The organism is Stenotrophomonas maltophilia (assembly GCF_023518235.1).
Classification (GTDB): Bacteria; Pseudomonadota; Gammaproteobacteria; order Xanthomonadales; family Xanthomonadaceae; genus Stenotrophomonas.
The window spans coordinates 3365001-3480343 of the sequence record NZ_CP090423.1 but is presented as its reverse complement, the minus strand read 5'-3'; the positions used below and the strand labels follow the sequence as shown (position 1 = coordinate 3480343).

Below are 115343 nucleotides of genomic sequence, written 5' to 3'. Positions count from 1 at the left end.
CCTGCAGGCGCGCTTCCAGTAGCCGCTGCGCCTCGCGCGCGCCCTCCAGCAGGGCGTTGTTGACCAGCTGCTGGATCGGGCAACCGCGGCCGGCATCGCGCGTACCGACCTGCACCAGCGCGGGCGCCCCGACGGCCAGATAGATGTCGTGCAGGGTGATCGCTGCGGCTTCGCGTGCCAGCTGGCTACCGCCACCGTGGCCGCGCGTGCTGTTCACCAGCCCGGCCTTGTGCATCTGGGCCAACAGGCGGCGGATCACCACCGGGTGCGTCGGCAGGCACGCGGCCAGCTGTTCGGAGGTGCGCGGGCCCTGCTGGCCGACCAGGTGGGCCATCACGTGCAGGGCGTCGGAGAGCGGGTTCGCGGATTTCATGTAACTACCATAGTTACATTTAAATCCCCTGTCGAGAGTCTGCTTTAGTTCCATCTGGACACATTTGTCCTATGAAATGTTTCCTTCACCTCCTTGAACGAAACACGAATGTGATGAGCGTCGCACTTCAGAGGGGATCGAAACCGGTCGATACCGCATCGCCCCTTCCCGAGAGTGCTCCCACATGAATGCGTCCACCCGTGCGCCGCGGCTGCAGTCCAAGCTGCTCGGCGCGGTTTCCGTTGGCTTGGCTGTGGTTCTGCTGTGCGCCCTGGCCGGCCTGGCTTCTGCCTGGTTGAAACTGTCCACCGAAGTTCCGCCCGAGGTCGCGCACAGCCGCGACGCCGAACGCCTGCAGCGCGAGTTCCGCGGCCAGGTGCAGGAATGGAAGAACGTGCTGCTGCGTGGCCACGACGATGCGCTGCGCAAGCTGCACCTGGATGCCTTTGACAGCGAAGGCCGCCTGGTCGAACAGCTGGCCAAGGGTCTGGCCAGCAGCCCCGATGCACGCACGCGCGAACTGGCGCAGGCGTTCACCGGCCTGCACGCGCAGCTGCAGCGCGATTACCACGCCGCGCTGCAGGCCTTCGCCGAAGCCGGCTACGCGCCGGCCGCCGGCGACAATCTGGTGCGCGGCAAGGATCGCCCGGTGGCGAGCGCCCTGGACGCGCTGAGCACGCACGCCACGCAGGTGGCCGAAGCGGCGGTGGCGGCGCGCTCGCAGCAGGCGCGGCAGACCCTGCTGCTGTGCGCGGCGCTGACCGTGCTGGCCGCGGTGCTGCTGCTGATGGGACTGGCCTGGTGGTTGCGACGCGCCGTGGTGCAGCCGGTGCTGGCGGTGGAAGCGGCCGCCCGCGCGGTGGCCGCCGGCGACCTGCAGCACGTGGTGCAGGTGCGCAGCCGCGACGAGATCGGCCGCCTGGCACAGGCCATGCAGGCGGTGCAGTCCACACTGCGCGGCGTACTGGATGCGCAGACCGCGATGGCGCAGGCGCATGAGGCCGGCACCATCAGCCACCGCATGGACGCCAGCGCCTTCCCCGGTGCGTTCGGCACCATGGTGGCCGACAGCAACACGCTGGTCGATGCGCACATCCGGGTGAAAATGCGCGCGATCGCGATCATGGGCCGTTATGCCATCGGCGACCTCAGCCAGGACATGGAGCGCCTGCCCGGCGAGAAGGCGGTGATCACCGAGGCGCTGGATGCGGTCAAGCACAACCTCGGCGCGATCAATGGCGAGATCCGTCGCCTGGCCGAAGCCGCCGCCGCCGGCGACTTCAGCCAGCGTGGCGACAGCGCGCGCTTCGAGCATGACTTCCGCGCGATGGTCGACGGCCTGAACCGCCTGATGCAGACCACCGAGCTGAACCTGGGCGAGGTCTCCAGCATGCTGCGCGCGATTGCCGATGGTCGCCTCGGCGCGCGCATGCATGGCGATTTCCAGGGCGTGTTCGCACGCATTGCCGGCGACGCCAACACCACCGCCGCACAGCTGGCGACCATCGTCACCGACATCAAGCACGCCTCCGGCAACATCCACACCGCTGCTGCGGAAATCGCCGCCGGCAACAACGACCTGTCGCGCCGCACCGAACAACAGGCCGCCAATCTGGAAGAAACCGCCGCTTCGATGGAGGAACTGACCTCCACCGTGCGCCAGAACGCCGAGCACGCACGCCAGGCCAACCAGCTGGCAATCGGCGCGCACAGCGTCGCCTCGCAGGGCGGCAGCGTGGTCGGCCAGGTGGTGGCGACGATGGGCGCGATCGAGACTTCATCACGGCAGATCGCCGAGATCATCAGCGTGATCGATGGCATTGCGTTCCAGACCAACATCCTGGCCTTGAATGCCGCAGTGGAAGCGGCACGCGCGGGCGAGCAGGGCCGTGGCTTTGCCGTGGTGGCCAGCGAAGTGCGCACGCTGGCGCAGCGCTCGGCCGGTGCCGCGAAGGAGATCAAGGCGCTGATCGAAGCCTCGGTGGAACAGGTCGGCCACGGCGCGCAGCGCGTGCGCGAAGCGGGCGGCACCATGGCCGAGATCGTGGCGTCGGTGCAGCGCGTGACCGACATCATGGCCGAGATTTCCGCCGCCTCGCAGGAGCAGAGCGCGGGCATCGAGCAGGTCAGCCAGACGGTGATCCAGATGGATGGCACCACCCAGCAGAACGCCGCGCTGGTGGAAGAAGCCAGTGCCGCCGCGCGCAGCCTGGAACAACAGGCGAACCGCCTGATCGATGCGGTGGATGTGTTCGACCTGTCGAGCACCGCCGCAGCGAAGGACGCGCTGGCGCGCGCGGCCTGAGGGATCCGGTTGCCGGCCAGCGGCCGGCACTACCAGACGGGGTAGCGCCCGACCGTTGGTCGGGCGACGGCAGGATCAGTGCGGACCAACGGTCCGCACCCACCGAAACCTGCGGTAGTGCCGGCCGCTGGCCGGCAACCCAACGACCCGGCCGCAACCCTCAGCGCAGGTAATCGCTCCTGGCCATCGCCTCACCCAGGTAATCCAGGAACGAGCTGATCCGCGCCGACACCGCGGTGTTGCGGTAGTACACCGCGTGGATCGGCTGATACACAGCCAGCGTCTGCGCGGCCAGCACCGGCACCAGCGTGCCGGCGGCACGGTCGCGATCGGTGACGAAATCGGACAGGCAGCTGATGCCCACCCCTTCCACCGCCAGCCGGCGCAGGGTTTCGCCGCTGGATACCGCGATATCCGGGCGTACCAGCAACTGACCGTCGGCATCACCGGTCAACGGCCAACGGTTCAGCGACTCCGGTTCATTGAAGCCCAACAGGGTGTGCTGACCCAGCGCCGCCACACTGGCCGGCTCACCGTGCGTGGCCAGATAGGCCGGGCTGGCGACCAGCTGCAGCCGGCATCGCCCCAGCGAACGCGCATGCAGGGTGGAATCGGTCAGCGGGCCGATGCGGATGGCCAGGTCCGTGCGCCGTTCAAGCAGGTCGATATAGCGCTCGGAGCTGTTCAACTCCAGCTGCACCTCGGGGTAGCGCGCGCGGTAGCCGGACACCAGCGGCGCGATCACGTGCAGCACGAACGGCATCGCCGCATCCACGCGCAGGCGTCCGGCCGGACGCTCGCGGCGTGCGGCCATCTGTTCCTCGGCCGACTCCACCGCGTCGATGATGGCCCGCGCATGGCGCAGGTAGGCCTCACCCTCGGCGGTCAGGTGCAGGCGGCGCGTGGTGCGGGTCAGCAGGGTGGTGCCCAGCTTGTCCTCCAACCGTCCCAGCGCACGGCTCACGCCGGAAGGGGTCTGCCCCAGCTGCTCGGCAGCGGCACTGATCGAGCCACTGTCGATCACGGCGAGGAAGGCCTGCATTTCGTCGAGGGTGGTCTTCATGCCGCCATTATTGACCGACAGGCAAGAGTGATTGGCGTGAAGACCGGTTTTTCCGCAAAGGTGGGCCGCGCACACTGCGCGCCTTCCCTCTCTCTGGAGCCTGCCATGATCCGTGGCATTCCCCTCGCCCTGCTGGCCTTGACCCTCGGTGCCTTCGCCATCGGCACCACCGAGTTCGTCATCGTCGGCCTGATCCCGACCATCGCCGCCGACCTGCAGGTCAGCCTGCCTTCGGCCGGCCTGCTGGTCTCGCTGTACGCACTGGGCGTGGCCATCGGCGCACCGGTGCTGACTGCACTGACCGGCCGCGTGCCGCGCAAGCAGCTGCTGGTGGCGCTGATGGTGCTGTTCACCGTTGGCAACGTCATCGCCTTCCTGGCGCCGGGCTACACCTCGCTGATCGCTGCGCGCATCCTCACCGGCCTGGCCCATGGCGTGTTCTTCTCGATCGGCTCGATCATCGCCACTGCGGTGGTGCCGAAGGAAAAGGCGGCCAGTGCGATCGCCATCATGTTCACCGGCCTGACCGTGGCCCTGGTGACCGGCGTGCCGCTGGGCACCTTCATCGGCCAGCACCTGGGCTGGCGCGCCACCTTCCTGGCTGTGGCCGCGCTGGGCGTGATCGCCCTGCTGGGCGCGCTGCTGTTCGTGCCGCGCAACCTCCCGCAGAGCGTGCCGGCCAGTTTCCGCCAGCAGCTGGCGGTGCTGGCGCAGCCGCGCCTGTTGCTGGTCTATGCGATGACCGCGCTGGGTTACGGCGGTACCTTCCTGGCCTTCACCTACCTGGCGCCGATCCTGCAGGACGTCACCGGCTTCTCGGCCAATGCGGTCAGCCTGGTGCTGCTGGTGTACGGCGTGTCGGTGGCGATCGGCAACCTGTGGGGCGGCCGCCTGGCCGATCGCATGGGCCCGGTGCCGGCGCTGAAGCGCATCTTCGCGCTGCTGGCCATGGTGCTGTTCGTGCTCACCTTCACCGCCTACAACACCTGGCTGATGCTGCTGACGGTGCTGGCGCTGGGCGCGGTGGCATTCGGCAACGTGCCGGGCCTGCAGGTCTACGTGGTCAAGCAGGCGCAGCGCTACGCACCGCAGGCCAGCGACGTGGCCTCGGGCCTGAACATCGCCGCGTTCAACATCGGCATCGCGCTGGGCGCGTCGCTAGGGGGCCTGGTGGTGGAGCATATCGGCCTGATGCATACGCCGTGGCTGGGCGCGCTGGTGGTGGTGGGCGCGTATGCACTGACCGTGCTGAGCGGCCGCCTGGACCGTCGCGACGGTATCGATGACCGTGCCGAGGGCATTGCCGTGGCCGCACATTGATTCATGCAATGCAGCGTTGCCGGCATGCATACGGCACCTGTCCTACCCTCTTCCTTCTGCGACGCCCTCCCCCTTTGGAGCTTCACATGACTGTCCCCGCTTTTGGTCTCGGCACCTTCCGCCTGAAGGACCAGACCGTGATCGACTCGGTGCGCAATGCGCTGGACGTCGGCTACCGCGCCATTGATACCGCACAGATCTACGGCAACGAAGCCGAAGTCGGCCAGGCCATCGCCGAGTCCGGCGTGCCGCGTGATGATCTGTACCTGACCACCAAGGTGTGGATCACCGAGTTCAAGCGCGATGCGCTGCTGGCCAGCCTGCGTACCAGCCTGGAAAAGCTGCGCACCGACCGCGTCGATCTGGCGCTGATCCATTGGCCGTCGCCGAACGACAAGGTCGACGTGCCGATGGAGGAGTACCTGCCGGCGCTGGCCGAAGCCAAGGCGCAGGGCCTGACCCGCGCGATCGGCATTTCCAACTTCACCATCGCCCAGACCCGCAAGGCGATCGAGATCCTCGGTGCCGAGGCGATCACCACCAACCAGATCGAAATCCACCCGTACCTGCAGAACCGCCTGCTGGTGAAGTTCCTGCAGGACAACGGCATCCACATCACCGCCTACATGAGCCTGGCCTATGGCGAGGTGATCAAGGACCCGGTGATCCAGGCCATCGCCGGCCGCCACCAGGCCACGCCGGCACAGATCGCGCTGGCCTGGGCATTGCAGCAGGGTTACTCGGTCATTCCGTCTTCGACCAAGCGCGAGAACCTGGCCAGCAACCTGGAAGCGGCCGCGATCCGCCTGACCGACGAAGACATGGCGCAGATCGCCAAGCTTGATCGAGGGCACCGGCTGGCCAACCCGGAAGGCATTGCGCCGGCCTGGGACTGAAGAGCAGCCGCCGGGCATGGCCCGGCGGATCCATCAGGCCTGCAGCAACCATCCACGCATTGCCGCGCTGACTTCTTCAGGCTTCTCCATCGGCGCCAGGTGCCCGCAATCGGGCACCACCACCAGCTGCGAATGTGGCACCAGCGCGTGCATTTCCTCGCTCACCGCCAGCGGCGTGATGCGGTCGTTGGCACCGCACACGATCAGCAGCCGATCGCGGTAACCGGCCAGCACGTCATGGCCATCGCGCCGCTCCAACGCACTCTGGCGCAGGAACACCTCCGCGCCCAGGCGGGCAGTCATGTCGCGCACGCGCTGCACCAGCACGTAGTCGTCCAGCCGCGAGGCATCGATGTAGCTGCGCATCAGCGCATCGCCGAAGCCATGGAACCTGCCCGGCAGGCGCACGCTGGCGCGCTGGCTGCGGCGCTGTTCGGCACGCTCCGGTGAATCGGCATGGATCGAGGTATCGATCAACGCCAGCTGCATCACCCGTTCCGGTGCAATGCGCAGGATCTGCTGGGCGACGAAACCACCCAGCGAGAAGCCCGCCAGCGCGAAGCGTTGCGGCGCCTGTGCCAGCACATCCTCGGCCACCGCCTGCAGGGTCTCGCCACGGGTCTGGTCGCCCACCGTGCAGTCGGCGATATCGGCCAGGTCGGCCAGCTGCGCACGCCACAGCTCGGCATCGTTGAGCAGGCCGGGGAGCAGCAACAGAGGGATGCGGTCGGTCATGGCGCCATTGTCGCGCCAGCGGGGTGACGGAACCATGCCGCAACGGGTGATTGCACGGTAGAGTCGAGCTTGCTCGACGCTACGAAAAGCCCAGAGCGGTCGAGCACGGCTCGACTCTGCAGAAGGCACCCACACGGACGCGACCATGGCAGATCCCTACAACAGCAGCCCCACCTCCCCGCCCGCCCTGCGTTTCGACGACGCGCTGGTCACCACCGCCTTCGAGCTGCCCGGCCATCGGGTGGTGCGCAACCTGGGCGTGGTGCGCGGCATCACCGTGCGTTCGCGCTCGATCGTCGGCAATTTCCTTGGCGGCATCCAGACCCTGTTTGGCGGCAACATCACCATCTACACCGAGCTGTGCGAGCAGGCGCGCGAGGAAACCTACCGCGACATGGTCAAGCACGCGCGGCAGCTGGGCGCCAACGCGATCATCGGCATGCGCTACGACGCCACCGATGTGATGACCGGGCTGACCGAGGTGCTGTGCTACGGCACGGCGGTGGTGGTGGAGCCGCTGCGTTGAGGTGATCGCCGGGCATGGCCCGGCGCTACCGATGGGCGGCGATCACGCCACCGGGGGGACATCGGGCACTTCGACCTGCTGCACCGGCAGGGTCACCACCATCACCGTCGGGTCGTCCGGGTCGAGTCGGGTCTTGAAGCCCAGGCTCTGACACATCGCCAGCATGGTGCTGTTCTCGCGCAGCACCTGGCCTTCGACCACATCCAGGCCCAGCCACTTGGCGTACTCGATCATGATCGCCATCAGCCGCCAACCGATGCCGTGGCCCTTCAGGTCCGAGCGGATCAGGATGCCGTACTCCCCACGGTGGTAATCGGCATCGGCGTGCAGGCGCACCGCGCCGAGCATTTCGCCGCTGCGTGGTTCGATCGCCACCAGCGCGATCGAGCGCGCATAGTCGAGCTGGGTCAGGCGTGCGATGAACTCGTGACTGAAGTGCTTCACCGACTGGAAGAAGCGCAGGCGCAGATCCTCATCGCTGACCCGGGCGAAGAATGCGCGGAACAGTGCATCGTCTTCCGGCCGCACCGGGCGCACGAAGGCACGGCCGCCATCGGACAGTTCGATGGTGCGCTCCCACTCCTTCGGGTACGGGAACACCGAGAAGCGCGGATGGCCGCGGCCCTTGTGCAGGATGCGCGAGGGTGCCACCGCTACACGCGCGTCAAGGGCGAGGATGCCCTTGCTGTCGACCAGCAGTGGGTTGATGTCCAGCGTGCGCACTTCGGGAATATCGGCGGCCAGCTGTGCCAGCTTCACCAGCGCCAGGGCCAGCGCGCGCTCGTCGGCAGCCGGCACATCGCCATACGCCTTGAGGATGCGCGAGGCGCGGGTCTGACCGATCAGCTCATGGGCCAGGCGCAGATCCAGCGGCGGCAGCGCCAGTGCCTTGTCGTTGATCACTTCCACCGCCGTGCCGCCACGGCCGACCACGATCACCGGGCCGAACGTGGCGTCATCTGCGATGCCGACGATGATCTCGCGCGCCTTGGGTCGGACGATGGTTGGCTGCACCAGCAGGCCATCGATGCGCGCGTCCGGCCGCAGCTGTCGCGCGCGCGACAGGATCGCGTTGGCCGCGCTCTGCACCGCCGGCAGCGTGGCCAGGTTCAGGCGCACGCCATCGACCTGCGACTTGTGCGGAATGTCTGGTGACAGGATCTTCAGCGCCACGCTGGCACCACGCTCCAGCAGCGGTTGCGCCAGATCCATGGCCTCGTGCGCATCGCGCGCGTGCATCACCGGCGCCGACGGAATGCCGTAGGCCTTGAGCAGTTCGTGGGTGGCCAGCGGGTCCAGCCACTGCTGGCCGTTGGCCAGCGCCGCATCGACCAGCGCGCGTGCCGCCGCCGCGTCGACACTGAAGTCCTGCGGCAGGCTGGGCGGCGTTTCCATCAGCGCGTTCTGCGCCTCGCGGTAACGCACCAGATGCTGGAAGCCACGTACGGCCTCGGCCTCGGTGGGATAGGTCGGCACCCGCGCCGCGTTGAGCGTGGCGGTGGCCTGGTCATCGTTGCCCAGCCACACCGCGAACACCGGCTTGTCGCGGTGGTGACGCGGGCGCAGGCCGAGCGTGCGGGTCAGTGCCTGTGCGGCGTCGGCCGATGAGGTGAACGCGGTCGGCACGTTGACCACCATCACCGCATCGTTCTCGTTGTCGGCCAGCAGCGCCTCGATCGCCGCGGCGTAACGCTCACCGTCGGCATCGACCACGATGTCGACCGGATTGCTGCGCGACCAGCCCTGTGGCAGCACCTTGTCCAGGGTTTCCACGGTGCTGTCGGAAAGCTGTGCCAGGGTACCGCGCAGCGCCACCAGCTGGTCGACGGCGAGCCGGCCGACACCGCCGCCGTTGCTGAGAATGGCCAGGCGGCGGCCGGGGAACGTGCCCAGCCGGCCCAGCGATTCGGCGGCGGTGAACAGTTCGTCCAGCGCGCCCACGCGCAGCAGGCCGGCGCGGTTGAACGCGGCGCCGTACACATCATCGGCGCGCGCCAGTGCCTGCACATGGGTATCGCGGCTGCCCGGCTGCACGCGCTCGGCGCGACCGGATTTCACCACCACCACCGGCTTGGCGCGCGCGGCGGCACGTGCGGCCGACATGAACTTGCGTGCGTCCTTGATCTGCTCGACGTACAGCAGGATGGCGCGCGTGCGGTAGTCGGTGGCGAAGTAGTCGAGCAGGTCGCCGAAGTCGACGTCCAGCGTGTCACCCAGCGACACCACGGCAGAAAAACCGACCGAGCGCGCCACACCCCACTCCACCAGCGCAGCGGCAATGGCCGAGGATTCGGAGATCAACGCGAGGTCGCCGGCCTGCGGGAAATGCGCGGCGATGCTGGCGTTGAGGCGTGCGTGTGGCGCGATCACGCCCAGGCAGTGCGGGCCGAGGATGCGCAGGCCGTGCTTGCGCGCCACCGCCGCCACCTGCGCCGACAGCGAGTCCGGGCCTTCACCCAGGTGCGCGGTGAGGATGATCGCGGCCTGCACGCCACGCTCGGCGGCGGTACGCACCACCTGCGGCACGATCGCCGCCGGTGCGGTGATCACCACCAGGTCCGGCACCCAGTCCAGGTCCTTCAGCCGCTTGACCGTGCGGATGCCATCAATCTCGGCATGCCGCGGGTTGATCCACGCCACCTTGCCGGGGAAGCCGGTGCCGCGCAGGTTGCGCATCACCGCGCGGCCGGCCGAGCGCTCACGCGGGCTGCCGCCGATCACCGCGACCGACTGCGGACGGAACACGGACTGCAGGTGGTAGGTACTCATGCGCCTACGGTAACCAAATTCCATGGCGATGGGGTCAGATCCCTTGCCTCAGGAAAGGGCTCTGACCCCCGCGTGACCGTGGCGCGAGCCCACCAAGGTGGGCACCTACCAGAGCAGTTACAGCAGGGTGCCGTGCAGGATCAGCGCGGCGATGCTGAAATAGATCACCAGTCCGGTCACGTCCACCAGGGTGGCCACGAACGGGGCCGAGGCGCTGGCCGGGTCGAAGCCGAGGCGCTTGAGGATGAACGGCAGCATCGAGCCGGACAGCGAGCCGAAGGTAACGATGCCGACCAGTGCCGCACCGATGGTGATCGCCAGCAGGATCCAGTGTTCACCGTAGTCATGCAGGCCACCGAGCTGCCAGATCACGATGCGCACGATCGCCAGGCAGCCGAGAATCGCACCCAGCACCATGCCGGTCGGGATCTCGCGGATGGCGACCTTCCACCAGTCGCGCAGGCGCAGTTCGCGCAGCGCCAGGCTGCGGATCAGCAGCGAGGTGGCCTGCGAGCCGGAGTTGCCACCCGAACTCATGATCAACGGAATGAACAGGGTCAGCACCACCGCGCGGGCCAGTTCGTCTTCGTAGTGCTGCATCGCGCTGGCGGTCAGCATCTCGCCCAGGAACAGCACGCTCAGCCAGCCGGCACGCTTGCGCAGCATCTCGAAGAAGCCGATCTGCATGTAGGGCTTGTCCAGCGCTTCCATGCCGCCGAACTTGTGTGCGTCCTCGGTGGATTCCTCGATCAGCGCATCCAGTACGTCATCGACGGTGACGATGCCGAGCATCTGCTGCTGCGCATCGACCACCGGAATCGCCAGCAGGTCGTGGCGGCGGATCAGTCGCGCCACTTCTTCCTGGTCCATCAGCGCGTCCACCGTCACCGGCGGATTGACTTGGGCCACGTCCAGGATCGACTCCTCCGGCAGGCCGGTGATCAACCGGCGCATGGTCACCACCTGCTGCAGCTGCTGGGTAGCCGGGTCCAGCACGTAGATCGCGTACACCGTCTCACGGGTGCGCTCGACCTGGCGGATGTGCTGCAGGGTCTGCGCCACGGTCCAGCTGGCGGGCACCGCCACGTACTCGGTGGTCATCAGCGCACCGGCGGTGTTGGGCGGGTAGCTGAGCAGCTTCTGGATGGCCTGGCGGGCGTCGGTGCCGAGCAGCGGGATCAGCCGCGCGCGCTCGTCCTCGTCCAGCTCGTGGACGATGTCGGTGGCGCGGTCGTCAGCCATCAGCCCGAGCAGGGCAGCGGCGCGGGCCGGCGGCAGCACCGCCACCAGCTCGCCGCTGCGCTGCAGCTCGGGGGCTTCCAGCATCTTCACCGCACGCGGCAACGGCAGCGCCGCCAGCGTGTCGGCGGCGCGGGTCAGCTCCAGCGTATTGAGAAACTCCACCGCGTCGGCGGTGTTGCAGTTCGCCAGCGGTGCGGCCAGGGCAGCGGCATCGGCCACCGGGCGCAGCAATTGCTTCTGGTTCATCGGTTGTGCCTTGTGGGGGTGCGACCTCGCGCAACGCCAACGCAGGCAAACCGTCCCGATGTCAGGCGGTGGCCATCGCTGGCGTCGAACGAGGTCGACTTCTACTGTCGCTGGACATGGGTTGGGGACTCCGGGATGGGTGTACTGCCTGACACGCTCGACAACGGCGGGGCCGGCAGCGGCGGGCAGTCTGGACCTGCCGGCACGCCCGGTCAACCCTGGCCCGGGCGGCCGGCCAGGCGCCCCTGGGGTCAGGGCCGCTTGCTGCGCGAGGGGATGCGACCCCCGGCATGCGCGCATAATGAAGGGGCGGCCTGCACGGCCGCGCTCCCCCGGACGAACGCAGCACAGGCCCCCGCGATGACCAGGTATTCCCATGCATAGCGGTGGTCTGGAACTGGCTCTGGTGCTGCTGCTGGCGGCGGTGATCGCCGTGCCGGTGTTCAAGAAATTCGGCTTCGGCGCGGTGCTGGGCTATCTGGCCGCTGGCGTGGTGCTGGGGCCGGACGGGCTGGGCTTCGTGCAGGACGCCGACCGCATCCTTGGCGCGGCCGAAATCGGCGTGGTGATGCTGCTGTTCGTGATCGGCCTGGAACTATCGCCGGCACGCCTGAAGGTGATGCGGCGCTCGGTATTTGGTGCCGGTGCGGCGCAGGTGGCGCTGTCCGGGCTGGTGCTGGGCGGCCTGCTGCTGCTCGACCATTTCCAATGGAAGAGCGCGCTTGTGGTAGGCGTAGCGCTGGCCCTGTCGTCCACCGCGGTCGGCCTGCAGCTGCTGTCCGAACACAAGGCGATCAACAGCGACCATGGCCGCCTCGGCTTCGCCATCCTGCTGTTCCAGGACCTGATCGCGATCCCCCTGCTGGCGGCCATCCCGCTGCTGGGCGGGGTGAAGAACGAGACCCTGCGCTGGGAGGACGCGGCAGTGGCGCTGGGCGCGCTTGCGGTGGTGATCCTGTGCGGGCGGCCGGTGCTGCGCCGGGTGTTCAGCACCATCGCGCGTACCCGCAGCCCCGAGGTGTTCACCGCCACCGCGCTGCTGGTGGTGCTGGGCACCGCCTGGTTCATGCAGGAGGCCGGCCTCAGCCCCAGCCTCGGCGCGTTCCTGGCCGGCGTGCTGCTGTCCGACTCGGAGTTCCGGCACGAGCTGGAATCGCAGATCGAACCGTTCAAGGGCCTGCTGCTGGGCCTGTTCTTCATCGCGGTGGGGATGGGCATCGACCTGGACCGCATCGCCGCCGAACCGTGGATGATCGCCGGAGGCGTCGGCATCCTGCTGGTGGTCAAGTTCGGCCTGCTGTACGCGGTCGGCCGCGTCGCCCGGCTCAGTTCGCGGCAGTCGCTGCTGCTGGGCAGCGTGCTGTGGCTGGGCGGTGAGTTCGCGTTCGTGGTGTTCAACGAGGCGCAGCGCGCGCACCTGCTGGGCAACGCCAACCACGACCGGCTGGTGGCCATCGTCGGCCTGTCGATGGCGATCACGCCGCTGTTGATGATCGCGCTGCTGAAACTGCTCGGCCAGGAGAAGGCCGCGCCGCGCGAGCCGGCCGACGCCGACAAGGTGGCGCCGGACAACCGGCCCAAGGTGCTGATCGCCGGCATGGGCCGCTTCGGCCAGGTGATCGCGCGCCTGCTGACCGCGCAGAAGGTGCCATTCGTGGCGCTGGAGGCGAACCCGGACACCGTGGCCGACCTGCGTCGCTTCGGCAACCAGCTGTACTACGGCGACCCGACCCGGCCGGAGATGCTGCGTGCGGCCGGCGGCGAGCACATCGACGTGTTCGTGATCACCGTCGATGACCCGGAAACCAACCTGCGTGCGGTGCGCATGGTGCGCCGGCTGTACCCGGACGCGACGGTGCTGGCGCGTGCGCGCAACCGCCAGCATGCGTGGCGATTGATGGACATGTCGGCCGAGCCGTTCCGCGAAGTGTTCGGCACCAGCCTGGAGATGAGCGGGCGCGTGCTGACCGCACTGGGTATTGCGCCGAACGTGGCCGAGCGCCACGTGCAGCGTTTCCGCGAGCACGACGAACAGCTGCTGCGCGACCAGTACCTGGTCTACGACGACGAGGCGGCGGTGATCCAGACCTCGCGTGATGCACGCAACGACCTGATGCACCTGTTCGAGGCCGACGCGGAAAGCGACGACAACAAGGAGCGCTGACGGCACCCATCCGATGGATGACGGACCCGGTAGTGCCGGCCGCTGGCCGGCAACCTGGGGATTGCGCGGGTTTCGTGAAGTTGCCGGCCAGCGGCCGGCACTACTCTCTCTGCTGGATCAGCCGTTGTCGCGCAGGAACCGGGCCATCGACGAGACGCCCGGCACACGCGGTTCAAACTCGCCGGCCACATCGATGAAACCACGCATCACCGCGATCTCGCGCGGGCTGCGGTTGAGGCTGTCGCGCACTTCCGGATCGGCACCGGCGCGCAGCAGGCGCTGCACCAGCAGCGGCAGGCCATGCAGGGCGGCCAGGTGCAGTGGGCCGAAGCCACGCGGATCACGTACCTCCAGGCTCACCTCTTCATCGAGCAGGCGCTCCACCGCCGCCATCACCACCTGCTCATCGCAGGCGGTGCCCGGTTCGGCGCGCGCGCCCAGCAGCAGCAGCAACGGCGTGACCGAACCGGCGGCGGCCTGGTCCGGTTCGGCACCGGCCAGCAACAGGGTGTCGAGCAAGGCGAGCAGGCGCGAGCGGTCACGGGCACTGAAGCCGTACAGCGCGGCGCAGTGCAACGGGCCCAGCTGCTGCGCATCGCCGGCATGCACGTCGGCACCGGCGGTCAGCAGGCGCGCAACGATGTCCGGCAGGCCCAGCGCCGAGGCCAGCATCAGCACGGTCACCCCACCCGGCAGGCGGTGTTCCAGTTTGGCGCCGGCGTCGAGCAGGGCCGAGACGATATCCACCTGGCGCATGCTGACCGCCGCCGACAGCGGCGTGGCACCACTGGCCGCCGCGTGCTGCGGATCGGCACCGCGTGCCAGCAGCAGGTCGGTCACCGCCAGATGGCCACCGCCGGCCGCGCGCAGCAGCGCGGTGCAGCCCTGCGCATCGACGGCATCGACGGCGAAGCCCAGATCGATCAGGCGGCGCACTGCATCGACGTCACCGGCCATTGCGGCAGCCGGCAGATCGGCCTCGCGCAGGGTGCGGCGCGGCAACGGCCACACCCGCCAGTCCAGCCAGTCGGCCAGATCGCGGCGGCCAATCGACAGCGCCACACCCAGTGGCGTCTGGCCATCGGCGGCGCGGGCTTCCGGCGAGGCACCGTGCTGCACCAGCAGCTTCAGCGCGCCTTCGCGGGCCAGCGCGGTGGCCAGATGTAGCGCGGTCATGCCGTGGCTGTCGCGCGCCTCGCGATCGACACCGGCCTTGAGCAGTGCCTGCTGCAGGCGCAGCCAACCCAGGCGCACCGCCAGCGACAGCGGCGGATCACCGGCCGGCGAGGCCGCGAACGGGTCGGCGCCGCGTTCCAGCAATTCCAGCGCCAGCTGTTCCAGGCCACGCGCCGCCTGATCATGCTGCGCGCAGGCGGCGAGGAAGCGCGCAAGGCCACCGCGACCGGCCGGCGACAGGCCACGCTGCAGCATCACCTGCAGCGCCGGCACGGCATCGATACCGCGCGAGAGCAGCGCGAACATCGGCGTGTCCGAGCAGGCATCACGTACGTAGGGATCGGCACCGTGGGCCAGCAGCCAGTCGACCGCGCGCGGCTCCAGCGCCAGTTCCGGATCGAGCAGCAGCCCGCCCAGTTCTTCCGGCTGGCACAGCTTGGCCAGTGCGGCCATGCCGTCGGTGTTGCCGAAGCCCAGCGCTTCGCGCAGCAGGGTCAGCGGCGGGCGGTCCGGCAACAGGCCACTGGCAGCGGCCGCGTCGCCGCGCTCGGCCAGGCCGTCGCTGACCGCAGCCGGCAACGGATAGGACGGATCCAGCAACGCGACGATCGCCCAGCGGCCCGCTTCGGCGGCGTAGTCCACCGCCCGGCGGCCGACCGGATCGGCGGCGTCGGCGGCGATGCCCAGTTCCACCAGGCGCTTGATCAGCAACGGCGAAACATCCTCGGCCATCGCGGCCAGCTGCACGGCATTGCGGCCCTCGCCATCGACCGCGACCAGGTCGGGCTTGTGTGGCAGCAGATGTTCGACCACGGCGGCGCGGCCGGCGCGGGCGGCTTCCAGCCACGGCGTGCGGCCCAGCGCATCGCGCGCTTCCAGATTGGCGCCGGCGCCGAGCAGCACGCCGATGATTTCAACGTGGCCGGCCAATGCTGCCTCGTGCAGCGCGCTGCGGCGCTGGCGGTCGCGAGCGTCGGCGCGTGCCTTGTGCTTGAGCAGCAGCTGTACGCCGGCCGGGTCATCGTCTTCGGTGGCCGCGGCGGCGAGCAGTACCGGGGTACCGTCGGCCGGCTCGCTGCGGGCACCACGTTCAAGCAGGAAGCGCGCCAGGCGCCAGTTGCCGACCTGGCAGGCCACCGCCAACGGCGACCAGCCATCGTGGTTCAGTGCATCGACTTCGGCAGCGGCATCGCGCAGCAGCGCGGCCACGCCCGGGTCGGAACTGCGTGCGGCATGGTGCAACGGGGTGTTGCCATCGCTGTCGACGGCGCGCGAATCGGCGCCGTTGGCGAGCAGGGTCATCACCGCCTCGGGGCGGCCATGCCAGCTGTCACGGGTGGCTGCCAGCAGCGGTGTCATGCCACGGTGCGGCGCATTCACATCGACGCCGCGGGCGATCAGTTCGCGCAGCAGGCGCAGGTCCGGCAGCACGGCCGCCAACACCGCCAGGCTGCGCTGGTCGCGCCAGTTCGGGTCGGGCAACGCATAGGGATCGGCACCGGCCTGCAGCAACTGCAGGCCGCGATCGATGCGGCCATGGCGGGCGGCCTCGTACAGCGCCGGCGTCAGTTCCTGCGGTGCCAGTGCTTCCAGCGGCGCGGTTTCGGCCGCTGCGGAGAACAGCGGTTCGTGCTCGTTGCTGGACGTGGCCAGCGCGCCCGGACGCAGCGAGACCAACGGCGCAGGCGCGACCCGCTGCAACAGCAGATGCAGCAGCGGCGACAGCAGCACCACCGCCAGCGCGGCCGGCCAACGTGCGCCTTCCGGCAGCAGGCCCGGCCATGCCGGCAACACCACCAGCGCGGCCAGTGCGATCACCAGCGCCGCCACACCGAGGCCGCGCCAGGCGGTCAGGTCGCGCCCGGCCAGCGCCTGCCAATGCTGGGCCAGGCTGCCATCCAGGCGTTCGACATCGTTCCACAGCGGCCAGGTGCGCCAGGCCGCCAGCAGGCCGGCACTGACCAGCACGCTCAGGCCCAGCACGGCGGCCAGGCTGCCGCTGTCACGCAGCGCCGCCAGCGGCCAGGCCAGCAACAGTGCCAGCAACACCGGCGCGGCCGACCACAGCGCCAGCAGCGCCGGCAGGTCCTGGCGTGCCACCGCCTTCAGCGGCAGCAGCGCGCGGCTGCGCCGCCACCACGAAACGCCCAGCGCGAACGCCGGCTGTGACAACGCGGCCAGGATCGCCCCGGCAATGCCGCCCACGGCGGCACCCAGCGCCAGCACGGCGCCCACGGCGAAGGCGATCGACAGGGCGCGCGGACGGGAGAGGTCAGTCATAGTGGCGCGGCATCAGGCTGGCCACCGACGGCGGCACCTGCAGATAGAAGCCACGCTCGCTCATTTCGCTGCGCACCTTGTCCGGGTCAGCCTGGGCCAGGCGGCGCTGGGCATCCAGGGCCACATCCAGGACGAAGGTGAGCGTGCCCAGCGAGCGGAGCAGCGGCGAAGGCAGCGCGCTGAAATCATCGCGTCGGGGAACGTAGACGTAGGTGTCCGGCTTGAGTTGGCTTTTATAGACGTAGGCGTGCATGTCCACGGGACGATAACCCGGGAAGAGCCGTGATTGTGTCGGAAAGCCGACACCGGGGAAAGCCGTCAGCCGAGGATGGCGGCGCGATCGACGGTGTTTCCCCGGCAGGGTTCAGCAATGTGGCGGCGGCGTTCAGGCAACGCCACGCGCTCAGTTGGCCGCGATCTCTTCGGTCATCAGCGGATCGAGCGTGGGGTTTTCCAGCCAGCGCGCCACATCGCCGCCCAGTGCCTCGGCCACCCGCTTCAGGGTGGTGCAGGCGCGGAAGGTGAAGGGCCGGCTGGTGGTGCGCTTGAAACTGAAATTGCCGACCACGCGGCCATCTTCCTTCAGTTCGCCATAGATGCGCCCCCACTTCGGCCCTGAAATGGCGCCCCCGCCGGCGGCGTGCGCCTTGGTCACAACGATGTCCAGGCGGCGTCCAGCGTCTTCGCCGGGTGCGGCAACCACCACCCGGCCACCGGCATGGCGCACGATGCTGCTGCTCAGGTCGCGGCCGAATTCGCATTCCTGCCGGATCAGCTCGCCGCCGACCTCGGCCCGGTACGGTACCTCGGCGGCAATGCGGATGGGTGTTGCATCGGCGGCGTGCGCGGACCGTGCAGGCACGCAGCAGAAAGCCGCGGCAAGGGCCGCGACGAGCATCGATTTCATGGTGTCCCCCTGTGGACGGCATCCCCGACCGGCGGTCGGGGATGGCGATGGCTTACTTGACCTTGGCGTAGGTGCCCTTCAGCGCCACACCGGCGACAAAGGTGCCGGCCCAGCACTCATAGTTGGTGCTGCTCTTGAACTCGTTCTTCTTGTAGTAGCTGACGATGTCGACCACGGCGTTGGCGCCGCGCGACCTGGCGCCATCCTGCAGCGCGCGCAGCGCCGACAGCGCGACCCAGCGGCAGGCCTCGGCATCGCTCTTGTTGGCGGCGTTGGTCTTCTTGTTGGTCACGTCTTCGCCCAGGCGCTGCTGCACGCTGACCGGCTGGCCGGCCAGGTAGAAGCGCACGCTGCCGTCGATGCCGGCGTCCTTGGCGGCCTGCGAGCTGACCAGTTCCTGCAGGGACTGCTCGACGCGGGTATCGCGTGCGGAGGCGGTGGAGCTCAGGGCCAGCAGCGCGGTGGCAGCGGCGATCATCAGGGTACGGCGCATCGAAACATCTCCTTGTCGAGGGTGCGGGGTAACGGGAACGGTGCGGTGACGCGGTGGATCATTCGCGCCAGCGGCGGAACACCAGCGAGGTGTTGATGCCGCCGAAGGCGAAATTGTTGCTCATCACGTACTCGGCCTGCAGTTCGCGGCCCGGGCCGGTGATGAAGTCCAGCTGGCCGCAGCGCGGGTCGACCTCGGCCAGGTTCAGCGTGGGCGCAAACCAGCCGGCACGCATCATCTCGATGCTCAGCCAGGCCTCGAACGCACCACAGGCGCCGAGCATGTGGCCGACATAGCTCTTCAGCGAGCTGATCGGCACGCGGCTGCCGAACACCTGCGCGGTGGCCTGGGTCTCGGCGATGTCGCCGTGGTCGGTGGCCGTACCGTGGGCGTTGACGTAGTCGATCTGCGCCGCATCCAGGCCGGCATCTTCCAGCGCCAGGCGCATCGCCTGGGCCATGGTGTCGGCGCTGGGCTGGGTGACGTGCTGGCCATCGCTGTTGGTGCCGTAGCCGACCACCTCGGCGAGAATGGTGGCGCCGCGCGCCTGTGCATGTTCCAGGTCTTCCAGGATCAGCGTGCAGGCGCCTTCGCCCAGCACCAGGCCATCGCGGTCGGCATCGAACGGGCGCGGCGTGCTCTGCGGTGCATCGTTGCGCACGCTGGTGGCGAACAGGGTGTCGAACACCGCCGCAGCGGTGGCATCGAGCTGCTCGGCGCCACCGGCCACCATCACCGTCTGCTTGCCGCTGCGGATCGCTTCATAGGCCGCGCCCACGCCCTGGCTGCCCGAGGTGCAGGCGCTGGAGGTGGTGTAGACACGCCCGGACAGGCCGAAGAACACGCCGATGTTGACCGGCGCGGTATGGCTCATCATCTTCAGGTAGGTGGTGGCGCTGATGCCCTCGGTGGTGAACTCGTTGAGCATGCGCCCGAATTCGCCGGTGGCCTCGTCGCTGCCGGATGAGGAACCGTAGGCCACGCCGGTACGACCACTGCGCAGCACCGGATGTTCGTGCAGGCCGGCCTCGCGCAACGCCACTTCGGTGGCGCGCACCGACATGATCGCGACCTTGCCCATCGAACGGGTGGTCTTGCGGTTGTAGTTGGGTGGCAGTTCAAAGTCCTGTGCCGGTGCGGCCAGCTTGGTGTTCAGCCCGGCATAGACGTCCCATTCGGGCATCGCGCGCACCGCGTTGCGGCAGCTGCGCAGGTGCGCCTCGATGGTCGGCCAGTCATGGCCAAGCGGACTGATCGCGGACGCACCGGTCACCACCACGCGACGATCGGCGGCCATCAGAGCATGCCTCCATTCACCGAGATCACCTGGCGGGTGATGTAGCCGGCCGGTTCGGACAGCAGGAACGCCACCGTGGCCGCCACTTCGTCGGGACGGCCGACGCGGCCGGCGGGAATCAGCTTGAGCGCGTGTTCAACCACTTCGTCGTTGAGCATTTCGGTCTCGATCAGGCCCGGGGCCACGCAGTTGACGGTGATCTGGCGGCTGGCCAGTTCCAGCGCCAGCGCCTTGGTGGCACCGATGATGCCGGCCTTGGCGGCGCTGTAGTTGACCTGCCCGCGGTTGCCGGCCAGGCCGGACACCGACGACAGGGTGACGATGCGGCCCGGCTTGCGCCGCCGCACCATCGGCATGATCAACGGGTGCAGCACGTTGTAGAAGCCATCCAGATTGGTGTGGATGACCTGGTCCCAATCGTCCGCCGACAGTGCCGGGAAGGCGCCATCGCGGGCGATGCCGGCATTGCAGACCACGCCGTAGTACGCGCCGTGCGCTTCCACATCGGCCTCCAGCGCGGCGCGTGCGGCCTCGCGGTCGGCCACGTCGAAAACCAGCACGCGGGCCTGCGGGCCCAGTGCCTGGATCTCGGCCACCACGGCCTGTGCCTCGTCCACGCGACTGCGGCAATGCACCACCACGTCGAAGCCATCACGCGCGATGCGCAGCGCGATGGCCCGGCCGATGCCCCGGCTGGCGCCGGTCACCAGCACGCTTCGATTCCCTGTCATGCCTGTCCACTCTCCAGATAGGCCATCGCGTCGGCCGGTTCGAACACCGACACGTTGGCTGTCGCCCATTCGTCCTCGCCTGCCAGGATGCGGCAGGCGAACATCCCCAATCCATTGTCACCCAACAGCTCGCAGCGCGCCTGTACGCGCAGGCGGGTGCCACTGGGGAAGCCACTGCGCGGGCTGCTGTAGCGGCGGCTGCCGAGCAGGAAACCGAGCTGCGGCGGCTTGCCGGCCGCGCGTGCACGGCAGCCGGCCCAGGCCGCGATGGCCTGCGCCATGTATTCGATGCCAACCCACGCCGGCACCTGGCCGTCCTCGACGAACAGGCCGGCCTCGGGCACCACCAGTTCGGCCTCGATGGCGTCCTGGTCCCACTGGGTGATGCGCTCCAGCAGGCACATGTCCTGGCGGTGCGGCACCACTTCTTCGATTGCGTACAGCGTGTTCATCGACGCTCCAGCGCCAGCACGGCATTGCTGCCGCCGAAGGCGAACGAATTGCTCAGCACCCTTCGCGGCGGCTGCGCCAGGCGGGTATCGGGCGCGACCAGCGGCAGCACCGGCAGCGCCGGATCGGCCACACCGTCCCACCAGTGCGGCGGCAACTGCTGCTGCGGATTCTCGGCCAGCAGGATCCAGCACAGCGCAGCTTCGATCGCACCCGAGGCACCCAGCGTGTGCCCGGTCAGCGGCTTGGTCGAGCTGGCCGGCACACCCGTGCCAAGTACCTGCGAGACCGCCAGGCTTTCCATCGCATCGTTGTGGCCGGTGGCGGTGCCATGCAGGTTCACGTAGTCCACTTCACCAGCCGCCCAGCCGGCGCGCTGCAGCGCCTGCTGCAGGGCGTCGATGGCACCCAGCCCCTGCGGGTCGGGCGCGGACATGTGGTGGGCATCGGCCGATTCGCCCCACCCGGCCAGGCACACCGGGCCCGGCTCGCGGGTGAGCAGGAACAGTGCCGCGCCTTCGCCAATATTGATGCCGGCGCGGTGCTGCGAGAACGGATTGCAGCGCGACGCCGACACCGATTCCAGCGCGCTGAAGCCGGCCACGGTGAAGCGGCACAACGAGTCGGCACCGCCGGCGATGACCGCATCGACGATGCCGGCGCGCAGCATGCGCGCAGCCGACATCAGCGCCTTGGCACTGGAAGAGCAGGCGGTGGACAGGGTCCAGGCTGGGCCTTGGGCGCCACTACGCTGGCGCACGAACTGCGCGGCGGTGCCCATTTCCTGCTGGGCGTAGTCGAAGCCCTGCGGCCACAGTCCCTGTTCGGCGTGGGTGCGCAGGGCCTGCTCGGATTCACCGATGCCCGAAGTGCTGGTGCCCAGCACCACTGCCACACGCTCGGCACCGTGGCGGGCGATGGCGGCGCTCACCGCCGGCGCGATCTGCGCCAGTGCCACCTCCAGCAGCGCGTTGTTGCGCCCGCGCAGGGCGACCGGCAGATCCTCCAGCGCCGGCAGCGGCGTGCGTACTTCGCCCAGCGCCAGGGTGCGCCCCGGCAGCAGGTGGTCGTTGTCGCTGAGCCCGCCCGGTGCATCGGCGAACAGCGCCGACGCCACCGCGGCACGGCCTTCGCCAATCGCGCAGACCACGCCCAGGTCGTTCAGGTAGATCGGTGCACTCATCGGTCCTGCCCGGCCATGTCGATCGATTCGATGCGCAGCGCATAGCCTTCGGCGCGGTTGTCCAGCTGTACGCTGCCATCGTCCAGGCGCTGCAGCTGCAACCACACCACGCCATCGCGCGACAGGCTGCGCTGCTGGCCGTCATCGCTGACCTGCCAGCCGGCCGGTATCGCGGCGGCGATGGCGGCGGTCGGCCACAGCGCGAACTGCAGGTCGTCCAGCACACGCTCGGCGCGCACCTGCGGCGGCAGCCACGGCGCGCGCTGCTGGGTCAGCCGCTGGCCATCCCACTGCAGGCGCACGCCGGTCTGGCCCATCGCCTGCACGGCCAGCTGCACCTGCTGTGCATCGGCTTCCAGCAGCGCATCGAGGTCGCGTTCATGGCTGCCGAAACGGAAATGCAGCTGCTGCTGCAACGCCAGCGGCGCCGGCAGGCTGGCCGGCGACAGGCGCAGCGGCGGCAGTTCCACCTGCGGCTTGGGCATGCGGCCAGCACAGGCGGCCAGCAGCAGGCACAGCAGCAGGGCCACGGTGCGGACGATCACGCGCTGCACAGTTGCTCCAGCACGCGCATGCGGCGGCCACTTTCGTCGGCCACATACGGGTTGTTGGTGTCCCAGGCGTATCCGGCCAGGATGGAACTGATCATGTTGCGCACTTCCGGCTGCTGCTGCGGGTGGTAGATGATCTTCTGGAAGCCGCCCTGGTACCAGCTTTCCACGAAGCGGCGGAAGGTCTTCACGCCCGCGCGCAGCGGCCTGGAGAACTCCGCCTCCCAGTCCACGGTTTCACCGGCGTAGCGGCGCTTGAGGCAGTCGCTGGCCAGCTGCGCAGACTTGAAGGCGATGGTGACGCCGGAGGAGAACACCGGATCGAGGAACTCGCCGGCGTTGCCCAGCAGCGCATAGCCCGGGCCCCACAGCGAGCTGACATTGGCCGAGTAGCCGGTGATGCGGCGCACCGGCAGCACCGCCCATTCGGCATTGGCCAGCAGCCCGGTCAGGTTCGGGTCCTCGCCGACGATGGCCTGCAGCTTCTGCAGATCGTCGCCTTCGTAGCGTTCGAAGAACGACGGCTCGGCGACCACGCCCAGCGAGCAGCAGCCGTTGGAGAACGGGATCGTCCAGTACCAGACGTCGATGTGCTCGGGGTGGGTGGTGATCAGGATCTTGTTGCGGTCGAAGTCCGCTTCGGCCGGAATGTTGTCGCGCACGTGGCAGAAGATCGCGCCGCGCACCGGGAAGTTGGACGGCGACTCCAGCTGCAGCAGGCGCGGCAGCAGGCGTGCGAAGCCGGAGGCATCGAGGATGAAGTCGGCTTCGATGCGGTACTCGCTGCCATCCGGTCGGCGCACGTTCACCGCCGGCTGTTCACCGGGTTCGACCGACAGCACTTCATCGCCGAAGCGCAGCGTGGCGCCCATGCGCTCGGCACCGCGTGCCAGTACGTTGTCGAAGTCGGCGCGCTGCACCTGGTAAGTGGTGCCCCAGCCGGGCGAGAACTTCTTCCTGAAATCGAACGCGGTGCGTGCCTCGCCGTGCACGAAGGCGGCACCGTTCTTGTACTGGAAACCGGCCTCGACCACGTCCTGCAGCAGCCCGGCCGCTTCGATGTACTCCATGCTCTGCGGCAGCAGGCTTTCGCCGATTGAGAAGCGCGGGAACTGCTGGCGCTCCAGCATCAGCACCTGGCGGCCCTGCTGGCGCAGCATCGCCGCGGCGACGGAGCCGGCCGGGCCCGCGCCGATGATCAGGATTTCAGTGCGTTCGACAGCATCCACAGCAGTACTCATCGGGGCGTCCTTGTTGCTCGATCAGAGGAAGAGAAGAAAACCGGAAGGCGGGGTCAGGCCGGCGGCATGTCGTGCGGCGGTGGCCGGAACAGCGGCGAGATCAGCCAGACCAGGCCGATGCCGAACAGCAGGGTCAGGCCGAAGGCGCGCAGCGCCGGAGTCTGCGACAGGCCCAGCAGGCCGAACGACAGCCAGGTACTGGCCGCACCCACGCAAACCGCCAGCCACGCGCTGGCATCACCGCGGTGCTCGATCAGGAAGATGCCGTAGTCGATGCCCATGCCCAGCAGCAGCATCAGCGCCAGCACGTTGAACAACTGCAGCGGCTGGCCGAACAGGCCCAGCAGGCCCAGGGTCAGCGCACCGGCGATCAGGGTCGGCGCGAACACGCGCCAGGCCTGGCGGCGGTAGCGCAGCCACAGCGCGCCGAACACCAGCACGATGCCGACCAGCAGCAGCCCACCCATCAGCTTGCGGTAGTGGCCGAGCAGCTGCGAGAAATCGGCGGTGCGATCCACCCAGCGCACGCCCGGCAGGCCCTCGGCCGCACCACGCAGGGTCGTCAGTGCATCGGCGCGTGACAGGTCATCGACCATCACCACGCTGATCATCTGACCGCCCACCGCACCCACCCACAGATGGCGGAACGGCTGCGACGCCGGCGAGGCGAGGAAGGCTTCGGCGGTCAGCGGTGCGCTGGCGAAGTCCGGTCGTTGCAGCGGTTCGCCCACCGCCTCGGACACGGCCGACAGCACGCCCGGTTCCACCTTCGCGGTCAGCGCTGCATCGGCCTGCTGGCGCGCGGGCGACGGCAACCAGTCGCTGATCGCCCGGTAGCCGCCGATGCGCTTGTCATCGGCCAGCGCACGCAGGCGCGTCGTCAGTACCTCTTCGCGTTGCAGCAGCTGCGCCGCATCGGCGCCCTGCACCAGGTAGAACTGCGCCGGGCTGGGCATGCCCAGCAGCTGGCTCAGGCGGATCTGCTGGGCCATCAACGCCGGCGGCGAAGACTGCAGGCTGCGCAGGTCGTCGTTGCTGTGCAGGCGCGCGATGCCGAGCGCGGACAGCGCCAGCGCGGCCACCACGAACACCGTCACTGGGCGACGGCCATGCAGTCGCGGGAAGCGCTCCAGCGTGTTGCCCAGCCACTGCGAGAAACGGGTCTGGCGGATCTCGCCACCATCCAGCCACGGGAACCAGAAGATCACCGTGAGGAACGCGGCAGCCAGGCCGACCACCGAGAACAGCGCCATCTGGCGAAGGCCCGGGAACGGCGCCAGGCCCAGCGCCAGATAGGCCAGCGCGCTGGTCAGCAGGGCCAGCCACAGGCCGGGCAGCAGGTGCCGCAGCAGCTTCCAGCGGCGATCGGCCGGCTCGGCCTGGCGCGAGGCGAACCAGTGGATGCCGTAGTCCTCGGCCACGCCCACCAGCGACGCACCAAACACCAGGGTCAGCACGTGCACCTTGCCGAACACCAGCACGGTGACCGCCAGCGCCACACCACAGCCGATCAGCAGCGAGGCGGCCACCAGCAGGATCGGGCGCAGCGAGCGGAAGGCCAGCCACACCAGCAGCAGCACTGCCGCCAGCGAGCCCCAGCCGATGGTGTTGATCTCCCGGTTGGCCTGTACGGCAGCGGCTTCGGCGTGCAACGGCACACCGGCATGCAGGATTTCCAGCTCCGGCGCGGCCGCCTTGGCCGCCTTCCCGGCACGTTCCAGCAGCCCATCAAGATGGCGCTCGCCATCGAGCTGGAACGCCGAGCCCGGCGTATCGAACTGCAATGCCGCCCAATGCTTGCCTTCGGCTTCGAGCAGGCCGTCATCGCCCAGGCGCAGGCCTGAGCCCTGCGCCTGCTGCTGCCACCACTGCGGCCACAGCGACAGCGGGTCCTGCCGCCAGTCAGTCAGGCGCGGCGCGCCCATCGGGCCGTACAGCGCGGCCAGTGCCTGCTCGGCCAGTGCCCCGGTTTCGCTGTTCTGCAGCTGGTTGCGCTGGCTGGGAGTCAGCAGGCGATCGCGGTACGGCGCGTAGAACGCGCGCGCCTCATCGAACCAGCCCTCGATGGACCCGCTGGGCACCAGCAACGCGCTGTTGGCATCGGCAGCCATCGCCGCGGCGAACGCCGCCTGCGCGCGCTTGGCGGCAGTGCCATCCTGGCTGCCGATCAGCACCACCACCTGCCGCGAACTGCCATCGGCGATGCGCCGGGTGACATCGCTCAACAGGCGGTCATGCGCATCCTGCGGCAGCAACGCGAGGATGTCGGTGTCGATCCGCGACTGCTGGCTCCACAGGTGCCACTGCTGCGCGCCCAGCGCCAGCAGCAGCACCAGCCAGGCGATGCCCAGCCAGTGCCACCAGCGCCGCAACCGGTCCGGTGCGTTCAACGCCACAGCGTCACTCAAAGCGGCGTGCCTCATCGGGGTCCAGCGTGGCCGGGGCCTCGCTCAACGCGCTGAACTGGATCTGCGTGCGGTCCTTGTTGGCCTCGACGATCTCCACCTGGCGCACATAGCGGTCACCCTGCAAGGTCAGCGATTCGAAGGCCTTGGCCAGCATTGCCGACTTCGGTGTCAGGCGCAGTCGCCAGCCCTGCCCTTCGCGGCTGGCAGCAACATTGAACTGGCTGGACAGCGCCTGCACGTCGCCGCTCATCAGCGCGAACATGATCGCGTTGACCGAACGCATCGCCGGCTGCTGCCGCGCGTCGAGCTCGACGCGGGTGCTGCCATCGCGCTGGCGGCTGAGGATGCGGTCGGCAGTGACCACCACTTCAGAAGGGAACGGCTTGAGCGTGGTCCAGATCACGCCGTGCTGGCGCGCGACCACGAACCGGCCCTGCGAGCGCAGCGGGTTCTTGAAGCCGCTGACCTGTTTTTCCTGGCTGAACTGGCCACGCAGCACGTCGGGCCGCGCCACCGCCTGGGTGATCGCATCGACGGCGGGGTCGGCCGCCTGTACACGCGGTACGGCCACCAGCAGCAGCGCGCACAGCAGCACGCTCGAAACACGGGCAAGCATCGTCACGGCGCAGGCACTCCCAGGCGTTCCCACAGTACCGGCGGGCACTGGTACAACATTTCCTTGCTGGCCGCGTCCAACGCGACCTGGATGGTCATCGCGCGGGTCAGCACCTGGCCGCTTTCCGCATCGAGAATCTCGTACTCGATCTTCAGCCGGTTCTCCCATTCCACGATGCGCGCGACCACGCGCAGCGCCTGGTTGAACAGCAGCGGGCGCACGTACTTCACCCGCGCATCGACCACCGGCCACAGGTAGCCCGATTCGAGCATCTGCGGGTAGTCGTAGTCGTAGCGGCCGAGCAGTGCGCAGCGCGCGATCTCGAGGTACTTGAAGTAGTTGCCATGCCAGACCACGTTCATCGGATCGCAGTCATGGAAGGCGGGGGTCAGGGTGATTTCCCCGACCAGTTCCGTGTGTTCATTCACCGGCATACAGTTCCCAGCGTTGCGCGCGGATCTCCACCAGCAGTTCCCGCAGTTCGCGATCCAGCGCGCGGTCTTCTTCGATCAGGGCGATGCGCTGCCCCAGTTCGGCGTACATGTCGGCCAGACTGCCATGCAGCTGCGCATTCAGGCCAACCCGCTCGCGCAGGGCCAGGCCCTGGCGCGCGGCAATCAGCATCGCGGCCACCACCTGCTCGGTCAGCTCGATCACGCGCAGGCAGTCGCGCGCGGCGATGGTGCCCATGCTGACCTTGTCCTGGTTGTGGCATTCGGTGGAACGCGAGAATACCGAGGCCGGCATGGTCTGCTTCAGCGCTTCGGCGGTCCAGGCCGACACGCTGATCTGCAGCGCCTTCAGGCCATGGTTGATCGCCGCGCGCGGGCCGGTGGCCGCCGACAGGTTGGCCGGCAGGCCGTGGTTGTAGCGGGCATCGACCACCAGCGCCAGCTGGCGGTCGAGCAGGTCGGCGACATTGGCCACGGTGTTCTTCAGGGTATCCATCGCCAGCGCGATGTGGCCGCCGTAGAAGTGGCCACCGTGCAGGATGCGCTCGCCGTCGGCGTCGATCAGCGGATTGTCGTTGGCGCTGTTCAGCTCGGTTTCGATCAGCTGGCGCAGGAACGGCAGGCTGTCTTCCAGCACGCCGATCACGTGCGGTGCGCAGCGCAGCGAGTAGCGGTCCTGCAGGCGCTGTTCGTTGCGCGGCGGACGTTCGCTGTGCAGGTCACTGCGCAGGCGTGCAGCGATGCGGCCCTGGCCCGGGTGCGGCTTGGCCGCGAACAGGGTCTGGTCGAAGTGGTGCGCATTGCCGTCGCTGGCCAGCACGTTGAACGCGGTCAGGCGCGTGGCCATGCGCGCCAGGTAATCGGCGCGCTGCCAGGCCAGGCAGGCCAGGCCGGTCATCACCGCGGTGCCGTTCATGATCGCCAGGCCTTCCTTCGGCCGCAGCTTCAGCGGGGTCATGCCGATCTTCGCCAGCACCGGGCCAGCCGGCTGCACCTGGCCTTCGAACAGCACCTCGCGCTCGCCACACAGCACCGCCGCCACGTACGACAGCGGGGTCAGGTCGCCACTGGCACCAACCGAACCCTCGGCCGGAATCATCGGCAGCACGTCGTGCTGCAGCAGCGTGGCCAGGCCTTCCAGCAGCGGCACGCTGACACCGGACATGCCGCGCACCAGCGACGCCAGGCGCGCGGCCAGCACCGCGCGGGTCTCGACCGGGTCCAGGTAACGGCCCAGGCCGCAGCCGTGATAGGTGTACAGATGGTGCGGCAGTTCGGCCACCAGCGCCGGCGGGATGTTCACCGTGCACGAGTCGCCGTAGCCGGTGGTCACGCCGTAGATCACGCCATCCTCGCGCAGCAGGCGGTCGAGGAAATCGGCGCCGCGCTGGATATGCGCGCGGAACGCCGGGGCGTCGCTCAGTGCGGCCTCGCACTGGCGCTGGGCCAGGGCCACCACGTCTTCGATGGTCAACGGTGCATCGCCAAAGCGGCACACGGGTACGGCGTCAGTCGTCATGCGGAGCCTGATCCCAGAAGGGGAAGAAATTGAACCAGTCCAACGGCGACTGGATGACCTGGAGTTCGAGCCAGCGCGCGAAGTGCTGGGCCTGTTCGGCCAGTGCGGCATCGCGCGAACCACGCGGCAGCACGATGCGTTCGGCGAACTGTTCAAACGCCACCCGATAGCCCTCGCCCTGATGCAGGCAGGCCATGGTGTAGACCGGGCAGCCCAGCGCGGCGGCCAGCACATAGGCGCCGATCGGGAACGGCGCACGATGACCGAGGAAATCGGCGGTGACACTGCGGCCGCCCTGCACCGGCGTGCGGTCGCCGACGATGGCGACGAAGCCACCGGCCGCCACCCGCTCGGCCAGCATCACCGCGGTGGCCGGTCCCATTTCGGTGACCTGCACCAGCTCCACCGCTGCCAGCGGGTCCAGCCGCTGCAGCAGGCGGTTGAAGCGCTGCGCATGCGCGGTGTGCACCAGCACGGTGATGCGGAACCCCGGCACCTGCTCGGCCAGCACCTGGCACAGTTCCAGGCAGCCGATATGCGCGGTCAGGATCAACCCGCCTTCGCGGCGCGCGATCTTGTCCAGCACCAGATCGCGGTGCAGGTGGATGCGTTCGGGCGGGTAGCGCCCGCCCAGGCCGAGGATCTTGTCCAGCATCGTGTCGGCGAAGGCGAAAAAGTGGCGCAGGCTGTCGCGCCGCGTAGGTGCGCGGCCGAGCACGCCGCTGTGCGCCTGCAGGCGCTGCAGGTACTGCATCGAGGCCTGGCGGCCGACACGGTTGCCGAGCCAGTGGCAGGTCACCACCGGCCACACGCACAGGCGGAATGGCCAGCGCCCGAACCAGCGGTGCACCCAGCATAGGAACAGCACGCCGGCCACCGAGGTGGACTCGCCGATGTCGGCCCAGTGCGGGGCGTCGTGCGTGGTCGCCATCTCAACCCTGCCCGCGCAGGCGGCGCCACAGCAGGCGCGGCGCGCGCCAGAGCATGCCGAAGAACAGGCGGGTGTGCATGCGGCTGATGCGCAGGTTGTCGCGCCACACATCGAAGTGCGACACCCCATCGGACGGATAGGTCACGCGCGTGGCCAGGTGTTCGACCGGCAGCTGCCGCCAGTAGAGGCGCACCATGATCTCGGTGTCGAAATCCATGCGCCGGCCGATGGTCTCTTCGCCGATCAGGCGCATCACCGGTGGCAGCGGATACACGCGGAAGCCGCACATCGTGTCGCGCAAGTGCAGCGACAGCGTGTTGATCCAGACCCAGATGTGGGTGGCGTAACGACCGTACAGGCGCGCCTTCGGCACGCTGGCGTCGTAGGCCGGAATGCCGCAGATCACCGCCTCGGGCCGCGCACGCGCAGCCTCGATGAAGCGTGCCAGATCGGCGGTATCGTGCTGGCCGTCGGCATCGATCTGCAGCACGTGGCTGTAGCCACGCGCGCCGGCTTCAGCAAAGCCGGCCAGCATCGCCCCACCCTTGCCCTGGTTGACGTCCAGGCGCAGCAGGTCGACGCCCTGGCGCTGTGCCAGTGCACGCAGCACCGCCGCGCAGGACGCGTGCGAGCCGTCATCGACCAGCAGGCAGGGCAAGCCGGCGGCCTGCACGCCATCGACCACCGCCGCGATGGCGTGCTCGTGGTCGTAGACGGGAATCACCACCAGTGGCGCGAACGCGGCACCGGCAACGGCCGGGTCAGTCCACATCGGCGAACACCACCTTGCCGCTGGCATGCACGCCGTGGCGGGAGGTATAGCGGAACGTGAGCACTCCGCGCGCGGCATCCCAGTCCAGCTGCAGGGTCAGCTCATCCCCCGGGCGTGCTACGTGCTGGAACTTCACCGCGTCCATGCGCAGGAAGCCCGCCGGCATCGCGAACGCCTGGCGGCCGAAGCGCACCGCCCAGTCCAGCTGGGCCACGCCGGGCAGGATCGCCGCCTGCGGGAAGTGGCCCTGGAAGGGCCGCAGCGCCGGGTCCAGGGTCATGCGCAGGGTGGCGCTGTCCGCGCTGCGCTGGTCCCACACCGGTTCGGGCATCAATGGCTGGAACAGCGTTGCCAGGGCGGCCTGGGTCACCTTGCCCTGCGCGTTGATCGGCAACGCCTGCACCAGACGCCAGCGGCGCGGCCGGGTAACCGCGTCGTGGGCAGAGGCCAGGCGCGCGCCCAGGCGCTGGCCGAGCGCGCGGCGCGCCGCATCGCCACCGTCCAGCAGCGCGCGGTCGGCCGGCACCACCACCGCCGCCAGCTGCTCGCGCTGGCCCGGCAGCACCAGCACGCGCACGTCATCCACCTCGGCGTCTTCGCGCAGCGCGCGCTCCAACGCATCCAGCGAGACGCGGCGCTCTTCAATCTTGACGATGCGGTCGGCGCGGCCCAGCAGGCGGAAACGGCCATCGGCCAGCGCTTCCACCCGATCCTGGGTGCGCCACCAGTCGGCGTTCTCCAGGTGCGCGGAGGCCACCGCCAGGCAGCCGTCGTCGATCCGCCACTGCACGCCCGGCAGCGGCTGCCACGGCGGCAGGTCGGTGTCCCAGCGGCGCCAGGCGATGCCGCCGGTCTCGCTGCTGCCGTACACCTCGGTGGGGGCCACGCCCAACCACTGCCGCACCTGCCGCGCCGCCTCCTCCGGCAGCGGGCCGCCGGAGGAGAACACCGCGCGCAGGCGGCCATGCAGGCTGGCCCAGTCGAGCTGTTCGGGCAGGCGCTTGAGGTGGGCCGGAGTTGCCACCAGCACCGTATCGGTACCGGCCAGCGCGCCCACCAGGTCTTCGTGGAAGAACCGGCGCGGATGAATCAGACGGCCGGCGGCCAGCGGCCACAGCACGCGGAACAGCAGGCCGTAGATGTGCTGGTGGGACACCGTGCCATGCACCTGCGCGCCCTCCAGCTGCGCGCCGAAGGCGGCCTGCAGCGCGTCCACTTCGCGCGTCAGCTGGTCCATGCGCTTGCTGATCGCACTGGGCTGGCCGGTGCTGCCGGAGGTGAACACACACAGCTCGCAGGCGCGCTCGTCCAGCGCCTGCAGCGCAGCGTCCCCGCCGATGGCCGAGGCCACCAGCGGCCGGTAATCGGCGGACACATCGCCAGCGAAACCACTCACCTGCGGTTGCAGCGCCTGCAGCGTGGCCGGCAGGTTGTCGGCGGCCAGGAACACCCGCTTGCCGGCATGCCAGGCACCGAACAGCGCTGCCGCGAAGGCCACCGCGTCATCGAAGTACAGCGCCCAGTCGCGACCATCGGCGGCGGCAAAGGCCGCGCGCCAGGCCAGCACCCGCTGCCGGAAGCGGGGGTGATCGATCACCTCGCCCTCGCAGAGGCCGATGCGGCGCTGCGGCTGCGGGTCCACCAGCAGCCGGTCCAGGGCGATCCACTCAGCCATGCGCGTGCGCCGCCTTGACCCGCCGCCGCACCAGCCACTCACCTGCAAACAACACGCCCATCATCACGTACGCCAACAATCCGTTGTAGAGCATCCAGACCCGGTCCGACGCGTACAGCGCGGTCAGCAGGGCCAGGCTGCCGTTGAGAACGAAGAAGCCGCACCAGACCTGGGTGACGCGGCGGGTATAGGCCACCGCAAACGGTGGCAGGTCCGGCTCCTGCAGCCGCGCCAGGCGCTCCACCAGCGGCGGGCCGAAACGCAGGCTGGTGCCGAACACCGCCAGCATCACCGCGTTGACCAGCGCCGGGTACAGCTTCAGCGGCAGGGCCTGGTTGAGTACGGTGGCCAGCACGGCCAGCAGGCCGGTACCGGCGGCGGCGGCCCACCACAGCGGCTGGCGCGTGCTCAACGCCCGCAGCACCGCCAGGGCAAACAGCAGCAGCGACAGCCAGCGCGGCTCGAAACGGCCCATCGCCAGGTACACCAGCAGCGGGTAGGCCAGCGAAATCGCGGCCACCACGACGGTGCGTGCGCGTGCCATGGCGAAGCCGCCGGCGCTGCGGTCAGGCGGCTGCCTGGTCCGGCAACAGCCCATGCACGACATCGACGATGTCCTGCACGGTGCGCACGGCCTTGAACGCTTCCGGCTGCAGGTTGCGGCCGAGCAGCGGCTTGAGCTGCACGATCAGGTCCACCGCATCGATGCTGTCGATGTCCAGGTCGTCGTACAGGCGCGCCTCGGGGGTGATCCGCGCAGGCTCGATCTCGAAGCTGTCGGTCAGGATGCTGACGATGCGTTCAAACAGTTCATTCTTGGTCATGGCAGTTCCTGGCGCCGTTACGACTGGCGGGCGGCGACGAACTCGCCGAGCGCGCGCACGCTGGAGAAATGGCGACGGGTTTCTTCCGAATCGGCCGAGAGGCTGACACCGTACTTCTTCTGCAGCGCCAGGCCCAGCTCCAGCGCATCGATCGAATCCAGACCGAGGCCTTCAACGAACAACGGCGCGGTCGGATCGATGTCCTCCGGCGTGATGTCCTCCAGCGAAAGGGAGGAAATGATCAATTCCTTGATCTCGTGCTCAAGTGCTTGCACGGGGCGGCTCTCCAGACAGGTCGAAATAACGAGAAAGGTGCTCGGTAACGCGGCGTGCCGCCAAGGCATCCCCCCTTGGCGAGTCGTCTTCGGCCAGGAAAGGCGCGATCGGGATATCTTCGCCGATCTGCAGCCGAACGTGAAAGCGACGTGAGGGTACACGATACCACTTCTGTCCCTTGGTCAGGGTCGGGGGGGTACAGGTGATCCGCACCGGGGTGATGTCCAGCCGGCCGCGCACGGCGATGTTGGCCGCGCCCCGCTGCAGCCGGGGCGGCTGACCGGGCACACTGCGGGTGCCTTCGGGGAAGATGACCAGGGTGCCGCCGGCCTGCACTGCCGCAACGCAGTCGTCCACCAGCCCGGCGCCGTCGTCGTTGGAGATGTAGCCGGCCGCCCGTACCGGGCCGCGCATGAACGGGTTGCAGGCCACGGCCCGCTTGACCACGCAGTCGGCGTTGGGCAGCAGCGCGATCAGGCAGACCACGTCGATCAGGGTCGGATGATTGGCCAGAACCAGCAGGCCGTCGCGCTGCAGGCGCTCGCGGCCCTCGATCTGCAGGGTCATCACCCCCAGCCGGCACATCAGCCGGACATGGCTGGCGAAGGCCGCCTGCACCACCCGGCGGGCCCGGCGGCGGCGGGCCATCGGGTCACGCATCAGCATCAGCAGCGGCATCACCAGCAGGCCCAGCAGCAGGCCGCCCACGCCGAACGCGGCAAAGCTCAGGCCGGTGCCGAACACCCGCCAGGCATGGTCCAGGCGACGCCGCAGCTCAGCCACGACGCCCCCAGCGCCAGCGCTGGCCCTGGGTCACGTGCTCCAGCGCCGGCGCTGCGGACAGCAGGAAGCGGTGCAGGTCCAACGCGTGCGGCAGCGTGCCCGGCGCGGTGCTGGCCTGGCCTTGGGCCGGCTGCCACTGCAGCGACAGGGTCGGATGGCCCACGGCGGGCGCGGTCAGTCGCCAGCACCAGGCGAAGAACGGGTCGGGTTCATCGGCGAACGTCGCGTAAATACGCGGCAACGGCGATTCATAGACCACCACCCGCACTTCGCGGGCGCCATCGGCCAGCAGGCCGGCGGCCTCCAGACAGGCGGCCTCCACAGTGGACTGCCCGGCGGCCAGCGCCAGGTAGTTGCCGCGGTGGCCACGGGCGATCGAGTACAGCGCGGCGATCGCGTTGTGCACCGACAGGCCGAACCCGGTCGGCGACAACGGTTGTTCGCCGATCAATGCGGACAGCAGGTCCATGGATCGGGCGACGTCGCCATGGCGGCTGGCGAACACCAGCGGCACCTGGCTGTCAGCGCCCTGCCCGTCCTCGCACCAGCACGCGGCCTGGATCGCCATCCGGCCCAGCCGCTCGATACGGCGGCGCTGCATCGCCGGCACCTCGGCCAGCGCCGGGGTGTCCTCGCCCTGCGGCAGGTACGGTGCCTCGGCCCAGCGCAGCCACTGGCTGCGCTCGCTCAGGCCGGGCGCCCAGGCGGCCCAGTCGACGATGGAGAATTCGATCATTTAGCGGTGGTGCTTCAATGGGAGAACGATAGGCACGAGCCATTACGGCGACGCGCGGCGGCCCCCCATTCCTGCGGCCGTGCGTCCGTCCAGGACGTCGCCGGCTGCCCCCCTGGCCGCCGGAAAGGAGCGCACGCTAGCACGTCCGGCACGGGGTGTGCAGGTTTCACATTCCCCAACGCGGGCCCGCCACCCTCGGGCCCGCGTTTGGATCGATCAGTGGTAACCGGTATCGGCGTGCACCTTGCCGCGGAATACCCGGTAGGACCATGCCGTATAGCCGAGGATGACCGGCAGCAGAACGACCAGCCCGACCAGGGTGAAGCCCAGCGAGGAGGCCGGCGCGGCCGCCTGCCACAGCGTCATCGACGGCGGCAGCAGGTACGGCCACATGCCCAGCACCAGGCCGAGGAAGCCGAGCACGAACAGCGCCAGGCTGAGCAGGAACGGCGGCAGGTCACGGCGTGGATGGGTGGCGCTGCGCCACAGCGCGGCCGCCACTGCCAGGGTCAGCAGCGGTACCGGCGACAGCCACCAGAAGTTGCCGTCGCTGAACCAACGCGCCATCAACCGCGAGTCGAGGAACGGCAGCCAGCTGCTGACCAGGCCCATCGCCGCGATCACCGCCGCCACCAGCGGCCGGGTCAGCTGCCGCGCCAGCGCCTGCACGCGCCCTTCGGTCTTCAGGATCAGCCAGGTGCTGCCCAGCAATGCGTAACCGGCCACCAGCGCGGCACCGGTCAGCATCGCGAACGGGCTGAACCAGGCGAACGGGCCGCCGTGATAGGCACCGTCCACCAGCGGGATACCCTGCACCAGCGTGCCCAGGATCACGCCCTGCGCGAACGTGGCCAGCAACGAGCCGAGCGCGAAGGCCACGCTCCACAGCCGCCGCGAACGATGCGCCTTGAAGCGGAACTCGAAGGCCACGCCGCGGAACACCAACGCCACCACCAGCAACAGCACCGGCAGGTACAGGGCCGACAGCAGCACCGCATAGGCCTTCGGGAATGCCGCCAGCAGGCCGGCGCCGCCCAGTACCAGCCAGGTCTCGTTGCCGTCCCAGATCGGCGCGGCGGTGTTCATCATCAGGTCCAGCTGGTCCTCGTCCTCGGCGAACGGGGCGAGGATGCCGATACCGAGCACGAAGCCGTCCAGCACCACGTACATCAGCACGCCGAAGCCGATCACCGCGAACCACGCCACCGGCAGCCAGGTCATCAGGTCCATCAGCGCTCCTCCAGCGGCTCGTCGGCAGCCGACAGCGGGCGCGCCGGGGTGTGGCTGCCATGATCCAGCGACGGCCCTTCGGCGAAGGGCTGCGGCCCATGGCGCAGGATCTTCACCAGGTACCAGATGCCCCAGCCGAACACGAACGCGTAACCGACCACGTAGACACCCAGCGACAGCGCGGTCATCCACGCACTCTGCGGGCCGACCGCATCGGCGGTGCGCAGCACGCCGTACACCACCCACGGCTGGCGCCCCATCTCGGTCACGAACCAGCCCGACAGCAGCGCGATGAAGCCGCTGGGCAGCATCCAGTTCCAGCTGCGCAGCAGCCACGGTGAATCCAGCAGTTTGTTGCGCCACAACTGGAACGCCGAGACCCAGGCCAGCAGCAACATCAATGTGCCCAGCCCGACCATGATGCGGAAGGCGAAGAACACCGGCGTCACCGGCGGTCGTTCGCTGGCCGGCACCGAGGTGAGCGGATCGAAGCTACCGTCCAGCGAATGGGTGAGGATCACGCTGCCCAGCTTGGGGATGGCCACTTCGAAATCGTTGCGCTCTTCCTTTTCGTTGGGCAGCGCGAACACCACCAGCGGCACGCCCTCGCCTTCCCGGGTTTCATGCCAGTGCGCTTCCATCGCCGCGATCTTCATCGGCTGGTGCTTGAGCGTGTTGAGGCCGTGCATGTCGCCGACGAAGATCTGCACCGGCACGGTCAGCGCCGCGAATGCCACGGCGGCGATCAGCATGCGCCGGCCCGCTTCCACGTGCGTGCCCTTGCGCAGGTACCACGCACCCACACCACCAATCACGAAACAGGTAGTGATGAACGAGCCCAGCGCCATGTGCGCCAGGCGGTACGGGAACGAGGGGTTGAACACCACCTGCCACCAGTCCACCGGATGCACGATGCCGTTGATCATTTCGTAGCCGGCCGGCGTATGCAGCCAGCTGTTGGACGAGAGGATCCAGAACGTGGAGAACAGCGTGCCCAGCGCCACCATGCAGGTGGACAGGAAATGCAGGCGCGGCGAGACCCGGCCCCAGCCGAACATCATCACGCCCAGGAAGCTGGCCTCCAGGAAGAACGCGGTCAGCACTTCATAGGTCAGCAGCGGACCGATCACGGTGCCGGCCACCTCACTCAGCCGCGGCCAGTTGGTGCCGAACTGGAAGGCCATGACAATGCCGCTGACCACGCCCATGCCGAACGACACCGCGAAGATCTTCTGCCAGAAGAAATACAGCTCGCGCCACACCGGCAGCCTGGTGCGCAGCCAGCGCCATTCGATGAAGGCCAGCCAGCTGGCGGTGCCGATGGTGAAGGCGGGGAACAGCACGTGGAAACTGATGACGAATCCGAACTGGATCCGGGACAACAACAACGCGTCCAAGGGACGCCTCCTGCCTGCGACCGGTGGGATACCGGACCACTTTAGGAGGATTTCGTTAAGGTGGGATGCGACCGGGTGACGCGCTGCTTCACTTTGTCGCAGGTGGGCGTGACGACCGCTGGGCGTGGCCCGGCGCTAGCCACCCGGAGCATGATTCCTGCGCACCCGACGGTAGCGCCGGGCCACGCCCGGCGGCAGCCTCAGTGCCAGAAATACCAGGCGCCCGCCGCCAGCAGCGCGGCCACCAGCAGCACCTGCACCACCACATAGCCCACACCACTGTCGCGCGACTCGGCGGTAATGCGCTGCTGCAGCGCCTCACTCACATCCGGCGTTTCTTCCTGCTGCGCCTGCTCACGCAACGCCTGTGCCAGCGCGCGCGCTTCCGCCTCGCGGGGGTCGGTCGGTGGGTTCACAGCAGTTCTCCGGCGGTGGCGTGCCGCGTCAGTTCCTGTTTCAGGACCTGGCGCGCGCGGAACAGGTGGCTCTTGATGGTACCGCGTGCCAGCCCGGTCACCTGTTCGATCTCGGCCAGATCGAAATCTTCCAGATAATGAAGCCCGACGATCAGGCGCTGTGGCGGGCTCAGCCGTTCCAGTGCCGCGCCCAGCTGGCGCCCGGCCTGCAACGCCTCGCTCAGCTCCGCCGGCCCAGGGCCTTCATCACCGGCGCCCAGTTCCTCGGGCACCTCCACGGCCACCATCCATTGCGCTTCCAGCCGTCGCCGCCGCAGGTACTGCAGCGCCGTGGTGTAGGCCACCCGCGAGACCCAGGTGCGCAACGAGGATTCAAAGCGGAACCGGTGCAGCTGGCGGAACACCGCCAGGAAGGTCTCCTGCAGCAGGTCGGCCACCTGGTCGCGGTCACCGACCATGCGCCCGATCACATGCGCGCAGGTGCGTTGGTGGGCCTGCACCAGCTGCGCGAAGGCCGCTTGCGAGCCATCGATGATCGCGCTGACCAGCGCGCGCTCGTCGTCCGCGGCCGGTGCCGGTTCGACGGGGACGTCGCGGTGACGCCCCCGCAATGCCGCCAGTGCTCCGCCCAGCAGGCTCATGCGCAGGGCGCCCCCTGTGCCCGTGGCATGCCAGCCTCAGCCCTTGCGTGCGGCGGGGCGTGTGAAGTGCCAGGCCAGCAGCTGGCCGAGGCCGGCACTGCCGACCATCGCCGCAGCGGCGCCGAAGGTCAGCTCGCGTGCGCCGATCGCCTCCAGCAGGCCCATCGCCACGGCCAGGCTCACCAGGCTGATGCCCCAGCGCAGCGCGCCCTGGCGGCGGCGCTCTTCCTCCAGCACGGCCAGCGAGCGGATCACTTCCTCCGGCACATGCGGGGCGACCAGCTTGCTGCGCGCACGTGCATCGGCGATGGCATGGATCGCGTAGGCGATGCAGATGAAGAAGGTGATGGGGATGAGTTCCTGCATGGTCGTGCTCCTGTCCGGTGAATGATGCGGGTTCAGGAGATTGGATGCGCGAAGCCGACCACCGGTTGCAGTGCAGATTTCAGGCGTCGTCGTCGGTCCCGGGGTCGGCCGGAGGATCGGGGAAATAGGTTTCCACATGGAAGCCCAGGCGGAGATCAGCCATCAGCCGCACCAGCGTGTCGTCCAGTTCATACCCGGCCCAGGCCTGCTTGCCGAAGACGGCGATGCGCAGGCGGACGTCGGCACCTTCTTGGTTCAATGCATGGATCACCTCCACCCGTGCCTGCAGCATCTCGACCACCAGCGGCCAGGCGTCCATCAGCCAGCCGTCCTTGCCAGCAGCCAGTTCAAAGCTCACCCGGGTGAAGCCATGTACCCGGATCAAGTGCCCATCACCGTCAAGCAGGTCGGTGCCTATATCGCGGAAAAACCCCCGTTCCAGCCCCAGCCGGGCGGAGATGTCGGCGCTGGAGACCTCAGGGTGCTGCACCCCCAGGGAAATGCGGTAGTCGTAGCTGTACATGGTCGGTTCCGTCCGGATCAGTCACCCATCATGCGCCACGCGAGGCCCTGCGGCGCCTTTGCCCAAGCGGTCTGCATGACCTGTGGCCCCCTCCCCCGGCACGGGCGGCTGCTACCCTTGCCCGGTTTCCTCATCTGGTGCCGTCTGCCCATGTCCCGAGTGCTGCCCCTGTCCCTCCTGCTGTCGGCCATGCTGGCCGCACCGGCCGCGCATGCTGCGCCGACGCCGATCACCATCGAACAGGCCATGGCCGACCCGGACTGGATCGGTCCGCCGGTCGAAAAGGCCTGGTGGTCGTGGAATAGCCAGCAGGTGGAGTACCAGCTCAAGCGCAACGGCAGCCCGGTGCGCGACACCTTCCGCCAGCCGCTGGCCGGTGGCGTGGCCGCGCAGGTGGCCGATGACCAGCGCGGCACCCTTGACGTGGCCGAGCCGGTCTACGACCGCAGCCGCAGCCGCAGCGCCTTCGTGCGCAATGGCGATGTGTTCGTGCGCGACCTGCGCAGCGGCGCACTGACCCAGCTGACCCGCAGCAACGAGCGCGCGGGCAACGTGAACTTCGCCGCCGACAACGGCGTGATCTGGCGTGTCGGCCAGAACTGGTTCCACTGGACCGCCGCCAGCGGCGTGCAGCAGGTGGCCAGCCTGAAGGCCGAGAAGGACCCGCGCACGGCGCCGAAGGCCGATGTGCTGCGCGATCAGCAGCTGCGCACCCTGGAAACCCTGCGCCGCGACCGTGACCAGCGCGAAGCGCTGAAGGACCAGGACCAGCGCTGGCGCCAGGCTGACCCGACCCGCGCGCCGGGCCCGGTGTACCTGGGCGCCGACGTGGAGATCGGTGACAGCGTGCTGTCGCCGGACCTGACCCACCTGATCGTGGTGACCAAGCCGAAGGACTTCGACGACGGCCGCACCAGCAAGATGCCGCTGTACGTGACCGAATCGGGCTACGAGGAAACCGAGGACACCCGCACCCGCGTCGGCCGCAACGGCTTCGAACCGCACACCCTGTGGTACGTGGACGTGCGCACCGGCAAGGCCGAGAAGGTCTCGCTGGCCAGCCTGCCAGGCATCGGCACCGACCCGCTGGCCGAGCTGCGCCGCAAGGCCGGCAAGGATGCGCTGAAGGGCGAGCGCAGCGTGCAGGTGATGAGCGACTTCATGGGCGGTGGGATCCGCTGGAGCGCCGATGGCCAGCAGGCCGCGGTGATGCTGCGTGCCAACGACAACAAGGACCGCTGGATCATCAGCGTCAACGCAGCCGATGGCCGCGTGCAGAACCGCCATCGCCTGACCGACAACGCCTGGATCAACTGGGGCTTCAACGATTTCGGCTGGATGGCCGACGGCCGCACGCTGTGGCTGCTGTCCGAGGAATCGGGCTTCTCGCACCTGTACACCCAGGCCGGCAGCGCCAAGCCGCAGGCGCTGACCAGCGGCAAGTGGGAAACCTCGGCGCCGGTGCCGTCGGCCGATGGCAAGGGGTTCTACTTCCTGTGCAACCAGCAGGCGCCGCATGACTACGAAGTCTGCGCGGTCGACACCGGCAGCCGCCAGGTGCGCGAGCTGACCAGCCTCAACGGCGTGGAAGACTTCTCGCTGTCGCCGGATGGACAGCAGCTGCTGGTGCGTTACTCCGGCGCCTACCTGCCGCCGCAGCTGGCCGTGCTGCCCAGCGCCGGTGGCCAGACCCGCGTGCTGACCGACACCCGCACCGCCGACTACAAGGCGCGCCAGTGGATCCAGCCGAAGCTGGTGGCGGTGCCGTCCAAGCACGGTGCGGGCGTGGTCTGGGCCAAGTACTACGAGCCGGAAACCAAGGAGCCCGGCAAGAAGTACCCGATCGTGATGTTCGTGCACGGCGCCGGCTACCTGCAGAACGTGCACCAGCGCTACCCGGCCTACTTCCGCGAGCAGATGTTCCACAACCTGCTGGTGCAGAAGGGCTACATCGTGCTGGACATGGATTACCGCGGCAGCGAGGGCTACGGCCGCGACTGGCGCACGGCGATCTACCGCAACATGGGCCACCCGGAACTGGAAGACTACAAGGACGGCCTGGACTGGCTGGTCGACACCCAGCAGGGTGACCGCGACCACGCCGGCATCTACGGCGGTTCCTACGGCGGCTTCATGACCTTCATGGCGCTGTTCCGTGCACCGGGCACCTTCAAGGCCGGCGCCGCGCTGCGCCCGGTGGTGGACTGGCACAACTACAACCACGGCTACACCAGCAACATCCTCAACACCCCGGACATCGACCCGGAGGCGTACCGCGTGTCCTCGCCGATCGAGTACGCGCAGAACCTGCAGGACAACCTGCTGATCGCCCACGGCATGATGGATGACAACGTGTTCTTCCAGGATTCGGTGAACCTGACCCAGCGCCTGATCGAGCTGCACAAGGACAACTGGTCCATCGCACCGTACCCGCTGGAACGCCATGGCTACGTGCGTGCCGATTCGTGGCTGGACCAGTACAAGCGCATCCTCAAGCTGTTCGAGCAGAACCTGAAGTGAGCAGGCTGGCATGAGCCGCGCCGCGGCCACGATTCACATCGTGGCCGCGGTCATCCTGGATGACCGCGGCCGGGCGCTGGTGGTGCGCAAGCACGGCGCCACCCGCTTCATCCAGCCCGGCGGAAAGCCTGAACCCGGCGAAGCGCCGCTGCAGGCGCTGGCCCGCGAGCTGGACGAGGAGCTGGGCATAACGTTGCGCACCGATGCTGCCATCGCGCTCGGTGTGTTCGAAGACTGGGCAGTGAATGAGCCCGGCCACCGCGTCCAGGCGCAGGCGTGGTGGGTGCAGCTGGATGGCACGCCGCAGGCGCGCGCCGAGATCGCCGAACTGGCCTGGGTGCCGCTGCAGCCGCCGCATGGCCTGCCCTTGGCACCCTTGAGCGAACACCATATCCTGCCGGCGGTCGCCACCCGGGTGACGGCCCGCTGACCGCGCGGGCATCGACTGCAAGGACGCCGGATGCCAGTCCCCCCACCCGTCTCCCTCCGCGCGGCAGCCCCTGTCAATGACTGGGTACGCCCGGTGGCCCTGTCCTGCCTCTGGGTGTCGGCCGCCTGCACCGTCGCCCTGCTGCTGGTCACGCTGCTGGCCTGGCCGCTGGTCCACAGCGAAATCTGGCAATCACTGGCGCTGGACGCCTGGCACATCGGCATGGATCGCACCGTGTTGTGGCTGCTCGGCCACCCGGTAGCGGCTTTGCTGCTGACCGCCCTGGCCTGTGCCCTCTCGACCGCCGCCAGCTGGGGCCTGCTGCGCCTGAAGCAGTGGGGCCTGTGGAGCTTCATCGCCCTGCTGCTGCTCACCGCCCTGGCCAACTTCATCGTGACCGGTTGGTTGGACGGCGTGGCCGCACCGCTGCTCCACCTGCTCGGCGATTCGCCCGAGGCGCTGCGCTCCCTGCAGATCCAGCGCAGGCTGTTCACCGCCACGATGTACGCCGCGTCGTTGGCGCTGGCACTGCTGCAGGGCGGCGTGGCCTGGCGCCTGCTGCGCCCGGACATCCGCGCGCGGTTCCACTAGACGCCCCACTTCCGCACGACAAGGACCGTCGCATGCGCCTACTGACCCTGCTCCCCGCGCTGCTGTTGTTGGCCGCGCTGCTGTTGTTGGCCGCGCTGCCTGCCACTGCCACTGCTGCCGCCGATGCACTGCGCTGCGGCGAGTACCGCAGCACCGATGGCAGCATGGCCCTGGTGTTCGAATCATCCACCACCGGTTATCAGGCGCTGCACGGCCAGGAACGCGCGCCGCTGCGCATCGACCGCAGCGCCGGCGATCTGCTTCTGGTGTTTCTCGACGACGGCGTATCCACCGCCCTCGGCGTGGCTGCTGACGGGACGCATATCGACGACGGTGTGGCCGACTACACGCTGCATCGAACCCAGGCCTGCCAACGCGCCCCTGCGCCCCGCGCCGACGGCTGCCTGGCCCGCCCTGCGCTGTGCATTGCGCGGCTCGCTGAGGCGCCTCCGGAACAGGCCCAGCGCGCGTGCGAGGAAGGCGTCGGCGCCGGCTGCTCGGCGCTGCTGCGCCACTTTCTCGCTACGCCGACCACCGAGGCCGGGCAGCAGGACGCGCCATTGCCGGCCGCGCAGCGCGCCACGCTGCAGCGGCTCTGCCTGCAACGGCGCGGTGGTCGCTTCTGCACCGGGGTGGCCGAACAGCAGTTGATCGCACGGGAACCGGCGCTGGCCGTGCAGGCCCTGCAGGTCGTCTGCGATGCAGGCCGCGTCAGTGCCTGCGAGCGCACTGCGCCCCTGCTTGAACTCGGCGCCGACCTGCGCCTGGTGCCGGCCCGGCGGCTGCCCTGCGGTCGCTACCGGGCTGAAGGTGGCGTGATCGACACGCTCGACTTCGGTGATGGCACGCAGGCGCGTCTGCACGAAGGTGCCGTTCATCTGCAGCAGAACGGTGAAACCCTTGTGTTGCGCCCGCTCGGCAACGGCGACCTGCTCGGCATGGATGCGCAGACCGGCTACCAGCGCTACCGGCGCGTGCCTGGCACGTCACAATGCACGCCCCCGCGCGAGGCTCGTGATCTGCCGTAGCGCCTGGAGCTTCCTGTTCGATCGTCAAGGAGACGACATGCGCTTACTGCGATCGCGCCACCGCTGGCTGGCCTGGGCGTTGCTGCTGGCCACGCCTCTGGCCGCTGCCCAATCACCCCAGTGCGGCCTGTTCAAGGCCGATGAAGGCAGCACCACGCTGCGCGTCATTTCGCCCAACCGGGGCGAGCAGAAGCACTACGGCAGCGCGCCATCGCCCGTCGTTTTCCAGTAGATCGAGGCAAAGCTGCAGCTGGTGAACCTCGAGTACGGCCTGCCCAGCGAACTGCAGGTGCGTGATCGTGGCCGCAGCGTCAAGGTGGATGGCACACGCTACACCCTGCAGGCGCCGGCAACGTGCGCCGCTGCGGCTACGCCGGCAGCGGGCAGCTGCCTGGCCGATGCGGCAGCCTGCCTGGACAATCGCCGCGACGCGACGCCGATCGCGCTGGAAGCGGCCTGCCGCGAAGGCGTACCCGGCATGTGCCTGCAGCTGGCCGAGCGTTGGCGCGAAGACGCCACACCTTCGGCCGTTCCGGACGCTGCGGCGCATAAGGCGCTCCTCGATGCCGCCCTGGCCGGCATCGAGCTGCCGGCCCCGTGCCGCGAGGGGGGCTTCCAGGACCAGACGCCTGACTGTGCAGCAGCGCTGGAAGCAGATCCGGCGTTGCAGGAGCAGCCGATCAAGGCCGCAATGAGCGCGATGCTGGACGAAGCGATCATGTCGCTGGCAGCCCCATCCGCGCCGATCGTGATTCCGTCCGGGCAGCGTCAGCAGCTACTGCAGTTGTGCCAGCAGGTTCCGCATGAGCGCTTCTGCGCACGTGTGGCCGAGCTGGCCTGGGAATCGGGCGACCACCTGCAGGCGGTGCAGGCACTGGCGCTGTCCTGCGCAACAGGCGGTGAAGGCGCCGCCTGTGTGCATCTGCCGGCGCTGCAGGCACTGGGCCCTTCGCTGCAACCACAACCGGCGGTCGCGCTGCCCTGCGGCAGCTTCCATGCCGATGGCGGCCTGATGGACACGCTGGAATTCGGCGATGCCGGCCTGGTCGGCGTCGGCTGGAACAACCAGCTGCGCGCCCGTGTTGAAGACGGCGACATCCGCATCCGTCATGACAAGGGCGGCGACTTCGTGCTGCGCCTGCTGCCGGGCGGGCAGCTCCTGGGCATGGATACATGGACCCGCTACCAGGTGTTCAGCAGCACCGGCGAGGGCCCGGCCAGTTGCAGCGCGCCGAAGCAGTACACGGTGCTGCCACTGCCGCAGGACTGCCCGCAGGCACGGGCCGACGGCGGTGCCGAGCTCTGCTGCGCGCAGGGCAGGCTGCAGGGCTGCAATGTGCTTGGCAATCGATTGGCGATGTCCGGGAAGTGGCAGCAGGCGGCCGACCACTACGTGACGGTATGCCGCGCCGGCGTGCGCGAGGGGTGCGAGAACCTGGTGAGCGCCCACGAACACAGTGCCCAGGTGGATGCGCATGCCACACTGGAGCAGCTGTGCGAAGCCGACGGCAGCGGGCGCCATGTGGCCTGCGACGTGCTGGAGACCGGCAACTGGAGCGCACTGGAGCTGGGCCGCGCCCTGCAGAAGGCGATGCAGGAGGCTGCCCTGGATGAGGCCCCGGCGCCACGCACCTCCAACCACAAGCGCTGAACCCATCACGGCCTGCCCGCAGCTTCCGGCAGGCCCTGCGGTAAAGTACGCGCCATGAACGATTTCGAGCGCGTGCGCGCCTACCTCACCGACCTGCAGGACCGCATCTGTGCGGCGATCGAGGCCGCCGACGGCCAGGCCCGCTTCCAGGAGGACCTGTGGCAGCGTGCCGAGGGCGGTGGCGGGCGCACCCGCGTGCTGCGCGACGGCGCGGTGTTCGAACAGGCCGGCATCGGCTTCTCCGACGTGGCCGGCAGCCGCCTGCCGCCGTCGGCCTCGGCCAACCGCCCGGAACTGGCCGGCGCCTCCTGGCGCGCCACCGGCGTGTCGCTGGTGTTCCACCCGCTCAACCCCTACGTGCCCACTACCCACGCCAACGTGCGCTTCTTCCAGGCGCAGCGCGACGGCGAGGTGGTGGCCAGCTGGTTCGGCGGCGGCTTCGACCTGACCCCGTTCTACCCGTTCGATGAAGACGTGCAGCATTGGCACCGCGTCGCACGCGACCTGTGCGCGCCGTTCGGCGACGAACGCTACGCCGCGCACAAGCGTTGGTGCGACGAGTACTTCTTCCTGCGCCACCGCAACGAGACGCGCGGTGTAGGCGGGCTGTTCTTCGATGACCTGCACGGCGATTTCGAGCGCGATTTCGACTATCTGCGTGCGGTCGGTGATGGCTTCCTCGATGCCTACCTGCCGATCGTGCAGCAGCGCAAGGACACGCCCCATGGCGAACGCGAGCGCGAGTTCCAGCTGTACCGTCGCGGTCGCTATGTGGAGTTCAACCTGGTCTACGACCGCGGCACGCTGTTCGGCCTGCAGAGTGGCGGCCGCAGCGAGAGCATCCTGATGAGCCTGCCGCCACGGGTGCGCTGGGAGTACGGCTTCGCGCCGGAGCCCGGCAGCGCCGAGGCACGCCTGGCCGATTACCTGGTGCCGCGCGACTGGCTCTGAGCTTCCGGCGCCACGCCTGACGCGTGGTGCCCTTCCCCGCCTGCGCTGCGCTGTGCGCCGTACGGCCCCCCGTTCCACTTCCTTCAAGGACGAACCGATGTTCCCTGCGGTATCTCTTCGCCCCCGCGCTGCGGGCTGGCGCGCCCTGCTGTTGCTCGCACTGGCCTCGGCCAGCCTGCCGGCCGCCGCGCAGTCGATGGCCTGCGGCACCTACACGCAGGACGATGGCCATGCCACGCTGACCATCGTGAGCGAAGCACACGGCTTCATTGCCGGCCCCTACCAGGCCACCGAGCAGCTTCGGTTGGCGCGCCAGGACAACATTCTGGCGATGGGAAACCTCTCCACTGGCGCGCTGGAGAACCGCGAGTTCAGCGACGACGACCGCACCATCACCGGCGGTTACCACGATTTCCACCTGGAACGCGCCGCAGCCTGCAAACCGGTGCCGGACATGGTGGAAGGCAGCTGCAAGGCCAACACCAGCGATTGTCTGGAAGCCCTGCCCCGCGCCGAGCCGGCGCAGCTGCACGCATGGTGCAGCGAGGGCATCGAGGTCGCCTGCAACACCCTGTATGACCACTACCAGATGGAGGCCGACCGCGAGCGCCCGCAGCTGACCGGCACCGAACCGGTAATGCCCGACATGTGCCGCGAAGAATCACCGGCCTACGAGGCGGACAGCTGCATGGCCATGGTCAAGGTCATGGCCGGCGAGTTGATCGGGCGCTCGATCATGGGCCTGGACAAGTCGCGCAGGGCGCCGCTGACGGCCGCGCAGCTGGATGAGCTGACCGCCCTGTGCCGGCAGCAGCAGGGCGAGACGTTCTGCGACAAGGTGGCCGATGCCCTGTGGACCGGCGGACGCCTGCAGCCGTCGCTGGACGCATTGCAGCGCTCCTGTGCGCAGCGCGCCGAAGCGTATGCCTGCACTCCGGCCAAGGCGCTGGCGCCGCTGTCCGGGCTGGGCGCGGCATCGCTGGCGGCGGTGCCTGCCAGCGCATTGCCGTGCGGCCGCTATGAGGCCACAAGCGGCCTGCTGTCGGAGTTGCGCTTTGTCGACACTGGGCTGGTCGAGGTGCCCGGGCTGGATACCCGCCTGCGCGCGCGCCTGCAGGACGGGCAGATCCACATCCGCCGTGACGTCGGCAGCGATTTCGTACTGCAGCCGTTGGCCAACGGCAACCTTGCCGGAATCGACCGCGACCACCGCTATGCCTACTTCGTGCGCAAGCCGGCCGCCGCTGATGGCAGCTGCACGCCGCCGCTGGCATTCGTGGAGATCCCCATGCCGCTGGACTGCCCGACCGTCGGCCGCAGGAACGGTGCCGAGGCCTGCTGCAGCGACGGCAAGCTGCTGGGCTGCAAGGTTGCCGGCGAAGCACGGTACAAGGCAGAAAAGTGGGCCGCGTCGCTGCCCTATTTCGAGACGCTGTGCAGCGCCGGCGTCCGCGAAGGCTGCCTGGCCATGGCAGAGGTGTACGCGAAGACAGCGGACCCGAAGATTCCGCAGGCCATGGCGGCACTGTGCGCCAAAGACGGCAAGGGCACCCATGTGGCCTGCGACGTGGACGCCACGCGCAACTGGCCGGCGCTGAAGGCCGCAGCCACGCCCTGAGGCCAGGCACCTGTAGCGCCGAGCCCGCGCTCGGCTCTACAAGGTCAGGTGTTCTTCCGGGGGATGATGGTGATGTGCCCGTTGATCTCCAGCAGGGCCAGCTCCACATCCTCCACGCCCAGGCAGCCCTGCTGGCGCATGGCGGCCTCGAAATCCGCACGGGTGACCTGCTCACGGCGCAGAACGGCGTCGAACAGGCGCCCATCGCGCGCGATCACCACCGGTTCGCCCTCGACCAGGCGCTCGATACGGCGGCTGCGGGTGCTCACCCAGCCCACCCCGTAGTTGAGCAGGATCAGCGTCGCCGCCAGCAGCAGGCCGCCGCCCAGCGAGGTGTCGGTGCCCAGCAGCGCGTTCTGCACCGCATTGCCCAGCAGCACCACCAGCAGCACGTCGAACGGGGTGATCTGCCCCAGCGGGCGCTTGCCGCTGAGCCGGACCATGCCCAGCACCACGACATACACCACCACCGCGCGCAGGATGAATTCCCACCACGGCATCGCCAGTGCGAACAGATCGGGCATTGCGGGTTCCCCTGCTGGACAGTGGCCCAGCCTAGCACCTGGGGTCAGATCCCTTTGCCCACCGGGCAAAGGGATCTGACTCCATCTGCGGTTCCGGCGGCACAAATAAAAAGCCCCGCTGACCAGGGGGAGGTCAACGGGGCCGGGGAACGGGCACTTGGGGAGGAGTCCCCGTTCCGAGATCTGCTCCAGGGGATGGGAGAGATCCACAACAGGCGTTGCGCCTGTCGGGAGTTATAGAAGCACTCCGAACACTAACGGTTCGTGAAGGGGCCCAATTTAATGAACGTCAATCAGGGCGACATTCATGGTCGAGTCAGAAACCTCTGACTTATGAACAAATTCACGACGTTTTCGGCCCGAAATGCCCTCAGTGCGCTTCATCCCAGTTGTTGCCGATCCCGGTATCGACCACCAGCGGCACCCGCAATTGGGCCGCTTGCGACATGCGTTCCACCACCTGCAAACGCAAGTCTTCGACGAAACTACTTTCGGTTTCGAACACCAGTTCGTCGTGCACCTGCAGGATCATCCGCGCCGGTGCGCCGCTGTCACGCAGCCATTGGTCCACGTCCACCATCGCTCGCTTGATGATGTCGGCGGCGGTGCCCTGCATCGGCGCATTGATCGCGGCACGCTCGGCACCGGCGCGCAGGCCCTGGTTGCGGGCATGAATGTCGTTCAGGTATAGGCGGCGGCCGAACAGGGTTTCCACGTAGCCCTGGTCGCGGGCCTGCTGGCGCATCCGCTCCATGAAGTCGCGCACGCCCGGGTAGCGGCTGAAGTACAGCGCCACATAGTCCTGCGCCTGGCCACGGTCGATGCCCAGGTTGCGGGCCAGGCCGAAGGCGCTCATGCCGTACATCAGGCCGAAGTTGATCGCCTTGGCGGCGCGGCGCTCGTTCGGAGTCACCTCCTCCAGCGTGCGCCCGAACACCTCGGCAGCGGTGGCACGGTGCACGTCGGCGCCCTGCTCGAAGGCACGCACCAGACCCGGGTCCTCGGAGAGGTGGGCCATGATCCGCACTTCGATCTGCGAATAGTCGGCCGCCAGCAGCTGGAAGCCCTCTGGTGCGATGAACGCGCGGCGGATGCGGCGGCCATCTTCGGTGCGGATCGGGATGTTCTGCAGGTTCGGGTCCGATGAGGACAGGCGGCCGGTGGCGGCACCGGACTGGTGGTAGCTGGTATGCACCCGGCCGGTGTCCGGGTTGACCATCTCCGGCAGCTTGTCGGTATAGGTGCTGCGCAGCTTGGCCAGGCCACGGTAGTCCAGGATCACCCGCGGCAGTTCGTGCTGGTCGGCAATCGCCTCCAGCGCCTCTTCATTGGTGCTGGGCTGGCCCTTCGGGGTCTTCACCACCGCCGGCAGCTTCAGCTCGTCGAACAGCACCGCCTGCAGCTGCTTGGGCGAATCCAGGTTGAAGCTGCGCCCGGCCAGCTCGGTGGCCTTCTGCTGCGCGGCCAGCATCCGCGATGACAGGTCCTGGCTCTGCCGGCGCAGCTCGTCGGTGTCGATCCGCACGCCGTTGGCTTCAATCGTGGTCAGCACCGGCACCAGCGGCATCTCGATGTCGCGGTACACGCTGTCCAGCGCCGGCTCGGCCAGCAGCTGGGGCTGCAGCGCGCGGTGCAGGCGCAGGGTGATGTCGGCGTCTTCGGCCGCATAGCGGCTGGCTTCGTCGATGCCCACCTGCGAGAACGGAATCTGCTTGGCGCCCTTGCCGGCCACATCCTCGAACTTGATGGTGCTGTAGCCCAGGTAGCGCAGCGCCAGCGAATCCATGTCGTGGCGGGTGGCGGTGGAGTTGAGCACGAAGCTCTCCAGCATCGTGTCGTCGTGGTAGCCCTGTACGTCCACGCCATGGCGGCGCAGCACGTGCAGGTCGTACTTGCCGTGCTGGCCCAGCTTCTTCTTCGCCGGGTCCTGCAGCACCGGGCGCAGGGCATCGAGCACCTGCTGCATCGGCAGCTGCGCCGGCGCCCCGGGGTAATCGTGGCCGACCGGAATGTAGGCGGCCCTGCCCGGCTCGACCGCCAGGCTGATGCCGACCAGGCGCGCGCGCATCGCATCCAGTGCGTCGGTCTCGGTGTCGAAGCTGATCAGCTCGGCCTGCTGCAGGCGCTCGACCCAGGCCTGCAGCTGCTCGCCGGTGAGCACGGTCTCGTACTCACCCGGTGCGGCCAGCGCCGGGTCCAGCGTACCGGCCGCCGGGGCCTCGGCGCTGCCACGGGCGAAGCCGGCGGCGGTGCCGCGCAGGCTCGGCGTGGCTTCGCTGGCCGCCGCCGGTGCCGGCAGCGGCGCACCCAGTTCCTTCAGTGCCTGGGTGAAGCCGTAGCGTGCGTACAACTCGGTCAACACCGGCACGTCCTGCTCGCGCAGCGCCAGCGTGGTCGGGCTGGCCTCCAGCTCCACATCGGTACGGATGGTCACCAGCTCGCGGTTCAGCGGCAGGCGCTCCAGCGCGGCGCGCAGGTTCTCGCCGATCTTGCCCTTCATGGTCGGCGCAGCGGCCATCACCCCGTCCAGGTGCTGATACTCGGCCAGCCACTTGGCCGCGGTCTTCGGCCCGCACTTCTCAACGCCCGGCACGTTGTCGACGGTGTCGCCCATCAGCGCCAGCAGGTCGATGATCTGGTCGGCGCGCACGCCGAACTTGTCCATCACCGCCGCGTCCGAATCCATGCGGCTGCCGGTCATGGTGTTGACCAGCTCGATGCCCGGGCGCACCAGCTGCGCGAAGTCCTTGTCGCCGGTGGAGATGGTCACCTTCAAGTCCTGCGCCACGCCCTGCAGCGCCAGCGTGCCGATCACATCGTCGGCTTCCACGCCGGGCACGCGCAGGATGCTGATGCCCAGCGCCTCGACGATGCGGCACATCGGCTCGACCTGGCTGCGCAGCTCGTCGGGCATCGGCGGGCGGTTGGCCTTGTACTGCTCGTACAGGTCGTCGCGGAAGGTCTTGCCCGGCGCATCCACCACGAACGCCACGTAGGCCGGACGTTCCTTCAGCGTGGAACGCAGCATGTTGACCACGCCGAACAGCGCGCCGGTGGGTTCACCCTGTGCATTGGACAGGGGCGGCAGCGCGTGGAACGCGCGGTACAGGTAACTGGACCCGTCGATCAGGACTAATCTGCTCATGGGTCGATTCTACGCGCCCGTGCCTGCATCGCGGCGACACGGCGCCGACGTGGCGATGGGGCATAATCCAAGCTCATTCCAGGCAAAGGAACCCCACCCATGAAGACTCTGATGCTGGCCTCCCTGCTCCTGCTGGCCGGCTGCGCCAGCATGGGTGGCGCCGGGGCTCCCCCGGTGGACGTGAAGGGTGCCGATGTTTCCAAGCGCACCATGGACAACGGTGACACCATCGAGGAATACCGGGTGTCCGGCCAGCTGCGCATGGTCAAGGTGACCCCGGCGCGTGGCGCGCCGTTCTACATGTACGACAAGAACGGCGACGGCCGCTTCGACAACGACAAGGACGGCGTGTCGCCGGTGTACTGGAAGCTGTACAGCTGGTGAGGTGACCGGGGCCGGATCCCTTTCCGCAGGAAAGGGCTCTGACCCCCATCATGGCAATCGGCACGGCCCCCACAGAAAACAACGCCGGCGCGCATCCTGCGCACCGGCGTCAGGTCCCCTCCCCGGGAACGCTTGAATCATCGGGTGTGGATCAGCGGATCACCAGCACCGGCAGGGTGCTGCGTGCCAGCACTTCGGCGGTCTGGCTGCCCAGCAGCACGCGGGTCACGCCACGGCGGCCGTGCGAGGTCATCACGATCAGGTCGCTGTTGCGCTCGCCGGCGGTCTCGATGATGCCGTCGGCCGCATAGCGGTCCAGCACATGCACCGGGTTGGCGGTAATGCCCTGCTCGGCGGCCTTGGCCAGCGCCGGCTGCAGCACCTTCTGCGCGCCTTCCTCGCGGTCGGCCTTGTACTCGGGGCTGTTCATGTAGCCCACGCTCCAGCCCATGGCGTCGTACATGCCGACGGCCCACGGCTCGGAAACAGTCACGATATCGACCTCGGCGTTGAGGTCCTTGGCCAGCTCCAGACCCTTGGCCAGGCCCTTGTCGGCCAGCTCGGACCCGTCGGTGGCAATCAGGATGCGCTTGTACATGATGGGGCTCCGTCGCGATCAGCCAAATGGAAACGCCACCATTGCACACCCGATGTGCAGGCCGCGCCTTGAGCAGGATCAATCCGGCGCCTGTAGAGCCGAGCCCACGCTCGGCTGCTTCTGGCGGGAAAAGCAGCCGAGCATGGGCTCGGCTCTACATCAGGCCTGCCCTCAGGCGATCTGCACCACGCGTGCGTTCTGGCACAGCGGGTAGCTGGCCACGAACTCGGCGATGGCCTCACGCATCGCCTCGAACGACTGGCCATACATGTACAGCGCGGTCTCGCTCGGGCCCTGCCACCAGCTGCAGATCTCGCCCAGGCCATCGATGCGCTCGGACAGCTGCTCGAACACATGGTTGGAGTCGCACTGTTCGTAGACCTCGTCCGGCAGGTTCAGGCCGTCGAGGTAGATACCCAGACCCTCGGTCACGCCGAAGTGGCGATTGGCCTCGCCCGCGCCCTGCAGTTGTGAGCCCTTCGGTGCCCCCAGCTGTTCCAGCAGGTCGATCAGCTTGGGCACGCCGGCCGCATCCACCAGCGCCACCTCGATATCGCCGTACAGCACCTCGCCCTCGTCGGAAGTCGCGGTGCCACCACCGACGATCTCGCCGATCTCGGCAGCCTGCATCAATGCGTCGAGCGGATCCTCGAACAGTTCATGACGATGCGCGGGCTGCAGCTTGGCGTTCAACATCACGGTGACGTGCAGGGTCGGTTCGGTCATCGGAGGCATTCCTGGAGGATGTGGCCGCTATTGTAGAGTCGAGCTTGCTCGACTGCTTCTGCCATTACCAATTGCCCTCCCCCCGCCTGCCGGCCGAGCGATAATGCGCGTCGCAACGACACCATTCCAACAGGGGGAATACATGAAGTCGATCATTGCACCGGCACTGCTGCTGTTGCTCACCGGCTGCGGCATCCGCACCGAGGTGGTGCGCGTGAACGTGCCCGATATCCGGGTGAATCCCGAACAGGGTCCGGTGGTGGTGGTAGCGCCGGTGCGCGACAGTCGTCCGGTCTATTTCCCGGAGGTTGCGGCAGCCGACCGCGCGAAGAACATTGCCGGGGTGGTTCGTCAAGGCAACGGCGTTCTTGTCTCCGTCGAGTCCACCACAGCCGCGGACAAGACACGCGAGATCATGATCCAGGCATTGCGCAACATGGGTTATCGCACCGCCGACCAATGCGAAACGTCATGCACGCAACTGGAGGCCTCGCTCACCGATTTCTCGGTCAAGATGCCGGCAAACTTCTTCCGGATGGTGTCATCCACACAACAGATGCTGGCCGACATTTCGGTGCAGGTCGTTGCGCGGAACAACGGCCAGACCCGGACCTTCACCGCCACCGGACATGGCGCGAACATCTTTCAGGTGCCATCACGCGAGAACTGGGAGATCGCACTGGAGCGCGCGGTAAAGAGTTTCACCAGCAGCCTGCAGCAGTCGATGTCCGAACAGGATGCCGCGACCACTTCCAAGGCGCAGCACTGAGGTTCTGTCCTGGTTGTAGAGTCGAGCTTGCTCGACTGCTTCCAGCGGCACAAGGCAGTCGAGCAAGCTCGACTCTACGGGGAGATGCGGTCAGCGCAGGAACGGGGTCACTTTGCGCGTGAGCAGTTCCACCAGCACCGGGTCCATGTAGTCGTAGTCGTCGGGGATATCCAGGCAGATCACCCGCTTGCCCTTCAGCCACGGCTTGTAACGGCTGGACAGCCGGTTGCGGTGGGCCTTTTCCATCACGAACACCAGGTCGGCCCACTGCAGCAGCTCGGGGCTGAGCACTTCCTCGGCGTCGGCCAGCAGCCCGGCCGAGGCCGTCTCGATGCCCGGCCATTCGGCGAACACCTGCTCGGCCGTCGGGCTGCGCAGGCGGTTCTGGCTGCAGAGGAACAGCACGTTGCGGGTCATGGCCGCAGCGTATCGGGGTCGGAGCCCTTTTCCAACGGAAAAGGGCTCCGACCCCAACAGTGATCAGATCACCGTCAGGTTGGCGTAGGCCATCACCAGCCACTTGCTGCCGGCGTCGGCAAACTCGACCTGGACGCGGGCATGCGCGCCGCTGCCTTCGTAGTCGGTCACCATGCCTTCGCCGAACTTGGGATGGGTGACCAGTGCACCCAGCTTGACCGGCGGTGCCTCGATCGAGGCATGGCCCATCACCCGGCTGGCGCCCATCGAGGCCGGCCGCGAGACCTGCACCTTCGGGCGCACTTCGTGCAGCAGCTCGCGCGGGATCTCGCGCAGGAAGCGCGACGGCAGGCTGTAGTTGTCCTGGCCGTGGATGCGGCGCGATTCGGCATAGCTCAGCACCAGCTTCTGGCGTGCGCGGGTGATGCCCACGTAGGCCAGGCGGCGCTCTTCTTCCAGCCGCCCGCTTTCCTCCAGCGAACGTGCGCTGGGGAACAGGCCTTCTTCCAGGCCGGCGAGGAACACCAGCGGGAATTCCAGGCCCTTGGCCGAGTGCAGGGTCATCAGCTGCACGCCGTCCTCGCCCGCCTGCGCCTGGCCTTCACCGGCCTCCAGCGCGGCATAGGCCAGGAACGCGACCAGCTCATCCATGTCCTCGCCCACTTCCTCAATGTCATCGGCACGGCGCACGAAGCGCGAGGCCACCGAGACCAGTTCGTCGAGGTTGTCGGTGCGCGATTCCGAATCCAACGCGTTGCGGCTTTCCTTGCTCCAGTGCTCGCGCAGCTGCGAGCGGGCCAGCACGTGATCCACGCGCTCGGCCAGGGTCATGTGCAGGGTCTGCGCCTGCAGCTCGTTGACCAGCATCAGGAAGCCGGCCAGCGCATTGCGCGCACGTGCGGCCAGCGCGCTGCCCTGGGTGACCAGCATGGTCGCTTCCCACAGCGAGATGCCCTGCGCGCGCGCCTCGCGGCGCACTTCGTCCAGCGTGCGGTCGCCGATGCCACGGGTGGGCGTGTTGACCGCGCGCTCGAAGGCGGCGTCATCGTTGCGGTTGGACAGCAGGCGCAGGTAGGCCAGCGCATCCTTGATTTCGGCACGCTCGAAGAAGCGCATGCCACCGTACACGCGGTACGGCACCTGCTCGCTCAGCAGCGCTTCTTCCAGCGCGCGCGACTGTGCGTTGCTGCGGTAGAGCACGGCCACTTCGGTGTAGCTGCCACCGTCGCGCACCCACTGGCGTGCACGCTCGACGATGTAGCGCGCCTCGTCCATCTCGTTGTATGCGGCATACAGGTCGATCGGCTCGCCGTCGCCGCTGTCGGTCCACAGCTGCTTGCCGATGCGGTCGGGGTTGTGCGCGATCACCGCATTGGCGGCACCGAGGATGTTGGCGGTGGAGCGGTAGTTCTGTTCCAGGCGGATGGTCTGCGCACCCGGGAAATCGCGCAGGAAACCCTGCACGTTCTCGACCTTGGCGCCGCGCCAGCCGTAGATGGCCTGGTCATCGTCGCCGACCACGAACACGTGGCCGGAATCACCGGCCAGCACGCGCACGAAGGCGTACTGGATGGCGTTGGTATCCTGGAACTCGTCCACCAGGATTTCGCGGAAGCGGGCGCGGTAGTGCGACAGCAGCGCGGGGTTGTCGCGCAGCAGTTCGTGCGCGCGCAGCAGCAGCTCGGCGAAGTCGACCAGGCCGGCGCGGTCGCAGCGCGCCTGGTACTCGATGTAGGCCTGGCGCATGGTTTCCAGCCACGCATCGTTCGGCTCGGGCTGGATGTGCTGCGGGCGGCGGCCCTCATCCTTCTGCGCGTTGATCCACCACGCGATCTGCTTGGCCGGGTACTTGCCGTCGTCCAGTTCCAGCGCCTGCACCACGCGCTTGACCAGCCGCAGCTGGTCGTCCGAATCCATCACCTGGAAGCCTTCGGGCAGCTTGGCGTCCTGCCAGTGCAGGCGCAGCAGGCGGTTGGCCAGGCCGTGGAAGGTGCCGATCCACATGCCGCGGCTGCCATTGGGCAGCTGGGCGTCGATGCGGTGGCGCATTTCGCCGGCCGCCTTGTTGGTGAAGGTCACCGCGAAAATGCCGTGGGTCGGCACGCCGTCGACTTCATGCAGCCAGGCGATGCGGTGGGTGAGTACGCGGGTCTTGCCGGAACCGGCACCGGCCAGCACCAGGTGGTGGCCGGGGGGAGCGGAGACGGCTTCGCGCTGGGCCGGGTTCAGGCCATCAAGCAGGTGGGAGACATCCATGCCCCCATTTTACGGCATCGCCGTCGCGGCTCCTGCGATCACTTCGGTGGCCAGCGCCTGCGCCTGCTGACGCAGTTCAGGCACCGCCAGGCTTTCCCACAGGCTGCCGATGCGCAGGCTGCCGAGCACGCCCAGCCGCGCCTGCGGCTGGCCACCGGCAGCGCGCAGGCGGTCGCCCGGCACCGTGCTGTCCAGGCCCAGCCCGTGCGGGCCGGGGCGGGCAAGCCCATCGGCCTGCAACTGCTGCAGCAACGGATTGCGCAGCGCACTGGCGCGGGTTTCGACGCCGGTGGCGTTGATCACGCCGCCAATCGTCCACTGCTGTTCATTGCCCGAGGCATCGCGGCCGGACAGCTGCACGGCATCGCCCTCGCGCCAGACGCGTTGCAGGCGGGCGCGGTGGACGCGCAGCTGGCCGCTGTCGATCAGCGCCTGCAGCTGAACATCCACCTCTTCGGCAATGCGATGACGATGCACATCCCAGTAGCGCACCACATGGCGCAGGAAACGGCGCTGGTCAGCGGCGTCGAGGCTGCACCACAGCGCCTGCCCGTGTGGACGGATACGGTCCATCACGCCCTGCCACGGCAGGCCATCGGCCTGCGCCTGGCGTGCGAAGCCACGCAGCGCGTGCAGGCGCTGGCGCAGGTTCATTGGCAGCAGCACCGCCGGATCGAAGCTGGGCAGGCCGCCGTGCGCGTGTGGCAGCGGCAGCAGGCCATGGCGCGAGATCACATGCAGCGGCCCGGTATGACCGGCGGCGACCAGCGCCAGCACCGTGTCCGCCATGCTCAGGCCGGAGCCGACGATCGCCACGGCCTGTTCGCCGGCCAGGGCCCGCACACCGTCGTAGTCCCAGGCCTCGATCACATCATCGGCGGGCAGCGCATCGGCGCCAGGCACCGGCAGCGGCCGCATGCTGTTGCCGGTGGCCAGCACCGCCTGCGTGGCGTGCAGCGTGTCGCCATCGCCGAGTGTCAGCTGGTAGCCGTGGTCATCCGGTTGCAGGCCCAGCACCGGCTGCGCGATCACCTGCAGCTGCGCCGGGCTGTCGGCCACGGCGTCCTGCAGGCGCTGCTGCAGGTAGGCGGCAAAGAAGTGGCGGCACACATAGCGCTCGCCCAGCACCTCGCGCGCCTCGCCCGGGTAGGCGTTGGCGGCCATCAGGTAATCGAGGAAATCGCCGGGCTGGTCGGCAAACGCGCTCATCTTCGCCGCCGGCACGTTCAGCAGGTGCTCCGGCCACGGCGTGGCATAGGCAATGCCCTGGGCCAGCTGCGAGGCCGGTTCGAAAATGGCCAGCGCCAGCGGCGCCCGGGCCTGGCGCAGTACCTGGATCGCCACCAGCACCCCGGCCGCACCACCACCGATGATTGCCAGGTCCAGTTCGCCATTACGCGGTGAATCAGTCATGCGCCGATTGTAGGCCATCGGCGATGACAGGCCGGGTTGCCGAAGCGGGCGGTTGCCGCCGCCTCACATCAACGCATCGGCCAGGCGTGCGATGCCTTCGCGGCTGCGCCGCCAGGTAGGGCGACTGCGCCACTGCTGCAGGTCCAGCTGCCGCGACTCGCGCAGGTAGCCATCCTCGATCGCGCACAGCTGCTGCACCAGCGCGCGGTCGTAGCAGATCAGGCCGATTTCGGCATTCAGCGCAAACGAGCGGATATCCATGTTGATCGAGCCGAGCACGGCGATGTCCTCGTCCACGCTCATGTGCTTGGCGTGCAGGAACTGCGGCTCGTACAGCGCGATGCGCACGCCACAGCGCAGCAGCTCGTCGTAGTAGGCCTCCTGTGCCCACGAGGTCAGTCGCTGGTTGTTGCTGGCCGACAGGATCAGCTGCACTTCCACGCCGGACAACGCGGCAATGCGCAGCGCGCTGAGCGTGGCTTCGTCGGGCACGAAATACGGCGTGACCATCACCAGCCGGCGCCGTGCCAGGTGGATCAGCGCCGCCACCGCATCGCGCGCGTTGCTGTACGGGTAGGCCGGGCCGCTGGGCAGCAGCTGGGTGGCGATGTCGTCGCTGCACTCGGGCACATCGGCGATCACGTCCAGGCGCTGGCCGGTTTCCATGTACCAGTCGCTGGCGAACACCGCCTCCAGGTGCGCCACCGCCGGGCCGCGCACGCGCGCCACCAGCTCGCGGTTCGGGTGGCCGGGCACGAACTGCGGGCCGGCCAGGTTCTGCGAACCGACATAGGCCACTTCGTTGTCGATCACCGCGATCTTGCGGTGGTTGCGCAGGTCCATGCGCCCGCTGCGGCGCCAGCGCAGGCCACCGGGCAGCATCGCGCGCACTTCGATGTCGCGCGCTTCCAGGCGCTTGCGGTAGGCGCGCAGGCCGCGCTTGGCGCCCACCGCATCAAGCAGCACGCGGCACTGCACGCCACGCGCGGCGGCGCGCTGCAATGCCTCGACGATGGCCTCGCCCACCGCGTCGTCGAACATCAGGTAGTACAGCAGGTGCACGCGGTCTTCGGCTTGGTCGATGTCGGCGATGAGTGTGTGCAGTGATTCGTCGTAGTCGGTCAGCAGATCGACCGCATTGCCGTGCACCGGCATGAAATCGCCCTGGCGCTGCACCAGCGGCACGATCTCGGCGCTGGCGGTATCCGGCTGCGGGGACCAGCGCAGGCGGTGCTGCAGCGCCTGCTCCTCGCGGATCACCTGCGAAGCCTCGGCCTGGCGGCGGATGCGCTCGCGCGACAGCCACGGGTGGCCGAACAGCAGGTACAGCGGCAGGCCCAGCAGCGGCACGAAGCCGACCAGCAGCAGCCAGCTGCGCGCCGCACCCGGCGTGGTGCGGGTGGGAATCCAGCACAGCGCGACCAGCCGGATCAGCCAGTCGATCAGCAGCAGATACGAACCCAGCAACCACTCGAACAGCATCGCGTCGCCCGTCGGGAGGTGATGGGTCATTCTGCCCACCGGCCTTTGTAGAGTCGAGCCATGCTCGACCGCCTTTCGGCCCGACAGCAGAGCAGCCGAGCATGGCTCGGCTCTACAAGGGCTGTGAGCAGAGCAGCCGAGCATGGCTCGGCTCTACAAAAGGGTGGCTCAGTGCCGCACCGGCACCTCGCACAGCTGGCGCACCGAATCGGCGTGGCGGCGGCCGTTGAGCGCCATGCAGGCAATGGCCTGCGCGGCCCGCTCCAGCTGCGCCTCCGGCAGCGTCGGCGGTGCGCCGTTGGCCAGTGCCAGGTGGTGATCGCACAGCAGCAGCGCCATGCCCTCGATGCCTTCCAGCATGCGCTGCAGGCGCAGCCAGCCCAGTTCCAGGTCCTGCCGGTGTGATGGGGTGTTCATGCAACCTCCTTCAACGGATCTGGCCACCGTGAAGGTGGCGGACGATGCGTGGTTGCAATACCGGGAAGCAATCAATCAGCAAACGAACCGGCGGGCACAGGGCCCCCTCGCACCGTCCGCCATAGAGGCAGATAGGTCACCGACCGTCGCCGGAGGGATCTCCGGCGACGGCGGGCGAGTCTACTGATGATTGACTTCACGGGATTGCAAGCCCGACCACTGCAACCGCAGCGGCTTGCCATCATGGGCACGGCGGGGCTCGTCGTTCCAATCGATTTGGAACGCGCGAAGTGCCGGAATCGGTAGGCACAATCACTTATCGCATTCGGCCCATCATTCCGTGCACGGCGCCATTGACGACAGCGTGCGCAGGGAGTGTCGCGGTGCCGACCAAGGTCGGCAGCTACCGAAGTCTAGACCAGGCACGAAAAAACCCGCCACAAGGGCGGGTTTCTTCGCGGGGATCAGCAATCCGTGTGGATTACTTGATCTTGCCTTCCTTGTACAGGACGTGCTTGCGCACGACCGGATCGTACTTCAGGAATTCCATCTTCCCCGGGGTGTTCTTCTTGTTCTTGTCGGTCGTGTAGAAGTGGCCGGTACCGGCCGAGGAAATCATACGGACCTTATCGCGCTTGCCTGCCATGATGCTTTACTCCTCAGACCTTTTCGCCGCGCGCACGCAGCTCAGCCAGAACGGAATCAATGCCGTTCTTGTCGATGGTGCGCAGTGCATGCGCGGAAACACGAAGCTTGACCCAGCGGTTCTCGCTGGCCACCCAGAAACGGCGCTCGTGCAGATTCGGCAGGAAACGACGACGGGTCTTGTTGTTGGCGTGCGAGACGTTGTTACCCGTCTGCACTCGCTTGCCGGAAACCTGGCATACGCGGGACATTGCGCACCTCGATAGTAGTAGTTGTCAGCCCGTAGCCCGGGAGACGGCGGCCTCGATGGTTGCCCACCACACGTCAAGAGAATCAAAGGGTTACGCTGGCGTTGGGCGGCCGGGGACGTGCTCCCGGGGGCGCCGCCCGGTAGAAAACCGGACACAGCGAGCCGCGCATTATGCACGGGTTCAAACACTTGCGCAAGTTACCCACAGGCCGGGGCTGAACGCGAAGGCCACGCCGCTGTAGAGCCGATGGTAGCGGCAGGAGCCGCCGCCAACGTCGCTTGCGACGGCCCGTAGGGTGACGGTCAGGACGACCGGCATAGCCCACGCTCGGCTCAGGCATTCCGGGACACGGCAGCCGAGCGTAGGCTCGGCTCTACAACAATGACCGGGCCCGCTCAGCGCAGGTGCGGGATGACCTGGGCCAGCAGATGGGCATCCTTCAGTGCACCGTGCAGGCCGCGATTGCCGGGAATGCGCAGGCGCTGCAGCACATCGTCCAGCTTGTTTCCCTGCCCCGGCCAGCGCCCGCGCGCCAGCTTCAGGCTGCAGGTGATGCGGCAATGCTGGGCCAGCGTGGCGGGAATGCCGGCCAGGCGCAGCTCATTGTCGAGGAAACCCACATCGAACGTGGCGTTGTGCGCGACCATCTCACTGCCGCGCAGGAAGTCCAGCAGTTCGGCGGCCTTGCTGGAGAACAGCGGCTTGCCCACCAGCATCGCATCGCTGATGCCATGCACACGCTGTGCGCCCCAATCGACCCTGCGCTGCGGCTGTAGGTAGGTGTGGAACTGGCGCCCGGTGAGCTGGCCATCGATCAGTTCGACGGCACCGATCTCGATCACGCGGTGACCGAGGCGATGGGAAATGCCGGTGGTTTCCGTGTCCAGCGCGACGATTCGGCTCATGACGTTCGGTGTTTCCTGTTGCAGGTGCATTGAATTTTCGCACGTGCCGACGCGCGACCGGATTCGGAAACGTTGCGGATGCTCAGCCCAGCGCCTCCACCACCCAATCAATGAACACCCGCAGCCGCTGGCTCATGTGCCGGTTCGGCGGGAACATCACGTGCATCGGCATCGGCGGCAGCTGCCAGTCCCGCAACACCGGTAGCAGCTCGCCACGCGCCACGTGCGGTTCGGCCATGTAGCTGGGCAGCGCCACCACGCCGAGCCCCGCCAACGCCGCCGCCAGATAGGCGTTGCCGTCGTCGAAACCGACCGTGTAGCGGCCCTGCACCTCGATGCGCTCATCGCCGCGCTGTGCAGTGAACACGCGGGCACGGCCACTGCGCGGGCTGAGGAAACCCACCATCTGGTGGTCCGGCCCTTCCAGCGCGCGCGGATCGACCGGCACACCGAAACGCTGCACATAGCCCGGGCTGGCGTGGAAACCGATCGGCAACGCTGCCAGCGGCCGCGCCACCAACGCCGGATCGGCCGGGGTGCCGCCACGGATCACGCAGTCGACGTTGTCGGCGATGACATCGACCTCGCGATCACTCACGCCGATATCCAGCTGGATTTCCGGGTAGCGCGCCTGGAACTCCGGTAGCGCCGGGACCAGCCGCAACCGCGCGTAGGGCCCGGGTACATCCACGCGCAGGCGCCCGCGCGGCTGGGCGGCCGCATCGCCCAGCCCGCCTTCCACCTCGTCCAGTTCGGCCAGCAGCCGGGCGATGCGCGGGTAATAGGCCGCGCCATCGGCGGTGACGCTGACCCGGCGCGTGGTGCGGTTGAGCAGGCGCAGCCGCAGGTGCGCCTCCAGCTGCTGCACCAGCTGGGTGACGGTGGTGCGGCTGATCTGCAGGGTGTGCGCGGCACGGGTGAAGCTGCCGGTTTCCACCACCCGGGCAAAGGCCCGCATTGCCTCGAAACGGTCCATGGCGGGCCGCGATTGTTTGGAATTGGCAATCAATCTAGGCCGATCATCGCGGTTTATCCAGACAGCGTCGGCGCGGAGGATGGCGTTCTCTCCCACGGGATCTTCCCCATGTCACAGCGTGATGTCGTTTTCCCCACCGGGCGCCAGGCCCTGTACGAGCGCAACCGCTACTCGCCGGCGATCCGGTCCGATGGCTTTTTGTTCGTTTCCGGCCAGGTCGGCAGCCGTGAGGACGGTTCGCCCGAGCCGGACTTCGAGGCGCAGGTGCGCCGCGCCTTCGAGAATCTCAACGCGGTGCTGGCTGCCGCAGGCTGCACGTTCGATGACGTGATCGACGTGACCGTGTTCCTGGTCGATCCGGAGAAGAACTTCGAGAAGGCCTGGGCGATCGTGCCCGAGTACTGGGGCCAGGCGCCGCACCCGACCCTGACCGGCATCGGCGTGACCTGGCTGTATGGATTCCAGTTCGAGATCAAGGTGATCGCGAAGCTGCCGTGACCGTTACTGTAGAGCCGAGCCCATGCTCGGCTGGTCGTGCGAAAGCAGCCGAGCGTAGGCTCGGCTCTACAGACGCGCAGCCCGGTGTCCGACCCCAGGGGCCGAAAAGCGTGTCGACCAAGGTCGACACCTACCAGAGCCATGTGCGCGGCCCACCTGAACGGGAGATTCCGACGTATTCCCGAAGCGGCCATTGATATTGTATCCGGCGAAAACCGCTTGCTAGCCTCCCCTTCATGCGCTGGATCACCCGCCACCTCCGTTCGACCCTGCTGATGCTGCTGATGGCGGCATTCGTGGTCGTGCCGGTGGCCGATGCCCTGGCGTGCACGGTGGAACCGCATGCCAGCACGGTGCATGTGGAGTCCGCACCGGATGCCGATGGCGATACCGACGGCAAGCATGCCGGTGCCTGTGGCCACAACCACTGCCACCACTCCAACCTCAGCCTGCCGGCACACACGCTGGCCGCGTTCGGGGCGCCGCTGCCGGCGCGCTGGATGAGTGCGGGCGATGCGGCGACCTATGCGGTCGCCCAGGATGAATTGACGCGTCCACCCCGGGCGTGAGTTGAGCGCGTCCCGCGATTGCGGGCTCCCGTTTCACTCACAACCGGAATCCCCCTATGTCGATCCTGACACCTCGGTCGCCGCGTGCGGCCGGGCTGGTCGTCGCCGTGTTGCTGGGCCTGGCCCCGGCGGCATCGGTGATGGCGCAAGCCGCCCCCTCCTACGACACCCTGCTTGAACGCCTGGACCAGCTGCCCGGCACCCGTGTGGGTACAGCGCTGGCCGAGGCCGCCGATGCGCGCGCCGACCAGGCCCGTGCGCTGCCCAATCCCTCCCTTTCCTGGTCGGCCGAAAACGCCTGGGGCTCCGGCACCTACCGCGGCATGGGCAAGGCCGACACTGTGCTCACCCTGTCCCAGCCGCTGGAGGTCTGGGGCCAGCGTGGCGCGCGCGTTCGTGCCGCCCGGGCCGAGGCACAAGCCGCTGCCCTGCGTGGTTCGCAGAGCCGCAGTGATGTCGCCAGCCAACTGGCGGCGGTCTACGCACAGGCGGAAAGTGCATTGCGTCGTTACGCCCTCGCCGCCGAAGCGCTGACCCTGACCCGCGACGATGCGGCTGCCGTCAATGCGATGGTCAAGCAGGGCCGCGAACCCCAGCTGCGCGCCGTGCAGGCACAGAGCGAAGTGGCCAACGCCACGGCGTCGCTGGATGAAGCCCGGGCGTTCCGCGATGCCGCACTGGCCCGTCTGGCCGGTACCGCGCTGCTGGATGCGCCGGTGCAGTCGATCGACAACAGCCTGCTCGACCGCGCGCCACCGCTGCCGCGCGGTGCCACCGATACCGCGCTGGCGGTGCGCATCGCCGAAGCCGAAACTGATGCAGCGGGCAAGCTGGTGGACGTGGAGCGCAAGCGCGCCCTGCCCGACCTCAGCGTCACCGCCGCGCAGACCCGCTTCCGCGAAGGCGGCGAGCGTGCCTACAACCTCGGGCTCAGCCTCAGCATCCCGCTGTTTGACCGCAACCGCGGCGGCATCCGCGCCGCCAACGCCGACCAGCGCGCGGCCGAAGCGCGGCTGGACCAGCAGCGCCGCGACAGCGAGGCCGAGCGCCTGTCCGCCGTGGCCGGGCTGAAGGCCGCTGGCAGCCGTACCCGCGCCGCCGATGAAAGCGTGGTCGCCGCCGAAGAGGCGTATCGCCTTGCACGCATCGGCTTCGACGCCGGACGCATCTCGCAGCTGGAACTGCGCAGCACGCGCAGCGCCCTCATCGCCGCGCGCGGCACCGCCGTGGATGCGCGCCTGTCGCGCGTCGGCGCGGAAATCGATCTTGCCCGCCTGGAAGGGCGCGCACCTTTTGTGGAGGCCCCATGACTCTCTCCCGTTCCTTCCCCCTGATCGGCGGCCTGCTGCTGACCGTGTTCCTGGCTGGCTGCGCCGGCAACGCGCAGACGCCGGCGAACGAAGACCCCGCTGCGGCCAAGGCCGGCACCGACGATGGCCACGGCCATGCCGCCGACAGCAAGGAAGCCAAGGCAGAAACCGCAAAGGCGCCGGCAGACGCCGATGAAGGCGTGGTGCCGCTGACCCCTGAGCAGATCAAGGCGTCCGGTATCGAAGTGGTTGCCGTCGGTCGCGGCGGTGGCGGTTCAACCCGCCTCGCCGGCCGGGTCGAGCCCTCGGTCGGTGCGCGTGCATCGGTGGCCTCCACCGTGACCGGCCGCGTCGAACGCGTGCTGGTTGCACCCGGCACGGCGGTGAAGCAGAACCAGGCACTGGCCATCGTGGTCAGCGGCGAGGCGGCGGTGTTCAGGGCCAATGCGCTGGCCGCATCCGCCGAAGCCGAGGCCGCACGCCTGGCCTATGGCCGCGACAAGGCGCTGGTCGACCAGGGCGTGGTCGCGCGCCAGGAAATGGAAGCTTCGCGCGCACGCTCGCTGGCCGCCCAGGCCCAGGCCGCTGCCGCGCAGGCGCAGGCCGCCGCCAACGGTGCGCCCGATGCCAGTGGCCGCGTGCGCATCACCAGCCCGGTGGCCGGCATCGTCGGCAACGTGCAGGTCACCCCGGGTGGCGTGGTCGCCGCCGGCAGCGCGGTGGCTGATGTCGCCGACCCGGCGATGAACGAGCTGGTGTTCACCGCGCCGCCGGCACTGGCCGCGCAGGTCACTCCGGGCATGAAGCTGGAAGTGAGCGTGCCGGGTGGCAGCTTCACCGCCACCGTCACCGGCTCGGCGGCTGACGTGCGCCAGCAGGGCGGCGTGGCCGTGATCCGCGCCACGCCAGTGGACGCTTCGCTGCCGCCGGCCGGTTCGCCGGTGTCGGCGGTGGTGGTCACCGAAGGCCAGGACGGCTCGCTCAGCGTGCCGGCCGACGCAGTGCAGAACGTCGATGGCGGCAGCGCGGTGTTCGTCGCCGTCGATGGCGGCTTCAAGGCCCAGCCGGTCCTGGCCGGGCGTCGTGCCGGCGACCGCATCGAGATCCTCGGTGGTCTGACCGGCAACGAACGCATCGTCGGTGCCAACGCCTTCCTGCTCAAGGCCGAACTGGCCAAGGGCGAAGCCGAGCACGGCCACTGAGGAGGCGACCATGTTCAAGCTGATCATTGAAACAGCGGTGCGCCACCGCTGGCTGGTGGTGTTCCTGGCGGCGCTGATCGCTGCGGTGGGCCTGTTCCAGCTGGGCAAGCTGCCGATCGACGCGGTACCGGACATCACCAACCGCCAGGTGCAGATCAACACGGTGGCACCGGCGCTGACCCCGGAGCAGATCGAGCGGCAGGTGACCTATCCGCTGGAAACGGCGCTGGCCGGCATTCCCGGCCTGACCACCACCCGTTCGCTGTCGCGCAATGGCTTCTCGCAGGTCACCGCAATCTTCACCGACGCCACCGACATCTACTTCGCGCGCCAGCAGGTGGCCGAACGCATGCGCGAAGCGGCCGATGACCTGCCCGACGGCGCATCACCGATGCTGTCGCCGGTCACCACCGGCCTCGGCGAGGTGCTGATGTGGACGGTGGACTTCACCACCTTCGATCCAGCCAAGCTGGCCAAGCCCGGTGACGCCGGCTGGCAGGCCGGTGAGGTCTATCGCACGCCGGAAGGCAACCTGCTGCGCACGCCGGAAGAACGCGCGACCTACCTGCGCACCGTGCAGGACTGGATCATCGCGCCGCAGATGCGCTCCAGCCCGGGGCTGGCCGGTGTCGATACCGTTGGCGGCTACGTCAAGGAATACGGCGTGCATCCGGACAGCGCGCGGCTGGCCGCGCATGGCCTCGGCCTGGCCGACCTGGTCACTGCCCTGCAGCGTTCCAACGTGCAGGCCGGTGCCGGTTTCGTACAGCGTGCCGGCGAGGGCCTGGTGGTGCGTGCCGATGGCCTGGCACTGACCACCGAGGATCTTGCACAGGCACCAGTGGCCACCCGCAATGGCGTGGTGGTGCGCGTGGCCGATGTGGCCACCGTGGAACTGAGCCGCGCGCCACGCCTGGGCGCGGCCAGCCGCAACGGCCACGAGGCCGTGCTGGGCACCGCGCTGATGATTGCCGGCGGCAACAGCCGCACCGTGGCGCAGGCCGCAGCCGCACGCCTGGAACAGGTGAACAAATCGCTGCCGGCCGACATCGTGGCAGCGCCGGTGCTGGACCGCAGCGTGCTGGTCAATTCCACCATCAAGACCGTGGCCAAGAACCTCACCGAGGGCGCGCTGCTGGTGGTGGTGGTGCTGTTCCTGCTGCTGGGCAACCTGCGTGCGGCGACCATCACCGCGCTGGTGATTCCGCTGTCGTTCCTGTTCGCAGTGATAGGCATGAACCGCTTCGGCATCAGCGGCAACCTGATGAGCCTGGGCGCGTTGGACTTCGGCATCCTGGTGGACGGTGCGGTGATCGTGGTCGAATCGACGCTGCTGATGCTGGGCCAGCGCCGCGCCGAACTGGGCCGTGCGTTGACCGCGATGGAACGCCTGCGCGTGGCCGCCGACTCGGCAATGAAGATGGCGCGGCCGGCGGCGTTCGGACAGCTGATCATCCTGCTGGTGTTCGCGCCGATCCTCACTCTGGAAGGCGTGGAGGGCAAGACGTTCCACCCGATGGCGGCCACCTTCATGCTGGCCCTGGTCGGTGCCTTCATCTTCTCCTTCACCTTCGTGCCGGCAATGGCCGCACTGCTGGTGCGCGAGCCGAAGGTGAAGGACGGCGATGCCCATGGCAATGATGGCGAGCACGAAACGAAGCTGATCCGCGTGCTGCGCGCGCGCATTGAACCGGTGGTGCGCAAGGCCGTGGCACATCCGCGAACGGTGCTGGCCGGTGCGGTGATGATGCTGGTGGTGGGCATCGGCTCGTTCTCGCTGCTGGGCCGCGAGTTCATGCCGACGCTGGACGAAGGCAACGTGGCGATGCAGGCCTTGCGCGTGCCGTCGACCTCGCTGGAACAGTCGCTGGCGATGCAGCTGGCACTGGAAAAGGCAATCGCCAAGCAGCCGGAAGTGGCGACCGTGTTCTCGCGCACCGGTACTGCCGAGGCGGCGATCGACCCGATGCCGACCAACATCTCCGACAGCGTGATCGTGCTGAAGCCGCGCAAGGACTGGCCCGATCCGAAGCTGGCCAAGGACGAACTGGTGGCGCGCTTCGAGAAACTGGCCGGACAGCAGCTGGGCAACAGCTTCGAGTTCAGCCAGCCGATCGAGCTGCGCTTCAACGAGCTGATTTCCGGCGTGCGTACCGACCTGGCGGTGATGATCTTCGGCGATGACTTCAGCCAGCTGCAGAAGGTGGCCGACCAGGTGGCGCTGAAGCTGCGCGCAGTGAACGGCGCAGCCGACGTGCGGGTGGAGCAGATCTCCGGCCTGCCCACGCTGAACGTGGCGATCGACCACGTGGCGGCGGCGCAGTACGGGCTGACCGCCGCGGACGTGAGTGATGCGCTGTCCACCGGCATCGGCGGTACTGCGGCGGGCAAGATCTTCGAAGGTGATCGCCGCTTCAACGTGGTGGTGCGCCTGGATGATGCCTCGCGCAACGATCCGGACCAGCTGGCGTCACTGCCGATCGCCACGCCGTCGGGGCTGGTGATTCCGCTGTCGTCGGTGGCCCGCATCACGGTCAGCGAAGGACCGAACCAGATCAGCCGCAACAACGGCAGCCGCCGCGTGGTGGTGCAGGCCAATGTGCGTGGGCGTGACCTGGGCGGCTTCGTCGGCGAGGCGCAGGCCGCGGTGGCGGACGTGGCGTTGCCGCCGGGTGCCTACCTGACCTGGGGTGGCCAGTTCGAGAACCTGCAGCGCGCGGAGAAGCGGCTGGCGACGGTGGTGCCGGTGGTGTTCCTGCTGATCGGCAGCCTGCTGTTCATGGCCCTGCGCAGCGGCAAGGAAGCCGTTCTGGTGTTCAGCTGCGTGCCGCTGGCACTGGTCGGCGGCATCCTCGCGCTGTTGCTGCGTGGCATGCCGTTCTCGGTGTCGGCGGCGGTCGGCTTCATCGCCGTCTCCGGCGTGGCCACCTTGAACGGCCTGGTGCTGATGCAGGCGATCCGCGAACGCCTGGATGCCGGTGACCTGCCGCTGCAGGCGGCGATCAACGGTGCCTCAAGCCGTATCCGCGCGGTGCTGACCACGGCGCTGGTGGCGATCGTCGGCTTCATTCCGATGGCCATTGCCAGTGGTTCCGGTGCGGAAGTGCAGAAGCCGCTGGCGACGGTGGTGATCGGTGGCTTGATCACCGCCACCGTGCTGACCCTGCTGGTGCTGCCGACGTTTGCCGCGCGCGTGGCCAAGCCGCGGGCGGTGGGGTGAGATGAGAGGGGGTCGGAGCCCTTTCTTTGGGAAAGGGCTCCGACCCCGTGACAGGGTCGGATTGCCGGCCAGCGGCCGGCACTACCCGGTAACGGTCAGGCCTTCTTGCGCTCGGCGATATACGCCTGGATCTGCTGTTCCAGCACCGGCAACGGCACCGAGCCCTGCTTGAGCAGGGTGTCGTGGAAAGCCTTGATGTCGAACTTGTCGCCCAGCTCCTTCTCGGCCTGCGCACGCAGGCGCACGATGGCGATCTCGCCCAGCTTGTAGCTCAACGCCTGGCCCGGCCAGGAGATGTAGCGATCCACTTCGGTGGTCACTTCATGCTCGCTCAGCGCGGTGTGGTCGCGCAGGTAGGCCAGCGCCTGCTCGCGGGTCCAGCCCTTGCTGTGCACGCCGGTGTCGATCACCAGGCGCGCGGCGCGCCACATTTCGTAGGTCAGGCGGCCAAAATCCTCGTACGGGGTTTCGTAGATGCCCATTTCCACGCCCAGCTTCTCGCAGTACAGCGCCCAGCCTTCGCCATAGGCGGAGATGTAGGCGTTGCGGCGGAACTCGGGCAGGTTCTTCTGCTCGGCGGCGATGGCGCCCTGCAGCGCGTGGCCCGGATCGGATTCATGCAGCGTCAGCGCCGGCAGGTTGTACAGCGGGCGCGACGGCAGGTTGTAGGTGTTGAGCCAGTAGGTGCCCATGCCACCACGGCCGGCGGTCCAGAACGGTGCAATGTCCGGCGGCACCGGCACGATGGTGAAGCGCGCGCGCGGCAGCGTCATGTACTTGCCGAGCTGGCCATCGGCCCGCTTGGAAATCCATGCGGCACGCGACAGCAGCTCCTGCGGGGTCTTGGCGTAGAACTGCGGGTCGGTGCGCAGAAAGGTCAGGAACTCGGCGAAGCTGCCCTTGAACTTCACCTGCTTGATGATGTCGTTCATCTCGCCCTGGATGCGAGCGACTTCGTCCAGGCCGATGCGGTGGATCTCGTCCGGCGACAGGTCCAGCGTGGTGTATTCATGGATCTGCTGCTTGTAGTACGCCTTGCCATCGGGCATCGCTTCGGCGGCCAGGGTGCTGCGCGCCTGCGGCACGTACTCGTTGACGAAGAAGGTGCGCAGCTGCTGGAACGCCGGCACCACCTTGCCGCTGATCGCCTCACGCGCCTGCGCCTGCAGCTTGGCCTGTTCGGCGGCGGGGATGCTGTTGGGCAGCTTCTTGAACGGCGCGTACAGCGGCGATTCGGTCGGGTTCTTCAGCTCGGCGACGGTGGCGATGGACACCTCGCGGCCATCGAGCACCGCGCGCGGCACGCTGAAGCCACGCTTCAGGCCGGCGCGCATGTTCTCGGTCTGCTGGCCGAAGTAGCGCGGCACGTCATTCAGGCGCGCGATGTAGTTCTGGTAATCCTGCCCGGTCTTCATCTCGCGCCGGGCCATGAAGGACAGGTTGGACCAGAACGAGGAGTCGGCGTTGAACGGCATCTCGTAGCCGCGCAGGCGCACTTCTTCGGCCAGGTTGAACACCTGGTCGTGGTAGATCGCGTAGTTGACCTGGTTGTCGGCCGACAGGGTCTTCGGGTCGATCTTCTTCAGTGCGGCCAGGGTCTCGTCCCACACCTTCAGGCGCGCCTGCTGCGCGGCCGGGCCGACGTCGGGCATGCGGGTGGCATTGGCCGGGGCGTCTTCGTCCTCGCTGGCCTCGCCGCCGCCTTGCTGGCGCCACTTCCATTCCTTCTCGTACAGCGCGCGGAAGGCGGCATCGGCAGGCGATTCGGTGGCGACGCTGGCCGGCGCGGCAGCGGCGGGCGGCGCGGCCAGGGCCACGGCGGGGGCGGACAGGGCGATCAGCAGGGCAACGGCAAGACGGGTTTTCACGAGCAGAGGTTCCCGGGAAGGCAGACCCCGATCATGGCACCCCCCACCGCCCGTGGCATGGGACGAAGGTCCTGCCTGCAACGCAGGCAGGACCGGGAACCGGCTGCTCTGGTAGCGGCCAACCCTGGTTGGCCCCCCGAAACCCAGCGCCGACCAAGGTCGGCATCTACCGGAGACCTAGTGGCTGGCCCTGTCGCGCTTCCAGCCGCGGTGCTTGATGTCCAGGTGCAGGCTGTACAGCGCGGTGAACGCCGGGAACAGGTTCTGCAGCACACCCACCGAGTCCTGCTTGGCCGAGAACAGGAAGTAGCTCAGCGTCATCAGGCTGCCGACCACGCTCATGTACCAGAACAGGCGCGGGATGACCGGCTTGCCGGCGCGCTTGGAGGCGATGAACTGGACCAGCCAGCGGCCGCCGAACATCAGCGCGCCGGTGTAACCGATCAGCTTCCAGCCGGTCACGTGCAGGCCGGTCCAGTACAGCCAGGTCAGCGGCTGGTCCAGCCAGTGCAGCTCCAGATCCATCAACGCTCCTCCACCGCGGTGCGCTTGCTGCGGGTGATCAGCCAGGCCACGCCGCGCAGGTCGCGGATGCCGACCAGCGCGCGACCGAGGTTGTTGTACTTGGACACGCCTGCGGTGCGGTGACGGTGGTTGACCGGCACGCTGGTGGTCTTCCAGCCGGCGCGCTGCATCAGCGCCGGCAGGTAGCGGTGCATGTGGTCGAAGTACGGCAGGTCGAGGAACGCGCTGCGCTCGAACAGCTTGATGCCGCAGCCGGTATCGGGGGTATCGTCGCGCAGCATGCGCGCGCGGATGGCGTTGGCCCAGCGGCTGGCCCAGCGCTTGCTGCCGCTGTCCTGGCGGTTGACGCGCCAGCCGGCGAACAGCTTCACCTGCGCCTCGGCGGCATCGCGCGCGGCCAGCAGCTTGGGAATATCGGCCGGATCGTTCTGGCCGTCACCATCGAGGGTGGCGATCCACGGTGCGCGCGCGTGCTTGACGCCGGTGCGCACGGCGGTGCTCTGCCCGCTCTGGTTCACGTGGTGCAGCACCCGCAGTTCCGGCGTGGTCGCCTTCAGGCCCTGCAGCACGGCCAGGGTGTCATCGCGCGAGTTGTCGTCGATGTAGACGATCTCGAACGGCAGCCGGCCGCGCAGCGCGGCGGTGATTTCAGCGACCAGCGGGGCGACGTTGTCACGCTCGTTGAACACCGGAACGACAACGGAAAGCTCGGGTTGGCTCATAAGGCACTCGGCCAAAGGGAAACAAAGACCGCGCATTCTCCGAAACCGAGGTTATCCGAAGATGAACCCGGCGGCGTGAGGATCCCTCCTCAGGCGCGATCACCAAAATACTCGCGGCACCACGCCACGACGGGCGGCAGGCCTTGTTCGATCGGGGTCACCGCATCGAAGCCGAAAGCGTCATGAGCGCGCCGGGTATCGGCCATCGTGCGCACCATGTCGCCGGGCTGCATGGGTTTGTAGACCTTCTGCGCGGGGCGGCCGGCGGCCTGCTCGATCACGCCGATGAAGCGTTCCAGCTCGACCGGCGTATGGTTGCCGAGGTTGAACACCCGGTGCGGTACCGGACCATCGGCCGGATGCGCGAGCGCGCCGAGGATACCGGCCACGATGTCGGAAACATGTGTGAAATCGCGCTGCATGCGGCCTTCGTTGAACACGTCGATCGGCCGCCCGGCCAGCACCGCACGCGAGAACAGCAGCGGCGCCATGTCCGGCCGGCCCCACGGGCCATACACGGTGAAGAAGCGCAGGCCGGTGGCGTGAAGGCCGTACAGCTGCGCATAGGTGTAGGCCATCAGCTCGTTGGCGGCCTTGGTCGCCGCGTACAGCGAGCGCGGCTGGTCCACGCGCTGGTCCTCGGAGAACGGCGGCGTGGCCGAATCGCCATACACCGAGCTGCTGGAGGCATACACCAGGTGCTGCACGCCGCGATGGCGGCACAGCTCGAGCATGTTGACGAAGCCGACCAGGTTGCTGTCGACGTAGGCCTGCGGGTTTTCCAGCGAGTAGCGCACGCCGGCCTGTGCGGCCAGATGGATCACCGCGGTCGGCTGCACCTCATCGAACAGCGCGGCCAGGCCGTCGCGGTCGGTCAGGTCCAGTGTGCGCAGGTCCAGCGTCGGGCACAGCGCAGCCACGCGATCACGCTTGATCTGCGGATCGTAGTAGTCGTTGAAGTTGTCCAGGCCGACCACGGCCTGGCCGGCCTCCAGCAGCGCGCGGGCGGTGTAGGCACCGATGAAGCCGGCAGCGCCGGTGAGCAGGATGGTCATCGCGGGTCTCGATCAAAGCACCCCGCTGCCAACGGCGTGGCCGACGTCGCGGGGATGCGTCGGCCCGCGTGATGTGGCGCCGGGCTCAGCCCTGGCGCGTGCGCAGCTTTTCCAGCACGCCGTCCAGGGTGTCCAGGTCGGTGTAATGGATGATCAGCTTGCCCTTGCCGCCACGGCCGTGATTGATCGCGACCTTGGCGCCTAGCGCTTCGGACAGCTCGGTTTCCAGCGAGGCGATGTCGGCCTGCTGCACCTTCGGCGTGGCCACCGGGCGGTTGCTCGGCACCTTGCCGGCCGCAAAGGCCTGCGCACGGCGCTCGACCTCGCGCACCGACCAGCCTTCATCGGCCGCTTCCTGCGCCAGCTTGCCGGCCAGCTCCGGGGCCAGGGTCAGCAGCGCGCGGGCGTGGCCCATTTCCAGGCGGCGCGTTTCCAGCAGCAGGCGGATGGCCACCGGCAGCTCCAGCAGGCGCAGCAGGTTGGACACCGCCGCACGCGAGCGGCCCACCGCTTCAGCGGCCTCGGCATGGGTGAGGGTGAACTCGCTGATCAGGCGCTGCAGCGCCTCGGCTTCTTCAAGCGGGTTGAGGTCTTCGCGCTGGATGTTCTCGATCAGCGCCATCGCGATGACGGTGCGGTCTTCCAGCTCGCGCACCACCACCGGCACTTCGTCCAGCCCGGCCAGCTGCGAAGCGCGCCAGCGGCGTTCACCGGCGACGATTTCGTAGTTGCCCGCCGGCAGCTGGCGCACCAGGATCGGCTGGATCACGCCCTGCGACTTGATCGAGTCGGCCAGCTCGGACAGCTTGCCCTCGTCCATCTCGCGGCGCGGCTGGTACTTGCCCGGCTGCAGCTGGCCTACCGCCAGCTTGCGCAGCACTTCACCCGGCAGCGGCTCGATCACCGCGGTGGTGGCCTGCACCTGGCTGACCGCGCCTTTCGGGCCCAGCAGCGCATCCAGGCCACGGCCGAGGCCCCGCTTCTTGGCTGCCGGCTTGCTGCTGGTCATCAGACGGTCTCCACGGCCTTGGCGGCCTTGTTGCGTTCGTTGTTGCGGCGGATGATCTCGCCGGCCAGGCCCAGGTAGGCCACGCCACCGCGCGAGGCGCGGTCGTAGCCGACGATGCTCTGGCCATGGCTGGGCGCCTCGGCCAGGCGCACGTTGCGCGGCACGATGGTGCGGAACACGCGGTCGCCGAAGTGCTCGGTGAGTTCGGCCGACACCGCGTTGGCCAGGTTGTTGCGCACATCGAACATGGTGCGCAGCACGCCTTCGATCTCCAGCGCCGGGTTCAGGCTGGTGCGCAGCGCTTCGATGGTTTCCACCAGTGCGCTCAGGCCTTCCAGTGCGTAGTACTCGCACTGCATCGGCACGATCACCGAATCGGCGGCGGCCAGCGCGTTGAGCGTCAGCAGCGACAGCGCCGGCGGGCAGTCGATCAGGATGAAGTCGTACTCCTCGCGGATCGGCGCCAGCGCGCGCTTCAGGCGCTGCTCGCGCTCGCTCTCACCCATCAACTGGATTTCGGCGGCGGTCAGGTCGATGTTGCCGGGCAGCAGGTCGTAGCCTTCGGCGGTCTGCACGCGCACGTCGGCCGCGCTGTTCTCGCCCAGCAGCAGATCGCAGGTGGAGGCGGCCAGCTCGCGCTTGTCCACGCCGCTGCCCATGGTCGCGTTGCCCTGCGAATCAAGGTCGACCAGCAGCACGCGCTTGGGTGCGTTGGCCAGGGAAGCGGCCAGGTTGACGGCGGTCGTGGTCTTGCCGACGCCACCCTTCTGGTTGGCGATGGCGATGATGCGGGCCATGCAGGTGTGCCTCGTCGACGGATGGTTGGGACCGGTCATTATGCGTACAACCGGCCCCGGGCGGAAATCGTGAATCGCCAACCCGTTGTTCCACAAGGGGCTGGCGAGGGCAATCAAGGACCTGTAACGGTGACCAGGTGGCGTTCGCCGGCCAGGCCGGGCACGCTCAGCGGGGTCACCTCGCGCACCTGCCAACCGGCCGGCAGCTCCGCGATCTCCTCATGCGGGTAGACGCCCTTCATGGCCAGCAGTACGCCACCGGGGCGCAGCAGGTGGCCACCGACACGGACGATGCCGGCCAGGGTGTCCATCGCGCGCGCGGTCAACTGGTCGTAGCGACCGGCCTCGTCCAGCGCCTCGGCCCGCGATTCGGCCACGCGGGCGTTGCCCAGGCCCAGCTGGCGCACCGCCTCGCGCATGAAGCGCGCCTTCTTGCCGTTGCTCTCGACCAGGGTGACCTGCAGGCCCGGGCAGGCGATGGCCAGCGGGATGCCGGGCAGGCCGGGGCCGGTACCGAGATCGGCCAGGCTGCCATCGGCCACGAACGGCTGCATCGCCAGCGAATCGAGCAGGTGGCGGGTGACCATCTCCTGCGGGTCGCGGATGGCGGTGAGGTTGTAGGTGCCGTTCCAGCGGTGCAGCAGGGCCAGGTAGCGCAGCAGCGGCGGCGCCAGCGCGGCGTCCAGGCCCATGCTGGCCAGGCCCTGTTCCAGCGTGGCGGCCACGCTGGCGGGAAGTGGGTGTTCGCTCATGCCGGCATTATCGCCGGTTTTGCACGTTGATTCCCCGCTTCAATGCGGATACCAGGCCAATGCGGCGCGGAACTGCCCGGTGGCCTGCCACTCATGCAGATGCCAGCGCGCGGCCTCGCCCAGTTCCGGGTCGCACCAGCGCAGGTGCAGGGCGCCATCCGCCCCCGGCGCCAGCTGCAGGCGGTGCAGGCCGAACGAGATACCCTGCCCGTGCGCCTTCAGCATCGCTTCCTTGGCGCACCACACACGGAAGAACCAGTGCTCGCGGGCGGCCTCGTCCAGGCTCTCCAGCCAGGCCACCTCGGCGGGGTGGAAGAAGCGCTGTACGATTTCCAGCAGGCGGGCGCGCGGGCGCAGCAGCTCCAGGTCGACGCCCAGGCGGACGCCCTCGCCCAGCGCCACCAGCAGCACTTCGCCGCTGTGGCTCCAGCCGGTGCCGTAGTGGGCCAGCGCGCCGCTCAGCTCCGGCCGGCCCTTGTCATCGCGCACCAGCGGCAGCGTGTCCGGCGCGGTGCCCAGCGCCTGCGCCAGCACCTGCCGCGCCTGCGGCTCGCCGCGCTGGCCGGGCACGTGCGGGCGCCGCCAGACCGTGATCGGGCCGAAGCGCCAGGGGCCGTCGAGGGTGGCTGGCAGGCTCATCCGCACGCGCCCATCACGCAATTGCACGACGGGTTCACGGCCATGCGCGTCAACTGGTCACAGTTTCCCACCGGAGGTTCGATCATGGGCATCATCATCTGGCTGATCGTCGGCGGCATCGTAGGCTGGCTGGCCAGCATCATCATGAAGCGCGATGCCCAGCAGGGCATCATCCTCAACATCGTGGTCGGCATCGTCGGCGCGCTGATTTCCGGCTGGCTGTTCGGCGGCGGCATCAACGAAGCGATCACCCTGCGCACCTTCCTGTTCTCGCTGATCGGTGCGGTGATCCTGCTGGCGATCGTCAACCTGTTCACCCGCAAGAGCATACGGTGATCTTAGGGATGTGCCGGCCGCTGGCCGGCAGGCTTTCCAGAACGGGCCCGGCAATCGTCGGGCCCGGTTCGTTCAACCCAGCTCTACCCACGCCGGCGCATGGTCGCTCGGGCGTTCCCAGGTGCGCGGCTCGCGATCGATGCCCGAGGCCACCGCGCTGCCCTTCAGCGCATCGGAGACCAGGGTCAGGTCGATGCGCAGGCCCAGGTTGCGGCGGAAGCCGGCCGCGCGGTAATCCCACCAGCTGAACACACCGGCTTCGTCGTTGTGCAGGCGGAAGCCATCGTGCAGGCCCAGCTGCAGCAGCTTGTTCAATGCGCCGCGCTCGGAGGTGGAGGTGAGAATGTGGTTTTCGTTCCACACCTCCGGATCGTGCACGTCGCGCGCGTCCGGTGCGATATTGAAGTCGCCCATCACGATCAGCTTCGGGTGGCGCTGCAGCTCCTGCGCGATCCAGGCATGCACCGCTTGCAGCCAGCGCAGCTTGTACTCGTACTTGTCGGTGCCGATGTCCTGGCCGTTGACCACGTACAGGTTGATCACGCGCAGGTCGCCGAAGGTACCGGCGATGACGCGCTTCTGCTCGTCCTCGAAGCCGGGAATGCCGATCTGCACGTCCTGCGCCGGCTCACGCGACAGCAGCGCCACGCCGTTGTAGGTCTTCTGGCCGGCGAACACGCTGCGGTAACCCGCCGCGATCAGCGCCGAATCGGGGAACTTGTGGTCCTCCAGCTTGGTTTCCTGGATACCGACGATGTCCGGGCCGAACTCCTTGAGCCACTGCTCCAGGTGCGGCAGACGGACATTGAGCGAATTGACGTTCCACGAGGCGATCTTCATGGGGGCATTCTACCCGGCCCTGCTTTGGTAGACGCCAACCTTGGTTGGCGCATGGATGCCCCGCGTGCCAACCCAGGTTGTCACCTACCGGTAGTGCCGGCCGCTGGCCGGCAACCCGATGCCCCCCGCCGGCGCTACCGCAGCAGGAACCGCAACAACCCCGCAATCTTCGAATACGGCGGCCGCAGCCGGTCACTGGCCGCCCAGCGCGACTGCCACAGCACCGGCAGCCGCTTGCTCATCGCATCGAACCCGGCGCGGCCGTGGTAGGCACCCATGCCGCTGGCCCCCACCCCGCCAAACGGCAGGCCATCGGCGGCGAAGTGCAGCAGCGTGTCATTCACCGTCACCCCACCGGCCACCACCTGGCCGAGGATGCGCTCCACCGTCGCCGCGTCGTGGCTGAAGGGATACAGCGCCAGCGGCCGGTCGCGGGACAGCACGTCGGCCAGCGCCGCCTCCAGGTCCGGATAGGCGCGCACCGGCAGGATCGGGCCGAAGATCTCCTCGCGCATCAGCTCCAGGTCGTCCGGCGGGTCCAGCACCACGGTCGGCACCAGCAGGCGCTCGCGGTCGGCACGTGCCTCATCCACCTGCGCCAGCGGAATGACCGGCACGCCGCGTTCGCGCGCCTGCGCCAGATAGCCCTGCAGGCGCCGGTACTGGCCGTCGTTGATGATGCGGGTGTAGTCGCCGGCATCGCTGAAATCGCCGTAGCGTTCGCGCACCTGCTGCTGCAGCGCCTGCACGAACTCGCGCTGGCGCACGGTATCGATCAGCACGTAATCCGGCGCGATGCAGGTCTGGCCGGCGTTGAACCACTTGCCGGTGGCCAGCCGCGCGGCGGCCTTGTCCAGCGGGAAATCTCGGCAGACAATCGCCGGCGACTTGCCGCCCAGCTCCAGCGTGACCGGCACCAGATGCTCGGCGGCGGCGGCCATCACCTTCCGGCCCACGGCCGTCGAGCCGGTGAACAGCAGATGGTCCAGCGGCAGCGAGGACACCGCCGCGGCCACGTCCGCCCCACCCTGCGCCACCGCCACGCGATCGGGCGGAAACACGCTGGCCAGCAGATCGGCCAGGAACGCACTGGTGCGCGGGGTATGTTCGGACGGCTTCAGCAGCACGTGGTTGCCGGCGGCAATCGCAGTGGCCAGCGGCACCAACGCCAGCGTGACCGGATAGTTCCACGGCGAGATCACCCCGACCACACCCAGCGGCGTCGGCCGCAGCTGCGCGCGCGCCGGCCACAGTCGCCAGCCGGCGCCCACCCGCTGCGGTTTCGACCAGCGCCGCAGGTGGCGGTGCAGGTGATCGATGGCTGACAGCACGCTCATGCCATCGGCCAGCTTCGATTCAACGTGGGCGCGGTGGCCGAAGTCTTCGGCGATGGCCGTGGCCATTTCGTCCAGGCGCGCCTTCAGTGCCTCGCGCAGGCGGCACAGGTCGGCCTCGCGCTGGTCCAGCGAAGGGCGCTGGGCCTGCCAGGTACTGCGCAGGGTGTGCAGGAGGGCGGGAAGGTCGGCCGCGGTGGTGGTGGTCATGGACCGACTATACGGCGTGCCGAGCAAGGGAACGGTAGTGCCGGAGTGCGCACCGAATGGGTCGGCCCCGCACAACGAAAAGGCCGTGGTCTGCACCACGGCCTCTCCTTCATCCGATGAACATCATTCCTACTTGGTGATATCCACGTCCTTGGTCTCACGCAGGAACAGGCCGCCGATCACCACCGACATCAGCGCGATGATGATGGGATACCATAGGCCGTAGTACAGGTTGCCGGTACCGGCCACCAGCGCGAACGAAATGGCCGGCAGGAAGCCGCCGAACCAGCCGTTGCCGATGTGGTACGGCAGCGACATCGAGGTGTAACGGATGCGGGTCGGGAACAGTTCGACCAGGTAGGCGGCGATCGGGCCGTAGACCATGGTCACGTACAGCACCAGCAGCCACAGCATGAAGATGGTGCCGGCGATGTTGATGCGCGCGCCATCAGCCTTGGCCGGATAACCGGCGGTGGTCAGGGCGGTCTTCAGTTCCGCACCGAACGCGTCGGCCTTGGCCTTGCCTTCTTCCTTGGTCAGGCCCGCGGCTTCATACGAGGTGACGCTGGCGCTGCCCACGTTCACCATCGCCAGCGAACCGGCGGCGGCGGGCTGCACGTCGTACGGCACGCCAGCCTTGGTCAGCGCGGCGGTGGCCACGTCGCAGGAACTGGTGAATTTGCGCAGGCCAACCGGATCGAACTGGAACGAGCAGGTGTTCGGATCGGCCACGACCAGGGCCGGCGAGCTGCTGCGGGCCTCTTCGATGGCCGGGTTGGCGAAGTGGGTCAGACCCTTGAAGATCGGGATGTAGGTGACGGCGGCCAGCAGGCAGCCGGCCAGGATGATCTTCTTGCGGCCGATACGGTCGGACAGCCAGCCGAAGAAGATGAAGAACGGCACGCCCAGCGCCAGCGCCGCGGCAATCAGCAGATAGGAGGTGGTGGCGTCGACCTTCAGCATGCTGCTGAGGAAGAACAGCGCGTAGAACTGGCCGCCGTACCAGACCACGGCCTGGCCGGCCGCCGCGCCGAGCAGGACCAGCAGCATCAGCTTCAGGTTGCCGCCCTTCAGGCTGTCACGGAACGGCGTCTTGGAGCCCTTGCCTTCCGACTTCATCTGCTGGAACAACGGCGATTCGCTCAGCTGCAGGCGGATCCACACCGAGATGCCCAGCAGCAGGATCGAGACCAGGAACGGGATGCGCCAGCCCCAGGCTTCGAAGGCTTCGTTGCCCAGGAAGTAGCGGCAGGCCAGGATGATCAGCAGCGACATGAACAGTCCGAGCGTGGCGGTGCACTGGATGAAGCTGGTGTACAGGCCACGCTTGTCTTCCGGCGCATGCTCGGCCACGTAGGTGGCCGCACCGCCGTACTCGCCGCCCATGGCCAGGCCCTGGGCCAGGCGCAGGATGATCAGGATCACCGGCGCGGCGAAGCCGATCGAGGCGTAATTGGGCAGCACGCCGACCAGGAAGGTCGAGATGCCCATGATCAGGATGGTGACCAGGAACGTGTACTTGCGGCCGATGCGGTCGCCGAGGCTGCCGAAGAAGGCCGCGCCGAACGGACGCACGAAGAAGCCGGCGGCGAACGCCAGCAGGGCAAAGATCATGCCCGTGGTTTCATTGACGCCACTGAAGAACTGCTTGGCGATGATGGCTGCGAGCGAGCCGTACAGGAAGAAGTCATACCACTCGAACACCGTGCCGAGGCTCGATGCGAAAATGACTTTCTTGTGCCCTTGGGTCAGGGTGCCCGCTTTGTGTGCGGAGCTGGATGTGCTGGACATGGGACATTTCCCTCGGTAGATGCCGACCCTGGTCGGCACTCAATTCGGTAGGTGCCGGACGTTGGCCGGCACGCAATCTCTGTAGGTGCCGACCTTGGTCGGCACTGCTTTAGAAGCTGTACTTGGTGGTGAACTGCAATCGGGTGATGTCACCCTTGTTGCCGTTCTCCACTTCGCGACGGCCGTACATCAGCTCCGCACCGATATCGACCTTGGGCAGCGGCGAGTAGAAGATGTTGCCGCGGATGCTCTGCACGCTCTTGGTCACCAGCGGGCCGAGGATGCTGTCGTTGTCGTAGTCGCTGCGCGCATAGATCAGGTTGGTGCGCAGTTTCGGCGAGAACGCATGCCGCCAGCCCACGTAACCGGCAAGCACGCCGGTCGGGTTGAGCTCGTCGCGGGCCACGTCGTAGGCGCTGTCAGCGGTGATGCCCAAACCGATGTAGCGGGCGATGCCTTCGCCGCCGGTCAGCTGGTAGTGCAGCGAATCGCTGTCACCCATCACCCACTTGCCGCCCAGGGTCAGACCGCCGGCCACCTTGTCGGCCTTGGCGCCGGTGGCCTGGTTGTCGACTTTCAGCTGGCGGACGATGCCGCCGACACCGAAGGTGCCCCAATCACCCTTCCAGCCATAACGCATCGTGAGGTCGGGCAGGCTGCCACGGTCGGAGTTGGCGCTGGCGTTGGTCCAGGTCCCGGTGACCGGGTTGCGGGTGCCGGTGAGGGTGGTGGTTTCCGGGTTTTCCAGTGCGACGCTGAAGCCACCCTGGGTGTAGCGCACCTGGGCCTGGCGCACAAAGATCACGCCATCGGTGGGGCCGACGAAGTCGACCGCTTCCGGCAGCGCGGCCGCATCCATGAAGTTGGACCATGTCTGGCCCGCCATCCAGTTGTTCCAGTACATGTAGGCATGACGCAGGGTCACGCCGTAGGTATTGGTGGCGGTCTGGTTGCCCAGCGAGTTGCCGAAGAAGTCCATCTCGAAGAACGCACCGGCCTTGTTGCCCGATTCGCTCACGTTGTCGATGCCGAGGTTGAAGCGCGAGAACTTGGCGTGGGCGTTGAAGTCGGTGCCCGAACGCTTGCCGCTGCCACCGGCGCCTTCCACCGGGGTCTGGCCCGGCAGGTACAGCGAACGGCCGGTAGCGTCGTCGGCCAGCTGGCCATCGCTGGTCTGGGTGGCCAGGAAGTCGGCCTTGATGAAGCCGCCGATCTTGACCGTGGTGCCCGGCGCGGCGCCCGGGGTAAGGGTAGTGACCTGGATCGGCTGCTTGCCGGCCGGCACCGACGCAACCGGCTTCTGCGCGGCCTGCACGCTGCGCACGTCGGTCACGGCCTGCTGGGTCTGGGTGATCTGGGTCTGTTGTTGTTGCTGCGAAGACAACAGCAGCTGGACCTGGCGTTCCAGTTCGGCAACGCGTGCTTCCAGCGCTTTCTCTTTGGCGGTCTCTGCGAACGCCATGCCCGGTGCGACCAGGGCGACCAACAGGCAGGCCGCCAAAGGTGTGCGCACGGCTTTCAACGTACGGTGGCTCATGTTGCCCTCTCTCCCAAGTGGCAAGGTGATGCCGCGCGTGGGGCACGGTCGAGCCGAGACTGCGGGGCGTTCATGTATAGCGGCTATTCGCCATTGGTCGAACCCGGCCCTGCTGGGCGCTCACTTTCGACCATGGTCTAACCAAGGTGGTGACGCGGCCGGGGGTGGATGGGGCAAACTGAGGGGGATCGGTCGCCGCGATGCTGCGACCGCACATACAAAGTCAACGTGCAAGTGAGGGTGCCATGGCTGATATCTACCCCGTCGATCCGCAGTTCGCCGCCAAGGCACGCATCGACAAGACGTCCTACCAACAGCAGTACCAGACTTCGGTAACCGACCCGGATGGTTTCTGGGGCAAGGCCGCCGAACGGCTGGACTGGATGCGCAAGCCGACCAAGATCAGGAACGTCAGCTACGACCTGTCCGACTTCCACATCAAGTGGTTCGAGGATGGCGAGCTCAACGCCAGCGTGAACTGCCTGGATCGCCAGCTGGAAACGCGCGGCGACAAGACCGCGCTGCTGTTCGAGCCCGACAGCCCGGATGCGCCGGCCCAGCACGTGACCTATCGCGAGCTGTACGAGCGCACCTGCCGCCTCGGCAATGCGCTGCGCAACCTCGGCGTGAAGAAGGGCGACCGGGTCACCATCTACCTGCCGATGATCGTCGACGCTGCGGTGGCCATGCTGGCCTGCGCACGCATCGGTGCGATCCACTCGGTGGTGTTCGGCGGCTTTGCGCCGAACTCGATCGCCGACCGCGTCAGCGACTGCCAGAGCAAGCTGATCATCACCGCCGACGAGGGCCTGCGCGGTGGGCGCAGGATTCCGCTGAAGGCCAATGTCGATGCCGCGCTGAAGCTGCCCGGCACCAATACCGTGGAAACCGTGCTGGTGGTGCGTCACACCGGCGGCGCGGTGGACATGCAGGCGCCGCGCGACCGCTGGTTCCACGATGTGGTGGACAGTCAGCCGGCCACCTGCGAGCCGGAACGCATGAACGCGGAAGACCCGCTGTTCATCCTCTACACCTCCGGCTCTACCGGCAAGCCGAAGGGCGTGCTGCACACCACCGGCGGCTACCTGCTGTACGCGGCCTACACCCATGAAGCGGTGTTCGACCTGCGCGAGGATGACATCTACTGGTGCACCGCCGACGTCGGCTGGGTCACCGGCCACAGCTACATCGTGTACGGGCCGCTGGCCAACGGCGCGACCTCGCTGATGTTCGAAGGCGTACCGAACTACCCGGATACTTCGCGCTTCTGGAACGTCATCGACAAGCACAAGGTGAGCATCTTCTACACCGCCCCGACCGCCATCCGTGCGCTGATGCGCGAGGGCGAGGAGCCGGTGAAGAAGACCTCGCGCGCCTCGCTGCGCCTGCTCGGCAGCGTCGGCGAACCGATCAATCCGGAAGCGTGGCGCTGGTACTACGAAGTGGTCGGCGACAGCCGCTGCCCGATCGTCGACACCTGGTGGCAAACCGAGACCGGCGGCATCCTGATCTCACCGCTGGCCGGCGCGATGGACCTCAAGCCCGGTTCGGCCACCCTGCCGTTCTTCGGTGTGCAGCCGGCGCTGGTCAATGCCGATGGCGAGATCAAGGACGGCCCAACCGAGGGCAACCTGATCATCCGCGATTCCTGGCCGGGCCAGATGCGCACGGTGTACGGCGACCACCAGCGCTTCATCGATACCTATTTCCGCACCTACCCGGGCAGCTACTTCACCGGCGACGGTTGCCGCCGCGATGAGGATGGCTACTACTGGATCACCGGCCGCGTGGACGATGTGATCAATGTGTCCGGCCACCGCATCGGTACCGCCGAAGTGGAAAGCGCGCTGGTTTCGCACCCGAAGGTGGCCGAAGCGGCCGTGGTCGGTTTCCCGCACGACGTGAAGGGCCAGGGCATCTACGCCTATGTGACCCTGGTGGCCGAAGAGACCCCGAGCGACGAGCTGCAGAAGGAACTGGTCGCCTGGGTGCGCAAGGAGATCGGTCCGATCGCCACGCCGGACCACCTGCAGTGGGCGCCGGGCCTGCCCAAGACCCGTTCGGGCAAGATCATGCGCCGCATCCTGCGCAAGATCGCCGAGAACGCACCGGACCAGCTCGGCGACACCTCGACCCTGGCCGACCCGTCGGTGGTGGCCTCGCTGGTGGACGAGCGCAAGGTACGCTGATGCAGAACCCGGGGTCGGATCCCTTTCCGCAAGGAAAGGGATCTGACCCCAGACAGTTTCCCCCACGGTTCCCCCCGACCATGACCACCCTCCTGATTGCCGATGACCACCCGCTGTTCCGCGAAGCCCTGCGCGGCGCCGTGCAGCGGGTCATCCCCGGCGTGCAGCTGTTCGAGGCCGACAGCGTGGAAGCGCTGTACGCGCTGGCCGACCAGCACAACGACGCCGACCTGGTCCTGATGGACCTGAACATGCCCGGTGCACAGGGATTCAACGCACTGGTGCACATGCGCTCGCTGCACCCACACCTGCCGGTCGTGGTGGTCTCCGCGCGCGAAGAAGCGACGGTGATGCGGCGCGCACTCGACCACGGCGCGCTCGGCTTCATTCCCAAGTCGGCCGACTCGGACACCATCGGCCATGCGCTGGGCACCATCCTCGATGGCGAGACCTGGGCACCACCGGAAGCGCACAACGTGCCGCCGACCGAGCGCGAGGAACGCGAAGTCGGCCAGCGCCTGCGCGAGCTGACCCCGCAGCAGTTCCGCGTGCTGCAGATGCTGGGCGCAGGCCGCTTGAACAAACAGATCGCCTACGACCTCAACGTCTCCGAAGCCACGATCAAGGCCCACGTCACCGCCATCCTGCGCAAGCTGGGCGTGACCAACCGCACCCAGGCCGTGCTGATGGCCGGCAAGCTGGCCATCGACGACGACGCCATCGTGCTGCCGCCGGAAGAAGATTGATTGTGAACGACTATGGAGCCGAGCATGGGCTCGGCTCTACAGACGTCATGATGCCCCTGTAGAGCCGAGCCCGCGCTCGGCTGCTCTTTGCCTCAATACCAATCACGCCTCAAGTGGCCATCGACTCCACGCATAGGGGTACTCCCCGATGCACGTGGCCAGCCCAGCACGCACCGGATTGGCCGCGATATACACCGCTTGCGTGCGCAGGCATTCATCACTGCGCAACGCATGGTCGTAATACCCCGGCTGCCAGATCGGCGCGTTGGCATCAATGCGCTTGCCGATGGATCTTCCACTCCTGGACTTCAGGATCTGCATGCAGCCAGCCAGCGTGCCAGCACGTAGTTCAATCATCCAATGCAGGTGGTCCGGCATGATCACCCAGGCAAGGGAGAAGGTCCGACCAGTCCGCTCTACTGTGCGTAGTGCTTCGATCAGCAGCTCAACGTTGGCCTTTTCACTGAACCAGGGCCGACGCGCATGCGTCACCGTGGTGATCGAATAGACATTGCCGGTATGCGACCAACGACCATAACGGAGTGCGGGACTGGCCATGCAGGAAGACTATGGCGCAGCAGACGATCTCCACATCAGCGAAGTCCTGCGCTGCATGTCGGCCATTGCCGCAATATAGAGCCCAGCCCACGCTCGGCTGCTTCACACGCCAGCCGGGCATGGGCTCGGCTCTACAGGAACAGGCGTCACCCCACGCCGTGCAGGTGTTCGTACAGGATCGTCGCGCCGATGATCACCAGGATCACGCCACCGATGATCTCCGCGCGCTTGCCGACCATGCTGCCCAGCACGCGGCCGAGCATGATGCCGACGGTGACCATGGTCAGCGTGCACAGGCCGATGACTGCGGCCATCACGCCGATATGCACGTCCATGAAAGCCAGGCCGATACCCACCGCCATCGCATCGATGCTGGTGGCGAAGCCGGTCAGCGCCAGCTTCCAGAAACCGTGGTGCTGCGAGGGATCTTCTTCCTCGGCGCTGTCCGGGCGCAGTCCGTTGTAGATCATGTGGATGCCCAGCGCGCCGAGCAGGCCGAAGGCGATCCAGTGGTCGAAGGCTTCCACGTACTGCAGGGCGGCACGGCCGAGAAGCCAGCCGATGATCGGTGTGATCGCCTCGATGACGCCGAAGATGATGCCGGCGCGCAGCGCGTCGCGGAACACCGGCTTGCGCATCGCGGCACCCTTGCCGATCGCTGCGGCGAAGGCATCGGTGGACATGGCAAAGCCGATCAGGAGGATCGAAATGGGGGACATTGGCGGCTGCTGAAGGTCGGGCAAGGACGGACGCACGGCTCGCGCTCGCGCCCAACCTGACGTTGCGCGCGCGGGCCGCTGGTCTCGCCAACCATCATGGTTGTCCACGCCACGGCGCACTGGCCGAGTATGTTGACGTGGACGATTCCTGCAAAGGAATCCGGCTACTCCCCAAGGGGACGCGCAGCTTAGCACCGCGACCCGCACGTGGCGCATTTCCAGGCAAACGCGCAGGCAGGGCTGGTTTGTATAGCGATGGCTATATCGGTGCTGCGTTGCGTGCAGGAGCCGAGCATGGGCTCGGCTCTACAGGTGCCCGTCAGGCGTCGTTGTTGCCGGCGTCACGCAGCGCGCCCAGGAAGGCGCGCAGCGAGGCCGGCTTGATCGGCTTGGTCAGCACCCGGTAGCCGCGTTCGCGCGCCATCCTCTTCAGCTCGTCGCGACCATCGGCGGTCAGCAGTGCGCCCGGCAACGGGTAGCCCGCTGCCTCGCGCAGGGCCACCAGCGCATCCAGGCCGTCCATGCGGTCGTGCAGGTGGTAGTCCACCAGCATCACCTGCGGGCGCTCGGCAATCTTCTGCAGCGCCTGGTCGACGGTGGCGGCAGTGATCACCTGCACCTGCCAACGGCCGAGCAGCGCGCGCATGCCGTCGAGGATCTCCTCGTCATTGTCCACGCACAACACGCGCAGGCCAGCCAGCGAATCGCTGCGTACCGGTGCGGACACCGCCTGTACCGGCGCGGCCAGCTCGGTGTAGCCTGGCAACGGCGCCACCCGCGGCAGGATGATCGAGAACATCGAGCCACTGCCCACCCGGCTGCGTGCGTTGAGGCGATGGTCAAGCAGGCGCGAGATGCGCTGGCAGATCGACAGGCCCAGCCCCAGACCCTGTTCGCCCCAGTCGAACGGCTGCTGGTAGCGGTGGAACTCGTCGAAGATCTGCCGCATGTGGTGCTCTGGGATGCCGGGGCCGGTATCCCACACCTGCAGTTCCACTTCATCACCACGATGACGCACCGCCAGCACGATGCGCCCCTGCCGTGTGTAGCGCAGCGCGTTGGCCAGGAAGTTCTGCAGCACACGGCGCAGCAGCCGGCGATCGCTGCGTACCCAGGCCGGGCGCGCGAACAGGTCCAGGCGCAGTCCGCGACCGGCGGCGACTGGCGTGTACTGCGCGGCCAGCTCGCGCATCAACGCGCTCACATCGAACTCGCCGATCACCGGGTGCAGGCCACCGGCATCCAGCCGCGACACGTCCAGCAGGCCATCAAGCAGCTCTTCGGCAGCGCGCAGCGATGCGTCCACGCGCTCGGCCAGATGCTTCTGCTCGTCGCTCACGTGGTCGCTGTCACGCAATGCCGAGGCGAACAGCCGCGCGGCGTTCAGCGGCTGCAGCACGTCATGGCTGATCGCGGCCAGGAAGCGCGTCTTCGACTGCTGCGCGACCTCGGCCTCGTGCGAGCGCTCGGCCACGCGCTGCTCCAGCGTCTCGTTGGCTTCCAGCAGTGCCTTTTCCGCGTGCTTGTAGTCGGTGATGTCGTTGTAGCTGGTCACGTAGCCACCGCCGGGCAGCGCCTGACCACGCATCTCGATCACCTTGCCGTCGCTGCGGGTGCGCTCGAACACATGCGGTGAACCGGCACGCATGTAGCCAATGCGGCGGTTGATCTGTACCTCGATATCGCCTTCGCCCAGCTCACCGCGCTCGGCGTTGTAGCGGATCAGGTCGGCCACCGGGCGGCCCACGTAGAGCATGCCGTCGGGGTAGCCGAACATGTCCTGGTAGCGGCGGTTCCAGGCGGTCAGGCGCATGTCCGGGTCGACCACGCTGACGCCGGCGCTGATGTTCTCCAGCGTCGTCGACAGGATCTCGCGGTTGAAGCGCAGTTCCTGCCCAGCTTCGTCCAGCACCGCCACTACTTCACCCAGGTCCATGCCCGAACCGCGCAGCAGGCTGGTCAGCAGCAGGCGCGCCGATGCCGCGCCGATCGAGGCGGCCAACAAGCGTTCGGTGAACTGCACCCAGGGCCGGTCGGCGGGGGCGGAGGATTGCAGCTCGCGGCCCAGCGACTGTGCCTGCTCGAAGAACGAGCGCCGCGCATGGCGCTCGCCAACCACGCGCGAGGCCAGCGCCAGCAGATCGCCCACATGCACGTGCCCGGGCCAGCCACCGGCCACCGACGGGCGCTCGGCATACGGGTCGAGGAACGGCGCGGCACGCAGGCGCTCGTCCACGCCGGGGCGCCAGCGCGCGGACACCAGCATCATCGTTGCCGCATTCACCAGCAGCGACCAGAAGGTGCCGTGGGTCAGCGGATCCCAGCCGGTCATGCCGAACAGCTGCTGCGGGCGCAGCCACTCGATGCCGAACGGTCCGTGCTGCACCCAGCCCGCGTCAACCCAGCCGGCCATGGTCATCGCCGGCAGCAGCAGGGTGTACAGCCAGGTGGCAAAGCCCAGCAGCATGCCGGTCTCGACGCCGCGACGGCTGGCTCCACGCCAGTACAGGCCACCGATCAGGCCCGGCGCGAACTGTGCCACTGCGGCGAAGGCCATCAGCCCATACGAGGCCAGCGTGCTGTCGTTGCTGCTGGTGCGGTAGTAGCTGTAGGCCATCAGCGCCAGCATCAGGATCGCCAGGCGGCGGATCCACAGCACGCGCGAGGCAACATCGGCCGCCTCCTGATGGTCGCCACTGCGGCGCAGCAGCACCGGCATCACCAGGTCGTTGCTGACCATGGTGGCCAGCGCGATCGAGGACACGATGACCATGCCGGTGGCGGCCGAGAAACCGCCCACATAGGCGATCAGCGCCAGCGCGTTGCGGCCTTCGGCCAGCGGCAGCGCCAGCACCATCGAATCGTCGGCAACGCTGCCACCGGTGCCGAACAGGGTCACGCCGGCGGTGGCGATCGGCAGCACCATGGCCGAGATCAGCACCAGGTAACCGCCGAACATCCAGCGCGCGCGGCGCACATCGCGCACATCACCGCACTCGACCACGGCCACGTGGAACTGGCGCGGCAGGCAGATGATGGCCAGGAAGCTGAGCAGTGTCTGCGAGATGAAGCCGACCGGCGGCAGGCCGGTGAACAGCGTATGCACCGACTCAACCACCGCGTCGGTGCGGTTGCTCAGCCACAGGTAGGCGAACACGCCCACCGCCAGCATGGCCAGCAGCTTGATCACCGATTCGAAGGCGATCGCCAGCATCATGCCGTGGTGGTGCTCGGTGGCATCGACCTGGCGGGTGCCGAACAGGGTGGCGAACAGCGCCATCAGCAGCGCCACGTACAGCGCCGGGTCGCTGAAGAAGCCGGTCGGCCCGGTGTTGCCGGTCAGCACCTGCAGGCTCATCGCCACCGCTTTGTACTGCAGGGCCAGGTACGGAATGATGCCGATCAGCGCGATGATCGCCACCAGCGCCGCCAGCCGCCGCGAGCGGCCGAAGCGCGAGGAGATGAAGTCGGCGATGGACACCACGTTCTGGCTGCGCGCGATCAGCGCCAGGCGCTCGATGATGCGCCAGCCGAACAGCAGCAGCAGCAACGGGCCGATGTAGATCGGCAGATAGCCCACGCCGTTGCGCACGGCGGTGCCGACCGCGCCATAGAAGGTCCACGACGAGCAGTACACGGCCAGCGCCAGGCTGTAGACCACCGGCCGCAGCCACGGCCGGTCGGGATACATGGGCCGACGGTCGCCCCACCACGCTACGCCGAACAGCAGCGCGGCATAGGCAACCGAGACCAGCAGCAGGATCCAACTGGAGACCACGCGTGTGTTTCCGTCGGAGGAGGGGTCAGTAGATCACGACCGTTGGTGGTGAGGGTAGGTCATGACGGTAGGTCACCACCGTTGGTCGTGACTGAGCCTCAGCGCCCACCAACAGTGGGCACCCACCCGCAACCGGCCTTATTCTGCCGGCACGCCCATTTCCTTCAGCAGCTCGGGGGCCGGGTAGACCTTGGCCAGCAGCCAGCGCAGGTAGCGCATGTCCACGTGCACGGCGCGCTTGTAGCGCGGGTCGAACCACCAGCTGGCGCTGACCGATTCCCAGTTGCTGTCGAAGTTCAGGCCGATCAGTTCGCCCTTGGCATTGAGCACTGGCGAACCGGAGTTGCCGCCGGTGGTATCCAGGTTGGTCAGGAAGTTGACCGTCTGGGTCTTCAGTGCAGGGTCGGCGGTGCTGCCGAAATCACCCTTGGCGATCGCCGCCAGCAGTGGCTTGGGCGCATCGAACGGATAGGCGTTGGTGTTCTTCTCGACGATGCCGGCCACGGTGGTCACCGGCGAGTAGGTCACGCCGTCGCGCGGGTGCAGTGCCTCGACCTTGCCGTAGCTGATGCGCAGGGTGCGGTTGGCATCCGGATATACCGCGCGGCCCTGCTTGGCACGCCAGGCGAACAGCGCCTGCATGTAGGCCGGGCGCAGGCGCAGCTGCTCGCCTTCGCGGGTCTTGCTCTCGTTCTCGATGCGCAGCTGCGCGGCCACCAGCGGGCCGGCCACGGCGATCAGCGGATCGGCGGCCAGCGCCTTGCCTTCGCGCGCGGCGGCGAAACGGGACAGGCGCTGCGCCTCGTCACCCAGCTGGGTGCCGGCGTACAGGGTGTCCAGCGCCTTGGCCAGCTGTGCCGGGGTGCGGCCGAAGGCGGCGTCGAACTCGGCCACGCGCTGCGCATCCGGCAGCTGCTGATAGCGGGTCAGCAGGGTGGTCAGCAGGGCCTTCTCGACTTCCGGCGCGTAACGGCGCTGGACCTGCTTGAGCACGCCTTCGATCATCGCCTGGTCGCGCTGCTGGTAGCCGCTCTCGCGCTGTGCATCGGGCTTGGCCGATTCAATGCGCAGGCGTTCCAGCAGCAGGGCCGAGCGCAGCAGCTGGCTCTGCGCGGCCATCTGCTCCAGCAGCAGGTCACGCTCGCCCACCGCCGCACCCTGCGACAGGTTGGCCAGCAGTGCCTTGATGTCGCCCTGGTACCTGCGGTCGGTGGCGGCCAGCATGGCCGTCTCGTCGGCGGCACGCTGGGCCTTGGCGTCGCTGCGCAGCAGGCCTTCCAGCTCGCCGGCGGCGCGCTTGCGGTTGTTCTTCAGCGACTGCAGCTGCGAGGCGTAGCGGGTGCGCGCCTGCGCGTCCTTGGCGCTGGCGGTCTCGATGGTGTCGATCATCTGCTGGAACACCGACACGCGGCGCGGCAGCACGGCATCGATCTGGCCGGCGAATTCGGCGGCCGTGCGATGGCGGTAGGTGATGCCCGGGTAACCGGCCAGCATCGCGTAGTCGCCTTCCTTCGGGCCTTCCACCGACATCTGCAGGTGTGCCGGCGCCTGGTAGGGCACGTTGTCCTTGCTGTAGGCGGCCGGCTTGCCGTCCTTGCCGACGTAGGCGCGCAGCAGGGTGAAGTCACCGGTGTGGCGCGGCCACATGAAGTTGTCGATCTCATCGCCATAGTTGCCGATCGCGCGCGGCGGCGCGTACACCAGGCGCACGTCGCTCAGTTCCAGCTGGGCGATGCGGTAGAAATCGGTGCCGTAGTACATGTTGGCCACCGAGCAGCGCACGCTGCCGTCCTTCTCGCACTCGGCCACGATCTGCTTGCTGGCCGCGTCCACCGCATCGAAGTAGGCCCGGCCGGTCTTGCCGCGGGCCTGGGCCAGCACCTGATCGGTCACCTTGTCGAAGCCGACGGTCACCAGCACGCGGAAATCCGGGTTGGCCGGGCGCTCGTCGGCGCGGCCATTGGCGATGAAGCCGTTGTCGATCAGGTTGTGCTCGGGCGAGCTGTTGTACTGGATCACGCCCATCGCCACGTGGTGATTGGTCAGCAGCAGGCCGTCGGCGGACACGAACGAACCGGTGCCACCACCGGCACGCACCACGGCGCTCAACGGCGGCGCGGTGACGTTGGCCAGGTCGGCCGGGTTGCCCTTGAAGCCGGCCGCCCGCAGCGGCTTGGCCAGCTCCGGCAGCTGGGTCGGCATCCACATGCCTTCATCGGCATGCGCGCCGGCGGCGAGGGTCAGGCCCAGGGCCAGGGCGGTGGGAAGGGCTTTGCGTGGCGACATGAGGCAATCCGGTACGACAGAACAGCCCGGGACCATAGCCGCTGGGGCCCGGCGGGGCAACGGCCGATGGTTGGGGGTGGGTATTGCACCCGCCGGGCGTGGCCCGGCGTGGCCCCATCCACGCATGGCGTGGCGCTACTTTTCCCTGCGCCAGTTGATTGAACCGCGGTTTTCCACCGTGCTCGATTCCACTTCCACGTCGAAGCCACGGCGCAGCAGGTACTTCAGCGTGATCACCGAACCGGCACCGACCAGCGACACGCCGTAGCCGACGTAGAGCTTGGGCGAGATGTACTTGCCGACGCCGATCACCGAACCGCCCAGCGCGCGCGACTGGCTCACGCCGGCATCGTCCAGGCCCAGCTTGGCGCCCAGCTGCGAGGCCAGCAGGCCGCTGCCGGCCGACAGTGCCGCCGAAGCCGCGTTGACCTGCTGGGTCTGGTCGCTGCTGGCGCCGGTCAGGCTGCGCCCCAGTACCAGGTAGGCCAGTGCTTCGGACTGCGACATCGCCGGATCGGACCACACGTCCGCGCGCGGCTGCTGCGCGCGCCCGGTCACATCGATGCCGGCGGTGACATCACCGATCCGGCGCTCGGCGCGGATGTTGATGCGCGGGTCGGACACCGCGTTGTAGTTCCAGGTGAGATTGCCACGGGTGATGGTCAGGTCCTGGCCGTAGGCCTTGTAGCGACCGCTCACTTCCAGGCCACCGTTGGCGGTCATCTCGCGGCCGGGCTTGGCCCACACCTGCATCTTGCCGGTCAGCGCGCCCTTCAGGCCGAAGCCGGTCATCTTCACCTTGTCGCCGAGGCTCACCGTCAGGTCCATGTCCAGCGGCGAGGTGCGCGACTCTTCCGGATCCACCGGGTCGAGCACCACCACGTCTTCAGACACCGACGTGCCACGGTCCAGGCGTTCCAGATCGATGTCGGCCTCGGGCACGTGCACCGTGCCGCGCAGTTCCATCGCGGCCTTGGCCAGGGTGAAATCAAGGTTCGGGTTGGCAATGATGCGCAGTTCGCTGGTGTTGGACACCAGCACGTTTTCGCCATGGATCTTCAGCTGCAGCGGTTGCGCATCGCCGAACCAGGACAGACCGCCGTCCACGTACAGCGTGCCCTGCCCCGAATTGGCCTGCGCGGTGATCTTGGCCGAGCCATCGGGCTGGGCGACGAAGCTGCCCTTGCCCTGGTCGAGGGTCAGGCCCAGCGCCGGGAATTCACCCTTGAAGTTGCTCAGCTGCGCATCGCCGCCCAGCGATGGCTGGCCACGCGTACCGCGCAGGCTGACGTGGCCTTCGATCAGGCCGGTGGGGCGCACGATGTCCGGCGAGAACAGCTCCAGCCAGTACAGCCGCGACATGTTGAGGTACAGCTCACCGTTCAGCGGCGCACTGGCTTCCCAGCCGGTCTGCATCTTGGCGTCGACGAAGCCGTTGCCCTGGAAGCCCATGCCCAGGTAGCCCTTGATGCTGGCCGGGGTCATGTCCAGCTTCAGCGAGAACTGGTCATAGCGCACCAGCTCGCCACGGGTGGTATCGCCCACCGTGACCCGGCTCTCACCGAGGCGGATGCCGCCTTCCTTCGAGCGCACTTCCACGTGGCCTTCCCAGGCATTGCCGCGCGGGCGGATCTGTGCGTCCAGGCTGACCTCACCGCGCAGGTTGATGCGGCGGCCGGACTGCGGCGGCAGCCACGGCTGCACCAGCGCCAGCGGCAGCGCGTCACTGCGCACCACCAGGCCCTCGCGCGGCCAGTTCGCCTGTGCGCACAACGCGCCGCTGCTGGCGGCGGCCAGGCAGGCTTCGGACAGGGTGTAGGTGCTGCCATTGATCGCGAACGCCGCCGGTGCACGCAATGACCAGGCATCGCCCTTCACCGGTGCGATGCGCAGCGACGCCAGCTCGCCGCGCCACTGCGTGCCCTGCTGGCGCACGCTGCCCTGCAGCTCCACCGCGCCCATCTCGTTGCGGGTCTGCGCGGCCAGGCGCAGGTTGGAAACACTGCCCTGCGCATCGATGTTGAGTCGTTCCAGCAGCATGCCGGCGTTGACCTGCTGGCCCTGCACCGCCAGCGTGCCGCTTTCGCCGCGCCACGGAAGGTGGCCCTTGATGCTCACGCTCTCGGCGCCGTAGCCATCCCAGTTGAGGTTGTTGCCGACCAGGTCGGCGGTGATGTCCGGTGCGTCGCGCGGGCCCTTGACCTGCACCTGACCGCGCAGGCCGCCATCGGCGCCCGGCAGCAGATCGCTCAGCTGCAACGGTTCGAAACGCGCATCGATGTCGAGGCGGTCGCCGACCTTGCCCGACGCGGTCACCCGGCTGCTGCCCAACGCCAGCTTCAGCTCGCCCTGGCCCTGCTCACCCTGCAGCGCGAACTTGCCCTGCGCATCGAGATTGCGCTGGCGCAGGATGCCCTTCAGCGACGGCAGATCCACCGTGGCTTCCAGGGTACCGGCGGTGCCCGGCGGCGCATTGGCCGGCGGCGGCAGCTGGCGGCCCTTGGACGCCAGATTGCCGGACAGGCGGCCGTTCCAGCCCGGCACGAAATAGCCGGGATCGAAGTCCTTCAGCGTGGCCTTGGCGTCCCAGTCCAGCTGCGGCGCCCACGCCACCTGGCCCTCCACCTGCAGCTGGCCACCCGGCGTCTGCGCCTGCAGCTGGTGGATCGACGCGGCCTGGTCGTTGCCACGCACGTCGAAGCGCAGCTGCGCCTTCTGTGCATCACGTTCGACATCGGCGCGGCCGATCGCCGCCCAGGCCTTGAGCGTACCGGCCAGGCCGAAGCGTGCTTCCTTCAGCGTCACCGGCACCGGTGCGCTGCCGGCGGTGTTCGGGTCGGGCGCCGGCACGTAGGTCAGATCGTGCGCCACCACCGAGAAATTGAGCGTCTGCTGGTCTTCCTTGCTGAAATCGGCGGTGCCTTCCAGGCGTGCATCGCCGCCCAGCCCCTTCACCACCAACGGCGACACCTTCAGCACCTGGTCCTGCAGCGAGACCACCGAAGGGGCCAGCTCCAGTTCCTGCCCACCCTGCTTCAACCTGCCGTGCAGGTTGGCGTTGCCGCCCTTGCCGCTGGCAGTGAAGTCCAGCGCCAGCGGCGCGATCGCCGAACCTGCCAGGGCGGGCGACAGCAGCGCCAGATCCAGCTCCTCGCTGCGCACGCTGGCGTTCCAGGTCGGATCGGTGCGCCCGTCGAACACCAGCATCGCGTGCAGCGGCTTCGGCGCACGCCCGGCCACGGCCACTTCCATGTGTGCCAGATCGCCGCGTGCCACCAGCCCCACCGTGGCGGCGGTACGCCCACGCGGTGCCGGCAGCACCGCCGTGACGGTTACATCGGTGTCGTAGTCCTTGGCCGGGATGTAGCGGCCCTGGGCAGTGAAGTTGCCCATGTCGCTGTCCACCACCAGCTTGCGCGCCTGGAATTCGCCGTTGGCGATCTCGATGCCACCGCGCACGCGGCTGATGTCGATCACCGGTTCGTTGGCCTGGCTGATGCGGAACCCGTCGATGGCGATGGCATCGGCCTGGATGGCCAGCGGCATCTCGATCTGCGGCAGGGAATCCGGCCACGACGGCAGCTTGAACGGCTCATCACTCTTGGCCAGGTTCAAGGTCGCGTTGGTCAGCTCCAGCTTGTCCAGCAGCAGCTTGCGGCCCAGCAGCGGGCGCAGGTCCGGCTCCAGGTGCGCGCGCTCGGCGTGGAAATGGATGTCGTCATAGCGGAAATCGACGTTGTACAGGGTCAACGGGCCGGCCACCGGGCCATCCACCTTGTCCCAGGTGAAGCTGGCACCCACCGGCAGGCGCGCCACCACCTGCGCCAGCAGCACGTCACGGCCGGCCACGGTCTGCAGCAGCCAGTACACCGCCAACAAGGCCAGCAGCACCAGGCCGATCACACCCACGCCGGACCACGCCCAGAAGCGCCGGCGGCGGTAGAAGCGCACGCGCGGCGGCGTGTTCGGGTTCGGGCTTGGTGCGGGCGTGCTCACAGGTCCGCTCCGATGTTCAGGTACAGCTGGAACTGCGAATCCGGGTTGTTCAGGCCGTGGGCGATATCCACACGTACCGGACCCACCGGCGATTTCCAGCGCACGCCAAAGCCGACGCCGGTATGCAGGTCGATGGTGTTGTCAAAGGCACTGCCGGTATCGACGAACACCGCCGCACCCCACGGGCCACCGTTGAAGTAGTGCTCGTACTCGGCCGAGCCGATCACCAGGTTCTTGGCACCCAGCGCGTACTTGTCCGGTGCCGGCGTGCGCGGGCCCACCTCGCGGTAGGCATAGCCACGGATGCTGCGGTCGCCACCGGCGAAGTAGCGCAGGCTCGGCGGCATCGCCACCAGGTCGCTGGTCCAGGTGGTACCGCCTTCGCCGCGCAGGATCAGGCGATTGCTTTCACCCACCGGGATGTACCAGCGCAGCACGGCATTGGCCTGCACGAAGCTGGTATCGGAGCCGGCGCCCTCGACGCCGGCACGCATCGTCGCGGTGCCGCTGATGCCCTTGCGCGGGAACATCTGGTCGTCCACGTTGACGTAGTCGGCGACCATCTGCGGGTACACCAGCGTCGAGGTGTTGTAGACCGCATCGGTGAACTCGGTGCCGGAGGCATAGCGCCAGCGCTCGCGCAGTGCGTTGATCGAGGCGATCGCGGTCCAGTGCTCGTTGATCTCGCCGCTGCGGCTGGCAATCAGCTTGAAGTTGCGCAGATCGATGTAGTCGGTCTGTTCGTCGTAGGCGCTGGCGGCGAAGGTATACCAGCCGTCCAGCCAGTTGAAGGCAGGGATGCGGTAACTGGTCACCAGGCTCTTGCGCTTCTGCGCATAGTCCAGCTGCGTGTTCATCTTGTGCCCGCGGTTGTTCAGGAACCGCCGCTCGATGCCGCCGCGCACACCCGGGCCGCTCTCGCTGCCATAGCTCAGACCGGCCGTGTAGATGGTGCGCTTGGCGCGGGTCAGCTTCACATCCACCGGCACTTCGCCGTTCTCATCGGCCTGGTCGGGCCGCGGCTGGATGTCGATCACGCTGAAGTAGTCCAGCTTGGTCAGCGACTGCCGCAGCCGGTCCAGCTTGCCCTCGTGGAAGTAGCTGCCCTGCTCCCAGTACACCAACGGGTCGAACAGCTTGTCGACGAAGTAGTCCTGCTCGAAACGCACCGGGCCCATGTTGTAACGGCGGCCGCTGTCCCAGGTCAGGTCGATGTCGGCGGCATTGTCGGCACGGGTGATCTGCACCTGGCGCTGGGTGTAGTCGGCATCGAAATAGCCGCGTTCGGCCAAGCGCCGGGTGATGGTGATCTTGCTGGCTTCGTACTGGGTATGCTCGAAGCGCTGGCCCTTGCGGGGCTTGAACGCGGCCAGGTCATCCTGCAGGTACTGGTCGTACATGGCCGGGCCGGTGATGTCGATGTGCTCGCGGCGCACGGTCACCGGGGTGCCCTTGTCGACATGGATCAGCACCCGCACATGCTCGTTCTCGCGCGGGGCTTCAACGGTGATCACCGGGTTGTAGTAGCCGAACGGCTCCAGCGCCTGGCGGGTCTGCCGCTCGGCCTGCGACAGCAGGTACTCCAGGCGCGATTCGCCCTGTTCCTTGCCGATCGTGTCGTACAGCGACAGCGATTCCTGGATGTTCTCGATGATTGCGGCGTCGTCGCCCTTGTCCAGTCCCTTGATGTCCACCTTGTCGATGGTGCCGCGCGCGTGGGCCACGGAGGTGGCGGCCAGCGACAGGACCATCAGCGGCAGGGCGTAATTCTTTGGCTGCATGCGGCACAGCATACCGACCGGAGGTGACGATGCGAAATGCATCACGCCCTTGAGGATCGGTTGTTAAGTTGCGGTCAAATTACCCGCCTGTGTGGCGATCATCGCGATCGCAGGCGAGGATGCCGGCATCGTGCGCGCTGCCGGCGATGACCCCGATGGACATCCGCCGGCGATTCGATGCGCGGGGGCAATGCCGGCCAGCGGCCGGCACGACCGATACGGCGTCAGCTCGACAGATGCTCGATCGCTGCCACTTTGCCCAGGCGCTCGCCCAACAGCGTCAGCAGCGCCAGGCGGTTGCCACGCAGCGCCGGATCCTCGGCATTGACCATCACTCCGTCGAAGAAGGCGTCGACCTGCGGGCGCAGGCGCGCCAGGCGTGCCAGCACGGCCACGTAGTCCTTGTGCTGCAGGCTGGCGCCGGTGTCATCGATGGCCGCCGTGACCGCTTCGGCCAGCGCGCGCTCGGCATCTTCCTGCAGCAGCGCCGTGTCGATCTGGCCCGGGATATCACCCTCGGCCTTGCGCAGGATGTTGCGGATGCGCTTGTTGGCCGCAGCCAGCGCCTCGGCTTCCGGCAGCGCGGCGAAGGTGCCGATGGCATCCAGGCGGCGGTCGAAGTCGTACAGCGAGGCTGGCTTGAGCTCGGCCACGGCGTTGAAATGCGTGGCCGGCACGCCCTTGTCGCTGTAGTAGCCCTTCAGGCGGTCGAGGATGAAATCGTACAGCTCGCCGACATCGGCCTGCACGTTGCGCGCGACCAGGCCGGCGTTGGCGCTGGTCAGCAGCGCGCGCAGGTCCAGCTCGAAGCCGCTTTCGATGATCGTGCGGGCCAGGCCCAGCGCATTGCGGCGCAGGGCGAACGGGTCCTTGTTGCCGGTCGGCTTCAGGCCTGCGGCGAAGCCGCCGGCCAGGGTGTCCACGCGTTCGGCAATGGCCAGCACCTTGCCCAGCGCCGACAGTGCGATGTCATCGCCACCGAAACGCGGCTGGTAGGCCTCGTCGATGGCCAGCGCCACCTCGGCCGCTTCGCCACCGGCCACCGCGTAGTGGCGGCCGGCGATGCCCTGCAGTTCCGGGAACTCATTGACCATGCGCGACTGCAGATCGTTCTTGGCCAGCTCGGCGGCGCGCCGGGCCTGCGCGACGTCGGCGCCCACCTGCGGCGCGATCGCTTCGGCCAGCGCGGCCACCCGTGCCACCTTGTCGGCCACGCTGCCCAGCTTGGCCTGGTAGGTCACCGTCTTCAGGCCGTCACCCATCGACACCAGGCCCTGCTTCAGGTCCTCGTCGAAGAAGAACTTGGCATCGGCGAAGCGCGGGCGGATCACGCGCTCGTAGCCCTTGGCCACTTCGGCCACGTCCTTCGATTCGATGTTGGCGATGCCGATGAACTTCTCGGTCAGCGTGCCGCTGTCGTCCAGCACCGGGAAGAACTTCTGGTTGATTTCCATGGTCTCGATCAGCGCTTCCTGCGGCACCGCAAGGAACGCGCGCTCGAAGCTGCACAGCACCGCCGACGGCCACTCGACCAGGTTCACCACCTGCTCCAGGTTGTCCTCGGTGATGCGGGCGCTGCCACCGGCCTTGCCTGCGGCGGTCTCGACCTCGGCGACGATGCGCGCGCGGCGCTCGCTCGGGTCCACCAGCACGAAGGCGGCACGCAGCGCTTCAACATAGTCCTGCGGCTGCGCCAGCGACACGGCCTGGTCGTGGTGGAAGCGATGGCCACGGCTGACGCGGCCAGCCTGCAGGCCGAACAGTTCGGCCTCGACCACGTCGGCGCCGTGCAGCAGCACCAGCCAGTGCGCCGGGCGCGCGAAGCCCCAGGCGTGGTCGCCCCAGCGCATCGGCTTGGGAATCGGCATCGCCGCGATCGCCTCACGCAGGATCTCCGGCAGCAGGCTGGCGGTGCGCGCACCCGGGCTTACCGCTCGGTGCACGAAGCGCTCACCCTTGTTGTCGGTGGTCTTTTCCAGCGCGGTCCAGTCGATCCCGGCCTTGGCCGCGAAACCCTGCAGGGCCTTGGTCGGCTGGCCTTCGGCGTCCAGCGCGATGTTCAGGTACGGGCCCAGCACTTCGCTGCGCTGTTCCGGCTGTTCCAGGCTCACGCCGGGCAGCAGCACGGCCAGCCGGCGCGGGGTCGACAGCGGGCGCGCATCGCCCAGTTCCAGCGCGACGCCGCGGCTGCGCAGGCCTTCAACAACGCCGTCGAAGAAGGCCTGGGCCAGGCCCGGCAGCGCCTTGACCGGCAGCTCCTCGGTGCCCAGTTCGATCAGCAGGGGGGACAGTTGGCTCATCGGTTCGATCCTGTGGTGGGGGCGCAGCGCGCAACGCGTCCGGCGCCCTGGAAGTGGAGAGAGGGAGAGCGGCCGTCAGGCCTTCTTCGCGCCCGGGAAGCCCAGCTTCTCGCGCTGCTCGTAGTAGGCCTTGGCCACCGCCTGGGCCAGCGCGCGCACGCGCAGGATGTAGCGCTGGCGCTCGGTTACGCTGATCGCGCGGCGTGCGTCGAGCAGGTTGAAGGTATGGCTGGCCTTCATCACCTGTTCGTAGGCCGGCAGCGGCAGGTTCACTTCCACCAGCTTCTGCGCCTCACGCTCGCAGGCATCGAAACGATGGAACAGCTCTTCCACGTCGGCGTATTCGAAATTGTAGGTGCTCTGCTCCACCTCGTTCTGGTGGTAGACGTCGCCGTAGGTCACCGGCTGGCCGTCCGGGCCATAGGTCCAGACCAGGTCGTAGACGTTGTCGCAGTTCTGCAGGTACATGCACAGGCGTTCGAGACCGTAGGTGATCTCGCCCAGCACCGGGCGGCACTCCAGGCCGCCGGCCTGCTGGAAGTAGGTGAACTGGGTCACTTCCATGCCGTTGAGCCAGACTTCCCAGCCCAGGCCCCAGGCGCCCAGCGTCGGCGATTCCCAGTTGTCCTCGACAAAGCGCAGGTCGTGCACCAGCGGGTCGATGCCCAGGGCCTTCAGCGAATCCAGGTACAGCTGCTGGATGTTGTCCGGCGCCGGCTTCATCGCCACCTGGTACTGGTAGTAGCGCTGCAGGCGGTTCGGGTTCTCGCCATAGCGGCCGTCGGTGGGGCGCCGCGACGGCTGCACGTACGCCGCGTTCCAGCCTTCCGGACCGATCGCACGCAGGAAGGTGGCCGGGTGGAAGGTACCGGCGCCCACCTCCAGGTCAAGCGGCTGGATGAGCACGCAGCCCTGCTGGGCCCAGAACTGGTTCAGGGTCTGGATCAGGCCCTGGAAGGTGATCGGAACGGTCGGGGTCGCGGACATTCGGACGATTCTTGGCCGGCAAGGGGGTGCGCTAGTATAACGGCCGACCTGCGGGGCATTCCGTACCCGGGAGGAGCAGGCAGATGGAACATCGGCTGCCGGTGGGCACGCCCGGCGAAGCTGGCGGCGTACCGCTGCCGTGGGGACGCCTGCAGTTCGAGCAGGTGGCCGCGGCCCTGATCGCCGACGGCCTGGTGGCCGAACAGGAACACGAGCGCATGCGGTTTTCCGCGCAGGGCGCGCGCAACGCCAGTGAAGTGCACCCGCTGGTACTGCTGTCCAACCTCAAGCTGGCCGCCCGCGACGGCGGCGAGTTGACCCTGGAGCGCCTCACCGAATGGCTGGCCCGGCGCACTGACAGCCGCTACCTGCGCATCGACCCGACCCGGGTCGACGTGGCCACGGTCACCGCGCTGGTGTCCCACGCCTATGCCCGCCGCCATCGCTTCCTGCCGCTGGCGGTGGATGCCGAGCGCGTGCTGGTGGCCACCAGTGAGCCGCTGGTGCAGGAATGGTGCCGTGACCTGCAGCATCTCACCCGCCGCCGGGTCGAGCTGGCGGTGGTCAATCCGTTGGACCTGCACCGCTACACCATGGAGTTCTATGGGGTGACCCGCTCGGTGCGGGGCGCGCGCGGCGACGTGCGCGGCGAGGTCAACACCACCCTGCCCAGCTTTGAGCAGCTGGTCGAGCTGGGCCGCACCGGCGACGTCAACGCCGACGACCAGCACATCGTGCACATCGTCGACTGGCTGCTGCAGTACGCCTACGAGCAGCGCGCCTCGGACATCCACCTGGAGCCGCGCCGCGAACTGGGGCGCATGCGCTTCCGCATCGACGGCGTGCTGCACAAGGTGTTCGAGGTACCCCCGGCGGTGATGACCGCCGTGGTCAGCCGCATCAAGGTGCTCGGCCGCATGGACCTGGCCGAGCGCCGGCGCCCGCAGGACGGCCGCATCAAGACCCGCTCGCCGGGCGGCCGCGAGGTCGAAATGCGCCTGTCGACCATGCCCACCGCCTTCGGCGAGAAGTGCGTGATGCGCATCTTCGACCCGGACGCCGCCTTCAAGAGCATCGACCAGCTCGGCTTCAGCCCGCAGGAAGCCGCCGGCTGGAACGCGCTGGTCGAGCGCCCGCACGGCATCGTGCTGGTCACCGGCCCAACCGGCTCGGGCAAGACCACCACCCTGTACTCCACGCTGAAGCGGCTGGCCACCCCGGACGTGAACGTGTGCACGGTGGAAGACCCGATCGAGATGATCGCGCCCGAGTTCAACCAGATGCAGGTGCAGACCAACATCGAGCTGGACTTCGCCAGCGGCGTGCGCACCCTGCTGCGGCAGGATCCGGACATCATCATGATCGGCGAGATCCGCGACCTGGAAACCGCGCAGATGGCGGTACAGGCCTCGCTGACCGGGCACCTGGTGCTGTCCACCCTGCATACCAACGATGCCCCCTCCGCGGTCACCCGCCTGCTCGACCTGGGCGTGCCGCACTACCTGCTGGCCAGCACCCTCAACGGCATCCTCGCCCAACGGCTGGTACGTACGCTGTGCCCGCACTGCAAGCAGCCGCACAGCCTTGGCGGGGCCGATTGGGCGGTCCTGGCTGATAGCCAGGAGGCATATCCAGATGACGCCACACCCTGTCGACCGGTCGGTTGCCTGGAGTGCCGACGCACCGGATTCCTCGGCCGTATCGGCCTGTATGAGCTGCTGCCATTGGGCTCGCGGCTGCGCGGGCAGATCCGTGCGGACATGGATCTGGCCGGTTTCAGCCGCGCCGCGCGGGCTGAAGGGCTGCGAACGCTGCGCCAGGCCGGGCTTGAAAAGGTGGCGCAGGGGCTGACTACAATCGAGGAAGTCCTGTCAGTGCTGCCCCCCCCGGATGAACCCAGCTCCCTTCCTGATCGTTGAAACCGGCCGCCCGGTGCCGTCGCTGCGCCGCTACGGGCGCTTCCCGCACTGGATCCGCGTGGCCGCCGGGCTGGAAGAACACGAGACCGTGGTGGTCGATGTTGAACATGGCGACGCATTGCCCGACCCGCGCGCCTTCGCCGGCGTGCTGGTGACCGGCTCGGCGGCGTTCGTCACCGACCACGCCGAGTGGAGCGAACGCAGCGCCGCATGGCTGCGCCAGGCTGCCCATGACGACCGCCCGTTGTTTGGCATCTGCTACGGCCATCAGCTGCTGGCGCACGCGCTGGGCGGCGAAGTGGCCTACAACCCGGCCGGCCGCGAGTCCGGCACCATCGAGCTGGAACTGCAGCCGCAGGCCGCACAGGACCCGCTGTTCCAGGGCCTGCCGCAGCATTTCGCCGCCCATGCCACTCATCTGCAGACCGTGCTGCGCGCGCCCGACGGGGCCGAGGTGCTGGCCCGTTCGCCGCTGGACGGCTGCCACGCCTTCCGCTGGGGGCGCCAGGCCTGGGGCGTGCAGTTCCATCCGGAGTTCGCCACCCACCACATGCGCGGTTATGTGCGCGCCCGTGCCGACTGCATCGGCCGCCACGGCGGCTGTGCCCGCAGCATCGAGCGCGCGGTCAGCGCCGCACCGCTGGCGCGCCAGCTGCTGCGCCGCTTCGTCCGCCAGGCGCGGCTGTCTTCAGCCCAGCCGGCGGCAAAACAGGGATAATCGGCGCCACGGGCAGCCGCCCGGCCCCCTCCTGTCCTTCCCGGATGTCCATGAAAGAGATTCGCAAGCTGCCGGCTTCGGCGGGCGCCCAGTGGTTGCTGGATACGTTCTCGCTGTACCGGCGTGCGCCGCTGCAGCTGGCCCGGATCGGCCTGACCTGGCTGCTGGTGAGCTGGGTGGTCACCCTGCTGTCGACGCTGATTCCCGGTGCCGCTGGCCTGGCCGTGCAGCTGATGACGCTGGCCATCTCGCCGATCATGTTCGGCGGCATGCTGTACGCCGTGGGCGAGATCGACGAAGGCCGCCCGGGCCTGGCCTCGCACCTGCTGCAGCCGATCCGCGACCACCGCGTCAGCCACCTGCTGGTGCCGCTGGCGATCCAGGTGCTGGCGGTGCTGCTGCTGGGCGCGCTGCTGTTCCTGATGATCGGCCGCGAGGGCTTCACCGCCTTCAGCGAGGTCATGACCAAGATGGAAGAGATCAGCCGCAGCGGCCAGCAGATCAGTCCGGACGATGCGGCTGCGCTGGTCGCCAACCTGCCGGCCAAGCGCATTGCGCTGTGGATGCTGCTGGTGTTCCTGAGCGCGGTGGCGCTGTCGCTGGCGATGTTCACCCAGCCGGCACTGGTGGTGTTCGACAAGCAGAGCGGCATGCACGCGCTGCGTCTGAGCCTGCAGGGCTGCATCGAGAACATCGGCGCGATGATCGTGTTTGCCGTGCTCGGCCTGATCGCCGCGTTCTGCATGTACATCCTGTTCGTGATCGTGATCCAGATCGCGATGCTGATCGGTGGCCCGCTGGCGGCGGCCTTCATCGCCCAGCTGGTGCTGACCACGGTGTTGATGCCGCTCTACGTCGGCGCGGTCTATGCCGCGTGGAAGCAGATGTTCGTACATCGCGGCAGCCGCGCGGCCCCGCCGATCCCGACCACGCCGACCTCCAGCGACATCTTCCACGCCTGACCGGTCCCACCGGTAGCGCCGGGCCATGCCCGGCGGTGGCATCACATCAAACCCCGCACGCCGGGCATGGCCCGGCGCTACCGCATCACGCGGCGGGTTTCTTCACTGCCGAGGACGGCACCAGCCAGCGTGCGGCGTGGATGCCCAGCTCGTACAGCAGGCACATCGGGATCGCCAGCATCAGCTGCGACACCACGTCCGGCGGGGTCAGCACCGCCGCCAGCACGAAGATGCCGACGATCGCGTAGCCGCGCCCTTCCTTGAACTGCTGCGGCGTCACCCAGCCCAGCAGCACCAGGATCACCATCGCCACCGGCAGTTCGAAACTGCCGCCGAAGGCGAAGAAGATCGCCAGCACGAAGTCCAGATAGGCATTCGCATCCGGAGTGATCGCGATCACGTCCGGGCTGAAGGTGGTCAGGAAGTGGAACACCGCCGGCAGCACCAGGAAGTAGGCGAACGCACAGCCGGTGTAGAACAGCAGCACCGATGACACCAGCAGCGGCACCGCCAGGCGCTTCTCGCGCGCGTACAGGCCAGGCGCAACGAACGCCCACAGCTGGTACAGCAGCCACGGCACCGCCACGAACAAAGCCACGAAGAAGGTCAGTTTCAACGGTGCGAAGAAGGCGCCGGCCGGATTGGTGGCGATCATCGTCTGCCCGTTGGGCAGCTGCGAAACCAACGGCTCGGCCAGGGCGTTGTACAGCCGCTGGGTAAAGGGCAACAGCCCCAGCAGCACCACGCCCAGGCCCAGCAGCGCGCGCACCAGGCGCCCGCGCAGTTCCACCAGATGTTCGACCAGCGAGCTTTCGCCGAAGTCCTGTTCGCTCATGGATGGCGCTCCGTGCTCTGCGGCTGCGGCGTCGCACTGGTTTCGACGGCCGTGTCAGCCGTGGTTGGAACCGCAGCGCCGTCCTGTGCCGCAGCGTCGGCCGCCTCAGGTTCGCTCAGGTGCGGCGGAACATCCGCCGGCGCCGGCGCGCGCACTTCCTGCGCCAAGGCGTCCCCTTCGTGCTGCGCCTGCTGGGCTTCGCGACGGATCGCCTCACCGCTGGCGCGCAGCTGGTTCTCGGTGTCCTGCATGCCCTGGCGCACGTCCTGCATCTGCCGCTTGATTTCCTCGGCCTGCAGCTCGCGCTCCAGTTCCTGTTTCACCGAATCCCATTGCGTACGGGCACGGCGCACCCACAGGCCGGCGAAGCGGGCCGCCTTGGGCAGGCGCTCAGGACCGAGCACCACCAGGGCCACCACCGCAATCACCAGCAGTTCGCTGAAGCCGATATCGAACACCGCGACCGCTCCGGATCAGCGAGCGTTGCGGTCGTGCTCGTCCTGCGCGGTGCGCGAGGCATCCTGGCTGCGCGACTCATCGCCCAGCTGCGCGTTCGGTTTGTCCTCGTCGCGCATGCCCTTCTTGAATTCCTTGACCGCCGAGCCGAGGTCCTTGGCGCCGCTGGTCAGGCGCTTGGTGCCGAACACCAGCAGAACGATCGCCAGCACGACCAACCAATGCCAGATGCTGAAACTGCCCATAAAGACGCTCGTTACGTTAGTGATCAGGCTGTCGAGCATAGCGCACCGGCTGTTAACCGGCGCGCGTGACAAAAGTCAGTTTCCGCCCAGCGTTTCCGTGCGGATTTCGCCGTCGTTGACCGGCTGGAAGCCCTGCTGCTGCGGCGGCGGGTTCTGTGGCACGTTCTGCAACGGCGCGGTGGTGGCCTCGGCCGGGGCCGCAGGAGCTGCCTGAACAGGCGCCGGCGCCACGGCCGGGGCCGGGGCGCGCGGTGCGTTGCCGCCGTTGCCGGCGCGGTTGTTGCGCGCGGCGTAGGTGGCTTCTTCCAGACGGTCGCGGAAGGCGACCACATCCATCGACGGCGCACCGGCGGCGCGGCCCTCGAAGATCATCCGCGGCGTGGTGTTGCTGCCGTAGGCGTCCAGATTGGCGGCATCATCGATCTGCAGCACCGCACCGTCCAATGCAACACCGGCAAACAGGCCACGGGCACGCGACCACGACCAGATCTCGGCCTTCAGCTGGCCGTCGGTGGCAGCGGCGGCATTGCGGCCGACCGGACCGGCCGCAACGCCGGCGTCGGCGCCCAGCGTGAACTTGCCGTTGACCAGATTGTCCAGGCTGCGGTCATTGCGGAACACCAGCACCACGTCCGAGGACTGCACGCCGGCCTGGAAGCCGATGCTGCCGCCGGTCAGCTTCACGAACACCGGGCTGGACCAGGCGCCATTGGGCATGCGCACCGACATCAGGCCATGGCCGCGGCGTCCGCCGATGACCAGGCCGGCCTTGATCGTGTCGGGAATGACGATGACCGCGCGGCCTTCGTCGAGCAATTTGTCCGGAATGCCCTGTTCAGGGATTTCCTGGATTTCGGCCAGCACACGCACCGCGTTGCGGGCGCGCTGGTCTTCCTGCGGTCCGGCCATGGCCTGGCTGGACAGCAGGCTGGCGGCGATCAGCAGGGCTTGGATCGGGCGACGCATGGCAGGCTCCAGAAGTCAGTCCATAGGAAGATATAGCAAGTGACTGAAATTAGTAGTGTTGTCATGAATCTCCAATGAGCGTTCCCTGCTCACATTGATGCGCACTATGCCTGCAATCCGAACCCTGCATCCCGGCGCGGCGCCGGATCGGTGACAATGACGCCCATGCTCGACGCACCCGATACCGCAGTGCTGGCGGTCAACCTAGGCACGCCCGAGACGCCGACGGCCCCCGCCGTACGCCGTTACCTGGCTGAATTCCTGTCCGACCCCCGCGTGGTCTCGATCCCGGCGCTGCTGTGGCAGCCGTTGCTGCGCGGCTTGATCCTGCCGCTGCGCAGCGGCCGTTCCGCGGCCAAGTACGCCCAGGTCTGGCTGCCCGAGGGTTCTCCGTTGATGGTGCATACGCGTCAGCTGGCGCAGGCCATGCAGCGCCTGCTGCCGGCGCTGACGGTGCGCCACGCCATGCGCTATGGCGAACCCGCGCTGACCGGCGAACTTGACCGCCTGGCGGCCGATGGCGCGCGCCGCATCGTGGTGCTGCCGCTGTACCCGCAGTACTCGACCACCACCACAGCCTCGGTGCAGGACAAGGTGGATGCCTGGCAACGCAGCAACCCTGCGGTGGCCGTCAGTCTGGTGCGCGACTACGCCGTCGACCCGGGCTGGGTCGAGGCGGTGGCCGAATCGATCCGCCGCTACTGGGAACAGCATGGCCGCGGCCAGACACTGATGTTCTCCTTCCATGGCATTCCGCAGCGCCTGGCTGACGCAGGCGATCCGTATCCGCAACGCTGCGAAGCCAGCGCGCAGGCCATCGCCCAAGCACTGGGCCTGAGCAGCGACCAGTGGCAGATGGGCTACCAGTCGCGCTTCGGCCGCGAACGCTGGTTGCAGCCGTACGCCGAGCCGAGCCTGTGGGCGCTGGCCGAGTCCGGGGTGAAGCAGATCGACGTGGTCTGCCCGGGCTTTGCCACCGATTGCCTGGAAACGCTGGAAGAAGTGGCGCTGGGCTTCACCGAGACACTGGCCGAGCGTGGCGCGGCGATGCGCTACATCCCGTGCCTCAACGCCGATGCGGAGCACGCACGCGCACTGGCACAGCTGGCCGTGGCCGCGCTGGCATGAGTCTGCAACCGTTTGAACTGGAGGTCGCTGGCGCGCGCGTTGCCGGCCTGCGCCATGACGGTGACGGTCCGCGCGTGCTGGCCCTGCATGGTTGGCTCGACAATGCCGCCAGCTTCGTGCCGCTGGCCCCGCACCTGTCATCGTTGCAGCTGGTGGCGATCGACCTGCCCGGGCATGGCCACAGCGCGCACCTGCCGGCGGGCGCCAGCTACACCACCGCCGCCGCGATCTGCCACGTGCTCGATGTGGCCGATGCGCTGGGCTGGGACCGCTTCAGCCTGCTTGGTCATTCGATGGGTGCCGGCATCGCCAGCCTCACCGCCTCGGTCAGCGATCGCGTGGAACGGTTGGTGGCGATCGAGGCACTGGGTGGCCTGCGTGGCCCCGAGGAAGACACCGCCCATCGCCTGCGCGAGCATGTGAATGCCACGCGTGGGCTGGCGCGCAAGCAGCTGCGCGTGTTTCCCGATCTGGCCGCACCGATCCGTGCGCGGATGATGGCCAACCAGCTCAGCGAGCCCTGTGCACGCCTGCTGGTCGAACGCGGTGTGGAACCGGTCCAGGGCGGCTATCGCTGGTGCAGCGACCCGCGCCTGATGCTGCCCACCGCGATCCGGCTCAGCGAAGGCCAGATCGACAACCTGCTGCAGGCCATCGCCTGCCCGACGCAGGTCATCTACGCCACGCCGGCACAGTCCTACTACCCCGAGCCGATGCGCAGCGACCGCCTGCGCCACCTGCGTGATGGACGGCTGGCGCTGTTCGCCGGCAACCATCACCTGCACATGGAAACACCGGCGCAGATCGCCGAGGTGATCCTGCGCTTCCTCGCTGTCGACAACGCCGGCTGAGTCGCAGCGTCCGCGCACTTCACTCTGCGCGTTTGCGGCCGATACATCAGTTGCGGGCCCCTGCGCCCGCGGCACGCAGGTCCGGTCGGGCCTGCGGCGTGTGTCAGGTTCTGCAAGGAAGTCCGCATGCCCGCTCTGCTGCACCGTCACCCACAGGATGTGGCCACGGTGTCCCGTCTCCGCGTCGCTGTCCGCGCCGCATTCCCTGAATTCCCGGTCCATGTCCTGCACGCGCATATCTGCGTGCGCTGCGGCGTGACCGCTGTCGTCTGCTGATCCAGGAGTCGCCGATGTCCATTGCATCCTCCCGCCCCCCCGATACCACCTGCCTGCCGCACCTGCTGCAGCTCGCCCGCCGCGGTGACCGTCATCTGCTGATCGGCAGCGCAGCGCTGGCTGCCGCAGGTCTGTGGCTGGCCCTGCGCGGCAACCACCTGCTGGAGGCTTCGCTGGCAGCGGCCGCCGTGTTGCCGGCGGCGTGGCTGGCTGGCCCCCTGGCCGGCAGTCCCATCGCCCGCAATGGTCTGGCGCTGCTGCTCGCAGCGCAGCTGGCTGTGGTGGGCATGATCGTCGGCTTGTCGCCCGCATTGCCGATCGCATTGCTGCTCGGGGTTCTGCTCGGCCACCGCGACCGTCTGCCGGTATGGCTGGCAGGCGCTGTCGGCACGCTGTCCCTGCTGGTTCCGCTGCTGCACGGGGCAGCGCCAGGCCCGGCGCTGCTGCAGGCCGGCGTGCTCGTCGGGCTGACCGTGCTGCTCGGTCAGGTCGCCCAGCGTTTGCGCCAGCAGACCGAGGCACTGGGCCACGGTCCGCGGCGATTGGCCGCGCTGGCGCGCGACATCGCCACCGGCGCAGACCTGGCCGTCCATGCCAACACCACGGCCTACGCACCCGGCTCGCTGGCCCATGCACTGGCCGATACCGCGCGGCACGTGCAGGCGCAGCGCAGTCGCGAGGCCGCTGCCAACGCCGAGAACGCACAGATCCGACAAGCCTTGGATGCCTCGCGCACGGCGATGATGATCGCCGACAACGACCACGTGATCCGCTATGTGAATCGCTCGGTGGTGGCCCTGCTGCGCAACCAGCAGGCAACGCTGCGCCAGGCCTTTCCCGATTTCGATGCGGAGCGCCTGGTCGGCAGCAGCATCCACCGCTTCCATGCCAATCCCGAGCGTATCCGCGCCATCCTCAATGGACTGCAGGTCACCCACAACGGCAAGGTACAGATCGGCCCGGTGCACTTCGCCCAGGTGGTTACTCCGGTATTCGACGCACAGGGCCTGCGCCTGGGCTTTGCGGTGGAGTGGCATGACCGTACCCATGAACTGGCACTGGAGAACGCGGTGGCCGGCATCGTCGCCGCTGCCGCTGCGGGGGACCTCGACCAGCGCCTGCAGGCACGCGAGGGCGCCAGCTTCCTCGATGGCCTGACCGGCGGCATCAACCAGCTGCTGGACACGCTCGGCAGCACCGTTGATGAGGTAAGGCAGATGCTTTCTGCGCTGGCCAGTGGTGATCTCGACCGGCGCATGCACGGCGAACATCACGGCGCGTTCGCCGCGATCCAGCGCGACGCCAACGCCACCGCCGGCCAGCTCTCTCGCATGGTGGGCCACATCCAGCAGTGCGCCGCCTCGATCAGCACGGCCGCCAGTGAGATCGCTGCCGGCAATGGCGCGCTGTCCGAACGCAGCGAGCGCCAGGCGGCGCATCTGCAGGAGACTGCAGCATCGATGGAGGAGCTCACCTCCACCGTCCGCCAGAACGCCGCCCATGCCCGCCAGGCCAGTGAGCTGGCCGCGTCCACACAGAGTGCCGCCGGCGACGGCAACGCCGTGATGCAACAGGTGGTCGACACGATGCAGGCCATTGAAGGCGCGTCGAAGCGGATCGGTGACATCACCGGCGTGATCGACGGCATTGCCTTCCAGACCAACATCCTGGCGCTGAATGCGGCAGTTGAAGCGGCGCGCGCCGGCGAGCAGGGTCGTGGCTTCGCCGTGGTTGCCAGTGAGGTTCGCGTGCTCGCACAGCGTTCGGCCGCCGCTGCACAGGAGATCAAGGCGCTGATCGACGAAGCCGGTCGCCAGGTCGGTGAGGGCGCCCAGCTGGTCGCCGATGCCGGCCAGCGCATGCAGGGCATCGTCGGTGGTGTGGAGAACGTCAGTCACCTGATGCGCGAGATCTCCGCCGCCTCGCAGGAACAGTCGATCGGCATCGAGCAGATCAACCAGACCGTGGTGCAGATGGACCAGGCCACGCAACAGAACGCAGCACTGGTGGAGGAAGCCACCGCCGCGGCACGCGAACTGCAATCGCAGGCCGGGACGCTGACCGAAGCGGTCTCGGTTTTCCGCCAGCAGGAAATGCAGGGGATCGCACGCGTTGCCTGATCCCCGGGGGTAACGCAATCTGATGAAAACGGCGCCCGCAGGGCGCCGTTTTTCCATGTGTTCTGTGTGATGGATCACGGCAAGGGCACGCCCGGTGGTCTCGATCCATCGGGCCGGTAGTGCCGGCCGCCGGCCGGCAACCACGGCGCGCGTGTTGCGCAGGCCCGCACCACGCATCCGCGCATGGCGTGGCTCTACCGAGCGCGATCACCGCTATCGCCTCACGGGTAGTGCCGGCCGCTGGCCGGCAACCACGATCTTTCCTGCGCACAAAGAAAAACCCCGCTGCGTGAGCAGCGGGGTTTTTGGGTATAAACCCTGGCGATGACCTACTCTCGCATGGCTTGAGCCACACTACCATCGGCGCAGCTGCGTTTCACTTCCGAGTTCGGGATGGGATCGGGTGGTTCCACAGCGCTAATTTCACCAGGGAGGCTTTTGGAGAGTCGCACTCGTCCCGGTGGGACAAGGCGCCAGCCTCGCATAGTTCTTGTGACGTAGCGTGCACTTGGATGCTCTTACGACGCTGTCGTAAAGCCAAGGCAACTTGAGGTTATATGGTCAAGCCGCACGGATCATTAGTATCAGTTAGCTCAATACATTGCTGTACTTACACACCTGACCTATCAACCACGTAGTCTACATGGTTCCTTCAGGGGGCTTGTGCCCCGGGAGATCTCATCTTGAGGCGCGCTTCCCGCTTAGATGCTTTCAGCGGTTATCGCTTCCGAACATAGCTACCCGGCAATGCCACTGGCGTGACAACCGGAACACCAGAGGTTCGTCCACTCCGGTCCTCTCGTACTAGGAGCAGCCCCTCTCAAATCTCCAACGCCCATGGCAGATAGGGACCGAACTGTCTCACGACGTTCTGAACCCAGCTCGCGTACCACTTTAAATGGCGAACAGCCATACCCTTGGGACCGACTACAGCCCCAGGATGTGATGAGCCGACATCGAGGTGCCAAACACCGCCGTCGATATGAACTCTTGGGCGGTATCAGCCTGTTATCCCCGGAGTACCTTTTATCCGTTGAGCGATGGCCCTTCCATACAGAACCACCGGATCACTAAGTCCTAGTTTCCTACCTGCTTGATCCGTCGATCTTGCAGTCAAGCACGCTTATGCCTTTGCACACAGTGCGCGATGTCCGACCGCGCTGAGCGTACCTTCGAGCTCCTCCGTTACTCTTTAGGAGGAGACCGCCCCAGTCAAACTACCCACCATACACGGTCCCCGACCCAGATAATGGGCCCAGGTTAGAACGTCAAGCACGACAGGGTGGTATTTCAAGGATGGCTCCGCTGCAGCTAGCGCCACAGTTTCATAGCCTCCCACCTATCCTACACAGACGAACTCAACGTTCAGTGTAAAGCTATAGTAAAGGTTCACGGGGTCTTTCCGTCTTGCCACGGGAACGCTGCATCTTCACAGCGATTTCAATTTCACTGAGTCTCGGGTGGAGACAGCGCCGCTGTCGTTACGCCATTCGTGCAGGTCGGAACTTACCCGACAAGGAATTTCGCTACCTTAGGACCGTTATAGTTACGGCCGCCGTTTACTGGGGCTTCGATCAAGAGCTTCGCCTTGCGGCTGACCCCATCAATTAACCTTCCAGCACCGGGCAGGCGTCACACCCTATACGTCCACTTTCGTGTTTGCAGAGTGCTGTGTTTTTGATAAACAGTCGCAGCGGCCTGGTTACTGCGACCCTCTTCAGCTATAGCTCGCACGAGCCACCAAAAAGGGTGCACCTTCTCCCGAAGTTACGGTGCCATGTTGCCTAGTTCCTTCACCCGAGTTCTCTCAAGCGCCTGAGAATTCTCATCCTACCCACCTGTGTCGGTTTACGGTACGGTCTGCGTAAGCTGAAGCTTAGGAGCTTTTCCTGGAAGCGTGGTATCAGTGACTTCGCCATAAAGGCTCGTCTCGGTGCTCGGTCTTAAAGGATCCCGGATTTGCCAAAGATCCAAACCTACCGCCTTTCCCCAGGACAACCAACGCCTGGTACACCTAACCTTCTCCGTCCCTCCATCGCACTTACGCGAGGTGCAGGAATATTAACCTGCTTCCCATCGACTACGACTTTCGTCCTCGCCTTA

The 115343-nt window shown here is 67.9% G+C and carries 100 protein-coding genes, 2 rRNA genes and 1 riboswitch (2 of these 103 cut by a window edge); of the genes, 30 read left to right on the top strand and 72 right to left on the bottom strand.

Annotated elements, in window-relative coordinates; genetic code table 11:
* On the bottom strand, window positions 1-373 hold the 5' portion of the coding sequence (locus tag LZ605_RS16250; RefSeq protein ID WP_249842491.1) for an Rrf2 family transcriptional regulator. It extends 83 nt beyond the left edge of the window; only the first 373 of its 456 coding nucleotides appear in the window; the start codon lies at window positions 371-373; its stop codon lies off the left edge, out of view.
* Window positions 374-557: 184 nt separating this feature from the next.
* Between LZ605_RS16250 and LZ605_RS16245 the strand changes: the two genes are divergently transcribed.
* Window positions 558-2678 carry a methyl-accepting chemotaxis protein gene (locus LZ605_RS16245; RefSeq protein WP_249842490.1) on the top strand — a complete coding sequence of 707 codons (2121 nt, stop codon included), beginning with the start codon at window positions 558-560 and terminating at the stop codon, window positions 2676-2678.
* A 160-nt stretch (window positions 2679-2838) separates the two neighbouring features.
* Here LZ605_RS16245 and LZ605_RS16240 read toward each other — a convergent pair whose 3' ends face one another.
* A complete protein-coding gene (locus tag LZ605_RS16240; protein WP_249842489.1) occupies window positions 2839-3741 on the bottom strand; it encodes a LysR family transcriptional regulator in 903 nt (300 codons plus the stop codon).
* Between the two features lie 105 nt (window positions 3742-3846).
* Between LZ605_RS16240 and LZ605_RS16235 the strand changes: the two genes are divergently transcribed.
* Both LZ605_RS16235 and dkgB read left to right on the top strand, forming a co-directional pair.
* The gene (locus LZ605_RS16235) at window positions 3847-5061 is read left to right on the top strand and encodes an MFS transporter (RefSeq protein WP_249842488.1); all 1215 of its coding nucleotides are present in this window, start codon (window positions 3847-3849) and stop codon (window positions 5059-5061) included.
* Window positions 5062-5147: 86 nt separating this feature from the next.
* On the top strand, window positions 5148-5957 hold the full coding sequence (gene dkgB / locus LZ605_RS16230; protein WP_249842487.1) for a 2,5-didehydrogluconate reductase DkgB: 810 nt from the start codon (window positions 5148-5150) through the stop codon (window positions 5955-5957).
* 33 nt (window positions 5958-5990) lie between these two features.
* Here the strand turns inward: dkgB and LZ605_RS16225 are convergent, their stop codons facing one another.
* Window positions 5991-6692, bottom strand: a complete 702-nt coding sequence (locus LZ605_RS16225; protein ID WP_249842486.1) for an alpha/beta fold hydrolase — start codon at window positions 6690-6692, stop codon at window positions 5991-5993.
* A 145-nt stretch (window positions 6693-6837) separates the two neighbouring features.
* On the opposite strand from LZ605_RS16225, the gene LZ605_RS16220 reads away from it, so the two are divergent.
* Entirely contained in the window at window positions 6838-7218 is a 381-nt protein-coding gene (locus LZ605_RS16220; protein WP_107232596.1) for a YbjQ family protein, read from the top strand.
* A gap of 42 nt (window positions 7219-7260) precedes the next feature.
* On the opposite strand, the gene LZ605_RS16215 is transcribed toward LZ605_RS16220, so the two are convergent.
* On the bottom strand, window positions 7261-9987 hold the full coding sequence (locus LZ605_RS16215; protein WP_249842485.1) for a bifunctional acetate--CoA ligase family protein/GNAT family N-acetyltransferase: 2727 nt from the start codon (window positions 9985-9987) through the stop codon (window positions 7261-7263).
* Window positions 9988-10104: 117 nt separating this feature from the next.
* Window positions 10105-11475 carry a magnesium transporter gene (mgtE, locus tag LZ605_RS16210; RefSeq protein ID WP_249842484.1) on the bottom strand — a complete coding sequence of 457 codons (1371 nt, stop codon included), beginning with the start codon at window positions 11473-11475 and terminating at the stop codon, window positions 10105-10107.
* Between the two features lie 376 nt (window positions 11476-11851).
* Here mgtE and LZ605_RS16205 point away from each other — a divergent pair, with 376 nt between their 5' ends.
* Window positions 11852-13639, top strand: a complete 1788-nt coding sequence (locus tag LZ605_RS16205; protein WP_249842483.1) for a monovalent cation:proton antiporter-2 (CPA2) family protein — start codon at window positions 11852-11854, stop codon at window positions 13637-13639.
* 117 nt (window positions 13640-13756) lie between these two features.
* Here the strand turns inward: LZ605_RS16205 and LZ605_RS16200 are convergent, their stop codons facing one another.
* From LZ605_RS16200 to LZ605_RS16065, 28 genes are all read right to left on the bottom strand, one after another.
* On the bottom strand, window positions 13757-17095 hold the full coding sequence (locus LZ605_RS16200) for an ankyrin repeat domain-containing protein (protein ID WP_249842482.1): 3339 nt from the start codon (window positions 17093-17095) through the stop codon (window positions 13757-13759).
* Window positions 17088-17348, bottom strand: a complete 261-nt coding sequence (locus LZ605_RS16195; protein WP_249844935.1) for a YcgL domain-containing protein — start codon at window positions 17346-17348, stop codon at window positions 17088-17090. The genes LZ605_RS16200 and LZ605_RS16195 overlap by 8 nt, the downstream gene beginning before the upstream one ends.
* A 150-nt stretch (window positions 17349-17498) precedes the next feature.
* Window positions 17499-18002 carry a hypothetical protein gene (locus LZ605_RS16190; RefSeq protein ID WP_249842481.1) on the bottom strand — a complete coding sequence of 168 codons (504 nt, stop codon included), beginning with the start codon at window positions 18000-18002 and terminating at the stop codon, window positions 17499-17501.
* A gap of 52 nt (window positions 18003-18054) precedes the next feature.
* Window positions 18055-18495, bottom strand: coding sequence for an excinuclease ATPase subunit (locus LZ605_RS16185; RefSeq protein WP_249842480.1), 441 nt, complete (start codon window positions 18493-18495; stop codon window positions 18055-18057).
* A gap of 58 nt (window positions 18496-18553) precedes the next feature.
* Window positions 18554-19792: a beta-ketoacyl-ACP synthase gene (locus LZ605_RS16180; RefSeq protein ID WP_249842479.1), complete on the bottom strand. Its 1239-nt coding sequence runs from the start codon at window positions 19790-19792 to the stop codon at window positions 18554-18556.
* Window positions 19792-20523, bottom strand: a complete 732-nt coding sequence (locus LZ605_RS16175; protein ID WP_107232605.1) for a 3-ketoacyl-ACP reductase FabG2 — start codon at window positions 20521-20523, stop codon at window positions 19792-19794. Before LZ605_RS16175 ends, LZ605_RS16180 begins: the two co-directional genes overlap by 1 nt.
* Window positions 20520-20975: a hotdog family protein gene (locus LZ605_RS16170; protein WP_107232606.1), complete on the bottom strand. Its 456-nt coding sequence runs from the start codon at window positions 20973-20975 to the stop codon at window positions 20520-20522. Before LZ605_RS16170 ends, LZ605_RS16175 begins: the two co-directional genes overlap by 4 nt.
* A complete protein-coding gene (locus tag LZ605_RS16165) occupies window positions 20972-22156 on the bottom strand; it encodes a beta-ketoacyl-[acyl-carrier-protein] synthase family protein (protein ID WP_249842478.1) in 1185 nt (394 codons plus the stop codon). Before LZ605_RS16165 ends, LZ605_RS16170 begins: the two co-directional genes overlap by 4 nt.
* Window positions 22153-22710, bottom strand: a complete 558-nt coding sequence (locus LZ605_RS16160) for a DUF3261 domain-containing protein (protein ID WP_279920145.1) — start codon at window positions 22708-22710, stop codon at window positions 22153-22155. The genes LZ605_RS16165 and LZ605_RS16160 overlap by 4 nt, the downstream gene beginning before the upstream one ends.
* Window positions 22698-23948 (bottom strand): NAD(P)/FAD-dependent oxidoreductase, encoded by a 1251-nt coding sequence (locus LZ605_RS16155; RefSeq protein WP_249842476.1) that lies wholly within the window; start codon window positions 23946-23948, stop codon window positions 22698-22700. The genes LZ605_RS16160 and LZ605_RS16155 overlap by 13 nt, the downstream gene beginning before the upstream one ends.
* A gap of 53 nt (window positions 23949-24001) precedes the next feature.
* Entirely contained in the window at window positions 24002-26371 is a 2370-nt protein-coding gene (locus LZ605_RS16150; protein WP_249842475.1) for an MMPL family transporter, read from the bottom strand.
* Window positions 26349-26972 (bottom strand): outer membrane lipoprotein carrier protein LolA, encoded by a 624-nt coding sequence (locus LZ605_RS16145; protein WP_249844934.1) that lies wholly within the window; start codon window positions 26970-26972, stop codon window positions 26349-26351. Before LZ605_RS16145 ends, LZ605_RS16150 begins: the two co-directional genes overlap by 23 nt.
* Window positions 26973-26974: 2 nt before the next feature.
* The gene (locus tag LZ605_RS16140) at window positions 26975-27406 is read right to left on the bottom strand and encodes an acyl-CoA thioesterase (RefSeq protein ID WP_249842474.1); all 432 of its coding nucleotides are present in this window, start codon (window positions 27404-27406) and stop codon (window positions 26975-26977) included.
* Entirely contained in the window at window positions 27393-28943 is a 1551-nt protein-coding gene (locus LZ605_RS16135) for an HAL/PAL/TAL family ammonia-lyase (RefSeq protein WP_249842473.1), read from the bottom strand. Before LZ605_RS16135 ends, LZ605_RS16140 begins: the two co-directional genes overlap by 14 nt.
* On the bottom strand, window positions 28933-29874 hold the full coding sequence (locus LZ605_RS16130; RefSeq protein ID WP_249842472.1) for an acyltransferase: 942 nt from the start codon (window positions 29872-29874) through the stop codon (window positions 28933-28935). The genes LZ605_RS16135 and LZ605_RS16130 overlap by 11 nt, the downstream gene beginning before the upstream one ends.
* A gap of 1 nt (window position 29875) precedes the next feature.
* Complete coding sequence (locus LZ605_RS16125) at window positions 29876-30646, bottom strand: glycosyltransferase family 2 protein (protein WP_249842471.1); 771 nt, start codon at window positions 30644-30646, stop codon at window positions 29876-29878.
* Window positions 30636-32321 carry an AMP-binding protein gene (locus LZ605_RS16120; RefSeq protein ID WP_249842470.1) on the bottom strand — a complete coding sequence of 562 codons (1686 nt, stop codon included), beginning with the start codon at window positions 32319-32321 and terminating at the stop codon, window positions 30636-30638. Before LZ605_RS16120 ends, LZ605_RS16125 begins: the two co-directional genes overlap by 11 nt.
* On the bottom strand, window positions 32314-32865 hold the full coding sequence (locus LZ605_RS16115) for a hypothetical protein (protein WP_249842469.1): 552 nt from the start codon (window positions 32863-32865) through the stop codon (window positions 32314-32316). The genes LZ605_RS16120 and LZ605_RS16115 overlap by 8 nt, the downstream gene beginning before the upstream one ends.
* A 22-nt stretch (window positions 32866-32887) precedes the next feature.
* Window positions 32888-33145: an acyl carrier protein gene (locus LZ605_RS16110; RefSeq protein ID WP_057497823.1), complete on the bottom strand. Its 258-nt coding sequence runs from the start codon at window positions 33143-33145 to the stop codon at window positions 32888-32890.
* Window positions 33146-33162: 17 nt separating this feature from the next.
* Entirely contained in the window at window positions 33163-33420 is a 258-nt protein-coding gene (locus tag LZ605_RS16105; RefSeq protein WP_005411610.1) for a phosphopantetheine-binding protein, read from the bottom strand.
* The gene (locus LZ605_RS16100) at window positions 33407-34204 is read right to left on the bottom strand and encodes a lysophospholipid acyltransferase family protein (RefSeq protein WP_249842468.1); all 798 of its coding nucleotides are present in this window, start codon (window positions 34202-34204) and stop codon (window positions 33407-33409) included. The genes LZ605_RS16105 and LZ605_RS16100 overlap by 14 nt, the downstream gene beginning before the upstream one ends.
* Complete coding sequence (locus tag LZ605_RS16095; protein ID WP_249842467.1) at window positions 34197-34940, bottom strand: beta-ketoacyl synthase chain length factor; 744 nt, start codon at window positions 34938-34940, stop codon at window positions 34197-34199. Before LZ605_RS16095 ends, LZ605_RS16100 begins: the two co-directional genes overlap by 8 nt.
* A 216-nt stretch (window positions 34941-35156) precedes the next feature.
* Window positions 35157-36170 carry a cytochrome d ubiquinol oxidase subunit II gene (gene cydB / locus LZ605_RS16090; protein WP_249842466.1) on the bottom strand — a complete coding sequence of 338 codons (1014 nt, stop codon included), beginning with the start codon at window positions 36168-36170 and terminating at the stop codon, window positions 35157-35159.
* Window positions 36170-37567, bottom strand: a complete 1398-nt coding sequence (locus LZ605_RS16085; RefSeq protein ID WP_249842465.1) for a cytochrome ubiquinol oxidase subunit I — start codon at window positions 37565-37567, stop codon at window positions 36170-36172. The genes cydB and LZ605_RS16085 overlap by 1 nt, the downstream gene beginning before the upstream one ends.
* 200 nt (window positions 37568-37767) lie before the next feature.
* On the bottom strand, window positions 37768-37983 hold the full coding sequence (locus LZ605_RS16080) for a hypothetical protein (RefSeq protein WP_249842464.1): 216 nt from the start codon (window positions 37981-37983) through the stop codon (window positions 37768-37770).
* The gene (locus LZ605_RS16075) at window positions 37980-38624 is read right to left on the bottom strand and encodes an RNA polymerase sigma factor (protein ID WP_249842463.1); all 645 of its coding nucleotides are present in this window, start codon (window positions 38622-38624) and stop codon (window positions 37980-37982) included. Before LZ605_RS16075 ends, LZ605_RS16080 begins: the two co-directional genes overlap by 4 nt.
* 36 nt (window positions 38625-38660) lie before the next feature.
* The gene (locus LZ605_RS16070) at window positions 38661-38990 is read right to left on the bottom strand and encodes a hypothetical protein (protein WP_249842462.1); all 330 of its coding nucleotides are present in this window, start codon (window positions 38988-38990) and stop codon (window positions 38661-38663) included.
* Between the two features lie 79 nt (window positions 38991-39069).
* On the bottom strand, window positions 39070-39513 hold the full coding sequence (locus LZ605_RS16065; protein ID WP_249842461.1) for a hypothetical protein: 444 nt from the start codon (window positions 39511-39513) through the stop codon (window positions 39070-39072).
* 150 nt (window positions 39514-39663) lie between these two features.
* Here LZ605_RS16065 and LZ605_RS16060 point away from each other — a divergent pair, with 150 nt between their 5' ends.
* From LZ605_RS16060 to LZ605_RS16025, 8 genes are all read left to right on the top strand, one after another.
* The gene (locus tag LZ605_RS16060; RefSeq protein WP_249842460.1) at window positions 39664-42033 is read left to right on the top strand and encodes a S9 family peptidase; all 2370 of its coding nucleotides are present in this window, start codon (window positions 39664-39666) and stop codon (window positions 42031-42033) included.
* A gap of 10 nt (window positions 42034-42043) precedes the next feature.
* Complete coding sequence (locus LZ605_RS16055) at window positions 42044-42463, top strand: NUDIX hydrolase (RefSeq protein ID WP_249842459.1); 420 nt, start codon at window positions 42044-42046, stop codon at window positions 42461-42463.
* Between the two features lie 93 nt (window positions 42464-42556).
* On the top strand, window positions 42557-43054 hold the full coding sequence (locus LZ605_RS16050) for a hypothetical protein (protein ID WP_249842458.1): 498 nt from the start codon (window positions 42557-42559) through the stop codon (window positions 43052-43054).
* A 32-nt stretch (window positions 43055-43086) separates the two neighbouring features.
* The gene (locus tag LZ605_RS16045) at window positions 43087-44082 is read left to right on the top strand and encodes a hypothetical protein (RefSeq protein WP_249842457.1); all 996 of its coding nucleotides are present in this window, start codon (window positions 43087-43089) and stop codon (window positions 44080-44082) included.
* A gap of 37 nt (window positions 44083-44119) precedes the next feature.
* Window positions 44120-44314 (top strand): hypothetical protein, encoded by a 195-nt coding sequence (locus LZ605_RS16040; protein ID WP_249842456.1) that lies wholly within the window; start codon window positions 44120-44122, stop codon window positions 44312-44314.
* Window positions 44315-44335: 21 nt separating this feature from the next.
* Window positions 44336-45733 carry a hypothetical protein gene (locus LZ605_RS16035; RefSeq protein WP_249842455.1) on the top strand — a complete coding sequence of 466 codons (1398 nt, stop codon included), beginning with the start codon at window positions 44336-44338 and terminating at the stop codon, window positions 45731-45733.
* 54 nt (window positions 45734-45787) lie between these two features.
* On the top strand, window positions 45788-46684 hold the full coding sequence (hemF, locus tag LZ605_RS16030) for an oxygen-dependent coproporphyrinogen oxidase (protein ID WP_249842454.1): 897 nt from the start codon (window positions 45788-45790) through the stop codon (window positions 46682-46684).
* Window positions 46685-46781: 97 nt separating this feature from the next.
* The gene (locus LZ605_RS16025) at window positions 46782-48302 is read left to right on the top strand and encodes a hypothetical protein (protein WP_249842453.1); all 1521 of its coding nucleotides are present in this window, start codon (window positions 46782-46784) and stop codon (window positions 48300-48302) included.
* A 44-nt stretch (window positions 48303-48346) separates the two neighbouring features.
* Here LZ605_RS16025 and LZ605_RS16020 read toward each other — a convergent pair whose 3' ends face one another.
* Window positions 48347-48826, bottom strand: a complete 480-nt coding sequence (locus tag LZ605_RS16020) for a DUF421 domain-containing protein (protein WP_107232630.1) — start codon at window positions 48824-48826, stop codon at window positions 48347-48349.
* Between the two features lie 370 nt (window positions 48827-49196).
* A complete protein-coding gene (gene polA, locus LZ605_RS16015; protein WP_249842452.1) occupies window positions 49197-51971 on the bottom strand; it encodes a DNA polymerase I in 2775 nt (924 codons plus the stop codon).
* A 99-nt stretch (window positions 51972-52070) separates the two neighbouring features.
* Between polA and LZ605_RS16010 the strand changes: the two genes are divergently transcribed.
* Complete coding sequence (locus LZ605_RS16010; RefSeq protein WP_025878043.1) at window positions 52071-52355, top strand: DUF2782 domain-containing protein; 285 nt, start codon at window positions 52071-52073, stop codon at window positions 52353-52355.
* Between the two features lie 151 nt (window positions 52356-52506).
* On the opposite strand, the gene LZ605_RS16005 is transcribed toward LZ605_RS16010, so the two are convergent.
* On the bottom strand, window positions 52507-52953 hold the full coding sequence (locus LZ605_RS16005) for a universal stress protein (protein ID WP_005411629.1): 447 nt from the start codon (window positions 52951-52953) through the stop codon (window positions 52507-52509).
* Between the two features lie 171 nt (window positions 52954-53124).
* Window positions 53125-53679, bottom strand: a complete 555-nt coding sequence (locus tag LZ605_RS16000) for a hypothetical protein (RefSeq protein ID WP_249842451.1) — start codon at window positions 53677-53679, stop codon at window positions 53125-53127.
* A gap of 142 nt (window positions 53680-53821) precedes the next feature.
* Between LZ605_RS16000 and LZ605_RS15995 the strand changes: the two genes are divergently transcribed.
* Window positions 53822-54448: a hypothetical protein gene (locus LZ605_RS15995; protein ID WP_249842450.1), complete on the top strand. Its 627-nt coding sequence runs from the start codon at window positions 53822-53824 to the stop codon at window positions 54446-54448.
* Window positions 54449-54538: 90 nt separating this feature from the next.
* Here LZ605_RS15995 and LZ605_RS15990 read toward each other — a convergent pair whose 3' ends face one another.
* The 9 genes from LZ605_RS15990 to LZ605_RS15950 all read right to left on the bottom strand — a co-directional run bounded on the left by LZ605_RS15990 (window position 54539) and on the right by LZ605_RS15950 (window position 63210).
* Complete coding sequence (locus tag LZ605_RS15990) at window positions 54539-54865, bottom strand: low molecular weight protein tyrosine phosphatase family protein (RefSeq protein WP_249842449.1); 327 nt, start codon at window positions 54863-54865, stop codon at window positions 54539-54541.
* Between the two features lie 63 nt (window positions 54866-54928).
* Window positions 54929-57121: a DNA helicase II gene (uvrD, locus tag LZ605_RS15985; protein WP_249842448.1), complete on the bottom strand. Its 2193-nt coding sequence runs from the start codon at window positions 57119-57121 to the stop codon at window positions 54929-54931.
* 9 nt (window positions 57122-57130) lie between these two features.
* A complete protein-coding gene (locus tag LZ605_RS15980) occupies window positions 57131-58552 on the bottom strand; it encodes an FAD/NAD(P)-binding protein (RefSeq protein WP_249842447.1) in 1422 nt (473 codons plus the stop codon).
* Window positions 58553-58597: 45 nt separating this feature from the next.
* Window positions 58598-60016 carry a cardiolipin synthase gene (cls, locus tag LZ605_RS15975; protein ID WP_249844933.1) on the bottom strand — a complete coding sequence of 473 codons (1419 nt, stop codon included), beginning with the start codon at window positions 60014-60016 and terminating at the stop codon, window positions 58598-58600.
* 168 nt (window positions 60017-60184) lie between these two features.
* Window positions 60185-60433, bottom strand: coding sequence for a hypothetical protein (locus LZ605_RS15970; RefSeq protein WP_151355234.1), 249 nt, complete (start codon window positions 60431-60433; stop codon window positions 60185-60187).
* Between the two features lie 481 nt (window positions 60434-60914).
* Window positions 60915-61082, bottom strand: coding sequence for a 50S ribosomal protein L33 (gene rpmG / locus LZ605_RS15965; RefSeq protein WP_169411268.1), 168 nt, complete (start codon window positions 61080-61082; stop codon window positions 60915-60917).
* Between the two features lie 10 nt (window positions 61083-61092).
* Window positions 61093-61329 (bottom strand): 50S ribosomal protein L28, encoded by a 237-nt coding sequence (gene rpmB / locus LZ605_RS15960; protein WP_005411638.1) that lies wholly within the window; start codon window positions 61327-61329, stop codon window positions 61093-61095.
* A gap of 395 nt (window positions 61330-61724) precedes the next feature.
* Window positions 61725-62234 carry a DNA polymerase III subunit epsilon gene (gene dnaQ, locus LZ605_RS15955; protein WP_249842446.1) on the bottom strand — a complete coding sequence of 170 codons (510 nt, stop codon included), beginning with the start codon at window positions 62232-62234 and terminating at the stop codon, window positions 61725-61727.
* Between the two features lie 82 nt (window positions 62235-62316).
* Window positions 62317-63210, bottom strand: a complete 894-nt coding sequence (locus LZ605_RS15950) for a LysR family transcriptional regulator (RefSeq protein ID WP_249842445.1) — start codon at window positions 63208-63210, stop codon at window positions 62317-62319.
* Window positions 63211-63318: 108 nt separating this feature from the next.
* Between LZ605_RS15950 and LZ605_RS15945 the strand changes: the two genes are divergently transcribed.
* The 5 genes from LZ605_RS15945 (at window position 63319) to LZ605_RS15925 (ending at window position 70009) form a co-directional block, all read left to right on the top strand.
* The gene (locus LZ605_RS15945; RefSeq protein WP_249842444.1) at window positions 63319-63708 is read left to right on the top strand and encodes a RidA family protein; all 390 of its coding nucleotides are present in this window, start codon (window positions 63319-63321) and stop codon (window positions 63706-63708) included.
* A 236-nt stretch (window positions 63709-63944) separates the two neighbouring features.
* Window positions 63945-64277: a hypothetical protein gene (locus LZ605_RS15940; RefSeq protein WP_107232640.1), complete on the top strand. Its 333-nt coding sequence runs from the start codon at window positions 63945-63947 to the stop codon at window positions 64275-64277.
* A 56-nt stretch (window positions 64278-64333) separates the two neighbouring features.
* Window positions 64334-65587 carry a TolC family protein gene (locus LZ605_RS15935; protein ID WP_249842443.1) on the top strand — a complete coding sequence of 418 codons (1254 nt, stop codon included), beginning with the start codon at window positions 64334-64336 and terminating at the stop codon, window positions 65585-65587.
* On the top strand, window positions 65584-66789 hold the full coding sequence (locus tag LZ605_RS15930) for an efflux RND transporter periplasmic adaptor subunit (protein ID WP_249842442.1): 1206 nt from the start codon (window positions 65584-65586) through the stop codon (window positions 66787-66789). Before LZ605_RS15935 ends, LZ605_RS15930 begins: the two co-directional genes overlap by 4 nt.
* A 10-nt stretch (window positions 66790-66799) precedes the next feature.
* Window positions 66800-70009, top strand: a complete 3210-nt coding sequence (locus LZ605_RS15925) for an efflux RND transporter permease subunit (RefSeq protein WP_249842441.1) — start codon at window positions 66800-66802, stop codon at window positions 70007-70009.
* A 95-nt stretch (window positions 70010-70104) separates the two neighbouring features.
* On the opposite strand, the gene LZ605_RS15920 is transcribed toward LZ605_RS15925, so the two are convergent.
* The 8 genes from LZ605_RS15920 to LZ605_RS15885 all read right to left on the bottom strand — a co-directional run bounded on the left by LZ605_RS15920 (window position 70105) and on the right by LZ605_RS15885 (window position 77376).
* Window positions 70105-71877, bottom strand: a complete 1773-nt coding sequence (locus LZ605_RS15920) for a DUF885 domain-containing protein (protein WP_249842440.1) — start codon at window positions 71875-71877, stop codon at window positions 70105-70107.
* A gap of 177 nt (window positions 71878-72054) precedes the next feature.
* Entirely contained in the window at window positions 72055-72402 is a 348-nt protein-coding gene (locus LZ605_RS15915; RefSeq protein ID WP_162292089.1) for a lipid-A-disaccharide synthase N-terminal domain-containing protein, read from the bottom strand.
* Entirely contained in the window at window positions 72402-73124 is a 723-nt protein-coding gene (locus LZ605_RS15910) for a glycosyltransferase family 2 protein (protein ID WP_249842439.1), read from the bottom strand. Before LZ605_RS15910 ends, LZ605_RS15915 begins: the two co-directional genes overlap by 1 nt.
* Before the next feature lie 89 nt (window positions 73125-73213).
* Window positions 73214-74179, bottom strand: a complete 966-nt coding sequence (locus LZ605_RS15905) for an NAD-dependent epimerase/dehydratase family protein (protein ID WP_249842438.1) — start codon at window positions 74177-74179, stop codon at window positions 73214-73216.
* Between the two features lie 85 nt (window positions 74180-74264).
* Window positions 74265-75188 carry a ParB/RepB/Spo0J family partition protein gene (locus LZ605_RS15900; RefSeq protein WP_008267278.1) on the bottom strand — a complete coding sequence of 308 codons (924 nt, stop codon included), beginning with the start codon at window positions 75186-75188 and terminating at the stop codon, window positions 74265-74267.
* Window positions 75188-75985, bottom strand: coding sequence for a ParA family protein (locus LZ605_RS15895; RefSeq protein WP_106549809.1), 798 nt, complete (start codon window positions 75983-75985; stop codon window positions 75188-75190). The genes LZ605_RS15900 and LZ605_RS15895 overlap by 1 nt, the downstream gene beginning before the upstream one ends.
* Window positions 75986-76098: 113 nt before the next feature.
* On the bottom strand, window positions 76099-76737 hold the full coding sequence (rsmG, locus tag LZ605_RS15890) for a 16S rRNA (guanine(527)-N(7))-methyltransferase RsmG (RefSeq protein ID WP_012481632.1): 639 nt from the start codon (window positions 76735-76737) through the stop codon (window positions 76099-76101).
* Window positions 76738-76776: 39 nt separating this feature from the next.
* Window positions 76777-77376 (bottom strand): 4'-phosphopantetheinyl transferase family protein, encoded by a 600-nt coding sequence (locus LZ605_RS15885; RefSeq protein WP_249842437.1) that lies wholly within the window; start codon window positions 77374-77376, stop codon window positions 76777-76779.
* Between the two features lie 84 nt (window positions 77377-77460).
* Between LZ605_RS15885 and LZ605_RS15880 the strand changes: the two genes are divergently transcribed.
* Window positions 77461-77712, top strand: a complete 252-nt coding sequence (locus tag LZ605_RS15880) for a GlsB/YeaQ/YmgE family stress response membrane protein (protein ID WP_014648887.1) — start codon at window positions 77461-77463, stop codon at window positions 77710-77712.
* Window positions 77713-77784: 72 nt separating this feature from the next.
* Here the strand turns inward: LZ605_RS15880 and xth are convergent, their stop codons facing one another.
* From xth to LZ605_RS15860, 4 genes are all read right to left on the bottom strand, one after another.
* Window positions 77785-78552, bottom strand: a complete 768-nt coding sequence (gene xth / locus LZ605_RS15875) for an exodeoxyribonuclease III (protein WP_249842436.1) — start codon at window positions 78550-78552, stop codon at window positions 77785-77787.
* A gap of 134 nt (window positions 78553-78686) precedes the next feature.
* Window positions 78687-80096, bottom strand: coding sequence for a coniferyl aldehyde dehydrogenase (locus LZ605_RS15870; RefSeq protein ID WP_249842435.1), 1410 nt, complete (start codon window positions 80094-80096; stop codon window positions 78687-78689).
* Window positions 80097-80225: 129 nt separating this feature from the next.
* A complete protein-coding gene (locus LZ605_RS15865) occupies window positions 80226-81887 on the bottom strand; it encodes an MFS transporter (RefSeq protein ID WP_249842434.1) in 1662 nt (553 codons plus the stop codon).
* Window positions 81888-81996: 109 nt separating this feature from the next.
* Window positions 81997-83424 (bottom strand): DcaP family trimeric outer membrane transporter, encoded by a 1428-nt coding sequence (locus LZ605_RS15860; protein ID WP_249842433.1) that lies wholly within the window; start codon window positions 83422-83424, stop codon window positions 81997-81999.
* Between the two features lie 245 nt (window positions 83425-83669).
* Here LZ605_RS15860 and acs point away from each other — a divergent pair, with 245 nt between their 5' ends.
* Window positions 83670-85613: an acetate--CoA ligase gene (gene acs, locus LZ605_RS15855; protein ID WP_249842432.1), complete on the top strand. Its 1944-nt coding sequence runs from the start codon at window positions 83670-83672 to the stop codon at window positions 85611-85613.
* Window positions 85614-85693: 80 nt separating this feature from the next.
* The gene (locus tag LZ605_RS15850) at window positions 85694-86359 is read left to right on the top strand and encodes a response regulator transcription factor (protein WP_005411662.1); all 666 of its coding nucleotides are present in this window, start codon (window positions 85694-85696) and stop codon (window positions 86357-86359) included.
* Between the two features lie 102 nt (window positions 86360-86461).
* Here LZ605_RS15850 and LZ605_RS15845 read toward each other — a convergent pair whose 3' ends face one another.
* From LZ605_RS15845 to glyQ, 8 genes are all read right to left on the bottom strand, one after another.
* A complete protein-coding gene (locus tag LZ605_RS15845) occupies window positions 86462-86917 on the bottom strand; it encodes an REP-associated tyrosine transposase (protein ID WP_249842431.1) in 456 nt (151 codons plus the stop codon).
* Between the two features lie 146 nt (window positions 86918-87063).
* Window positions 87064-87636 (bottom strand): manganese efflux pump MntP family protein, encoded by a 573-nt coding sequence (locus tag LZ605_RS15840; RefSeq protein WP_249842430.1) that lies wholly within the window; start codon window positions 87634-87636, stop codon window positions 87064-87066.
* A gap of 10 nt (window positions 87637-87646) precedes the next feature.
* Window positions 87647-87815, bottom strand: a riboswitch (yybP-ykoY riboswitch).
* Window positions 87816-87955: 140 nt separating this feature from the next.
* A complete protein-coding gene (locus tag LZ605_RS15835) occupies window positions 87956-91414 on the bottom strand; it encodes a hybrid sensor histidine kinase/response regulator (RefSeq protein WP_249842429.1) in 3459 nt (1152 codons plus the stop codon).
* 138 nt (window positions 91415-91552) lie between these two features.
* Window positions 91553-93700, bottom strand: a complete 2148-nt coding sequence (locus LZ605_RS15830) for a S46 family peptidase (protein ID WP_249842428.1) — start codon at window positions 93698-93700, stop codon at window positions 91553-91555.
* Window positions 93701-93835: 135 nt separating this feature from the next.
* A complete protein-coding gene (locus tag LZ605_RS15825; RefSeq protein ID WP_249842427.1) occupies window positions 93836-97696 on the bottom strand; it encodes a translocation/assembly module TamB domain-containing protein in 3861 nt (1286 codons plus the stop codon).
* A complete protein-coding gene (locus tag LZ605_RS15820; protein WP_249844932.1) occupies window positions 97693-99489 on the bottom strand; it encodes an autotransporter assembly complex protein TamA in 1797 nt (598 codons plus the stop codon). Before LZ605_RS15820 ends, LZ605_RS15825 begins: the two co-directional genes overlap by 4 nt.
* 212 nt (window positions 99490-99701) lie before the next feature.
* Complete coding sequence (gene glyS, locus LZ605_RS15815; RefSeq protein ID WP_249842426.1) at window positions 99702-101777, bottom strand: glycine--tRNA ligase subunit beta; 2076 nt, start codon at window positions 101775-101777, stop codon at window positions 99702-99704.
* 75 nt (window positions 101778-101852) lie between these two features.
* Window positions 101853-102764: a glycine--tRNA ligase subunit alpha gene (gene glyQ / locus LZ605_RS15810; protein ID WP_049430272.1), complete on the bottom strand. Its 912-nt coding sequence runs from the start codon at window positions 102762-102764 to the stop codon at window positions 101853-101855.
* A gap of 83 nt (window positions 102765-102847) precedes the next feature.
* On the opposite strand from glyQ, the gene LZ605_RS15805 reads away from it, so the two are divergent.
* From LZ605_RS15805 to LZ605_RS15795, 3 genes are read left to right on the top strand one after another with little or no spacing between them, the layout of a single operon-like run.
* Entirely contained in the window at window positions 102848-104683 is a 1836-nt protein-coding gene (locus tag LZ605_RS15805; RefSeq protein WP_249842425.1) for a GspE/PulE family protein, read from the top strand.
* Entirely contained in the window at window positions 104655-105401 is a 747-nt protein-coding gene (locus tag LZ605_RS15800) for a glutamine amidotransferase (RefSeq protein ID WP_249842424.1), read from the top strand. The genes LZ605_RS15805 and LZ605_RS15800 overlap by 29 nt, the downstream gene beginning before the upstream one ends.
* 50 nt (window positions 105402-105451) lie before the next feature.
* Entirely contained in the window at window positions 105452-106363 is a 912-nt protein-coding gene (locus tag LZ605_RS15795; protein WP_057497774.1) for a BPSS1780 family membrane protein, read from the top strand.
* Between the two features lie 85 nt (window positions 106364-106448).
* Here the strand turns inward: LZ605_RS15795 and tatC are convergent, their stop codons facing one another.
* From tatC to LZ605_RS15775, 4 genes are all read right to left on the bottom strand, one after another.
* Window positions 106449-107198 carry a twin-arginine translocase subunit TatC gene (gene tatC / locus LZ605_RS15790; RefSeq protein WP_057497773.1) on the bottom strand — a complete coding sequence of 250 codons (750 nt, stop codon included), beginning with the start codon at window positions 107196-107198 and terminating at the stop codon, window positions 106449-106451.
* Window positions 107195-107656, bottom strand: coding sequence for a Sec-independent protein translocase protein TatB (gene tatB / locus LZ605_RS15785; protein ID WP_249842423.1), 462 nt, complete (start codon window positions 107654-107656; stop codon window positions 107195-107197). The genes tatC and tatB overlap by 4 nt, the downstream gene beginning before the upstream one ends.
* A 15-nt stretch (window positions 107657-107671) precedes the next feature.
* Window positions 107672-107899 carry a Sec-independent protein translocase subunit TatA gene (tatA, locus tag LZ605_RS15780; protein WP_005420453.1) on the bottom strand — a complete coding sequence of 76 codons (228 nt, stop codon included), beginning with the start codon at window positions 107897-107899 and terminating at the stop codon, window positions 107672-107674.
* Between the two features lie 75 nt (window positions 107900-107974).
* Window positions 107975-108865 (bottom strand): lipid-binding SYLF domain-containing protein, encoded by an 891-nt coding sequence (locus LZ605_RS15775; protein WP_249842422.1) that lies wholly within the window; start codon window positions 108863-108865, stop codon window positions 107975-107977.
* A 165-nt stretch (window positions 108866-109030) separates the two neighbouring features.
* Between LZ605_RS15775 and hemH the strand changes: the two genes are divergently transcribed.
* The 4 genes from hemH to LZ605_RS15755 all read left to right on the top strand — a co-directional run bounded on the left by hemH (window position 109031) and on the right by LZ605_RS15755 (window position 113240).
* Window positions 109031-109993 (top strand): ferrochelatase, encoded by a 963-nt coding sequence (gene hemH, locus LZ605_RS15770; RefSeq protein WP_249844931.1) that lies wholly within the window; start codon window positions 109031-109033, stop codon window positions 109991-109993.
* Window positions 109990-110844 carry an alpha/beta fold hydrolase gene (locus LZ605_RS15765; protein WP_249842421.1) on the top strand — a complete coding sequence of 285 codons (855 nt, stop codon included), beginning with the start codon at window positions 109990-109992 and terminating at the stop codon, window positions 110842-110844. Before hemH ends, LZ605_RS15765 begins: the two co-directional genes overlap by 4 nt.
* Window positions 110845-110970: 126 nt before the next feature.
* Window positions 110971-111120 carry a hypothetical protein gene (locus tag LZ605_RS15760; protein ID WP_249842420.1) on the top strand — a complete coding sequence of 50 codons (150 nt, stop codon included), beginning with the start codon at window positions 110971-110973 and terminating at the stop codon, window positions 111118-111120.
* Window positions 111121-111134: 14 nt separating this feature from the next.
* The gene (locus LZ605_RS15755) at window positions 111135-113240 is read left to right on the top strand and encodes a methyl-accepting chemotaxis protein (RefSeq protein ID WP_249842419.1); all 2106 of its coding nucleotides are present in this window, start codon (window positions 111135-111137) and stop codon (window positions 113238-113240) included.
* Between the two features lie 316 nt (window positions 113241-113556).
* Here the strand turns inward: LZ605_RS15755 and rrf are convergent.
* Window positions 113557-113671: ribosomal RNA gene (rrf, locus tag LZ605_RS15750) — 5S ribosomal RNA — on the bottom strand.
* A 126-nt stretch (window positions 113672-113797) separates the two neighbouring features.
* Window positions 113798-115343 (bottom strand): 23S ribosomal RNA (locus LZ605_RS15745); it runs 1334 nt beyond the window's last position.

Coding starts and splice junctions, on each gene's coding strand:
- LZ605_RS16245 (WP_249842490.1), top strand. CDS start 558: ATGAATGCGTCCACCCGTGCGCCGCGGCTGCAGTCCAAGCTGCTCGGC.
- LZ605_RS16240 (WP_249842489.1), bottom strand. CDS start 3,741: ATGAAGACCACCCTCGACGAAATGCAGGCCTTCCTCGCCGTGATCGAC.
- LZ605_RS16235 (WP_249842488.1), top strand. CDS start 3,847: ATGATCCGTGGCATTCCCCTCGCCCTGCTGGCCTTGACCCTCGGTGCC.
- dkgB (WP_249842487.1), top strand. CDS start 5,148: ATGACTGTCCCCGCTTTTGGTCTCGGCACCTTCCGCCTGAAGGACCAG.
- LZ605_RS16225 (WP_249842486.1), bottom strand. CDS start 6,692: ATGACCGACCGCATCCCTCTGTTGCTGCTCCCCGGCCTGCTCAACGAT.
- LZ605_RS16220 (WP_107232596.1), top strand. CDS start 6,838: ATGGCAGATCCCTACAACAGCAGCCCCACCTCCCCGCCCGCCCTGCGT.
- LZ605_RS16215 (WP_249842485.1), bottom strand. CDS start 9,987: ATGAGTACCTACCACCTGCAGTCCGTGTTCCGTCCGCAGTCGGTCGCG.
- mgtE (WP_249842484.1), bottom strand. CDS start 11,475: ATGAACCAGAAGCAATTGCTGCGCCCGGTGGCCGATGCCGCTGCCCTG.
- LZ605_RS16205 (WP_249842483.1), top strand. CDS start 11,852: ATGCATAGCGGTGGTCTGGAACTGGCTCTGGTGCTGCTGCTGGCGGCG.
- LZ605_RS16200 (WP_249842482.1), bottom strand. CDS start 17,095: ATGACTGACCTCTCCCGTCCGCGCGCCCTGTCGATCGCCTTCGCCGTG.
- LZ605_RS16195 (WP_249844935.1), bottom strand. CDS start 17,348: ATGCACGCCTACGTCTATAAAAGCCAACTCAAGCCGGACACCTACGTC.
- LZ605_RS16190 (WP_249842481.1), bottom strand. CDS start 18,002: ATGAAATCGATGCTCGTCGCGGCCCTTGCCGCGGCTTTCTGCTGCGTG.
- LZ605_RS16185 (WP_249842480.1), bottom strand. CDS start 18,495: ATGCGCCGTACCCTGATGATCGCCGCTGCCACCGCGCTGCTGGCCCTG.
- LZ605_RS16180 (WP_249842479.1), bottom strand. CDS start 19,792: ATGGCCGCCGATCGTCGCGTGGTGGTGACCGGTGCGTCCGCGATCAGT.
- LZ605_RS16175 (WP_107232605.1), bottom strand. CDS start 20,523: ATGACAGGGAATCGAAGCGTGCTGGTGACCGGCGCCAGCCGGGGCATC.
- LZ605_RS16170 (WP_107232606.1), bottom strand. CDS start 20,975: ATGAACACGCTGTACGCAATCGAAGAAGTGGTGCCGCACCGCCAGGAC.
- LZ605_RS16165 (WP_249842478.1), bottom strand. CDS start 22,156: ATGAGTGCACCGATCTACCTGAACGACCTGGGCGTGGTCTGCGCGATT.
- LZ605_RS16155 (WP_249842476.1), bottom strand. CDS start 23,948: ATGAGTACTGCTGTGGATGCTGTCGAACGCACTGAAATCCTGATCATC.
- LZ605_RS16150 (WP_249842475.1), bottom strand. CDS start 26,371: ATGAGGCACGCCGCTTTGAGTGACGCTGTGGCGTTGAACGCACCGGAC.
- LZ605_RS16145 (WP_249844934.1), bottom strand. CDS start 26,972: ATGCTTGCCCGTGTTTCGAGCGTGCTGCTGTGCGCGCTGCTGCTGGTG.
- LZ605_RS16140 (WP_249842474.1), bottom strand. CDS start 27,406: ATGCCGGTGAATGAACACACGGAACTGGTCGGGGAAATCACCCTGACC.
- LZ605_RS16135 (WP_249842473.1), bottom strand. CDS start 28,943: ATGACGACTGACGCCGTACCCGTGTGCCGCTTTGGCGATGCACCGTTG.
- LZ605_RS16130 (WP_249842472.1), bottom strand. CDS start 29,874: ATGGCGACCACGCACGACGCCCCGCACTGGGCCGACATCGGCGAGTCC.
- LZ605_RS16125 (WP_249842471.1), bottom strand. CDS start 30,646: ATGTGGACTGACCCGGCCGTTGCCGGTGCCGCGTTCGCGCCACTGGTG.
- LZ605_RS16120 (WP_249842470.1), bottom strand. CDS start 32,321: ATGGCTGAGTGGATCGCCCTGGACCGGCTGCTGGTGGACCCGCAGCCG.
- LZ605_RS16115 (WP_249842469.1), bottom strand. CDS start 32,865: ATGGCACGCGCACGCACCGTCGTGGTGGCCGCGATTTCGCTGGCCTAC.
- LZ605_RS16110 (WP_057497823.1), bottom strand. CDS start 33,145: ATGACCAAGAATGAACTGTTTGAACGCATCGTCAGCATCCTGACCGAC.
- LZ605_RS16095 (WP_249842467.1), bottom strand. CDS start 34,940: ATGATCGAATTCTCCATCGTCGACTGGGCCGCCTGGGCGCCCGGCCTG.
- cydB (WP_249842466.1), bottom strand. CDS start 36,170: ATGGACCTGATGACCTGGCTGCCGGTGGCGTGGTTCGCGGTGATCGGC.
- LZ605_RS16075 (WP_249842463.1), bottom strand. CDS start 38,624: ATGAGCCTGCTGGGCGGAGCACTGGCGGCATTGCGGGGGCGTCACCGC.
- LZ605_RS16070 (WP_249842462.1), bottom strand. CDS start 38,990: ATGCAGGAACTCATCCCCATCACCTTCTTCATCTGCATCGCCTACGCG.
- LZ605_RS16065 (WP_249842461.1), bottom strand. CDS start 39,513: ATGTACAGCTACGACTACCGCATTTCCCTGGGGGTGCAGCACCCTGAG.
- LZ605_RS16060 (WP_249842460.1), top strand. CDS start 39,664: ATGTCCCGAGTGCTGCCCCTGTCCCTCCTGCTGTCGGCCATGCTGGCC.
- LZ605_RS16055 (WP_249842459.1), top strand. CDS start 42,044: ATGAGCCGCGCCGCGGCCACGATTCACATCGTGGCCGCGGTCATCCTG.
- LZ605_RS16045 (WP_249842457.1), top strand. CDS start 43,087: ATGCGCCTACTGACCCTGCTCCCCGCGCTGCTGTTGTTGGCCGCGCTG.
- LZ605_RS16040 (WP_249842456.1), top strand. CDS start 44,120: ATGCGCTTACTGCGATCGCGCCACCGCTGGCTGGCCTGGGCGTTGCTG.
- hemF (WP_249842454.1), top strand. CDS start 45,788: ATGAACGATTTCGAGCGCGTGCGCGCCTACCTCACCGACCTGCAGGAC.
- LZ605_RS16025 (WP_249842453.1), top strand. CDS start 46,782: ATGTTCCCTGCGGTATCTCTTCGCCCCCGCGCTGCGGGCTGGCGCGCC.
- LZ605_RS16020 (WP_107232630.1), bottom strand. CDS start 48,826: ATGCCCGATCTGTTCGCACTGGCGATGCCGTGGTGGGAATTCATCCTG.
- polA (WP_249842452.1), bottom strand. CDS start 51,971: ATGAGCAGATTAGTCCTGATCGACGGGTCCAGTTACCTGTACCGCGCG.
- LZ605_RS16010 (WP_025878043.1), top strand. CDS start 52,071: ATGAAGACTCTGATGCTGGCCTCCCTGCTCCTGCTGGCCGGCTGCGCC.
- LZ605_RS16005 (WP_005411629.1), bottom strand. CDS start 52,953: ATGTACAAGCGCATCCTGATTGCCACCGACGGGTCCGAGCTGGCCGAC.
- LZ605_RS16000 (WP_249842451.1), bottom strand. CDS start 53,679: ATGACCGAACCGACCCTGCACGTCACCGTGATGTTGAACGCCAAGCTG.
- LZ605_RS15995 (WP_249842450.1), top strand. CDS start 53,822: ATGAAGTCGATCATTGCACCGGCACTGCTGCTGTTGCTCACCGGCTGC.
- LZ605_RS15990 (WP_249842449.1), bottom strand. CDS start 54,865: ATGACCCGCAACGTGCTGTTCCTCTGCAGCCAGAACCGCCTGCGCAGC.
- uvrD (WP_249842448.1), bottom strand. CDS start 57,121: ATGGATGTCTCCCACCTGCTTGATGGCCTGAACCCGGCCCAGCGCGAA.
- LZ605_RS15980 (WP_249842447.1), bottom strand. CDS start 58,552: ATGGCCTACAATCGGCGCATGACTGATTCACCGCGTAATGGCGAACTG.
- cls (WP_249844933.1), bottom strand. CDS start 60,016: ATGCTGTTCGAGTGGTTGCTGGGTTCGTATCTGCTGCTGATCGACTGG.
- LZ605_RS15970 (WP_151355234.1), bottom strand. CDS start 60,433: ATGAACACCCCATCACACCGGCAGGACCTGGAACTGGGCTGGCTGCGC.
- rpmB (WP_005411638.1), bottom strand. CDS start 61,329: ATGTCCCGCGTATGCCAGGTTTCCGGCAAGCGAGTGCAGACGGGTAAC.
- dnaQ (WP_249842446.1), bottom strand. CDS start 62,234: ATGAGCCGAATCGTCGCGCTGGACACGGAAACCACCGGCATTTCCCAT.
- LZ605_RS15950 (WP_249842445.1), bottom strand. CDS start 63,210: ATGGACCGTTTCGAGGCAATGCGGGCCTTTGCCCGGGTGGTGGAAACC.
- LZ605_RS15945 (WP_249842444.1), top strand. CDS start 63,319: ATGTCACAGCGTGATGTCGTTTTCCCCACCGGGCGCCAGGCCCTGTAC.
- LZ605_RS15940 (WP_107232640.1), top strand. CDS start 63,945: ATGCGCTGGATCACCCGCCACCTCCGTTCGACCCTGCTGATGCTGCTG.
- LZ605_RS15935 (WP_249842443.1), top strand. CDS start 64,334: ATGTCGATCCTGACACCTCGGTCGCCGCGTGCGGCCGGGCTGGTCGTC.
- LZ605_RS15930 (WP_249842442.1), top strand. CDS start 65,584: ATGACTCTCTCCCGTTCCTTCCCCCTGATCGGCGGCCTGCTGCTGACC.
- LZ605_RS15925 (WP_249842441.1), top strand. CDS start 66,800: ATGTTCAAGCTGATCATTGAAACAGCGGTGCGCCACCGCTGGCTGGTG.
- LZ605_RS15915 (WP_162292089.1), bottom strand. CDS start 72,402: ATGGATCTGGAGCTGCACTGGCTGGACCAGCCGCTGACCTGGCTGTAC.
- LZ605_RS15910 (WP_249842439.1), bottom strand. CDS start 73,124: ATGAGCCAACCCGAGCTTTCCGTTGTCGTTCCGGTGTTCAACGAGCGT.
- LZ605_RS15905 (WP_249842438.1), bottom strand. CDS start 74,179: ATGACCATCCTGCTCACCGGCGCTGCCGGCTTCATCGGTGCCTACACC.
- LZ605_RS15900 (WP_008267278.1), bottom strand. CDS start 75,188: ATGACCAGCAGCAAGCCGGCAGCCAAGAAGCGGGGCCTCGGCCGTGGC.
- LZ605_RS15895 (WP_106549809.1), bottom strand. CDS start 75,985: ATGGCCCGCATCATCGCCATCGCCAACCAGAAGGGTGGCGTCGGCAAG.
- rsmG (WP_012481632.1), bottom strand. CDS start 76,737: ATGAGCGAACACCCACTTCCCGCCAGCGTGGCCGCCACGCTGGAACAG.
- LZ605_RS15885 (WP_249842437.1), bottom strand. CDS start 77,376: ATGAGCCTGCCAGCCACCCTCGACGGCCCCTGGCGCTTCGGCCCGATC.
- LZ605_RS15880 (WP_014648887.1), top strand. CDS start 77,461: ATGGGCATCATCATCTGGCTGATCGTCGGCGGCATCGTAGGCTGGCTG.
- xth (WP_249842436.1), bottom strand. CDS start 78,552: ATGAAGATCGCCTCGTGGAACGTCAATTCGCTCAATGTCCGTCTGCCG.
- LZ605_RS15870 (WP_249842435.1), bottom strand. CDS start 80,096: ATGACCACCACCACCGCGGCCGACCTTCCCGCCCTCCTGCACACCCTG.
- LZ605_RS15865 (WP_249842434.1), bottom strand. CDS start 81,887: ATGTCCAGCACATCCAGCTCCGCACACAAAGCGGGCACCCTGACCCAA.
- LZ605_RS15860 (WP_249842433.1), bottom strand. CDS start 83,424: ATGAGCCACCGTACGTTGAAAGCCGTGCGCACACCTTTGGCGGCCTGC.
- acs (WP_249842432.1), top strand. CDS start 83,670: ATGGCTGATATCTACCCCGTCGATCCGCAGTTCGCCGCCAAGGCACGC.
- LZ605_RS15850 (WP_005411662.1), top strand. CDS start 85,694: ATGACCACCCTCCTGATTGCCGATGACCACCCGCTGTTCCGCGAAGCC.
- LZ605_RS15845 (WP_249842431.1), bottom strand. CDS start 86,917: ATGGCCAGTCCCGCACTCCGTTATGGTCGTTGGTCGCATACCGGCAAT.
- LZ605_RS15840 (WP_249842430.1), bottom strand. CDS start 87,636: ATGTCCCCCATTTCGATCCTCCTGATCGGCTTTGCCATGTCCACCGAT.
- LZ605_RS15830 (WP_249842428.1), bottom strand. CDS start 93,700: ATGTCGCCACGCAAAGCCCTTCCCACCGCCCTGGCCCTGGGCCTGACC.
- LZ605_RS15820 (WP_249844932.1), bottom strand. CDS start 99,489: ATGCTGTGCCGCATGCAGCCAAAGAATTACGCCCTGCCGCTGATGGTC.
- glyS (WP_249842426.1), bottom strand. CDS start 101,777: ATGAGCCAACTGTCCCCCCTGCTGATCGAACTGGGCACCGAGGAGCTG.
- glyQ (WP_049430272.1), bottom strand. CDS start 102,764: ATGTCCGCGACCCCGACCGTTCCGATCACCTTCCAGGGCCTGATCCAG.
- LZ605_RS15805 (WP_249842425.1), top strand. CDS start 102,848: ATGGAACATCGGCTGCCGGTGGGCACGCCCGGCGAAGCTGGCGGCGTA.
- LZ605_RS15800 (WP_249842424.1), top strand. CDS start 104,655: ATGAACCCAGCTCCCTTCCTGATCGTTGAAACCGGCCGCCCGGTGCCG.
- LZ605_RS15795 (WP_057497774.1), top strand. CDS start 105,452: ATGAAAGAGATTCGCAAGCTGCCGGCTTCGGCGGGCGCCCAGTGGTTG.
- tatC (WP_057497773.1), bottom strand. CDS start 107,198: ATGAGCGAACAGGACTTCGGCGAAAGCTCGCTGGTCGAACATCTGGTG.
- tatA (WP_005420453.1), bottom strand. CDS start 107,899: ATGGGCAGTTTCAGCATCTGGCATTGGTTGGTCGTGCTGGCGATCGTT.
- LZ605_RS15775 (WP_249842422.1), bottom strand. CDS start 108,865: ATGCGTCGCCCGATCCAAGCCCTGCTGATCGCCGCCAGCCTGCTGTCC.
- hemH (WP_249844931.1), top strand. CDS start 109,031: ATGCTCGACGCACCCGATACCGCAGTGCTGGCGGTCAACCTAGGCACG.
- LZ605_RS15765 (WP_249842421.1), top strand. CDS start 109,990: ATGAGTCTGCAACCGTTTGAACTGGAGGTCGCTGGCGCGCGCGTTGCC.
- LZ605_RS15760 (WP_249842420.1), top strand. CDS start 110,971: ATGCCCGCTCTGCTGCACCGTCACCCACAGGATGTGGCCACGGTGTCC.
- LZ605_RS15755 (WP_249842419.1), top strand. CDS start 111,135: ATGTCCATTGCATCCTCCCGCCCCCCCGATACCACCTGCCTGCCGCAC.